The 115,343-nt window shown below is 33.9% G+C and carries 107 protein-coding genes, 1 tRNA gene, 2 other RNA genes and 2 pseudogenes (2 of these 112 only partly in view); 25 read left to right on the plus strand and 87 right to left on the minus strand.

What is annotated here, in order from left to right; translation table 11 throughout:
- The 5 genes in view from pulA to BQ7474_RS04650 are tightly spaced (at most 2 nt apart) and all read right to left on the minus strand, a layout consistent with a single transcriptional unit that may run on beyond the window.
- A protein-coding gene (gene pulA / locus BQ7474_RS04630; RefSeq protein ID WP_143179983.1) for a type I pullulanase crosses the window boundary here: on the minus strand, positions 1-886 show its 5' portion. 1,010 nt of this gene lie to the left of the window's left edge; only the first 886 of its 1,896 coding nucleotides appear in the window; its start codon is at positions 884-886; the stop codon falls past the left edge of the window.
- Complete coding sequence (locus BQ7474_RS04635) at positions 876-3,122, minus strand: glycogen/starch/alpha-glucan phosphorylase (protein ID WP_073997812.1); 2,247 nt, start codon at positions 3,120-3,122, stop codon at positions 876-878. The genes pulA and BQ7474_RS04635 overlap by 11 nt, the downstream gene beginning before the upstream one ends.
- A 1-nt stretch (position 3,123) precedes the next feature.
- Positions 3,124-4,554: a glycogen synthase GlgA gene (glgA, locus tag BQ7474_RS04640; protein ID WP_073997813.1), complete on the minus strand. Its 1,431-nt coding sequence runs from the start codon at positions 4,552-4,554 to the stop codon at positions 3,124-3,126.
- Between the two features lie 2 nt (positions 4,555-4,556).
- The gene (glgD, locus tag BQ7474_RS04645; protein WP_073997814.1) at positions 4,557-5,678 is read right to left on the minus strand and encodes a glucose-1-phosphate adenylyltransferase subunit GlgD; all 1,122 of its coding nucleotides are present in this window, start codon (positions 5,676-5,678) and stop codon (positions 4,557-4,559) included.
- Position 5,679: 1 nt separating this feature from the next.
- Positions 5,680-6,813 carry a glucose-1-phosphate adenylyltransferase gene (locus BQ7474_RS04650; protein ID WP_073997815.1) on the minus strand — a complete coding sequence of 378 codons (1,134 nt, stop codon included), beginning with the start codon at positions 6,811-6,813 and terminating at the stop codon, positions 5,680-5,682.
- A gap of 150 nt (positions 6,814-6,963) precedes the next feature.
- Between BQ7474_RS04650 and ssrA the strand changes: the two genes are divergently transcribed.
- Positions 6,964-7,318: a transfer-messenger RNA gene (gene ssrA, locus BQ7474_RS04655) on the plus strand.
- A 379-nt stretch (positions 7,319-7,697) separates the two neighbouring features.
- Here the strand turns inward: ssrA and BQ7474_RS04660 are convergent.
- From BQ7474_RS04660 to dnaX, 6 genes are read right to left on the minus strand one after another with little or no spacing between them, the layout of a single operon-like run.
- A complete protein-coding gene (locus BQ7474_RS04660) occupies positions 7,698-9,089 on the minus strand; it encodes a glycoside hydrolase family 32 protein (RefSeq protein ID WP_073997816.1) in 1,392 nt (463 codons plus the stop codon).
- A complete protein-coding gene (locus BQ7474_RS04665; RefSeq protein ID WP_073997817.1) occupies positions 9,089-11,020 on the minus strand; it encodes a sucrose-specific PTS transporter subunit IIBC in 1,932 nt (643 codons plus the stop codon). The genes BQ7474_RS04660 and BQ7474_RS04665 overlap by 1 nt, the downstream gene beginning before the upstream one ends.
- A 60-nt stretch (positions 11,021-11,080) precedes the next feature.
- Positions 11,081-12,037 carry a substrate-binding domain-containing protein gene (locus BQ7474_RS04670; RefSeq protein ID WP_073997818.1) on the minus strand — a complete coding sequence of 319 codons (957 nt, stop codon included), beginning with the start codon at positions 12,035-12,037 and terminating at the stop codon, positions 11,081-11,083.
- Positions 12,030-12,635, minus strand: coding sequence for a recombination mediator RecR (recR, locus tag BQ7474_RS04675; RefSeq protein WP_073997819.1), 606 nt, complete (start codon positions 12,633-12,635; stop codon positions 12,030-12,032). The genes BQ7474_RS04670 and recR overlap by 8 nt, the downstream gene beginning before the upstream one ends.
- Entirely contained in the window at positions 12,635-12,970 is a 336-nt protein-coding gene (locus tag BQ7474_RS04680; RefSeq protein WP_073997820.1) for a YbaB/EbfC family nucleoid-associated protein, read from the minus strand. Before BQ7474_RS04680 ends, recR begins: the two co-directional genes overlap by 1 nt.
- Positions 12,971-12,981: 11 nt before the next feature.
- Positions 12,982-14,658, minus strand: coding sequence for a DNA polymerase III subunit gamma/tau (gene dnaX / locus BQ7474_RS04685; RefSeq protein WP_073997821.1), 1,677 nt, complete (start codon positions 14,656-14,658; stop codon positions 12,982-12,984).
- Between the two features lie 87 nt (positions 14,659-14,745).
- Between dnaX and BQ7474_RS04690 the strand changes: the two genes are divergently transcribed.
- The 3 genes from BQ7474_RS04690 to cbpB all read left to right on the plus strand — a co-directional run bounded on the left by BQ7474_RS04690 (position 14,746) and on the right by cbpB (position 15,702).
- Positions 14,746-14,838, plus strand: a tRNA-Ser gene (locus tag BQ7474_RS04690).
- Positions 14,838-15,104: signal recognition particle sRNA large type (gene ffs, locus BQ7474_RS04695), an RNA gene on the plus strand. Before BQ7474_RS04690 ends, ffs begins: the two co-directional genes overlap by 1 nt.
- 133 nt (positions 15,105-15,237) lie before the next feature.
- Positions 15,238-15,702: a cyclic-di-AMP-binding protein CbpB gene (gene cbpB, locus BQ7474_RS04700; RefSeq protein ID WP_073997822.1), complete on the plus strand. Its 465-nt coding sequence runs from the start codon at positions 15,238-15,240 to the stop codon at positions 15,700-15,702.
- Positions 15,703-15,718: 16 nt separating this feature from the next.
- Here the strand turns inward: cbpB and BQ7474_RS04705 are convergent, their stop codons facing one another.
- From BQ7474_RS04705 to glmM, 27 genes are all read right to left on the minus strand, one after another.
- Positions 15,719-17,359 carry an alpha amylase C-terminal domain-containing protein gene (locus tag BQ7474_RS04705; RefSeq protein WP_073997823.1) on the minus strand — a complete coding sequence of 547 codons (1,641 nt, stop codon included), beginning with the start codon at positions 17,357-17,359 and terminating at the stop codon, positions 15,719-15,721.
- A gap of 36 nt (positions 17,360-17,395) precedes the next feature.
- Positions 17,396-18,097 carry a glucosaminidase domain-containing protein gene (locus tag BQ7474_RS04710; protein WP_073997824.1) on the minus strand — a complete coding sequence of 234 codons (702 nt, stop codon included), beginning with the start codon at positions 18,095-18,097 and terminating at the stop codon, positions 17,396-17,398.
- A 98-nt stretch (positions 18,098-18,195) separates the two neighbouring features.
- Positions 18,196-18,777: an orotate phosphoribosyltransferase gene (gene pyrE / locus BQ7474_RS04715; RefSeq protein ID WP_073997825.1), complete on the minus strand. Its 582-nt coding sequence runs from the start codon at positions 18,775-18,777 to the stop codon at positions 18,196-18,198.
- An 8-nt stretch (positions 18,778-18,785) separates the two neighbouring features.
- A complete protein-coding gene (locus BQ7474_RS04720) occupies positions 18,786-19,685 on the minus strand; it encodes a dihydroorotate dehydrogenase (protein WP_073997826.1) in 900 nt (299 codons plus the stop codon).
- The gene (locus tag BQ7474_RS04725) at positions 19,682-20,407 is read right to left on the minus strand and encodes a dihydroorotate dehydrogenase electron transfer subunit (RefSeq protein ID WP_073997827.1); all 726 of its coding nucleotides are present in this window, start codon (positions 20,405-20,407) and stop codon (positions 19,682-19,684) included. The genes BQ7474_RS04720 and BQ7474_RS04725 overlap by 4 nt, the downstream gene beginning before the upstream one ends.
- A complete protein-coding gene (gene pyrF, locus BQ7474_RS04730) occupies positions 20,394-21,257 on the minus strand; it encodes an orotidine-5'-phosphate decarboxylase (RefSeq protein WP_073997828.1) in 864 nt (287 codons plus the stop codon). The genes BQ7474_RS04725 and pyrF overlap by 14 nt, the downstream gene beginning before the upstream one ends.
- A complete protein-coding gene (locus BQ7474_RS04735) occupies positions 21,241-22,434 on the minus strand; it encodes a dihydroorotase (protein ID WP_073997829.1) in 1,194 nt (397 codons plus the stop codon). Before BQ7474_RS04735 ends, pyrF begins: the two co-directional genes overlap by 17 nt.
- Before the next feature lies 1 nt (position 22,435).
- Positions 22,436-22,864 carry an aspartate carbamoyltransferase regulatory subunit gene (locus BQ7474_RS04740; RefSeq protein WP_073997830.1) on the minus strand — a complete coding sequence of 143 codons (429 nt, stop codon included), beginning with the start codon at positions 22,862-22,864 and terminating at the stop codon, positions 22,436-22,438.
- Complete coding sequence (gene pyrB, locus BQ7474_RS04745) at positions 22,857-23,783, minus strand: aspartate carbamoyltransferase (RefSeq protein ID WP_073997831.1); 927 nt, start codon at positions 23,781-23,783, stop codon at positions 22,857-22,859. Before pyrB ends, BQ7474_RS04740 begins: the two co-directional genes overlap by 8 nt.
- Positions 23,784-23,841: 58 nt before the next feature.
- Positions 23,842-24,375, minus strand: coding sequence for a class IV adenylate cyclase (locus BQ7474_RS04750; protein WP_073997832.1), 534 nt, complete (start codon positions 24,373-24,375; stop codon positions 23,842-23,844).
- Complete coding sequence (locus tag BQ7474_RS04755) at positions 24,375-25,052, minus strand: metallophosphoesterase (RefSeq protein WP_073997833.1); 678 nt, start codon at positions 25,050-25,052, stop codon at positions 24,375-24,377. The genes BQ7474_RS04750 and BQ7474_RS04755 overlap by 1 nt, the downstream gene beginning before the upstream one ends.
- Positions 25,049-26,839 carry an ATP-binding protein gene (locus BQ7474_RS04760; RefSeq protein WP_073997834.1) on the minus strand — a complete coding sequence of 597 codons (1,791 nt, stop codon included), beginning with the start codon at positions 26,837-26,839 and terminating at the stop codon, positions 25,049-25,051. The genes BQ7474_RS04755 and BQ7474_RS04760 overlap by 4 nt, the downstream gene beginning before the upstream one ends.
- Positions 26,836-27,840 carry a metallophosphoesterase family protein gene (locus BQ7474_RS04765; RefSeq protein WP_073997835.1) on the minus strand — a complete coding sequence of 335 codons (1,005 nt, stop codon included), beginning with the start codon at positions 27,838-27,840 and terminating at the stop codon, positions 26,836-26,838. Before BQ7474_RS04765 ends, BQ7474_RS04760 begins: the two co-directional genes overlap by 4 nt.
- Positions 27,837-28,406 (minus strand): histidine phosphatase family protein, encoded by a 570-nt coding sequence (locus BQ7474_RS04770; RefSeq protein ID WP_073997836.1) that lies wholly within the window; start codon positions 28,404-28,406, stop codon positions 27,837-27,839. Before BQ7474_RS04770 ends, BQ7474_RS04765 begins: the two co-directional genes overlap by 4 nt.
- A gap of 151 nt (positions 28,407-28,557) precedes the next feature.
- Positions 28,558-32,034 (minus strand): FtsX-like permease family protein, encoded by a 3,477-nt coding sequence (locus BQ7474_RS04775; RefSeq protein WP_073997837.1) that lies wholly within the window; start codon positions 32,032-32,034, stop codon positions 28,558-28,560.
- Positions 32,035-32,036: 2 nt separating this feature from the next.
- Positions 32,037-32,738, minus strand: coding sequence for an ABC transporter ATP-binding protein (locus BQ7474_RS04780; protein ID WP_073997838.1), 702 nt, complete (start codon positions 32,736-32,738; stop codon positions 32,037-32,039).
- A 64-nt stretch (positions 32,739-32,802) separates the two neighbouring features.
- Positions 32,803-33,459 (minus strand): hypothetical protein, encoded by a 657-nt coding sequence (locus BQ7474_RS04785; protein WP_073997839.1) that lies wholly within the window; start codon positions 33,457-33,459, stop codon positions 32,803-32,805.
- A 117-nt stretch (positions 33,460-33,576) separates the two neighbouring features.
- Complete coding sequence (locus tag BQ7474_RS04790) at positions 33,577-34,020, minus strand: Fur family transcriptional regulator (RefSeq protein ID WP_073997840.1); 444 nt, start codon at positions 34,018-34,020, stop codon at positions 33,577-33,579.
- 114 nt (positions 34,021-34,134) lie between these two features.
- The gene (rplL, locus tag BQ7474_RS04795) at positions 34,135-34,518 is read right to left on the minus strand and encodes a 50S ribosomal protein L7/L12 (RefSeq protein WP_073997841.1); all 384 of its coding nucleotides are present in this window, start codon (positions 34,516-34,518) and stop codon (positions 34,135-34,137) included.
- A gap of 31 nt (positions 34,519-34,549) precedes the next feature.
- Positions 34,550-35,122 (minus strand): 50S ribosomal protein L10, encoded by a 573-nt coding sequence (rplJ, locus tag BQ7474_RS04800; protein ID WP_073997842.1) that lies wholly within the window; start codon positions 35,120-35,122, stop codon positions 34,550-34,552.
- Between the two features lie 210 nt (positions 35,123-35,332).
- Complete coding sequence (gene rplA / locus BQ7474_RS04805; RefSeq protein WP_073997843.1) at positions 35,333-36,043, minus strand: 50S ribosomal protein L1; 711 nt, start codon at positions 36,041-36,043, stop codon at positions 35,333-35,335.
- A 38-nt stretch (positions 36,044-36,081) separates the two neighbouring features.
- A complete protein-coding gene (rplK, locus tag BQ7474_RS04810) occupies positions 36,082-36,510 on the minus strand; it encodes a 50S ribosomal protein L11 (protein ID WP_044566321.1) in 429 nt (142 codons plus the stop codon).
- A gap of 58 nt (positions 36,511-36,568) precedes the next feature.
- Complete coding sequence (gene nusG, locus BQ7474_RS04815) at positions 36,569-37,153, minus strand: transcription termination/antitermination protein NusG (protein WP_073997844.1); 585 nt, start codon at positions 37,151-37,153, stop codon at positions 36,569-36,571.
- A 7-nt stretch (positions 37,154-37,160) separates the two neighbouring features.
- On the minus strand, positions 37,161-37,349 hold the full coding sequence (gene secE / locus BQ7474_RS04820; protein ID WP_073997845.1) for a preprotein translocase subunit SecE: 189 nt from the start codon (positions 37,347-37,349) through the stop codon (positions 37,161-37,163).
- 9 nt (positions 37,350-37,358) lie between these two features.
- Positions 37,359-37,508, minus strand: a complete 150-nt coding sequence (rpmG, locus tag BQ7474_RS04825; RefSeq protein WP_073997846.1) for a 50S ribosomal protein L33 — start codon at positions 37,506-37,508, stop codon at positions 37,359-37,361.
- A 64-nt stretch (positions 37,509-37,572) separates the two neighbouring features.
- Positions 37,573-37,902 carry an aspartate 1-decarboxylase (aspartate alpha-decarboxylase) gene (locus tag BQ7474_RS04830; protein WP_073997847.1) on the minus strand — a complete coding sequence of 110 codons (330 nt, stop codon included), beginning with the start codon at positions 37,900-37,902 and terminating at the stop codon, positions 37,573-37,575.
- Positions 37,903-39,249 (minus strand): phosphoglucosamine mutase, encoded by a 1,347-nt coding sequence (gene glmM, locus BQ7474_RS04835; protein WP_073997848.1) that lies wholly within the window; start codon positions 39,247-39,249, stop codon positions 37,903-37,905. It lies immediately after the preceding gene.
- A gap of 115 nt (positions 39,250-39,364) precedes the next feature.
- On the opposite strand from glmM, the pseudogene BQ7474_RS04840 reads away from it, so the two are divergent.
- The 3 genes and pseudogenes from BQ7474_RS04840 (at position 39,365) to rsmI (ending at position 42,483) form a co-directional block, all read left to right on the plus strand.
- A pseudogene (locus BQ7474_RS04840) lies at positions 39,365-40,789 on the plus strand (aldehyde dehydrogenase family protein).
- Positions 40,790-40,936: 147 nt separating this feature from the next.
- Positions 40,937-41,641 (plus strand): tRNA1(Val) (adenine(37)-N6)-methyltransferase, encoded by a 705-nt coding sequence (locus BQ7474_RS04845; protein ID WP_073997849.1) that lies wholly within the window; start codon positions 40,937-40,939, stop codon positions 41,639-41,641.
- A 20-nt stretch (positions 41,642-41,661) separates the two neighbouring features.
- Entirely contained in the window at positions 41,662-42,483 is an 822-nt protein-coding gene (gene rsmI, locus BQ7474_RS04850; RefSeq protein ID WP_073997850.1) for a 16S rRNA (cytidine(1402)-2'-O)-methyltransferase, read from the plus strand.
- Positions 42,484-42,539: 56 nt separating this feature from the next.
- Here the strand turns inward: rsmI and BQ7474_RS04855 are convergent, their stop codons facing one another.
- The 9 genes from BQ7474_RS04855 to hemW form a co-directional block, all read right to left on the minus strand.
- Positions 42,540-43,523: an NAD(P)-dependent oxidoreductase gene (locus BQ7474_RS04855; RefSeq protein ID WP_073997851.1), complete on the minus strand. Its 984-nt coding sequence runs from the start codon at positions 43,521-43,523 to the stop codon at positions 42,540-42,542.
- Positions 43,524-43,599: 76 nt separating this feature from the next.
- Positions 43,600-43,782 carry a 30S ribosomal protein S21 gene (rpsU, locus tag BQ7474_RS04860; RefSeq protein WP_004835302.1) on the minus strand — a complete coding sequence of 61 codons (183 nt, stop codon included), beginning with the start codon at positions 43,780-43,782 and terminating at the stop codon, positions 43,600-43,602.
- A gap of 52 nt (positions 43,783-43,834) precedes the next feature.
- Complete coding sequence (locus tag BQ7474_RS04865; protein WP_073997852.1) at positions 43,835-44,170, minus strand: histidine triad nucleotide-binding protein; 336 nt, start codon at positions 44,168-44,170, stop codon at positions 43,835-43,837.
- An 89-nt stretch (positions 44,171-44,259) separates the two neighbouring features.
- A complete protein-coding gene (gene mtaB / locus BQ7474_RS04870; RefSeq protein WP_073997853.1) occupies positions 44,260-45,555 on the minus strand; it encodes a tRNA (N(6)-L-threonylcarbamoyladenosine(37)-C(2))-methylthiotransferase MtaB in 1,296 nt (431 codons plus the stop codon).
- Positions 45,555-46,670, minus strand: a complete 1,116-nt coding sequence (gene dnaJ / locus BQ7474_RS04875) for a molecular chaperone DnaJ (RefSeq protein ID WP_073997854.1) — start codon at positions 46,668-46,670, stop codon at positions 45,555-45,557. The genes mtaB and dnaJ overlap by 1 nt, the downstream gene beginning before the upstream one ends.
- Before the next feature lie 106 nt (positions 46,671-46,776).
- A complete protein-coding gene (gene dnaK / locus BQ7474_RS04880) occupies positions 46,777-48,588 on the minus strand; it encodes a molecular chaperone DnaK (protein WP_073997855.1) in 1,812 nt (603 codons plus the stop codon).
- A 13-nt stretch (positions 48,589-48,601) separates the two neighbouring features.
- A complete protein-coding gene (gene grpE / locus BQ7474_RS04885) occupies positions 48,602-49,168 on the minus strand; it encodes a nucleotide exchange factor GrpE (protein ID WP_073997856.1) in 567 nt (188 codons plus the stop codon).
- A gap of 11 nt (positions 49,169-49,179) precedes the next feature.
- The gene (hrcA, locus tag BQ7474_RS04890) at positions 49,180-50,193 is read right to left on the minus strand and encodes a heat-inducible transcriptional repressor HrcA (RefSeq protein WP_073997857.1); all 1,014 of its coding nucleotides are present in this window, start codon (positions 50,191-50,193) and stop codon (positions 49,180-49,182) included.
- Positions 50,194-50,273: 80 nt separating this feature from the next.
- Positions 50,274-51,398, minus strand: a complete 1,125-nt coding sequence (gene hemW, locus BQ7474_RS04895) for a radical SAM family heme chaperone HemW (protein WP_073997858.1) — start codon at positions 51,396-51,398, stop codon at positions 50,274-50,276.
- A gap of 110 nt (positions 51,399-51,508) precedes the next feature.
- Between hemW and BQ7474_RS04900 the strand changes: the two genes are divergently transcribed.
- From BQ7474_RS04900 to BQ7474_RS04915, 4 genes are all read left to right on the plus strand, one after another.
- On the plus strand, positions 51,509-52,174 hold the full coding sequence (locus tag BQ7474_RS04900) for a response regulator transcription factor (RefSeq protein ID WP_082187885.1): 666 nt from the start codon (positions 51,509-51,511) through the stop codon (positions 52,172-52,174).
- A 129-nt stretch (positions 52,175-52,303) separates the two neighbouring features.
- Positions 52,304-53,215 carry an ABC transporter ATP-binding protein gene (locus tag BQ7474_RS04905; protein WP_073997860.1) on the plus strand — a complete coding sequence of 304 codons (912 nt, stop codon included), beginning with the start codon at positions 52,304-52,306 and terminating at the stop codon, positions 53,213-53,215.
- A gap of 1 nt (position 53,216) precedes the next feature.
- Positions 53,217-54,062: a hypothetical protein gene (locus BQ7474_RS04910; RefSeq protein WP_073997861.1), complete on the plus strand. Its 846-nt coding sequence runs from the start codon at positions 53,217-53,219 to the stop codon at positions 54,060-54,062.
- A 14-nt stretch (positions 54,063-54,076) separates the two neighbouring features.
- Positions 54,077-54,979, plus strand: coding sequence for a sensor histidine kinase (locus BQ7474_RS04915; protein WP_073997862.1), 903 nt, complete (start codon positions 54,077-54,079; stop codon positions 54,977-54,979).
- Between the two features lie 21 nt (positions 54,980-55,000).
- Here the strand turns inward: BQ7474_RS04915 and BQ7474_RS04920 are convergent, their stop codons facing one another.
- Positions 55,001-55,732, minus strand: coding sequence for a hypothetical protein (locus BQ7474_RS04920; protein ID WP_073997863.1), 732 nt, complete (start codon positions 55,730-55,732; stop codon positions 55,001-55,003).
- A 49-nt stretch (positions 55,733-55,781) separates the two neighbouring features.
- Positions 55,782-56,942, minus strand: coding sequence for an AI-2E family transporter (locus BQ7474_RS04925; protein WP_073997864.1), 1,161 nt, complete (start codon positions 56,940-56,942; stop codon positions 55,782-55,784).
- Positions 56,943-57,036: 94 nt separating this feature from the next.
- On the opposite strand from BQ7474_RS04925, the gene BQ7474_RS04930 reads away from it, so the two are divergent.
- From BQ7474_RS04930 to BQ7474_RS04940, 3 genes are read left to right on the plus strand one after another with little or no spacing between them, the layout of a single operon-like run.
- Positions 57,037-57,525 (plus strand): RNA polymerase sigma factor, encoded by a 489-nt coding sequence (locus tag BQ7474_RS04930; RefSeq protein WP_073997865.1) that lies wholly within the window; start codon positions 57,037-57,039, stop codon positions 57,523-57,525.
- The gene (locus tag BQ7474_RS04935) at positions 57,515-58,375 is read left to right on the plus strand and encodes a zf-HC2 domain-containing protein (protein ID WP_073997866.1); all 861 of its coding nucleotides are present in this window, start codon (positions 57,515-57,517) and stop codon (positions 58,373-58,375) included. Before BQ7474_RS04930 ends, BQ7474_RS04935 begins: the two co-directional genes overlap by 11 nt.
- Positions 58,376-58,422: 47 nt before the next feature.
- Positions 58,423-58,785, plus strand: a complete 363-nt coding sequence (locus BQ7474_RS04940) for a VOC family protein (protein ID WP_073997867.1) — start codon at positions 58,423-58,425, stop codon at positions 58,783-58,785.
- Between the two features lie 44 nt (positions 58,786-58,829).
- Here BQ7474_RS04940 and BQ7474_RS04945 read toward each other — a convergent pair whose 3' ends face one another.
- The 3 genes from BQ7474_RS04945 to lepB all read right to left on the minus strand — a co-directional run bounded on the left by BQ7474_RS04945 (position 58,830) and on the right by lepB (position 62,312).
- Positions 58,830-59,783 carry a 3-hydroxyacyl-CoA dehydrogenase gene (locus BQ7474_RS04945; RefSeq protein ID WP_073997868.1) on the minus strand — a complete coding sequence of 318 codons (954 nt, stop codon included), beginning with the start codon at positions 59,781-59,783 and terminating at the stop codon, positions 58,830-58,832.
- Between the two features lie 90 nt (positions 59,784-59,873).
- Positions 59,874-61,691 (minus strand): translation elongation factor 4, encoded by a 1,818-nt coding sequence (gene lepA, locus BQ7474_RS04950; RefSeq protein ID WP_073997869.1) that lies wholly within the window; start codon positions 61,689-61,691, stop codon positions 59,874-59,876.
- On the minus strand, positions 61,692-62,312 hold the full coding sequence (gene lepB, locus BQ7474_RS04955; RefSeq protein ID WP_082187887.1) for a signal peptidase I: 621 nt from the start codon (positions 62,310-62,312) through the stop codon (positions 61,692-61,694). It lies immediately after the preceding gene.
- A 154-nt stretch (positions 62,313-62,466) separates the two neighbouring features.
- Here lepB and rpsT point away from each other — a divergent pair, with 154 nt between their 5' ends.
- Positions 62,467-62,730 carry a 30S ribosomal protein S20 gene (gene rpsT / locus BQ7474_RS04960; protein ID WP_073997870.1) on the plus strand — a complete coding sequence of 88 codons (264 nt, stop codon included), beginning with the start codon at positions 62,467-62,469 and terminating at the stop codon, positions 62,728-62,730.
- A gap of 60 nt (positions 62,731-62,790) precedes the next feature.
- Here rpsT and holA read toward each other — a convergent pair whose 3' ends face one another.
- A complete protein-coding gene (holA, locus tag BQ7474_RS04965) occupies positions 62,791-63,804 on the minus strand; it encodes a DNA polymerase III subunit delta (RefSeq protein ID WP_073997871.1) in 1,014 nt (337 codons plus the stop codon).
- The gene (locus BQ7474_RS04970) at positions 63,801-65,975 is read right to left on the minus strand and encodes a DNA internalization-related competence protein ComEC/Rec2 (RefSeq protein ID WP_073997872.1); all 2,175 of its coding nucleotides are present in this window, start codon (positions 65,973-65,975) and stop codon (positions 63,801-63,803) included. The genes holA and BQ7474_RS04970 overlap by 4 nt, the downstream gene beginning before the upstream one ends.
- A gap of 66 nt (positions 65,976-66,041) precedes the next feature.
- Here BQ7474_RS04970 and BQ7474_RS04975 point away from each other — a divergent pair, with 66 nt between their 5' ends.
- The 3 genes from BQ7474_RS04975 to BQ7474_RS04985 all read left to right on the plus strand — a co-directional run bounded on the left by BQ7474_RS04975 (position 66,042) and on the right by BQ7474_RS04985 (position 70,390).
- Positions 66,042-66,671, plus strand: a complete 630-nt coding sequence (locus BQ7474_RS04975; protein WP_073997873.1) for an alanyl-tRNA editing protein — start codon at positions 66,042-66,044, stop codon at positions 66,669-66,671.
- A 220-nt stretch (positions 66,672-66,891) separates the two neighbouring features.
- Complete coding sequence (locus BQ7474_RS04980; RefSeq protein WP_073997874.1) at positions 66,892-68,637, plus strand: ATP-binding cassette domain-containing protein; 1,746 nt, start codon at positions 66,892-66,894, stop codon at positions 68,635-68,637.
- Positions 68,630-70,390 (plus strand): ABC transporter ATP-binding protein, encoded by a 1,761-nt coding sequence (locus BQ7474_RS04985; RefSeq protein WP_073997875.1) that lies wholly within the window; start codon positions 68,630-68,632, stop codon positions 70,388-70,390. The genes BQ7474_RS04980 and BQ7474_RS04985 overlap by 8 nt, the downstream gene beginning before the upstream one ends.
- Positions 70,391-70,429: 39 nt before the next feature.
- On the opposite strand, the gene BQ7474_RS04990 is transcribed toward BQ7474_RS04985, so the two are convergent.
- The 18 genes from BQ7474_RS04990 to hflX form a co-directional block, all read right to left on the minus strand.
- On the minus strand, positions 70,430-71,020 hold the full coding sequence (locus BQ7474_RS04990; protein ID WP_073997876.1) for a TVP38/TMEM64 family protein: 591 nt from the start codon (positions 71,018-71,020) through the stop codon (positions 70,430-70,432).
- A 77-nt stretch (positions 71,021-71,097) separates the two neighbouring features.
- A complete protein-coding gene (locus tag BQ7474_RS04995; protein WP_073997877.1) occupies positions 71,098-71,691 on the minus strand; it encodes a TVP38/TMEM64 family protein in 594 nt (197 codons plus the stop codon).
- 410 nt (positions 71,692-72,101) lie between these two features.
- Complete coding sequence (gene leuS, locus BQ7474_RS05000) at positions 72,102-74,522, minus strand: leucine--tRNA ligase (protein ID WP_073997878.1); 2,421 nt, start codon at positions 74,520-74,522, stop codon at positions 72,102-72,104.
- An 8-nt stretch (positions 74,523-74,530) separates the two neighbouring features.
- Positions 74,531-75,919, minus strand: coding sequence for an asparagine--tRNA ligase (gene asnS, locus BQ7474_RS05005; RefSeq protein WP_073997879.1), 1,389 nt, complete (start codon positions 75,917-75,919; stop codon positions 74,531-74,533).
- Positions 75,909-77,228, minus strand: coding sequence for a replication-associated recombination protein A (locus tag BQ7474_RS05010; protein WP_073997880.1), 1,320 nt, complete (start codon positions 77,226-77,228; stop codon positions 75,909-75,911). Before BQ7474_RS05010 ends, asnS begins: the two co-directional genes overlap by 11 nt.
- 58 nt (positions 77,229-77,286) lie before the next feature.
- On the minus strand, positions 77,287-77,736 hold the full coding sequence (gene nrdR / locus BQ7474_RS05015; protein WP_073997881.1) for a transcriptional regulator NrdR: 450 nt from the start codon (positions 77,734-77,736) through the stop codon (positions 77,287-77,289).
- Between the two features lies 1 nt (position 77,737).
- A complete protein-coding gene (gene ftsZ, locus BQ7474_RS05020) occupies positions 77,738-78,844 on the minus strand; it encodes a cell division protein FtsZ (RefSeq protein WP_073997882.1) in 1,107 nt (368 codons plus the stop codon).
- 25 nt (positions 78,845-78,869) lie between these two features.
- On the minus strand, positions 78,870-79,700 hold the full coding sequence (locus tag BQ7474_RS05025; RefSeq protein ID WP_159429548.1) for a cell division protein FtsQ/DivIB: 831 nt from the start codon (positions 79,698-79,700) through the stop codon (positions 78,870-78,872).
- On the minus strand, positions 79,690-80,784 hold the full coding sequence (gene murG, locus BQ7474_RS05030) for an undecaprenyldiphospho-muramoylpentapeptide beta-N-acetylglucosaminyltransferase (protein WP_073997883.1): 1,095 nt from the start codon (positions 80,782-80,784) through the stop codon (positions 79,690-79,692). Before murG ends, BQ7474_RS05025 begins: the two co-directional genes overlap by 11 nt.
- Positions 80,781-82,106, minus strand: coding sequence for a UDP-N-acetylmuramoyl-L-alanine--D-glutamate ligase (gene murD, locus BQ7474_RS05035; protein ID WP_073997884.1), 1,326 nt, complete (start codon positions 82,104-82,106; stop codon positions 80,781-80,783). Before murD ends, murG begins: the two co-directional genes overlap by 4 nt.
- Positions 82,103-83,053, minus strand: a complete 951-nt coding sequence (mraY, locus tag BQ7474_RS05040; RefSeq protein WP_073997885.1) for a phospho-N-acetylmuramoyl-pentapeptide-transferase — start codon at positions 83,051-83,053, stop codon at positions 82,103-82,105. The genes murD and mraY overlap by 4 nt, the downstream gene beginning before the upstream one ends.
- A 1-nt stretch (position 83,054) precedes the next feature.
- A complete protein-coding gene (locus tag BQ7474_RS05045) occupies positions 83,055-83,456 on the minus strand; it encodes a hypothetical protein (RefSeq protein ID WP_073997886.1) in 402 nt (133 codons plus the stop codon).
- A 2-nt stretch (positions 83,457-83,458) separates the two neighbouring features.
- The gene (gene rsmH / locus BQ7474_RS05050; RefSeq protein WP_073997887.1) at positions 83,459-84,379 is read right to left on the minus strand and encodes a 16S rRNA (cytosine(1402)-N(4))-methyltransferase RsmH; all 921 of its coding nucleotides are present in this window, start codon (positions 84,377-84,379) and stop codon (positions 83,459-83,461) included.
- Positions 84,380-84,381: 2 nt separating this feature from the next.
- Positions 84,382-84,795 (minus strand): division/cell wall cluster transcriptional repressor MraZ, encoded by a 414-nt coding sequence (gene mraZ / locus BQ7474_RS05055; protein ID WP_073997888.1) that lies wholly within the window; start codon positions 84,793-84,795, stop codon positions 84,382-84,384.
- 134 nt (positions 84,796-84,929) lie between these two features.
- The gene (lgt, locus tag BQ7474_RS05060) at positions 84,930-85,730 is read right to left on the minus strand and encodes a prolipoprotein diacylglyceryl transferase (RefSeq protein WP_073997889.1); all 801 of its coding nucleotides are present in this window, start codon (positions 85,728-85,730) and stop codon (positions 84,930-84,932) included.
- Positions 85,730-86,464 carry a YebC/PmpR family DNA-binding transcriptional regulator gene (locus BQ7474_RS05065; protein WP_073997890.1) on the minus strand — a complete coding sequence of 245 codons (735 nt, stop codon included), beginning with the start codon at positions 86,462-86,464 and terminating at the stop codon, positions 85,730-85,732. The genes lgt and BQ7474_RS05065 overlap by 1 nt, the downstream gene beginning before the upstream one ends.
- Before the next feature lie 8 nt (positions 86,465-86,472).
- Positions 86,473-87,111 carry a YigZ family protein gene (locus BQ7474_RS05070; protein ID WP_073997891.1) on the minus strand — a complete coding sequence of 213 codons (639 nt, stop codon included), beginning with the start codon at positions 87,109-87,111 and terminating at the stop codon, positions 86,473-86,475.
- Positions 87,089-88,324, minus strand: a complete 1,236-nt coding sequence (gene hflX, locus BQ7474_RS05075) for a GTPase HflX (protein WP_073997892.1) — start codon at positions 88,322-88,324, stop codon at positions 87,089-87,091. Before hflX ends, BQ7474_RS05070 begins: the two co-directional genes overlap by 23 nt.
- 133 nt (positions 88,325-88,457) lie before the next feature.
- Here hflX and BQ7474_RS05080 point away from each other — a divergent pair, with 133 nt between their 5' ends.
- Positions 88,458-91,388, plus strand: coding sequence for a transglycosylase domain-containing protein (locus tag BQ7474_RS05080; RefSeq protein WP_073997893.1), 2,931 nt, complete (start codon positions 88,458-88,460; stop codon positions 91,386-91,388).
- A gap of 103 nt (positions 91,389-91,491) precedes the next feature.
- Here BQ7474_RS05080 and BQ7474_RS05085 read toward each other — a convergent pair whose 3' ends face one another.
- On the minus strand, positions 91,492-91,785 hold the full coding sequence (locus tag BQ7474_RS05085) for a GlsB/YeaQ/YmgE family stress response membrane protein (RefSeq protein WP_177343662.1): 294 nt from the start codon (positions 91,783-91,785) through the stop codon (positions 91,492-91,494).
- 213 nt (positions 91,786-91,998) lie between these two features.
- On the opposite strand from BQ7474_RS05085, the gene BQ7474_RS05090 reads away from it, so the two are divergent.
- The 3 genes from BQ7474_RS05090 to BQ7474_RS05100 are packed head-to-tail and all read left to right on the plus strand — an operon-like array spanning position 91,999 to position 95,406.
- On the plus strand, positions 91,999-92,712 hold the full coding sequence (locus BQ7474_RS05090; protein WP_073997894.1) for a response regulator transcription factor: 714 nt from the start codon (positions 91,999-92,001) through the stop codon (positions 92,710-92,712).
- Positions 92,693-94,015 (plus strand): sensor histidine kinase, encoded by a 1,323-nt coding sequence (locus BQ7474_RS05095; RefSeq protein WP_073997895.1) that lies wholly within the window; start codon positions 92,693-92,695, stop codon positions 94,013-94,015. Before BQ7474_RS05090 ends, BQ7474_RS05095 begins: the two co-directional genes overlap by 20 nt.
- An 11-nt stretch (positions 94,016-94,026) precedes the next feature.
- Complete coding sequence (locus BQ7474_RS05100) at positions 94,027-95,406, plus strand: S41 family peptidase (RefSeq protein WP_073997896.1); 1,380 nt, start codon at positions 94,027-94,029, stop codon at positions 95,404-95,406.
- 29 nt (positions 95,407-95,435) lie between these two features.
- Here BQ7474_RS05100 and thyX read toward each other — a convergent pair whose 3' ends face one another.
- From thyX to BQ7474_RS05130, 6 genes are all read right to left on the minus strand, one after another.
- Positions 95,436-96,194: an FAD-dependent thymidylate synthase gene (thyX, locus tag BQ7474_RS05105; protein ID WP_073997897.1), complete on the minus strand. Its 759-nt coding sequence runs from the start codon at positions 96,192-96,194 to the stop codon at positions 95,436-95,438.
- A gap of 69 nt (positions 96,195-96,263) precedes the next feature.
- On the minus strand, positions 96,264-97,457 hold the full coding sequence (locus BQ7474_RS05110; protein ID WP_235821476.1) for a YrzE family protein: 1,194 nt from the start codon (positions 97,455-97,457) through the stop codon (positions 96,264-96,266).
- A 102-nt stretch (positions 97,458-97,559) separates the two neighbouring features.
- On the minus strand, positions 97,560-98,489 hold the full coding sequence (locus BQ7474_RS05115; RefSeq protein ID WP_073997898.1) for a hypothetical protein: 930 nt from the start codon (positions 98,487-98,489) through the stop codon (positions 97,560-97,562).
- Positions 98,473-98,976, minus strand: coding sequence for a macro domain-containing protein (locus BQ7474_RS05120; protein WP_073997899.1), 504 nt, complete (start codon positions 98,974-98,976; stop codon positions 98,473-98,475). The genes BQ7474_RS05115 and BQ7474_RS05120 overlap by 17 nt, the downstream gene beginning before the upstream one ends.
- The gene (locus BQ7474_RS05125) at positions 98,977-99,399 is read right to left on the minus strand and encodes a hypothetical protein (RefSeq protein WP_073997900.1); all 423 of its coding nucleotides are present in this window, start codon (positions 99,397-99,399) and stop codon (positions 98,977-98,979) included.
- Positions 99,396-100,412, minus strand: coding sequence for a transglutaminase domain-containing protein (locus tag BQ7474_RS05130; RefSeq protein ID WP_073997901.1), 1,017 nt, complete (start codon positions 100,410-100,412; stop codon positions 99,396-99,398). Before BQ7474_RS05130 ends, BQ7474_RS05125 begins: the two co-directional genes overlap by 4 nt.
- Positions 100,413-100,544: 132 nt before the next feature.
- Between BQ7474_RS05130 and BQ7474_RS05135 the strand changes: the two genes are divergently transcribed.
- Both BQ7474_RS05135 and BQ7474_RS10890 read left to right on the plus strand, forming a co-directional pair.
- A complete protein-coding gene (locus tag BQ7474_RS05135) occupies positions 100,545-101,684 on the plus strand; it encodes a glycerate kinase (RefSeq protein ID WP_073997902.1) in 1,140 nt (379 codons plus the stop codon).
- A gap of 10 nt (positions 101,685-101,694) precedes the next feature.
- Positions 101,695-103,077 (plus strand): annotated as a pseudogene (locus BQ7474_RS10890) (GntP family permease).
- 76 nt (positions 103,078-103,153) lie between these two features.
- Here BQ7474_RS10890 and BQ7474_RS05145 read toward each other — a convergent pair.
- From BQ7474_RS05145 to BQ7474_RS05180, 8 genes are all read right to left on the minus strand, one after another.
- Entirely contained in the window at positions 103,154-104,149 is a 996-nt protein-coding gene (locus BQ7474_RS05145) for a sensor histidine kinase (RefSeq protein WP_073997903.1), read from the minus strand.
- A complete protein-coding gene (locus tag BQ7474_RS05150) occupies positions 104,146-104,823 on the minus strand; it encodes a response regulator transcription factor (RefSeq protein ID WP_073997904.1) in 678 nt (225 codons plus the stop codon). The genes BQ7474_RS05145 and BQ7474_RS05150 overlap by 4 nt, the downstream gene beginning before the upstream one ends.
- Positions 104,816-106,687, minus strand: a complete 1,872-nt coding sequence (locus BQ7474_RS05155) for an FtsX-like permease family protein (protein WP_073997905.1) — start codon at positions 106,685-106,687, stop codon at positions 104,816-104,818. The genes BQ7474_RS05150 and BQ7474_RS05155 overlap by 8 nt, the downstream gene beginning before the upstream one ends.
- Before the next feature lie 6 nt (positions 106,688-106,693).
- Positions 106,694-107,446, minus strand: a complete 753-nt coding sequence (locus tag BQ7474_RS05160) for an ABC transporter ATP-binding protein (protein ID WP_073997906.1) — start codon at positions 107,444-107,446, stop codon at positions 106,694-106,696.
- Between the two features lie 43 nt (positions 107,447-107,489).
- The gene (locus tag BQ7474_RS05165) at positions 107,490-108,206 is read right to left on the minus strand and encodes a hypothetical protein (RefSeq protein WP_073997907.1); all 717 of its coding nucleotides are present in this window, start codon (positions 108,204-108,206) and stop codon (positions 107,490-107,492) included.
- Between the two features lie 74 nt (positions 108,207-108,280).
- A complete protein-coding gene (locus tag BQ7474_RS05170) occupies positions 108,281-110,383 on the minus strand; it encodes a DEAD/DEAH box helicase (RefSeq protein WP_073997908.1) in 2,103 nt (700 codons plus the stop codon).
- Positions 110,380-111,705, minus strand: a complete 1,326-nt coding sequence (locus tag BQ7474_RS05175; protein ID WP_073997909.1) for an ATP-binding protein — start codon at positions 111,703-111,705, stop codon at positions 110,380-110,382. The genes BQ7474_RS05170 and BQ7474_RS05175 overlap by 4 nt, the downstream gene beginning before the upstream one ends.
- Positions 111,689-113,440, minus strand: a complete 1,752-nt coding sequence (locus BQ7474_RS05180; protein ID WP_073997910.1) for a tellurite resistance TerB C-terminal domain-containing protein — start codon at positions 113,438-113,440, stop codon at positions 111,689-111,691. Before BQ7474_RS05180 ends, BQ7474_RS05175 begins: the two co-directional genes overlap by 17 nt.
- 184 nt (positions 113,441-113,624) lie before the next feature.
- Here BQ7474_RS05180 and BQ7474_RS05185 point away from each other — a divergent pair, with 184 nt between their 5' ends.
- Positions 113,625-115,343, plus strand: the 5' portion of a protein-coding gene (locus tag BQ7474_RS05185) for a bifunctional metallophosphatase/5'-nucleotidase (RefSeq protein ID WP_073997911.1). It continues 216 nt past the right edge of the window; 1,719 of the gene's 1,935 nt are visible here — the first part of the coding sequence; the start codon lies at positions 113,625-113,627; the stop codon falls past the right edge of the window.

The raw sequence follows: 115,343 nt of genomic DNA on the forward strand, positions 1-115,343 counted from the left end.
AGGGTCTCTCGCTTGCTAGTTCATTACCCACTCCAGTAGCATTGGAAAAATTCCCATCATCAGTCATCCTATAATAATAATTTTTACCAAGTGTATTTAGATTTGAATCATAAGACTTAAATGTGTGGTTAAATACGACATCCATTACAAGGGCTATATTTTTTTCATGAAACTTTTGAATCATTTCTTTAATTTCAAATATCCTATTTGTAGGATCATCAGGATCTGTAGCATAAGATCCTTCTGGGTTAAAATATAGCTCAGGGTCATAGCCCCAGTTGTAGTTATCATCATCAAAAAATCTATCATTTGATTCATCAACACTTATAAAGTCATATATAGGCAAAAGCTGAACATGGCTTATGCCAAGGTCAACTAAATTATCAATGCCTGTGGCAAGTCCCTTATAGGCAGTTCCCTCCTGGCATAGGCCAAGATACTTGCCTTTGTACTTTACTCCACTAGTATCATCAGCTGTATAATTTTTGACATTAAGTTCATATATTATAGCTTCATTTTCTGGTATTTGTGGTACTTGCGTCTCTAGAAATCCATCAGGATTTGTTTTTTCCATATCACAAACTACAGAATACATAGAATTTATAGAAGAAGCAAAGGAGTAGGGGTCAGTCACCATGTATTTGTCATCCACAAAATACGAATAATAATATCCTTCATAATCTCCTGATAAAGTAACTTGGTAGATATCATACTGAGATTTTTCCATCTTTATAAAATCTTTTCTTGGATTTCTATAGTCTTTTGATATGGCCAGATATATTTGGTCGACTGATGGCGCAAAAACTCTAAAAGTAGTTTCATCTTTACTATATATGGCTCCAAGTTTTATATCTTTAATTTGTTCATAGCTAATATTATTTATCAAAACTTCTTTTCCTTTTTAATAAGTCATCTAGGTTAAATTTGCTAGCCCATATGAAATTTTGCATACTATTTTGTGTCCATTTTTCCTTGTCTATATAGTCTTTTTGCATATCTTTTCTTAGGTTCACAAGATTTTCTAGGTCTAGGAATACATTAAATGAATCATTGTATAGTAGTATTTCGTCATATAAGTTTTTAAAATCATATGGGAAAGCTTCCTTAGGCTCATTTAATAGCCTGTCAATAGTATATTTTACTATTTTGTTTTGATAAATGATATCATTAGCAATATATTTTCTTTCTTTTCTTATTGCCTCATAAGTTTTATAATCATCATCTAATAGATAAAATTCATTAGCAATATCCAAATTTTCAACAATTCCTGCCTTAGTTGAAATCACATTTGACATATTGTATAGACAGTTTATTATATCAAAGTTTTGATTATCCATTAATGGATGGGCTAGGTTAGAATATACATCTGCCGCTGGATAAAGTATTCTCAGGTCTTTAACCCCAGTATTTTCTACAAAAATAATCTTGATTTTCTTACTTATAATCTTATCTGCTTCTATAAGTTTTTTAAGGGCTAGAATAAACTTTATGGTTTCCTTTGCCACATAGTAACCCTCATTGGCCTTGCCAGAAAAAATATAAGTTTTTGGTACAAAATAAGCATTTGTATTATCTCTTAGATAAAAATATTCATAGGCAATTTCTAGGGCATTTAGTATTTGCCTTTTGCTTTCGTGAATTATAGATAGCTGCAAATCAAATATTGAATAAGGATTTATGGATGGATCTTTCAAATATTTGCTTAGCTTTACTTTATTATAGAATTTAATTTCATCTAGGCTATCGATAAAGTCTTTGTTCTCTTTTAGATAAATAAGCTTCTTGCTATCATTTCTATAATCATTGATATTATATTCTCTAAGAAGATCATAAAGCTTAAGGTTTGCAGATTGACCGTACATTTGCCTATCGCTTCCCATGTTCATATAGGAAGTATTGTTTGATATTGACTTGTTTTCAAAAAGCACCTTAGATAAGAAGATATATTCCCTGGATAGGACTATATTAATATTTTTAAAAATCATCTGTCCATTTTCTATTAAAGGCAAATAGCTTTCTGATTTTCCTAGTTCTGTTTGTATGTCGATAATAGTACTATAAAGTTCTGGATTCAGCTTTCTTATTTCATCGGCTGGATAGTTTTCTAGTGAATCATCTGTTATAGAAAACACTAGGTGGTAGAATATTTCCCTTGTATAAGCTATAGCTTTTCTCATAGTGAATTTATGTTCTCTTGTAAGGATTCTGATAAATTCGACTAAGGCTAGGGTCGGATGAATGTCGTTTATAATAACTTTAGTTTGTTTATTGATATTATTTATATCCTCATAATACAAGATGTATCTTCTTACAAAGTCTCTCATAGCTGATGCTGCAAAGAAATATTCTTGTTTTAACCTTAAAATCTTGCCCTCATATGAAGAATCGTCTACATAAAGAAACTGAGTAATTGAAAGGTTATTAATATAATCCCCATAGGCATTGATTATATCCCCATTAGAAAACTCGTTAACATCTATTACTGAAGTTGGCTCAGATTTAAAAAGTCTAAGTGTATTTACAAATTTAGCATCAGATGAAAGTATGGGCATGTCGTAGGTTACAGTCTTGTGGTTTTTCCCATATATTTCTATTAGATTTGTAAAAGATTTTTGGTGTTCCCAATTTGACCCGTGTTCTAACCATGAATCTGACCTTACTTCTTGCTTACCGTTGGCTATAACCTGCTTAAAATCACCTGATTCATAGCGAAGTGCGTAGGCTGTGGCCTTTATCTTTTGATCTGTTAGAGCATTTATAAGGTAGGAAGAACCCATGCCCATATCACCAATGCCGAGGGCTGGGTCTAGGTCATAAGCCATGATAGAATCATAATCAAAGCCAATTTCACCAATGGCTGCCTTAATCTCATCTTCAATATCAAGTTTATATATTATGTTTGATAGGAAAGACCCAGGCAGATACTCAAAACTTAATATATAGACTTCGTAACCCTCTTTTATTTTCTTGGAAGAGACCCAAGTCTTGCCTACACTTTCCATAATATAACGGCATAGGCAATCATAGATTTCCCTTTCTCTTGCTGTGTTTAGGTCTTTAGCATAAAAAGAATACAAATAATTTTGTATTCTTTCTATGATAGTATTCTTATTAATTTTCATACTAGGCTCTTGTTTCATCATATAAATCTTTATATTTTTTAGCTGACATTTGCCAGTCTATATCGCTTTTCATTGCATTATTAACAAGTCTATTATGTGCTTCTTTATTATTTTTATAAATATTTATAGCGTTTTTGATTGTAAATAATAACTCATGGGCATTGATATTTGAGAAAGAATATCCTGTACCCTCACCTGTGTATTCATTGTAAGGAATAACCGTATCCTTAAGGCCACCTGCCTCACGAACTATAGGCAAAGCTCCATAGCGCATAGCAATTAGCTGGCTGATTCCACAAGGTTCTGAGATTGAAGGCATAAGGTAAAAGTCACTAGATGCATATATTTGGTGAGCTTCTTGGCCACCAAAATAAATTCTTGCTGAAAGTTTTTCTGGATATTTCCAAGCAAAATATTTTAGCATTTCTTCATAAGTATAGTCACCAGTACCTAGGGCTACAATCTGGATATCTTCTTCCAATAGCTCATCTAATATGTACCTTACAAGGTCCATACCCTTCATTTCGTTTAACCTTGTTACCATACCAATCATTGGTACATCTTCTCTTTGTGGTAGACCGTATTGTTTTTGTAAGGCTAATTTATTGTTAACTTTTTTGTCTATACTATCTATGTCAAAATTTTGATTTATAAGTTTATCCGTTGCAGGATTCCATTCATTATAGTCTATACCGTTTACAATGCCTGATAATTTGTAATCATATTCACGAATAACCCCATCCAGACTCTCTCCATAGAATGGGTAGTGGATTTCACGAGCATAATTTTCTGAAACAGTATTGACAGCAGTAGCATGGATTATTCCAGCTTTCATAAAGTTAATTGCATCATAATATTTCAAATCATTTTCGTTAAAATATCCACCATCAAGACCAGCCAGTCTCATTATATCTGGGTTAAATACGCCTTGGTATTTCAAATTGTGGATGGTAAATAATGTTCTTATATCGTTATAGTAGCTATCCCCATGCCTAAAATCATTTACAAATACATTGACCATAGCCGTATGCCAGTCATTAGAGTGGATAATGTTTGGTTTAAAGTCTATTTCTTTTGGAAGTAGGGTACAAGCTTTTGAGAAGAAAATGAATCTTTCTGCATCGTCATCAAAGCCATAAGGATATCCCCTATCAAAGTATTCTTGATTATCAATGAAATAATAGCAGACTCCATCATAATCGAGTCTATAAACTCCTGCGTATTGGTGTTTCCAATCTAGGTCTACATAAAACTCAGTGACCTTTTCCATTTTTGAAAGATATTTTTCGTCGATAGAACCATACATAGGGATTACAGCTCTGACATCAACGCCGATCTTTTTAAGTTCTTTTGGTAGAGATCCAGCAACATCGGCTAGACCTCCTGTCTTGATAAAAGGTACTGCTTCACTAGCTAGAAAAAGTACATTCATTTTTAGCTCCATTCTTCCATTACTTCATTTTTTGATGATACAAATGGGTGAACCCTGTTACCAAATAATTTCACGTTGTTTCCTATCTTTGTTCCCTTATCAGTTATAACAAAGTTAAGTATTGCGTCATTACCAATAACTGTATCTTGGAAGATAACTGAATTTTTGATAACAGCACCCTTTTTAACTGTAACTCCCCTAAAGACTATTGAATTTTCAATCTCACCTTCTATAATAGCACCATTTGCAACAAGAGAGTTTTTAACCTTACTATCTTTTGTATATGATGTTGAAGGTTCATCCTTAGACTTGGTATAAACTAGACCATCTTGGTAAAATAAGGAGTCGTATAATTCTTCGTCTAAAAGCTTCATATTTGCTTCAAAGAATGAAAATGTATCCATAATAATCTCAATATGCTTCTCAGTCCTATAAAAATCAATGTTTAAATCTTCTGGTAGAGAAAATATTGCTGTAAGAAGTGATGAAATAGTATTTCTCTCAACCGCATATCTTAATACCTTGATTAGAACATCTCTTTTTATTAGTATTGAACCTGCGAAAAGATCGAATTCATCCGATAAACCTAGGTTAGTACCAAGGCTTACTGGATTATTATTTTCATCAGAATTTATAATCTTTCTATTTAGATAAAAACCATCGTCATCGCGCATTCTTTGTGTAAATATCAATACATCACTATCATTTGATTTTATATATTCTTTTGCATCGCTTATATCAACCTTTGAAATGTACATTGGATTGGTAATAAAAACATATTCTGCATTAGAATCCTCAATACCTCTAATAGTGTCATAATATGTTTCAACTTCGCTAGGATTTGCAATACCGTAATTTGGAGGAATTATTGTAAGACCACCACGTCTGCGGTTAAGTTCCCAACTTCTACCATTTCCTATGTGATCTAAGGTTGATCTCATCTTCCTACCTGCAAATAGTATCACATTGGTAATATCATAATTTGTCAGATTTGACAAAGTAAAGTCAATAATCCTATACCTTCCACCAAATGGTAGCATATAATCTGGTCTAACCTTGCACAATTCATCATAATTTCCAGAATCAAACTCTGAACTATACACTAAAGCTAAAATGCTATCCATCTTATTCCTCCTCGATTCCTTCTGAACTTACAAGATAAACCTTATCATCGCCTTCTTTGCCTATATTTTCTGTAATCTCAATATCTTCAGCAACTACACAGTTGTAAATCTTAACCCCTGCCTTAACCGTAGATCCATTTAATAAGACACTGTCACAAACTTCAGCACCTTCTTCAACTTTAACATTTGAGAATAAAACTGAATTCTTAACTTTGCCATTAATCACACAAGCTTCATTAACTAGAGCATCTTCAAGTATACCTTCTTTGCCAATCCTGTGTGGTGGCAAGTTTAGGCTTGTAGTATATATTTTCCAATCTTCGTCATAAATCCTTAGCTCATTATTAGGATCGATAAGGTCGAGGTTAGCTTGCCAGAAACTCCTTACAGTTCCAACATCTTTCCAATATCCATCAAACTTATAGACGTAAAGAGGTTTGCCATCATTAAGCATTTTAGGGATAATATCTTTACCAAAGTCATTTGAAGAATCAGGATTATCATTATCTTCTATTAGGGCCTTACGTAGCACTTTCCAATTAAATACATAAATTCCCATAGATGCAAGATTAGATTTTGGATCTTCTGGTTTTTCTTCAAACTCAGTGATTTTGCCATCTTCATCAGTATTCATAATACCAAATCTGCTAGCTTCATCCCAATCAACTTCCATTACCGCTATAGTAGCATCAGCACCCTTTTCTTTATGTATATCAAGGAGTTTCCTATAATCCATCTTGTAAATATGGTCACCTGATAATATCAAAACATATTCTGGATTGACGCTATCAAGATATTTAATATTTTCATAAATAGCAGATGCGGTACCTTCGAACCACTTACCCCCATCTTCAGTATAATATGGTGATAATATTCTTAATCCACCGTTATTTCTATCATAATCCCAAGCAGAACCAATACCTAGGTGACGGTTTAAAAGCTGTGGCTTATATTGAGTCAAAACACCAATATCCCTAATCTCTGAATTGGTAGAATTACTTAAAGCAAAATCTATAATTCTGTATTTTCCACCAAAAGGAACTACAGGTTTTGCCATATCTTTAGTCAAGGCCTTAAGACGTGAACCTTGACCACCAGCCAATAGCATAGCTACTGTCTTATTTGAGTTTCTCATTGCATCCTCCATTGCGCATAATTATTTTCTTATTATATTAATACCCAGTAAAGCTGGGCGTAATTAGAAAAACCTTTTCTTATTATATATTTTACAAAATATCTCAATTTTTGACAATAAGGTTTTTTCCTAGTATAATTTATGCTACTTGGGGATGCCATGGTTTCGACGTGGTCGAATAATCATTGGTAGCAGGTCGTTTGCTGATCGTAAATCAGTGTTTAAATATAAACGCAAACAACAATAGCGAAGCAAACTTCGCACTAGCTGCCTAAGAAACTGGTAGCAATGAATTGTAGGTTAGTCGCAAACTTACAATTTGTTTCATAATTTTAGCGACAACTCTTCTAGCAAAGCTTTGAGCTAGTTGCAGTATGATGAAGCTAGCATATAACTTATTTGTAAGTTTATAAAGTTTTATGCGAAAACTTTAAACTTAATAAACCTGTAGAAGCCTCTGAGGACACTTCCACGGACATGGGTTCGACTCCCATCATCTCCACCAAACACCTTGAAAGCATTGCAATTTCAAGGTTTTATTTTTTATAAAGACCATTTTAGTATTAATAATTTTTAAACTAATATAAGTATTATTAATATCTTTTTAAAAGCTTTATCTTTTCTTACTTGTTTTGCTTTTAATCTACCAATCTTTGCTAAGTTACTTTCCTCCTAGATATATCTTATTTAATAATCTAGCAATTAGCTTTGCAAATAAGGCTAGTAGGCTGGTCAAAAGTTTACTGATTAAGCGCATTATTAGAATAAAAATGGAGCCTATCATGAGCTGAAAAACCGTAATCCTATAATGGATTGAGCTTTTCAGATCATAATGGCTCCTTTATTCTTTAATTATAATAATTTTTTGATGTTATTCTCTTTGCTTATAAATTCCACTTTATAGCATCCATTTCATAAAGAGTTCCTATAATGTCTGATTTAAATAGATTTTTCTCACCATACACTCTACTTGTCATTACATATTGCCCATTATTAATAAAGATTTCGACCGAAGATGTATCTGAATATATACTAATATCATCTATTTTTTCGATCCTTATTTTTCTCTCGCATCTTCCATATCCACATTCGCCTAGTTTTAGGCTTAGGATTTGATCCTTGTAGGTTAATTTTGCATCAGATCTTAGGTATATTTCAAATTCTCCATCAATATCTTCAGAAATAAATTCAAATGTTTGGTAGAAATAATTTTCGTTCTTTCTTATTTCTATTTTTTTATTTATTAAATTTTCTATTTCTTTTATTGGTTTTTGCAATAGTTTATTGTCTGACACTTTTAGCTCTCTAGGAAGAGTCAATGCGTGTTGCCAGTTATTTTTAACTGTCGGATTTGTATAAGAGGCATCTGGCATGCCCATCCATCCTATTAGAATTCTTCTGCCTTTTTCATCTTCAAATGTTTGTGGAGCGTAAAAATCAAAACCATAGTCTAGTTCTACGAATTCTCCAAAGCTATAGGTCTTTGCTTTTAAGTCTACATCTATTGGAAAATAGCCAGATTGATATATGTTTTGGTATTTGAATTCTTCACTTTCCAAGCCTTGGGGAGATACCATAAGGAATTTCTTTCCATCTAGTTCAAAGAAATCTGGACATTCCCACATATATCCAAAGTCGTAGTTTGTAGTGATTTCCATATGATAGGCAAATTTTTCTAAGTCATTTGATCTATATACTATGACCTTACCCTTATTGTTTTTATCTCTGGCGCCCAAGAAAAGATAGTAATTTCCATCTTCTTCATAAATCTTTGGATCTCTAACATGTCTAGTCAAATCCTTTGGATAGTCATCATTGGATAAAATCAATTCTTTTTTATGGTAAGTAAATCCATCTTCTGATACGATTTTGATTGTGTTGTGGTCACGCCCATCGTTGATATAATCGTAATTACCAGGATATTTGACATTGCCAGTATAAAAAAAGTTTATTTTATTATCTTTTATAAAGGCAGAGCCAGAATAGGCTCCAACTTTATCAATATTTGTATCTGCAAATATAAACGGTTCATGGTACTTATAATTTATAAAGTCTTTTGTTGTAACATGGCCCCAAATAATATTTTTTCTAATGGCATGAAGTGGGTCAGCCTGATAATAAATATGATATGTCCCATCAAGATGACATAGTCCATTGGGATCATTGAGCCAGCCTGTAATAGGGCTTATATGGTATTTAAGATTAAATGGATCATTAATCTTTTCTTCTATTTTATTTTTTTCAAATTCTTTATTAAAATATTCTTTGCTATACATTAACTAATCCTAATTATATGGTCTCCTACTTCTTTTTGGCCTTGGTCTACATTTATTGTTTTTGATTCGTCCACATCCATCAAGACTAGCATGGTTTGTGTTGAGTATCCTGCCTCTTTGATTACTTGAGGATCCATTTCCATAAGCAAGTCCCCTTTTTTAACAGCATCCCCCTCACTAACAAAAGATTTGAATCCCTTGCCTTCTAAGTTTACTGTATCAATTCCTGCATGAATTAGGATATTGATACCATTTGATGTTGAAAGTCCAATAGCATGTCCTGTAGGAAATACTGTTTCTACCTTGGCATCACAAGGAGCGAAAATTTGATTAGAGCTTATGTCAATTGCTACGCCATCTCCAAGGGCCTTTGAAGCAAATGCACCATCTTCTGATTCACTTATTGGTTTTACTAGACCTTTCATAGGTGAAAATAGCTCCAATTCTCCAATTTCGTCATTTGTAGCAATTAATTCTTTATTAGTTGGTCCGTTTTTTACTTTACTTTCATCATCTTTGTCAACTTGACGAAGCATACCTGACTTATCAAAGAAAATTGTTAGGCCAAATGAAACTCCAAAGGCAAGAATCATTCCTATGCCAAAGTCTAGCCAACTTTCTGGTCTTATGGATATAAATCCTGGTATACCTGCAGCTCCTAGGGCTATGGCTAATACATGACGAAAGGCAAGCCAAGCACTTCCTACTGCTGAACCAATAATAGCAGCTATAAATGGATAGCGCAATCTTAAGTTAATACCAAACATAGCAGGTTCTGTGATACCTAGTAGGGCAGAAACCCCAGATGCTGCCGCAGTTGATTTCATTTTTTCATTTTTTGTTGTCATAAGAACCGCTAAAACAGCCGCTCCTTGAGCAACGTTATTCATTGAAGCAGTTGGGAATATGAATGATCCACCTGCGCTAGTTGTAGCCTTAGCTATAAGTTGGGTTTCTATTGGAATGAAGCTGTGATGCATGCCAGTCATTGTAATTGGTGCATAGAACAATCCAAACAAAGCTCCGCCCAAAAATCCTAAGGTATTATACATTGATGTAATACCTACAGTTAACAAGTCACCTGCTGTTCTTAATAGTGGACCAACAAAGGCAAATGTAATAAATCCTGTAATCAGTGTTGCAAGCAAAGGCGTTGTTAAGTTGTCTAGCCATGTAGGTGTTACCTTGTGAAGTCTAGTCTCGATTTTTGCTAAGATCCAAGCTACAGCAAGTACTGGCAATACTGTTCCTTGGTAACCTACTGCTGGTATATCCCAACCAAATATATTCCACAAAGGAATATCTCCAGCAGGAGTTGCCGCCAAACTGTAAGCATTTAATAAGTCTGGATGGACCATTATCATGCCCATTGCAGCACCTAGGTAAGGATTACCTCCAAATTTTTTGGTAGCTGAAAATCCTATTAGTACAGGTAAAAATGCAAAGGCAGCTGATGAAAAAGTATTTATCATCTGTGCAAGACCTGCAATGCCAGGATAAAGACTTATGATTGAGTCACTTCGGCCATTAAAAAATGGCGCTGTCAATATGTTATTTAGTCCCATCAAAAGACCGCCAGCTACTATTGCAGGTATTATTGGCACAAAAATATCTGAAAGAGTTTTTACTGCTCTTTGTAACCAATTACCTTCTTTTTCCACTGGTGCATCGCTTATCTTCTCATCCCCAATAATTTTTAGCACTTCATCAGTAACTAAATTTACTTTTCCAGATCCTAAGATGATTTGATACTGATTGTTTGATAGGTTAGTTCCCTTCACATCATCTAGGTCCATAATAGCTTCATCATTCCTTTTTGAAAAATCTTTTAGATGAAATCTAAGCCTTGTGGCACAATGTTCTGCTGATATAATGTTATCTTTTTCGCCGACATTTTTTATAATTTCTTCGGCTAATTTCCTATTATCCATACATATTCCCTCCTTTACTTTATTATATCAAATTTCCCAAATAAAAAAGAGCCTAAGCTCTTAATTATAATAAAAATCATCGTCTGGTTTTTCACCAGCAAAGATATTTTTGTCAAATTGGTACAATTTGTCAATGAAATTATTAAATATATCTTTCATTGATTGGCCGCTTACATAGGTGATATTCATCCTATCTAGGGCCTTTTTTGCTTCATCTTCTGTGATATCATAAGTGGATAATAGGTCATTGGATACTTTTGTGTCTTTTCCTATTTTATCAGAAGCTTCTTTGTAAGATTCTAGGAAATCTTTGAAGCTTTCTTCGTTATTTTCCAAGTAACTATTATTTACTATTATAACCTCGCTGATAAAATCTCCCTCACCCATTTGCAGCAAGTCATCAACACTAGATACGTATTGGGTATTTCTTAAGGATCTTGTGTAGTAGGGATCTGCTAGTATTGCAAGATAGTTTGATGAATTCTCCATTTTTTCTACTATTTCACCTAGGTTTTTATAGTATTCTACATTAATCCTTAGGACAAAGTTTAATGGACCTAGCTTATTTTCTACAATTTTGCCAAGGTTATTGGCTAAGTCTGCTATATATAAGTTTTTGCCCTTGTAGTCCATTTGATTGTTTATTTTTTGATCACTTACTAAGTACAAATTTCCTGTCGATGTGATAGCCGCTATCTTTATACTCCCATTTGTTTTGTTGTAGTAATAAGGAGCTAGGTAGCCAGGTACTACTGCAACGTCAAAGTCATTTTGCTCTATTTCGCTATAATTATTAGTCTTATCGATATTAAAATCAAACGTATCATCTGCCATATTCTCTAGAATAACTTTGGATGCAAATGTTCCTGGTTTTATATTGATTTGACTTGTTTCTTCTTTTATTTCTTCTTTAATAGCTGGCTTTTCCACTTGGACTTGTGGATCTTCCTTTTTCCTGCATGATGACACAAGAAATATAAGGGCTAATGATAAAATTATTTTTTTAGATTTATTCAATAACTTCTCTCCTATCTTCTATTGCCCTTTCTAAGGTAAGTTGATCAAAATATTCTAAGTTTGAGCCAACTGGTATACCCTGGGCAATCTTTGATAGTCTTACACCTTTTTTGGCTAATAAACTTGATAAAAATAGGCTAGTTGTTTCTCCTTCTATAGTGGAAGAAATTGCAAGTATTATCTCCTTTACCCCATCTTCATCAATTCTTTTGATAAGTTTATCTATGTTTAACTCTTCAGGGCCAATTCCATCTGAAGGAGATATCAAACCACCTAGGACATGGTATTTGCCATGATAGGCGTGAGATTTTTCTATTGCTATGAGATCAGTTACATCTTCGATAACGCAAATAAAGTCATCTTCACGGGTGATGTCCTTACAAATATCACATATGTCATTTTCTGTAAGATTTCCACAGATATCGCAATGCTTTATCTTTTCTTTGACCTCTATAAGCGCCTTAGAAAAATCCTCTACACTATCCCTATCTCTACTAACTATGCTCATTGCTAGTCTTTCAGCAGATTTTTTGCCTATAGTAGGAAGTTTTTGAAATTGTTCTATTAGATTATCTAAACTTTCTGGATAGATTGCCATTACATAAGACCTGGTATGTTTAGTCCACCTGTTAATTTGCCCATTGTTTCTCCGCTATATTCGTCTGCCTTTTTCATTGCATCATTTATAGCTGCAATGATTAAATCTTCTAGCATTTCGACATCTTCTGGGTCGATTACATCTGGGTCAATTTTGATAGCTATGACTTCTTTCTTGCCATTTACAGTTGCAGATACAACTCCGCCACCTGATGTTGACTCAAATTCTTTTTCTTCTATATCTTGTTGAGCCTTTTCCATTTGCTCTTGCATCTTTTTAACTTGTTTCATCATATTGTTCATATTTGCTCCGCCTGGGAATCCGCCTCTTGCCATATTTATCTCTCCTATTCTATGACTAAATCTTCACCAAAAACATCTAATAGTCTTTGGGAATTGTCAGTTTTTTTTTCTATTTTTGTATCCTTCTTATTATCATTATGGTTTAAATCTTCGCTTGTGGCAATAGTAAATATATATGCCCCATTTAAGATTTCCATAAGATTTCTTTCTATATCGTCAGTTTTCTTTTCTAAAATGAACCTATAAAATTCCTTATCTGCTGCCAAGATAAACTTATTGCCGTCGATTTTGTATTGCAAACCCTGGTCACGGAAGAATTCATGGAAAATCCCTCCGGCAGTTTTTATAATCATATCCTGGACTTGCAACTCTTGTGATTTTGAAAGCTTAACTACTTTAGTATCTTCAAAATCTTCAAAGCTAGCTTCTTCTGGTGGAATCTCAGATTTTTCTTCTGATACAGATTTTTCGGGCTCATTTACTTCGATTGCTAGCTCATCTTGTCCACTAGTATTATTAGGTCTTTGTGGTAAATTGCCTAGATTTGCTAGTCTACTATCAAGAATCTTATTTACCAAATCGTCGATATCAGATGGACTAGCCATCTCCAAGGCTTTGATTCTCGATTCTATACTCTTGGTATTTTTAAGTTTTACTAGCCTTAGTACACAAAGTTCTGTCAAGACATCAGTATTGTCAACTTGCTTTAGCCTTGTCCCATAGTCAATCAATATATCAAGATAATCGCCAATGTCAAAAAGATCTATGTCATTGGCCAATTCCTTGATAAAAGCTAGTCTTTCTTCATTTTCGAAAAATTTATCATTTTCACTCATCTTATAAATCATAATATCATTGAAATAGCTTATTAATGAATCTATGATATCTTTGTTGGTCTTATTATTTTCTCTAAGCCTAAATACTAAGTCCAAAGATTTAGATGAGTCCTTACGAACTATTGCCCTAGCAAGTTTATCTATATCGTAAAAGTCTACTACTCCAAGTAAGTTTTCAACTTCACTTAGTTTATAGGAATCTTTTTCCAAAGATAATACTTGATCTAAGATGGAAAGAGCATCACGCATGGCACCATTGGCTTTTTTAATAATTAGCCTTATGGCTTCATTTTCCATTGTTATTGATTTATCTTCTAAGATATAGTCTATTTGCTCTTTTATTTTATTTTCATCAATCTTATTAAATTCATATTTTTGGACTCTTGAAAGAATTGTTGATGGGATTTTTTCAATTTCTGTTGTTGCAAGTATAAATACCAAATGACTTGGTGGCTCTTCCATAATTTTTAAAAGTGCATTGAAGGCCTCCCTTGTTATCATGTGGGCCTCGTCTATGATGTAGACCTTGTATTTGAGCTTGTTGGGTGGGTAGATTACATTGTCTTTTAGGTTTCTAATATCATCTATCCTACGGTTGCTTGCAGCATCCATTTCCACTACATCAATGGTGGTTTCTTCTTCTATAGCCTTGCAATTTTCACATTCCATACAGGGAGATCCGTCTTTGGGATTAAGACAATTGATTGCTTTTGCAAAGATTTTTGCACAAGTTGTCTTTCCTGTACCACGCTCTCCAGAAAATAGGTAGGCATGGCTGATATTGCCGGATTTGACCTGGTTTTTGAGTACATTTACAACCCTATCTTGGCCTAGTACACTATCAAAAGTCTTTGGCCTATACTGTCTATATAAAGCTTTTGCCATAATCTTCCTTTCTAATCTTATTCATTATACCATAAGAAATTTTGCATATGAATAATCTTAGGGTATAATTTTATATGTTAATCATAAGGAGAGCTGTCCGAGTGGTTGAAGGAGCACGATTGGAAATCGTGTATACGTGTTTTAAGCGTATCATGGGTTCAAATCCCATGCTCTCCGCCACGCACTAGACGGGGAACTAGCGATGCCTTGTAACCTGCGATTCGCTACAGCAGGGTTGAATTCCCAGTTTAGGGATATAATTTTATTATAAGCCTAGTAAGACTCGTGTTGATTGATGGGTCTTGCGCAACAGGAAACTATGAACCATGTCAGGACGGGAACGTAGCAGCATTAAGTAGATCTTTCTGTGTGCCGCAAGGTCACCTATCATGAGCGAAGCTTATTAGAAACTACAATGGATTTATATTTCGAAGCTGGGTGTGCTTACATATTTTGGTTGTTGCAAGAGAAGTAAACTATTCTAATATTATTGAGAATATTTATTTCTTGTAACAACCTTTTTTTAAACTTTAAATAAATATCTAAATAGTTTATAATATTAGATATGAGGAGTTAGTAATGATAGGAAAAATTGTAGAAGAAATGTTCAAACAACCTACAGAAAATATAATGATTCCAGCTAGTGATGTTGCTACAGTTCACGAAGACGATAACCTAGTCCATGCTATCTTGGTCTTGTCATCCTCTGGCTATCAAACTATTCCAGTCCTTGATAATAAAAATAGGGTTAGAGGTCTTATATCTATATCAAATATAGTCACTTCAGCCCACGAACTTTCCATTTTTGATGAGGACCAACTGGCTGATTTTAAAATTTCTGAGGTTATGAATCAGATGGTTCCAATGCTTTTTGATAATTATAATCTTGAAGACGTACTAAGGCTTTTGGTAAATAATAACTTTATATGTATCACTCACAAAAACGGCTATTTCTTGGGGATTATACCTAGAAAGATAGTGCTAGAAAGATTTACCTACATAGCCCACACTATAGAAAATGAATATAAGCTTACAAAAAAATGATGAGTTTTGACACCCATCATTTTTTTATTTCAAATACACACGCTCCAAAGTCTTCTATAAATATTGTCTCGTTTTTATTAATCTTTCCATTAATATTACCTTTTCCCCCATATTTAAGGTCAGAAGAATTGATAAGTTCCACTAAGTCGTATGGAGATTTTATCTCATAGTCTATATCAGTAAAGTTTATTATTACAAGCAATTTCTTATCTTTAAATTCTCTAATATAAGCGTAGAGACTGTATCCTTCAACATCTAGAAGTTTGGTAGTTGAACTTATATTAGATAGCTCATCTCTTTTAAGGTAAAGTTTAGAAATATCTTTATAATAATCATTAAGATGAACTTGCTCTTCGCTTAGTTTATCCAAATCTATGTGATCATAAACTGAAAAAGTTAAAGCAGAACCTATTTCATCTCCATTAAAGAGTAATTTTTTGGAATTTAAACTATATAATAAAGTAAGCATGGCCTTGTATTGTTTAAACTTATCATTGCTTCCATTTATTTTCATAAATAAGCTAGCCTCATCAAGGAAGCTGTCAATATAATTAAAGCCTAAGATTTTCTTGCTATTATCTGAAGTAATCAAAGAATTTATCTCTTTTTTGTAAGAATCGCGTTTGTATGGCAAATCTTGCATGGATCTTACTATAGGTCTTAAGCTATAATCTAAGCAATAGTCAAAGTCGAAGTTATATTGGTAGATGCCATTAAAACTTGCGAGGGCCAGAGACTTATTTTGGTGAATTTCTTCTATCAAGTCTTCTAATAGCTCTATCCACTTATCATTTTCTCCCCTAGACTCATCGCCCTGCCAATAGATAATGTTTTCAATATTTGTAAGCATTATTCCATCAAGGTTATATTCCTTAAGCCAAAAATTAACTGCTGATTTTAGATAAGACTTTGTAAAATCTTTACTTGGGTCAAAGTTCATATCCCCGTAGTAAGAATACTTGATATCATCGTAATCGTAAGCAAAATACTCTTCTAAACTTTTTATAAAATATGGATCACAATCAAAGTGCGCTAAGTCCAAATCTATTAAAACTCCAAGCTTTTCCTTGTGGCATTTGTCGATAAATTTCTTAAAATCAAGGGCAGATCCATATCGTTTGCTATAGGCAAATAAGCCTGAGCTTGTAAAGCCCATAGACTTATAGTTAATGTATTCACTTACTGGCATAAATTTAATGTGGGTGAAGTTTTGCTCTTTGGCGTATTTGATTAGATCATCAAGGGAGCTTTCATCATCTAGGAATGATCCAATATATACTTCATAAATGTTTAATTTATCTGTTTTAATTTTTTTATTTTTGAATTTGTAGGAATCATCTGAAATTATCGAACATTTTTCTTCAAGATTAATCTCTTTGGCAAAGGGATCTACTATCTTTCTCACTTCATTGTTAGAATCAGTAATTAGAAATTGGTACCTATCTCCTTTTTTGGCTTCTTTAACTGTTACAGTATAGATACCTGAGGCATATCCACGCATTTTATTAGGCTGCCAATCGTTAAAATCACCTATGATTTCAACTTTCTTTGCATTTGGATGGCATAATCTAAACATAAATCCCTTATTCTTTTTTACTGGTCCAAAGTAGCTATAGGCATCATTTGACTTACCATTTAAATATTCTTTTGTATCCATTATTAAGTCCTTTCTTATCTTACAAAAAAAGACAGACTAATAGCCTGCCTCCTCATTAAATGAATCTATCATATTCTGACTTACTTCTATCATCATCCAATTAACCTTACTTGCCCAATCAGGGTCTGTGGCATAGGATATGCCAATGCCATCGGTTGATACACCATTATAATATGAACCCTTAGGATCAAGGTAATTTTCTTTTAAGTGCTTGGCTAGGGTGTTTATAGAATCAGCTGGACTTTCAAAGTGACTGGCCTTATTGTAGGGATCATCGTCCACTGCATTAAAGCCGAATAGATTGTTTTTATCATTAAAAAGCTCACTTGTTCCATTGCCTGTCTCATGCTTTGCCATGGCCATAAGTAGGATTGCATTTACCCCATACTTTTCTTCAGCTGCCTTGAAATCTTTGCCAAGACCAGCAAGTCCTGTATCTTTTATAGCATTTTCTAGTTCATCAGCACTAAACTGACCTGTCTTAAGTAGGTATAGCATATTTGATGAATCAATTCCACTAGACCCTTTTTCTTTGAAATCTTCTAAGTCTCTAGCAAGATTTTCGTACTTGATTGCCCTAGACTGTCTAAGTAAAGTCGTCTGATAATTTATTTCATTAATACCAGACTTTAATGACTTTGAAGTATCAACTTTACTAGCTTTTGCTATTGACATGGTAAATATTAAGGCAAATATACAAATGCCATTTATTATGTTTATAGTTTTTGTCTTTTTCATAAGCTACCTTTTATTTTCTTTAGACCATTATACCTTATTTATAATAGTATAAAAAGAAAAAACGAAGCCTTGGAAATTTCCTCAAGCTTCGTCTTAGATTATTTATTTTCCATCTTCCTGCTACCTGGCTTTATTGCAGGTGTATCTTTTAAATGTTCTGGCAACTTATCAGCATCCCAGCTCTTAACGTCTATTTTTGTTGCAGAGATAATTGGCAAGCCATTTATTTCATCAAGACCAGACCTATTAACTATTGATGTTAAGGCAACAACTTCTGCCCCGTATGATTTTACTACTTCAACGCTTTCGAAGGAAGATTTGCCTGTTGTGATTACATCTTCTACTATAATCACCTTTGCTCCCTTTGGGATTTCAAAGCCACGGCGAAGGGTCATGATGTTATCTACTCTTTCTGTAAAGATAGCATTTAGACCAAGGGCCCTAGCTACTTCATAGGATATGATAACTCCACCCAAAGCAGGTCCTAGACAAAGATCTACATCGATATTTTTATCTTTAAGTTTTTTGGCTATGATTTCTGCTACTTCTTCGCAGTATTTTGGATGTTCGATTAGTTTGGCACATTGGATGTACCTATCAGAGTGTTTGCCAGATGACAATAAGAAATGACCTTCCAAAAGAGCGTTCGATTTTTTTAGTAATTCTAAAGTTCTATCCATAGTATCTCCTATATTATTCCTATAATCTCACTTATTGATGAGATATTTTCTTCTTCTAAATATTTTCCTATGCCTGTATTAATATCTATCATGGTGTTGTAGTCAATGAAATTTGCAGTTCCTACTTGGATGGCACTTGCTCCTGCCATCATGAATTCAAGAGCGTCTTTATAATTCATTATCCCACCCATGCCTATTACTGGAATATCTACTGAGTGGGCTGCTTCATAGACCATCCTTAGGGCTATTGGCTTTATGGCAGGCCCTGACAATCCAGCTGTTTTGTTTACAAAAACTGGTGCCTTTGTTCTTATATCAATAGCCATGGCATTAAATGTATTTACCAAAGAAATGGCATCGGCTCCACAATCTTCGGAAAGCTTGGCAAAAAGTGGAATTGACCCAACATTTGGTGAAAGTTTAACTATAAGGGGTTTTTTTGTGACATTCCTTACCTTAGTTATTACTTCCTTAGCTTTTTCCGGGACAGTTCCAAAGGCCATGCCACCTTCTTTGACATTGGGACATGATATGTTTAACTCTATCATAGGAACATCAGTTTTTTCCAGAATCTCTGCCCCGAGCACATATTCTTCTACTGAATGTCCCCCAAGATTTGCTATTGCTACAGTATCTTGTTCTAATAAATATGGAAGTTCAATATCTACAAAGTATTCTATGCCTGGGTTTTGTAGGCCTATAGAGTTCATAATCCCTGCTGGGGTTTCATATATCCTTATCCCTTTGTTTCCAAGGTTTTTGTGGAGAGTAAGGCCCTTGGAGCATATGCCACCTAGTTTTCCTAGGTCTATGTATTCTCCAAACTCTCTACCAAATCCAAAGGTCCCACTTGCTGCTATAACTGGGTTCTTAAATTTTATACCGGCTATTTCTACGGATAAATTCACTCAAATACCTCCCTAGAATCAAATACTGGACCATCCTTGCAAACTCTGATAAATTCACCATCTACTGATTCTACTGTACATCCTAGACAAACTCCAATACCGCAGGCCATGTGGGCTTCCATGGATATTTGTATCTCGGCTGTATCGTTCATATCGTGGATGGCCTTAAGCATTGGATTTGGACCACAAGCATATATTATATCGTAATCATTTGGATCAAAAGCTTGTGTAATGAATTTCCCGTCCTTTTCAAAAGATGTGTAAGTTATAGACTTGACATAAGGTTTAAATTCTTCGGTGAAATATGGTTCTTTTGTAAAACCAGCATAAAAATCAGCCTTAGTATCTAGATTTTTCACTAAATATAAAAGTGGAGCTATACCGATTCCACCAGCTACTACGGCTATCTTCTTATCTTTTGTATCATCAATCCTAAATCCATTTCCAAGAGGACCCAATAGCTTTACTTCAGCATCTTTTGTAAGTCCAGCCATAATATCTGTCCCCTCACCTACAACTTGGTACAAAAGTGTCAGACTTTTATCATCTTGATCACAGATACCAAAGGGACGAGATAGCAAGGGTTCGTTTCTAAAGGAATCACATCTTAGCATAAAAAACTGACCTGGCTTTCCACCAAGACTTATATCTAGGGTCATCTTGTATATATTTGGGGAGATTTCGATATTTTCTAGGACTTTGCCTTTTTTATAAGTCTTCATTGATAGATATATCCCTTAAAGTTTTCTCTACTGCAAGTCTTGCGTATTTGCCAACATTTTCCTCGCCATCATCGTAGTTTAAATATGCTTTTAGGACCCCACGAGAATTGTTTACAACTCCACCATTCTTGTCATTTAGAAGTTTGTAAACATTCAATGCATCTGCACCTTGGGCACCAAAGCCAGGGATTAAGAAAAATTCCTTGTCATATCTTTTCCTAATCTCTTCTACTTCCTCGGTGTGAGTTGCTCCAACTACAAGTCCTAATGGACCGTAGCCAGATTCACCGAGGTAGTTCTCGTTTAAGGCTTTTATCTTATCTCCTATTTGATAGAATAATTCCTTGCCATTTACATCTAGAGTTTCAAAATCGCTTGCTCCAGGGTTGGAAGTGCGTAGGAGGACAAATACTCCTTTTTCTCCACTTTCTATGTATGGCAAATATGGAGATATAGAATCCATTCCCATATATGGATTAAGGGTTATGAAATCAGCCTCAAAGTCGCCTTCAAAGTGGGCCTTGGCATATTGGCTGGCAGATACAGCAATATCTGATCTTTTGATATCTCCTATAGAAAGAAGATTTTTTTCTCTTAAATATGCTAATGTGTCACGATAGGCCATCATTCCTTCGATGCCATAGGATTCGTAATAGGCGATTTGTAGCTTATAAATTGCTGTGATATCCGCTGTAGCATCTATAATCTCCCTGTTAAAATCAAATATGCCTTGGCTTATGCTTTTACCTTCTTTGTAAGAAGCTGGCAAATAATCCATAGAAGTATCAAGACCCACACATACAAAGCCTTTTTTGCTAATTTCTTGGTAAAGTCTATCTATAATCTTCATATTTTAAAACACCTTTCTTGTAAACTTTCTTCACCCTTGCAGAAAGTTCTTTTCCTATTAAGAGTGAATTTTTGGATTTGGATAAGATTTCTTCTTCTGTGTAAGTATAGCTTTCATCCAGATCTATTAAAGTGAAGTCTGCCTCATAACCTATATCAAGTTTGCCCTTATTTAGGCCAAGTAAGTTTGCTGGATTGGTAGACATAAGTTTTATAAGATGATTGAGGGAAATCTCTCCAGTTTTGACTAAGACTTCGTAGCATGTTGAAAAGCTTGTTTCAAGACCTAGAAATCCTGGAGCTCCATTTTCCTTTTCCTTAGCAGAATGTGGAGCATGGTCTGTTGAAATACAATCAACTGTGCCATTTTTGATCATTTCAATAAGGCATAGTCTATCAATCTCACTTCTTATAGGTGGGTTGACCCTCATCTCATCGCGAGACTTGTCAGCAAAATGCAAGTGATGTGGAGTAACCTCACAAGTGATCGGTGCACCTAAGTCCTTGAAGTATTTGATGGCGGTGATAGCGCCTTTAGTTGATACGTGGGAGAAATGCACTGGACAATTTAGCTTATAGGCATAATAGCAATCCCTAAGAGTCATGGCATCTTCGGCTATTTCATAGTCTATGGCAGAAACTTTTGCGACTTCCTCGTGCAAAGTCATAGTTACACCCTTATCCATGGCAGCAATCATTGCCTTATACATGGTCATATCATCATTTACTCCGTGGCCATCGTCTGAGATGAATTTGACAGAATCAGGCATAAATTCTAGGTGGTCCAGGGTCTTGCCGTCAAAGTTATCTGTTATAGTGTATACTTGGTTTATATCTATCAAATCTAGGTCTTTACCACGTTTTTTGATGTCATTGTAAACTTCTGGACTTGATACTGTTGGTTTGGTATTTCCCATCAAAAGCACAGAAGTAAAGCCACCCTTTAAGGCAGCTTTGGATCCACTTTCTAAATCTTCTTTGTAGGTAAAACCAGGATCTCTGAAATGCACATGTAGGTCTGTAAATGCAGGGACAAGTGCTAGATTGTCACAGTCTATTACTTCTACATCTTCATCTATTTCAAAAGCTTCGCTTATGATTCCATCTTCTACATAGATAGGTTTTTTAGAAATTTTGACATCATCAAATGAATAATGATTGGTAAATACTTGTTTCATATTATTCTTCTACATCGTAAATGTGACCGCAATAGGCACATTTGTAAGATTTTTCCCCTTTGTTAATTAGGATAAATTTGCTTTCAACTGATCTTTCGCTTGTTGAAACGCATTTTGGGTTTTGGCAAGTTAGGATATCTGTGATTATTTGTGGATATTCTAGGGATTTCTTATCAACAACCTCTTCATTTTTTATGATGTTTACGGTTGCAGAAGGATCTACCAAAGCTACTGCATCAAGATTAATATCTGTGTGATCTTCTATCTTTATGATGTCCTTTTTGTCCATAGTTTGACTGCTTGCATTTAGGATAAGTGCAACTTCTTCTTCTAATTTTTCAAGGCCTAGAAGGTTAAATATTTTTAGGCCGTTGCCTGCTTTTATGTGGTCAATTACTACACCATTTTTTAAACTTGTAATCTCAAGCATTGTTTGCCTCCAATAATTTTAAGATAAGTGCCATTCTGACATACATTCCATATTTGACTTGTTTAAAGTAAACTGCCCTAGGGTCCTTGTCTACCTCTGTTGCAATTTCGTTTACCCTTGGTAGTGGATGAAGGATTATCATATCTTCTCTAGCATCTTTCATCTTTTCATTATCAAGGACATAGGAATCTTTAAGTCTTGTGTATTGACTAGTTGAGAAAAATCTTTCCTTTTGAATCCTTGTCATATATAATATGTCACATTCTCCTATGACTTGTTCTAGGTTTCTTACTTCTTCGTATTGAGAATTCTCATCAAATACTTCTTCTTTGACATATTGTGGCAACTTTAGCTCATCTGGTGAAATAAGGATGAATTTATTGTTATCAAACATATTCATAACCTTGATAAGGGAATGAACTGTTCTACCATATTTCAAATCCCCAACAATACCTATGACATGATTATCCAAGCTTTCCTTGTATTGGCAGATGGTTAGGATATCAGTAAGGGTTTGGGTTGGGTGTTGGTGGCCTCCATCTCCTGCATTTATGATTGGACAATCTGCTGTAAGGCTTGCAAGATATGCAGCCCCTTCTTGTGGGTGACGCATAGCTATAATATCCGCATATTGGCTAACTGTCCTTACTGTATCTTGTAGGCTTTCTCCCTTGGTGGTTGATGAGCTGTTAGCTTCAGAAAAGCCTACCACGCTTCCACCAAGTCTGTTCATAGCTGATTCAAATGATAGTCTAGTCCTGGTTGAAGGCTCAAAAAAAAGAGTCCCTAATAACTTCCCATCACATACGTGAGAAAAGTCACTGGGACTCTTAACTATTTCATTTGCTAAATCAACTATTTCGTATAAATCTTCTTTTGTTAAATCTTCTGAGTTTAATAAATTTTTTATTTTAATCATTTAGCACTCCTTAATTTTTTTCAATTTTACACGAAATAATTTGAACTGTCAACTATTTTTATGAATTTTTTAAATTTTCTCTAAGTTCACTGATAGATTGAGTAGTGACATTTGCCCTATCGATGGCCAAATCATCTAGAACTTCGTCTACCTTATCTTTGTTGGTAAATTCAATCTCCATGTATGGTTCTGGATAGGTATTCTTATCCCAAATATCTATGTCAAATCTTTGGCCCTTGTAGGTGTATGACCTTCTTTCCTTTTCCCCTTTAAATTGCAGAGAAACTCCCAATTGATTTAAGATCTTTGTCATCATAGAAATAGAATCAATATTTACAGTGTATTCTTTGTTGACCCTAAAGTCATCTACATTTTCTACTTCCTTAAAGGTTAGCTCGATTTTTTTTCTACCATCAGTAAATTTACTCTCACGAATTCTTAAGTATCCATTGGAAAATGCTCCTTCTTCTGGAGCAAAGGTATAGTTGGTTTGATATTCATAGCTTACCTCTTTGCCACCCAAGGCTAACAATTTTTCTTCCATATCGTCTACATCTATATTTAAAACTTTAACTTCAATCTCTCTTTGCATTATACTATCCTCACTGCTTCAAAATTTATATAATCGCCTGCTATACATTTTACATCTATACCGTCAAAAACACCCTCTTTGATGAGCCTGTGACCTATGCCGTGCAGATGGCCATAGATAAGGTGTTTGACCTTATAATCCTTACAGATATCAAAAAACTCATTAAAAGTCCTATCTACATTGATTGGTGGGTAGTGGAGCATTACTATCTTTTCTTTATCAGAGGCATTTTTTAGGGAATTTTCAAGCCTCATAAGCTCCCTATTAAAGACCTTCTCATCATGATCTGTAAAGTCCTTGCTATCCCTGCTCATCCATCCCCTAGTCCCACAAATCTCATAGCCTTCTACAGTATATGAATTGTTTTGTAGGTAATCTATGGTCGAAAGGCCCAAATTGTTAATCTTATTAAGCGAAGTCCACCAATAATCGTGGTTGCCCTTAAGTATAATCTTTTTGCCATTTTTCTCATCAATCTTTTTAAGATCAATGTAAGCAGCATCCAAATCCATAGCCCACGATATATCTCCTGCCAATAAAACTGTATCATCTGGACTAATGATGTCATTCCAATTGGCAAATATTCTGTTTTGATAATCCTTCCAGCCATCACCGAAGACTTCCATGGATTTTTCCCCAGTATAATCTAGATGCAAGTCAGCTAGTCCGTAGATCATATATCCTCCAAATCAATTATATGGTAGCAAATCTCCTCGCTATTTAAAATATCTTCCTCACGATTATGACAGGTAAAATATATTATCTGCCTAATATCTCCTAGGTCTAATAGGTAAAATAGGGCGATTCTTAGTCTATCAAGGTCATAATTTATAAAGGCATCGTCAAAAACCATAAAAGTATCCAGATTTTGCTCATTTATAGAAAATTTAAAGGCAAAATTCATCTGGTCATAAAATCCTGTAGAAAGCCTAGTCAAATCCAAATAAGTGCCATCATTTTGTAAAATGCTTGGCAGAAGATTTTCATCATAGGTAATTTTCTCATACTTACCCCTGGAAAGCTGAAAGATTATATCAGAAACCTCCTTGCTATGCTTAAAAAGATTTGACTTATTATCTTTGCTTATCTTATCAATTGTTTTTATAGCAAGCTTTATTGCTTCTATTTCTTTTTCCATTTGGCAAAGTTTGTCTTTTTGAAAGTTAAGTTCATCTTCCAGATCAACTTCCTTTGAAAGTTTATCTTCAACAGCTGCCAAGTTTTTCTCCAAGGCTAGGTTTTCATCATTTAGCTTTTGCAAATCTTGGTCAGCTTTACTTATTCTATCGTAAATCTCATTGATATCGACATTCTTGATGGCCAAATAATCTTCTAGATTAGAGTTCTGCATTTCTAGAACTCTTATAAGCTCTATTAATCTTTCCTTATCTTTGATAAGTCCCTTATAAATTATATAATTTTCATCTAGATTATACTTCTTATCCGTATTTTTTCCCTTTTTGTATTTTTCTATAAAATAAATCACTAGGGGCAATATAAGGGCAAGGGCTAAAAGATATGGCAATTTGCTTTGTAACCATAACATGACAAAAAATAATGAAGTAAGGGCGTAGATAAGGAAATTTCTCCAATCAAAATTATTATGGGAATCTTCCATATCATAATCTTGGTATTCTTCGTATTTTACAAGCTCTTTTTCTATGAAATTAAGCTCGTTTTGGTATTTGATTTGCTCTTCCAAGCTCTTATACGAGGGGTTGTTCCTATAGTCATCCCTAATCTTTATTAATTCTTTTAGTTTCTTTTTTTGTCGGTCTAATTTGTCCCTATTTTTGTAAAGTTTTTGCAAGTCATTATTGTAGTTTTTCCTCAAAGTTTTAAGGTAAGCTAGGTCATTTTCTAGATTTTCTATCCTATTATTGGTCTTAGCATAGGCTTTGGTATAGGCCCTAGCTGTGCCAATATCTGCCAATCTCTCTTTTAGATTTTCTATGGCAAGGGATGGAGAAAAGTAATAATCATCGCCAGAACTTAGCATTTCACTAATCTTATCCTTTAGGTCAGACAAGGATTCCTGGCTTTGGTAACTTGCTATGAGATTTTTATATAAATCATAATCTATGCCAAGAAGAAATTCTCCAGGGTAGTTGAGATTGCTAGATTTTGACTCAATTATTTCATTAGTGTCTAGATTATAAATCTCATATGTACCATCAAAGAAATTGCGGCTTATCCTATAATTTGTTCCATTCTTATTAAAAATCCCATATCCTGCATACTTGTAGGAATGAATGGGTTTATAGATTTCCTGTTTTTTGTTAAAGTGGCGGACCTTTTTACCATCGTCAAAGCCATAAAGTAGGCCTTCTATAAAACTTACTATGGTAGACTTGCCGGACTCGTTTTTGCCATAGATTAGGTTAAAGTCAGGAGATAATTCTATTTCTATATTTTCAAATTGGCCAAAGGAGATTATGTATAATTTCTTAATATAAAGACTCATTTTTTGCTCCTTAAAATGGCATCTCGACCTAGCTTTAGGGCAAGTTTTGATATTTCATCATCCTTATCCACTAAGCTTTCTTCAAATTTGCTCAAAAGAGTATTAGGATAAAGCATAGATAGATTATCCAGACCTTGATCTATTTCTACATAAGAAAAATCTGCCCTAAGATGATTTTGGATACTCTTGCTATTTATAGGATCTCTTGACCTAATATTAAGTCTTACAATGTTTTTCTTATCCGTAAGCTTTCTATTAACATATTCTATCAAAGCCTTTTCATCGGCAAAATCATCATAAGATAGGTCAAAAGTCTGAAATTCTATTAGATTTGAATTAATGTGACTATGTTTACCATCATCATATAGGATATAACCAAAATTTTCTGTATCTGCAAAAGAGCGCGGTTCTATGCTTGATGGATAGTGGATATTTTTGTAGGACCTAGCCTTGTGTATATGTCCTAGGGCCACATAGTCAAAGCCTATTTTACTAATCCTATCCTTATCTAAGTTTAGGTAATTTGTAGGGCTATCAGATATATCAGCATGGGCCAATAAGATGTTAAAATAACCTTTATCCAAACTAATGTCGTAAGGAAAATCCCTGTCATAAATCCTATCTTTGTATGAGAGTCCATAAACCCTAATCTTTTCATTTTCAAACATAGATAGGCTTTCACTTGTGAAAATGTGGAGATTGTTTGGTTTTTGATTAAGAAAAATCTTATTGTAGGAATCAAAATAATCATGATTGCCAGTCACGTAATAAATGTCCTTAGAAAAATCCTCAAATATAGCAAAAAGCCTAGCAAAATCTTTGGATGAAAAGTAAGACCTCTCAAAGAGGTCTCCAGCTATAAGGGCAAAGTCTACATCCTTGTTTTTAGCAAAGATATTTTCAAAAGACTGCCAGGTATTTTTCCTAATGAAAGAACCAAGGTCATCGTTAAAAGTCGAATTATCCGCCAAATGAGCATCTGCCAGGTGGATAAATCTCATATATTGTTTACCTTTTCTATTAATTTAATGTTGCTTTTGACGTCAAAAACTGTAATTGCACCATTTTCAATCCAAAAACTATCCCAGTCGCTTAGATCTTTAAGGATCCAAAATAGGCAGGACTTGATGGCAATGCCGTGGCTAACGCAAAGGGCATTTTCGTTTTTCTTTGAAATCTCATCCAAAAATTCGCTAGTCCTATTGATTAGATCCATCCTAGATTCACCATTAGGATATCTGGTATTGAAGGGATCTTCTGCTTGAGTTTTGAAAAAATCCTTGTAATTGGTTCTTACTTCTACAAAAGATTGGCCCTTAAAATCTCCAAAGTCTAGCTCATTGATGCGGGCATCTGGGGTAGATTCCGAAAAGCCAAGCATCTTGGCTGTTTGTTGGCTCCTAAGCAAGGCTGATGTATATACAGTATCTATTTTGTATTTCTCAAGGGCACGTCTAGTGTTTACCAAAACATTAAAACCGCTCTTACTAAGTTTGGTACTATCAAGTGAATATAGACTTGACATATTTGCTTCAGTCAAGCCATGTCTTACTAAAATAATTTTCATTATTACTCCTTTATCTTATTATACTAAACTATTCCCATACAAAAACAAGGCCAAGGACCTTGTCTTTATTGGGCGAAAAAACTCACATTAAGAATATCCTAATATTACTTAATTGCTGAAGTTTCTCCTACTATAAAATTAGATACCCTTTTTATTCCCCGCTACTCATAGCTTCAGCCATATCTATCTTCTTTAGCTTATTGTGAACTATCAATAGTAAGGCTATAGAGATTGCTATGGTGATAAGTCCACTATATAAAAACGGTATAAAATGGACTCTGTAGGCTAGGAGTATGTCTCTTGGTGCAACGACAGATATTATATATCTAAACATTGCAATTCCAAGGAAATATCCAACTATTATACCTAGTACGGTTAGGATAAATATTTCTCTAAATATATATGAGGTCACTTCTCTAGGGTAAAATCCTAAGACCTTTATGGTAGCTAGTTCCCTCTTTCGCTCGCTCACATTTATATTTATCAAATTGTAAAGAACGACTAGGGCAAGCATTACAGAAATTAGAGTTATGACTCCTATAACTAGGTTAAGATTTGCCATTAGCACATCAATAGATGCGTAGATTACAGTTGAATTGACGATGGCGTTTACTGCTGATTCATCTTCTATCTCTTCTATAATCTGGTCAGCATCTCCTATAAGGTAGGAGGCGTTTGTTGTAAGTTTACCTCCTGTAATAGCTTCAAATTTCGCCTTATCCATGTAAATATAGTTACCCGTGTAATTTTCTGCAATATTACTTATAGTGAAATCATAAGCCTTGTCCTTGTAGGAAAGCTTTATAGTATCACCAGGCTTAAGCTTAAGTGCATTTGCAATTTTTTCAGTCATAACTGCTTCTTCACCCTCTAGCTTGATAGGGTTTCTCTTTAAGTCATAGAGACTTATGAATGAATCAAAATCATCTGTTGAATTTGCCACAACTAGGGAAGCTTCACGAGTCTTATCAGCTGCCTTAAGCTTTATATCTTCCATTCTGATTGGGTGGGACTTGTATGGTTTAATCTTCTCATTAAAGCTTTTTATATCGCTATCTTTGGCCTTTTCGTCTACCATTGCTATCACATCGTAGTGGTTAATCATATCCTTTTGAAGGTTTATGGTATCTTTGATTGAATCAATCATGGCAAATCCAAAGAAGGTAAGAGCTGTACATCCACCTACTCCAAATAGGGTCATAAACATCCTTGACTTGTACCTAAATAAGTTCCTGGATGTTATCTTTTGCAAAAATGATAGGCGTTTCCAGATTGGCTTAATCTTTTCTAAGAGTATCTTCTTGCCAGGATCTGGTGCCTTTGGAAGTAAGAGTGCAGCCGGAGTTTCCTTGACAGTTTCTTTTGATGATAAGAAGACTGTAAGGGCAACTAGTAGCGATGATAAAACTACTGCAAAGACCATGTAAGGCAATGGATTGACATAGTCTATTCCTAGGTTGGCAAAGCCTGATGAATAGGCCTTTATAATAACTTCTGCCACTACAAATCGTCCTATAATAGCGCCAATAATTGAACCAATAAATGTTGGAATTATCCCATATAGGTAAAATCTTTGGCTAATTTGCTTATTTGAGTAGCCCAAGGCCTTCAAAGTTCCATTTATGGTTCTTTGCTCATCTATGAAACGCTTCATGGTTGTAAGGGTTACAAGCATTGCAACCAGGTAGAAAAATGTAGGAAATACCTTGGTAAGCTCGTCCATATTTAGGGAGTTTTGATAATAGGTATTGATTCCCTCGTTATCTCTGATAGTTTGGATATCATATTCTGGATCTACAAGCCTTGCTAGTGTATCTTTAGCATCAGATATTTGATCTTCTCCATCAGATATGTCCTTTTGGGCGTCCTTTTTCTCATTTTCAAACTTGGAAAGATTCTTCTTATACTCTTCTTCTCCGTCCAAGATCTCCTGGTAGGCATCTTCCAATTCTATTTGGCCCTTGGTCCTCTCGTCGGCAAGCTTGTTTAGCCCAGCCTTATAGTCAGTCCAACCCTTATCAATCTTAGCTTGGTTTTGATCTATTTGTGCTTTGGCAGAATCTAGAGCCCTTTGGCCAGAAGCTCTGTTATTAGTTAACTCTTCCTTGCCAGCAGTAAGTTTTGCAAAGCCTTGGTCGATTTCCTTTTGCTTAGCATCTAATTCAGTCTTAGCAGAGTCAAGCTTTGATTTTTCGTCATTATAGCGATTGTCTAGCTCATTTTTCTTAAGTTCATAGTCTGCCAGGCCCTTTTCATATTCTTGATAAGCTCTTTCTAGCTGGGCCTTCATAGCAGCTATTTCTTCTAGGCTAGGCTTGGAAGCTTGCCCTTCTTGATTTTCTCCTGGTATATTTTCTGTACCATCAGGAGATTCATTTGAGGATTCCAAAAGGTCGATTTGAGCTTTCTTGGCATCTAGCTCAGCCTTACTCGCTTGTAGTTTTTCCAAAGCTTTTGCTAGTTCACTTTTAGGACCTGCAAATTCCCCATCTAGCTTTGTATAAGCCACTTCAAGGTCTTTTTTGCCTTGGTCAATCTCAGCTTGTCCATTTACTAGTTTTTCTTCATTAGCCTTAAGCTTATCTTCTGCTGCTCTAATCCTATCCTTGAAGGCTCTAAGGTTTTTCTGGTAACTAGCTTTGCCAGACTCAATTTCGTTTTGACCATTTATGAGCTCAGTTTTTGAATCTTCTAGTTTTTTCTCAGCATCAGCAATCTCTTTGGCAAAATCTTTTTTACCTTTTTGGTAGTCAATATTTGCCTGGTCTAGGTCTTTGCGACCGTCTTGCAATTTTTTGTCTGCATCTGAGATTTGTTCTTTGGCATCATCTATTTCTTTTTGGGCATCATCTAGGTCTTTTTTACTGTCTTTTCTGATATCAGCCAAAACCTCTCTTGGACGATTGGCAAAGGCATCTTCGATTTCTTCTTGCTTTTTGTCCACATAAGCTAAGTATTCGTCACTGGTCCTATCCATATCACGGCTTTTTTTGTAGTTAATATTAATTTCGCCATATTTGTCCGTATCAAAATCATCTTCCATGACAAAGCCATAGCCATCTATTTCCTTTTTGGCAGTAAAAGAAAGCTCTCTCATATCTTCCATAAAATAATCAGAAGATTTGAAAAAACCTACGACTTCATAGCTGAGATTTTTCATCACTTCTTCGTCAACCCTGGCATTTTCTATATAGGAAAAACTTAGTTTATCGCCTATTTTCCTATCTTTGCTAAGTCCAATATCAAGGGCTATCTCACCAGCTTTCTCTGGCATACGTCCTTTTACAAGATGAGACTTTTTGATATCTTTGTGATAGGATTTAAGTCTTATTAAATTTTCCCCTTCCATGAGGTCGGCTGTTTTGACCATGGTCATCTTTTCTATATCAGGATCTCTTTTTAATATAAGCTCATCTTCGTAATCTAGACCGTAGGTAGAGGTTACTATCATATCCGCGTGATCGTAGGTCTTTAAGGACTTATCAAGAGTATTTCTCATAGATGGTCCAGTAAGGGTAAGTGCTACCACCACTAGGGTGGCAAGGCCTACCATTATAGCAATAGATGCCACCTTGCCCTTAGTGTTTTTAATATCTTTAAGGATATTTTTAAAGTAAGTTTTGTTCATAATTACCACTCGATTTCATCAATTGGTTTTGGATTGTCATTTACATAATTTTCCACAATCCTACCATCACGTAGCTCTATGACATTATCTGCCATAGGCTTAATCAGTGAGTTGTGGGTTATAATTATTACCGTTGCTCCAAGTGATCTAGACGCATCTTGGAGAAGTTTTAGGATATTTTTGCCTGTTTCATAGTCTAGGGCTCCTGTAGGTTCATCACAGAGCAATAGCTTAGGATTTTTGGCAAGAGCTCTTGCTATGGCAACTCTCTGCTGCTCACCACCTGATAATTGTGATGGGAAGTTTCCTGACCTTTGGCCTAGACCTACTTCCTCTAGGACTTGATTTGCATCTAAAGGATCTTCGGCAATTTCTGAGGATAGCTCCACGTTTTCAAGAGCTGTAAGATTTGCCACGAGGTTGTAGTGTTGGAATACAAAGCCTACGTCATTTCTCCTGTAGGTCGTTAGGTCCATATCAGAAAGTTCTGCTAGATTCTTGCCATCGATTAGGACATCTCCACTAGTGGCCTTTTCCATGCCTCCAAGAATATTTAAAAGTGTAGTCTTTCCTGCTCCTGAGGCACCAACTATTACTAGTAGCCTGCCCTTTTCTAGGTCAAAAGATATATCATCATTAGCAAGTATGGTCGAATCACCAGACTTGTATTCTTTTTTTAGATTGTTTAATTCAATATATGCCATAATAGCCTTTCTATTTTTTTATTATTATCATATTTATACCAATTATCGGCAAATAGTAATCAATTTAATTCTTATAAAGCTTTTTGAAGTTGTCTCTTTTCAAAAACCAGGCAAAGTCTACTTGAAAAGGTCTTGCGTATGAAGAAGCCTTCATAGACCTTATAGTTTCAAGGACTTTTTCTTCAGAATAATCGAGTATTAGCATTCTTAGATCATAAGTAAGCTTAAAATCTTTTAGAATGTCATTTATTTTTACTACCATAGGTCCAAGATCATTCCAAGCATCTTGGAATTGGTATAAATATTTTAAACTCTCTAAGTACTTACTCCCATAAGTCATTTGTCTATTAGTACTTATTAGTCTATCATTATCAAGATTAACATTTGCTTGATCTTCTATATCTACTTTAACATTTTGCTCATCTGGATTATATTTCTTTTCGTAAACTTCAGTTTCCCAACGAACAATGACCCCATTTTCACGGATGGGGTAGCGTCTTATGTATCCTTCGTTGATAAGCTCGTCAATCCCAGACCTAAAAGATCTAATCCCGTCCTTGGAATGGGTGATGATTTCATCAAAATATATGACCCAGTCACCAGGCAAAGACAAGAAATAAGTCAAGATCCCCTTGGCTTTGAAGGATAAGTTTTCATCTTTAAGATATTCATTATCAACTATGGTAAAATTTTCATTTTTTTGTATCTTCTTTGCAATCATAACCTACTCCTTTTACCTATATATAGCTAAGGAAAGGAAAAATTCCCGATATGATCATATAAGTTATGATAATTTAAATAAAAAAAACCTTCCAAGGACATTATTGGAAGGTAATTATTATTTGCAATCAGGGCATAGACCCCTATATGTAATGTCGACACTTTCGATTTCATAGTCAGCTAGCTCTTCTATCTTGTAATCATTTGTATCTTTCAAATCTATGATTTTACCACAATTTTCGCATATAAAGTGGCTGTGACGATCTTTGGCAAATTCATATCTTTTGCTTGTTAAGTTGAAATCTAGTTCTTTTACTATGTTTTTTCCTGTAAAGATCTTTAGTGTATTATAAACTGTAGCTTGAGATATGACTGGATCTATCTTTTTTAGATCAGTAAATATTGTCTCAGCTGAAGGGTGCTTGTGATTTTTTAATAGATAATCAAGGATTAAAAGTCGCTGGTGAGAAACTCTTATACCATTATCTTGCAATAATTGTTTTTCTGATTCTATTCTTTCTTCTGGCTTCAAGTATTCTAAGTTTTGTATCTTCTCTTCCATCCAATCTCTCCTTTACCCTAGTATATAATTATACAATTATATTATTATATTACAAGATTTGAAAAAACACAATAAAAAAAGCCCTCATTGAGAGCTTTTTAATGTTAAAGTTAATTAAGCAATTTCTACTTCTGCGCCAGCTTCTTCTAATTTAGCTTTTAGTGCTTCAGCTTCGTCTTTAGAAACTTTTTCAGCTACTGGTGCTGGAGCGCCATCAACTAGAGCTTTAGCTTCTTTTAGTCCAAGTCCAGCTGCGTCTTTAACAACTTTGATTACGTTGATTTTAGCTTGTCCAGCTGATTTTAATACAACGTCAAATTCTGTTTTTTCAGCTGCTGCTGCTTCGCCTGCACCACCTGCTGCTGGAGCTGCTGCTACTACTGCTGCTTGAGCTGTTACGTCAAATTCTTCTTCGATTGCGTGTACTAGGTCGCTTAGTTCAAGTACTGTAAGAGTTTTGATATCTTCTAATATTTGTGTTACTTTTTCACTTGCCATTTTAAATTCTCCTTAAATATTTTATCTTAAATTATTCTTCTGTTGTTTCTTCTGCTACTTCTCCTGCTTCTTCTTTTTTAACACGTACTGCATCAACTGCAAGAGCAATTTTTGCGATTGTGTTATTAAGATCGCCAGCAAGATGTTGAATTGGTGCTTGTAATACATTTGCAAGCATTGAGTATAGAACTTCTTTGTTTGGTAATGATGCAATTGCAATCATTTGTTCGCCAGTTTGGATACTTCCATCCAATAGACCTGCTTTTATAAGTAGCTTTTCTTTTTGTTCGTCGCCTTCTTTTCTGTAATCAACTGCAACCTTTGGTCCTGTTACAGAATCTTCGTTTGAAAATATAAGAGCGTTTGAACCCTTTAGTTCACTTGTTAGATCACCATAACCAAGTTCTTCGAAAGCAAATCTCATCATAGTGTTTTTGTAAACTTTGTATTCTGAGTTACCTTCTCTGAATTTGCTACGTAGGTCTGTGATCTCTTGTACGTCCATTTTATCAAAACTTACAAGAGTTGTTGATTTTGCGTTTTCAATCTTTTCTTTGATTTCATTTACAACTACTTGTTTAGCTGCTATAGCTTTTTCGCTCACTTTTTCACCTCCTAAAGGCTAACTTGTGGTAAATATAAAAATCCCCAACAAAGCTAAGCATGACTTACCATGCTTACATCGGTGGGGATGTAAGTTTTCTCTTCCCACCTATACGCAATTATTAAACCTTACAGTCTGCGTAGTCTTTGGTAGCCTGTTTATTTGACTATGATATTATATCACAGTTTTTAAATTTTGCAAATATTTTTATTATCTTTCTACTAGATCCATTACTCTTTGTGGAGATAGTTTTACACCAGGTCCCATTGTAGATGTAACTGTTACTGATCTGATGTATCTACCCTTAGCTGCTGCTGGTTTATCTTTTACAACTGCAGTAAGTAGTGCACGAATATTTTCAGCTAATTTTTCATTACCAAATGAAACTTTTCCTGTTGGAACGTGGATTAGGTTTGCTTTGTCTGTTCTGTATTCTACCTTACCAGCTTTTACTTCTTCGATAGCTTGTTTAACATCCATTGTTACTGTTCCAGTTTTTGGGTTTGGCATTAGGCCTTGTGGTCCAAGGATTCTTGCAACTTTACCAACTGTAGCCATCATATCTGGTGTTGCTATTACAACGTCAAAGTCTAACCAGTTTTCTTTTTGGATTTTTTCAGCAAGTTCTGCTCCACCTGCGTAGTCTGCACCAGCTTCGATTGCTTCGTCAATTCTATCTTCTTTTACGAAAGCAAGGATTTTTTGACTTTTACCTGTTCCGTGTGGAAGAATGATTGTACCACGTACTTGTTGGTCAGCGTGTCTGCTGTCTACACCAAGTTTTAAGTGAAGTTCTACTGTCTCGTCAAATTTAGCTTTTGCTGATTGTTCAACAATTTTTAGTGCTTCTTCTAATTCGTATTCTTTTGTAGAATCATAAGCTTTTTTTGATTCTAGATATTTTTTTCCTCTTTTTGCCATTTAATTCCTCCTTAGTGGTTATCGAGTTACCTCTCCCACTAGTCTTCTACTGTGACTCCCATACTTCTTGCTGTTCCAGCTATCATGCTAACTGCAGCGTCTAGGCTTGCTGCGTTAAGATCTTGCATTTTTGTGTTTGCAATTTCTTCTAGTTGTGCACGTGTGATTTTACCAACTTTGTTTTTGTTTGGTTCACCAGATCCCTTGTTAAGGTTGATAGCTTTTTTGATTAATACTGGTGCTGGTGGTGTTTTTGTTATGAACTTAAAGCTTCTATCCGTAAATACTGTTAGTTCTACCGGTATTATCATTCCAGCTTGGTCGGCTGTTTGTGAATTAAATGCTTGCACGAAGTCCATGATGTTGATTCCGTGAGGACCTAGTGCTGTACCTACTGGTGGTGCTGGAGATGCTGCTCCTGCTGGTACTTGTAATTTTACTACTGCTTGTACTTCTTTATCTGCCATATTTTACCTCCTTGTGGTCGTATCGGGGGATTACCCTCCCACTTTTGACAGTTATCTACTAGATTGTTTCAATATCTGAGTATTCGAGATCGATTGATGTATCTCTACCAAAGATATCTACAAAGGCTTTGATAGTTTGTTTTTCCTTGTCAATCTCTGTAACTTTTCCTACAAAGTCCTTGAATGGACCTGCAATGATATTTACATCGTCTCCCACATTTACGTCTATGTCTAGGACTACCTTCTCTTCTTTGACACCAAACTTTCTTACTTCTTGTGGTGTTAGTGGAACAGGTTTCCTATCTGGACCTACAAAGCCTGTAACTCCTTGGGTGTTTCTGATGATATACCAGCTTTTGTTAGTGATATTCATCTTTACCATTACATAGCCTGGGAATAATTTTCTAGTTTTTACTTTTTTCTGATCGTTTTTAATCTCTACGTATTCTTCTGTTGGCACTGTTACATCGACTATGTCTGGGTTTTGTTCGTTTTCGATCATTGATCTAATCTTATCGCAAACCCTATTTTCATAGCCTGTGTAGGTATGGACTACATACCATTTTGCCTTATCGTTAGATTCTTCTGTTTCTACAGTATCTTCTACTGTATTTTCTTCTAAAGATTCATTTTTATCTGACATATGTCACCTAAATAATAAATCCTAATAGGAAAGCAAATACTTTGTCTAATAAGTAAATAACTACACCAGTGATAGCACTGATTAATAGTACTAGGCCTGTGTATTGAAAAGTAATTTCTTTACTAGGCCATTGGATTTTTTTTCTTTCCTTTTTAGTAGATTCGAAAAATCCTTCGTTTTTCTTAGCCTTAGCCATTTTTTGCTCCTATTTTGTTTCTCTATGAACTGTATGTTTTTTACAGAAAGGACAATATTTTTTAAGTTCCAATCTTTCTTGATGGTTCTTTTTGTTTTTTGTTGTATCGTAGTTTCTGTTTTTGCATTCAGTACATTCTAACTTTACTTTATCTGCCATTCAAACACCTCCTATTTTTTTATACGGATATTTCCTACAAGTGAATATAATACCTTGTAAGATACTATTTGTCAACAGTATTTTCTTCTAATTTTTGGTAAAACTCGATTCTTTGCTTAAGAAGAAATTCTCTGATGTCTTCCATATCGTGGTTTGAATAAGTTTGGTCCATATATTCTGTGATTACATCTTCTATGTCAGGCAGGATAAATACTCCCTTATCATACATCTTGCCAAGGAAATTATCCTCCCTATCATAGTAGACTTCTGGTGGGTAATCTTCTACTATGCTTGTATCAAAGCTTATAAAGCTTTCCTTACTATATACTCTGCCATGGCTAACTAAGACACACTCTTTGGGATTTATTTCTCGTCCTGTTTTGTAATCTATCATCTAGAGGGCCAATCCAAGATTAACCATTTCATCTTTTATTTGATTTGTATAAGTTTCTGCAATCTCATCTGTGCTTGCCTCAACCATGACCCTAATGAGTGGTTCTGTACCTGACGCCCTTACCAAAACTCTACCAGAATCGCCAAGTTCTCTACTTATCTCATCGATTTTACCATTTAGCTTTTCATTTGCTAAGCTTTCTTCTTTATCTTTAACCCTTACATTTACTAGAACTTGTGGGTAGATTTTAATTTCTCTTGTTAAGGATTTAAGGTCAGTTTTTTGGTCAATCATTGCTTCCATGACTCTAAGTGAGGTCAAGATTCCATCGCCTGTGTTGGCATATTTGGAAAAAATGATGTGTCCAGATTGTTCTCCACCTAATTCTAGGCCTTGTTCATCCATGGCTAGATGAACGTATTTGTCCCCTACTTTTGTTTTTACATAGTCTATGCCTATATTATCTAGGGCTTTGTAGAGTCCTATATTTGACATAATAGTAGTTGCTATAGTATTGCTCTCTAGTTTGCCCTCATCTTTTAAATGTTTGCCACATATATAAAGAATAGCATCGCCATCAACCACGTTTCCTTCGGAATCAACTGCTATACACCTATCAGCATCACCATCAAAGGCAAAGCCTATATCAAGCTTATTTTCTCTAACAAATTCTTGCATATATTCAATATGAGTTGACCCAGCATCTACATTTATATTAAAGCCATTTGGCCTGTCATTTATTACATAGGTATCTGCACCAAGTGCATCATAAACTGGTTTTGCGATGGTAAAGCTTGCTCCATTGGCACAATCTAGGCCAACTTTGATCCCTTCAAAGGACTTATCCACTGTCTGGATTAGAAAGGCAATATATCTATTACGGCCACCTATGAAGTCTACTGTTCTTCCTATCTTATCTCCTTGGGCAAGAGGGATATCTTCGATGTCAGCATCAATATATCTTTCCAATTCTTCCAAGAATTGATCTTCCATTTTTTCGCCCTTGGAATTTATAATCTTGATTCCATTGTCCTGGTAAGGATTGTGGCTAGCTGTAATCATTACACCACAATCAAAATCTTCACTTCTCACTATATATGATACAGAAGGAGTTGTTGTAACGTGAAGCAGGTGGGCGTTGGATCCAGATGAGGTGATACCAGCTGCAAGTGCATCTTCAAACATATATGAAGATCTTCTTGTGTCCTTTCCTATAACAATCTTGCCGGCAAAACCCTTGTCTTTGTTGAAGTAGTCTCCCAAAAATCTTCCTATTTTAAAAGCATGGTAGACATTCAAATCCTTGTTTGCCTCTCCCCTAAATCCATCAGTTCCAAAATATTTCATATTTCCTCCAATAATTTAAAAATCAATCTAAATATATTATACACTTAAGCTGGCCTATGAAAACATAATGGTTAAATTTAAAGTACTTAGGGTAAAAGTCCATTGAGGTGATATTATGAATATAAAAGAATTAAATAGTGAAAAATTATATATAGATGGCCAATTTGTAGACGCTTCAAGTGGAGAATTCATAGAAGTTGAAAATCCTGCAACGGAAGAAATAATTGCCAATATTCCTTCTGCTAGCAAAGAAGATATCGACAAAGCTTGTGATGCAGCCTATGAGGCCTTCAAAACTTACTCAAAGACTAGCCTTGATGAGAGAATTGCCTATATGGAAAAACTAAAGGATTGGATAACATATCACCAAGATGAATTTGACGAGATTATCCTTCTATAACTAGGTATCCCAAAACACATAGGTCACGATTCCCAAGTCAAAACTCAAATTGAGAGAATAGAAACCTTTATAAAAGAAGTAAAAAATATCAAAACAGAAGAAGAATACGAAGGAGGACTTTTGCTACGTGAACCAATAGGTGTAGTGGCATCAATCACTCCTTGGAACTATCCACTTGGTCAAATAGTACAAAAGGTAATACCTGCCCTATTATCTGGATGTACAGTAGTCCAAAAACCAGCAACTGCAACCCCACTAACAGCTTATCTATTTGCCAAAGGCCTAGATGAGATTGGACTTCCAAAGGGAGTATTTAACCTAGTCACAGGACAAGGTTCTGAAATTGGAGACATCCTAAACAAAAACCCTAAAGTAGCCATGGTCTCCTACACTGGATCTATAACCGGTGGTGGCCAAGCAGCAGGCCTTGCTATGCAATCAGCCAAGAAAGTAGTCCTAGAACTAGGTGGCAAGTCCCCAGCAGTATTTCTAAAGGGTGCTGACATAGAAAAAGGTGTCAAACAAGTCCTAGACACTGTCTATAGAAATGTCGGTCAAACCTGTTCATGCCTATCTCGTGCTGTAGTTGTTGAAGAAATCTATGACCAAGTAGTCGAAGAATTCGAAAAACAATATGACAACTATCCATCAGGAGATCCAAATGACGAAAACACAGTAGTTGGACCACTATCAAGTCAAAAACAATTTGACAGAGTTCAAAAATATGTAAACATTGGACTTGACGAAGGAGCCAATCTACTTAAAGGAGAGCTTCTTGAAAAGAAAGGCCCCGGATATTTTGTAAAACCAATAATATTTACAGATGTTAAGCCTGGAATGACAATCCACGATGAAGAAATCTTTGGTCCAGTCTTATCAATTATCAAGGTAAAGGATAAGAAAGAAGCCATAGAAGTTGCAAACGCAGTAGAATATGGCCTATCTTCAGCAGTATTTGGCGGAGATGATCAAGCTTTGGAAGTTGCAAGAGAAATCAGAGCTGGTGAATGTTATGTAAATGGTGGATCAAAAGCCCATAACCTACCATTTGGTGGCTACAAGCAATCTGGAGTTGGCAGAGAAGGCGGCATCCACGGTCTATTAGAATACTACGAACTCAAATCAGTTTATAAAAAATAAAAGCTAATTAATAAAGTCCCCAGGATAATATCAAAGATAAAAGAAATTTTGCCATTGATATTATTTTAAGGGGACTTTTGCTCTTAAAAATATGCCACAGACCATAGACCTTCTTTTTTTATTGTAAAAATTTGATATACTAGACATATGAAAAAATTAGATTATATACCAAAAACAAATATAAAAATGATACATATAGATAAGTCCTATTCCTTTGGCATTGATTCAATACTTTTGATGGATTTTGCCAAGATGAGAGAAGGCAAAAACTTAATTGATATAGGAGCTGGGTCTGGAATACTAGCCCTTGGAGCCAACAGTCTTTATAATCTAAATTCTGTTACAGCAATCGAAATCCAAGAAGAAAAGGCGAGCTTACTTGGTGAAAACATTACATTGAATGGTCTAGATAATATAAAAGTAATAAATGATGACCTCAATAATGTAGAAATCAGACCAAATTATTATGATTACATAATCACCAACCCTCCTTATTACAAGATTTGCGACAATATTTCCAATAAAAGTGAGGAATTTCTAATCTCACGCCAAGAAAAATACCTCAAATTAGAAGATATATTCAAATTTGCCAACAAGGCCCTAAAGGACAGGGGCAAGCTATTTATGATCCATAAGCCTGAACGCATGGTTGATATATTTACTCAATCTGCCAATCTAAAGGCAAAAAGAGTCCGCTTTGTATCATCTACTTACGATAAAAAACCAGAATTTATCTTAATAGAATTTGTCAAGAATGCAAATGACGGTCTAAAGATTGAAAAACCCTTGATTATCTACGAAGACGGCCAATATAGCCAAGAAGTTAAAGAAATAAACGGCATAGAAGAATAAATTATTTTAAAGGAGTTTATATGGACTATCAAATATACTTTATCCCTACACCTATTGGAAACCTTGAAGATATGACCATTAGAGCTATCAACACCCTAAAGGAAGTAGACATTATCGCCTGCGAAGATACCAGGGAAAGCAGGAAGCTATTAGATTATTTTGATATAAAAAAAGAACTCACTTCCTACCATAAGTTTAATGAAGTAAGCAAAAGTGAGGAATTAATTGAAAATTGCAAGGCAGGTATGACCTATGGAATAATCACCGACCAAGGGATGCCAGGTATCTCAGACCCTGGCCATATACTGATTAAAAAATGCATAGAGGAGGGCATTTCTTACACAATTTTACCTGGCGCAAGCTCAATGCTTACAGCCCTAGTCGGATCGGGTATGGAAAACACTTCCTTTATTTATTATGGATTCATTCCCAAAAAACAAGGAGACAAAGAAAAGCTCTACCAAGAGCTAAAAGAGCAGACTCGTACTTCTATCCTTTTTGATACTCCCCACAACATAGCAAAAACCATAACAGATTTTAAGGAGATTTTCCCAGAAAGAAAACTATGCATAGCCCGTGAGCTTACAAAGAAGTTTGAAGAATATTATATAGAAGAAATTGGCAAAATTAACATAGAAGAGTTGACCTTGAAGGGAGAATTTGTCCTCATCTTATCTGGTGGAGAAGAAATAAAAAACCAATCCATAGAAGATTTTGAAGGAGAAATCAAAGACTTAGTCAAAGAAGGTCTTCGCACCAAGGAGATTACAAAGATTATAAAAGAAAAGTCTTCCTTTAATAAGAATGAAATATACGAATATGTTTTGACTTTATCAAAATAAAATGATAGAAGCAAATAATAAAGGCCAAGCTAAGATATCCTGTTTGACCTTTATTTTTAATTAATCCTATTTTTACTATCTCCTGTTTTTAAGACTTCTACCACAGCATTTAAGGCATATTTTGCTTGGTTTTCTAGGGAGGTATTGGTCAGATATGTTATGTGAGGATAGTAATCGACCCTATCATTAGACAAAAGCCTATCAAGAATCTCATCTTGGTAGTTTGGATCTTTCCTGCCATTTATAACCTTCTCATTTTCATAGACATCAAGGCCAGCAAAGGCAATCTTTCCACTATCAATGGCATCTAGCAAGTCTTTTGTATTGATAAGACCTCCCCTAGCACAATTAAATATCAATGCTCCATCTTTCATCTTGGCAAAAGCTTCCTTATCAAAGAAGTGATAGTTTTCCTCTGTAAGGGCTGAATGAATTGTTATGATGTCTGATTTTTTCAAAAGCTCATCATAAGAAGATAAAAATGTCACTCCATCAATATCTTTTTTGCCACGAGGGCTGTAAGTAACTACATTTGCTCCAAAGGCATCTGCAATCTTTGCTACATCTTGGCCAATCCTTCCAAGGCCATAGATGCCCAAAGTCTTGCCCTTAAATGTTTGTCCTAAGATATTTGCCTTTTGCCTATAGTCGTTATCCCTTAAGTTCTTTTGAATTTCTTTATCTTTCTTTAGTGCCTTTAGAATCATCATTATGGTAAATTCTGCTATGGATTCTGGAGAATAGTCTGGAACATTAGTGATGATAATGTCATTTTCCTTTGCTTTTTCAAGGTCGAAGATATCATAGCCAACTGATGTTAAGGCAATCTGCTTGATACCTAGTCTATGTAATTTCTCATAGATAAGATTGTCAAAAGATTTGGGTAGGGTCATGGCAATTCCATCATAATCAGCCAATATATCCAAATTATCTGGGCTAAGTTTCTCGTCAATTATATCAACTTTTATCTTATTTTCATTTTCCCACTCCTTGACATAGTCATAGGCCAGGTGATGGGCTTTAAAAAACGCTATTTTCATATTTTCACCTCATATATTGGATTTTTACCCAATTTTAGGCAAAATAAAAAGAACCCTAGGGTCCTTTAAAATTTTATTATTTATTTTTTCTGTTTTTTCTTTTAGCAGCGTCATTTTTTTTCTTTCTAATAACGCTTGGTTTTTCGTAGTGTTCTCTTCTTCTGTATTCAGAAAGTACACCGGATCTTGCGCATTGTCTTTTGAATCTTTTAATTGCACTATCGATTGATTCGTTTTCTCCAACTCTGATCTCTGTCATCTCTATCCCCCCTCTCGTATAACACAATTTTTTCAATATTCTAAGTTACAAATCAGCCTGGTGGCCAGTTAAATGATCTGCCCCCTAGTACATGAAAATGCAAGTGAGGAACGCTTTGTCCCCCTTCTTCGCCAATGTTTGTGACAACTCTGTAGCCTTCTAGGCCTTTATCTTTGGCAAGTTTTGCTATAGTTAGCATAATTTGACTTATAAGAGCGCTGTCAGCTTCATCAAGCGTAGCTAAACTTGTTATGTGCTTTTTTGGTATAACAAGAAAATGGATAGGTGCTTGTGGATCTAGATCATTAAATGCAATTAAATTTTCATCTTCATAGATCGCTTCAGTAGGAATTTCTCCTGCTGCAATCTTGCAAAATACACAATCCATACTTCACCCCCATTGCTATATATAATACCACAAGAAAAAATCTCAGTCAACAAAATATTGATAAATAGACATCTAATATTTTAGTTTTTTTAGATAATTTCTCCGACAAGTTCACCTTCTATGATATCGGTGATTTTTACCTCTACTATAGTGTTGGCTTCTATATCATTTTTGACATTTACCTTTAGGTAATTTGTTGAATATCCTCCAGAGTATCCTTCTAGGTCAGATTTTGATTCTATAAGAACTTCTAGAACTTTTCCTATTTGTTTTTTGAGAAAGTCCATCCTATTTTTTTCTTCTATTCTTTCTAGGTCGTGGAGCCTTTGTTTTTTGATATTTCCATCAATTTGTCCACCCATTTTGGCAGCTCTTGTGCCTTCTCTTGGCGAATATTTGAATAGGTGAGTTTTGGCAAATTTAATCTCATCTACAAATTCCATAGTTTCTTTATGGTTTTCTTCGCTCTCATTTGGAAAGCCTACTATGATATCAGTCGTAAGTCCAGCATTTGGAAAGACCTCTCTTATAAGGTCAACTTTTTCCCTATACATTTTCCTATCGTACTTGCGATTCATAGCCTTAAGGATGTCATCAGATCCTGATTGTAGGGATAGGTGGAAGTGGTCGCAGGCCTTGCCAGTTTCCTTCATTCTCTCTAGGAAATCTCGGCTTATATGCCTTGGCTCCATGGATGAAAGTCTGATACGGCAAATCCCCTCTACACTTGCCACAGCTTCTATGACATCTATTAGGGAAATATCGCTATCAAAGTCCTTGCCATAGCTTGCAACATGTATGCCTGTTAGGACTATTTCCTTAAAGCCATTGTCGGCAAGTCTCTTTGTTTCTTCTACTATGGAGTCGATATCACGGCTTACTATGTTTCCCCTTGCATAGGGAATCAAACAATATGAACAGTACATATTGCAACCGTCTTGAATTTTGATATAGGCTCTGGTCATTTCTGTTTGATTTGATATTTGCAATTCTTCAAAAGTTTTACTTTCAGATGGGGCTATAATTTTATCGATGGCATTTTTATTTTGTAGTATATCCTCACATAAGTCCACAACATTTTCCTTGTTACGAGATCCAAGGACTATATCTACCCCTTCTATTTTGGCCACTTCTTCTGGCTTTACTTGTGAATAACAACCCATTACTGCAACTATGGCATCTGGGTTGTCGCGGCGAGCCTTGGATATCATTTGCCTTGATTTCCTATCACTCATATTGGTCACAGTACAGGTATTTATTACATATATGTCTGCATTGCTATGAGCTTTTTCGTAGCCTTTTTGTAAAAATAGTTCTTCTACTGCTTCTGATTCGTATTGGTTTACCTTACATCCTAGTGTTATGATGTTAAATGTGTTTGCCATTAATCAAATAAATCCTTTAGTTTTTCGAAGAAGCCTTTCTGATGTTCTTTGACATCTGCACCTACAGTGTTGGCGTAGGCCTTTAGGGCATCTTTTTGTTCGCTGTTAAGATTTTCAGGAGTTAGGACTTTGACATAAAAGTATAAGTCGCCTGTTCTATTAGTCCTAGCATCTGTAATTCCTTGTTTTTTGACCTTAAATTTAGTGCCTGTTTGAGTTCCTGCTGGAATATCAAAGGTCATCTTTTCCTTTATTGTAGGTATTTCAATCTCACCGCCAAGGGCTGCTGTTGGGAAAGATATAGGCATATCGTAGTAAATATCTAGGCCATCACGTTTGAATATGTCATGTTCTTCTACATGCATGATGACATATAAGTCCCCATTTGGCCCACCATTGTAGCCAGCATCTCCCTTGTTAGAAACTCGCATGACATTGTTTGTTTCAACACCAGATGGAATTTCAATCTTAATTCTTTCGCTCTTTTGAATCCTGCCATCACCATGACAGTTTTTGCATGGTTCTTCTATTACCTTGCCTGTTCCATGACACTGATCACAGGTTACTGTCCTACTCATTCTGCCAAAAGGTGTTTGACTAACTTGGTTTACAACACCTTGACCATTACATTTTGAGCAAGTATGGATGGAGCTTTCGTCTTCTGCTCCAGATCCACCACAAGTTAGACAAATTTCTTCCCTACGAACTTGGATTTCCTTGTCCACTCCAAAGGCTGCTTCTGCAAAGGTTAGATTTACTACTTGTTGGATATCTGCACCCTTAGTGGGTCTGTTTGTCTGTTGACTTCCAGCTCCTGAAAATAGATCTGTAAATAAGTCCCCAAACAAGTCTCCAAAGCCTCCAGTAAATCCACCACTATAGCCACCTCCACCGTTAGTAAAGGCTGCTTCGCCAAATCTATCGTATTGGGCTCTTTTTTCTTCGTCTGATAGGATCTCGTAGGCTAACGTTGCTTCTTTGAACTTTTGTTCTGCTTCGCTATCTCCCGGATTTAGGTCAGGGTGATATTTCTTGGCAAGTTTTCTATATTCTCTTTTTATCTCATCTGCTGTGGCTTCTCGGCTTACGCCAAGCACTTCATATGGATCTTGCATTTTCCCTCCACTATTTAGACTTAAAAAAAGCTATTTCGTTATGAAATAGCCTTTTTAATTTTATTTAAGTTATTATACTCAAACTATATTAATTTGCTAATATATATTATTCTTCATCTTCATCGATTACTTCATAGTCAGCATCAACTACATCATCATCAGTGCCTGCTTGCTCAGAATTATTTGCATTAGCTTGATACATCTTTTCACTCATTGAATAGATTGTATTTTGTAATTCTTCTGTTTGAGCTTTGATAGCTTCAGTGTCATTAGAATTGATAGCTTCTTCTAGTTTGTTGATTTTTGCTTCGATTTCTTCTTTTTCAGCGCCTTCGATTTTGGCATCTTCTAGAGTTTTACGAGCTTGGTAAACAAGACTTTCTGCATTGTTCTTTGTATCGATGTCTTCTTTTTTCTTTTTGTCTTCTTCAGCAAATTGTTCAGCTTCTTTTACTTTTCTGTCGATTTCTTCGTCAGTTAAGTTTGAGCTTGATGTGATTGTAATCTTTTGTTCTTTTCCTGAACCTTGGTCTTTTGCTGTTACATTTACTATACCGTTGGCATCTATATCAAATGTTACTTCGATTTGTGGTACTCCACGTCTTGCTGCAGGTATACCTGTTAGTTGGAAACGTCCAAGTGTTGTATTATCTGCTGCCATTTCACGTTCACCTTGAACTACATGGATATCTACTTCTGTTTGTCCATCTGCTGCAGTTGTAAATACTTGGGATTTCTTTGTTGGAATTGTTGTGTTTCTTTCGATTAGTTTTGTAGCAACTCCACCTAGGGTTTCGATACCAAGTGATAGTGGTGTAACGTCTAATAATAGTAAGTCTTTTACTTCACCTGTAAGAACTCCACCTTGGATAGCAGCACCTAGAGCTACTGATTCATCTGGGTTGATATCTCTTTGTGGTTCTTTTCCGATTATGTTTTTAACTAGTTCTTGTACTGCTGGGATTCTTGTAGATCCACCAACAAGTAATACTTTTTCTACACCACTTGCAGAAAGTCCTGCATCTTTAAGAGCATCATTTACTGGTCCTCTTGTTGCTTCTACTAAATCTTTTGTAAGTTCATCAAATTTTGCACGTGATAAAGATATATCCAAGTGAACAGGTTGGCCATCAACAGCTGTGATAAACGGTAGGTTTACATTTGTTGTCATTGTTGATGATAGTTCTTTCTTAGCCTTTTCAGCTGCATCTTTTAGTCTTTGCATAGCTGTTAGGTCTTTTGTTAGGTCTACTCCACTTTCTTTTTTGAATTCACTTGATAGGTAATCAACTACTTTGTTATCAAAGTCGTCTCCACCTAATCTGTTGTTACCACGAGTTGAAAGTACTTCAAATACACCATCTCCTACTTCTAGGATTGATACGTCGAATGTACCACCACCAAGGTCATATACCATTATTTTGGCTTGGTCGTGTTCTTTGTCTAGGCCGTATGCAAGAGAAGCAGCTGTTGGTTCGTTGATGATTCTATCTACTGTAAGACCAGCAATCTTTCCAGCGTCTTTTGTTGCTTGTCTTTGAGCATCAGTAAAGTAAGCTGGTACTGTGATTACTGCATTTGTTACTGTGTCGTTTAAGTATTTTTCAGCGTCAGATTTTAATTTTTGTAAAATCATTGCAGAAATTTCTTCTGGTGAATATTTTTTGCCGTCAATTTCTGCTGTCTTGAAATCAGAACCCATTTCTCTTTTAATAGAAGAAATTGTTCTATCTGGGTTTGTTATAGCTTGTCTTTTTGCTGTTTCTCCAACCAATCTTTCTCCGTCTTTTGAGAAAGCTACAACTGATGGAGTTGTTCTATTACCTTCACTGTTTGGGATTATTACTGGGCTACCACCCTCCATAACAGCTACTGCTGAGTTTGTTGTACCTAAGTCAATTCCTATAATTTTTGCCATATTAATTAGCCTCCTATTTTGCTACCTTAACCATTGCAGGTCTTATTACTCTATCGTTTAACTTATAACCTTTTTGAAAGGTTTCTATTATATGATCGCTTTCTACAGTGTCTGATTCTTCTGATAAAACTGCTTGGTGAACATTGTAATCAAAAACTTCACCGTCTGATGGAATTACTTCCAAACCTTCGTTTTCTAGGACTTTTAGCATCTCATCGCGAGTCATAACCACACCCTTTATAAGTGGGTCATCTTCGCTAGCACTAGCTATAGCCCTATCAAAGTTGTCCAAAACTGGCAAGAGCTTTTCTACCAAATTAGAACAAGCGTACTTTTTAAAGTCAGCCTTGCTAGCTTCTTCTCTTTGCTTATAATTTGTAAAATCAGCTAGAAGTCTTTGGTATTTTTCCTTAAATTCATTAAAGTCTTCTTCAATAACTTCTTCGCTAATTTCCTCATCATCCTCTACTATTTCAGCTTCGATTACTTCTTCATCATCGTTATCTTCTATGATTTCATCTTCAAGATTTTCATCAAGTTCCTGGTCTAAATTTTCATTTTTTATTTTGTCATTATCCACTACAAACTCCTTTATTTATTAAGCAAATCTGATATCATTATTATATTTGATATCACATCTAGGTAATTAAGTCTGGTAAGTCCTACCACACCAATGTGTCCGACTACTTCATCATTGACCTTAAAATATGATGTGATGATAGTATTATCCTTAAGTTCATCAAGGCCATTTTCATAACCTATAGAAACATATAGGTTATTGTAGTTTCTATCGGCAATTATCTTATTTACCCTATCCTTGCTATCAAATAACTTAATAAACTCGCGTGCCTTAGATAAATCTTCATACTCCTTAAAGTTGAAGATATTGCCTAAGCCCTCAATTTGAACATCTCTTTCTGCGTCATTGTAAGATTTGCCCTCAAGTCTTTTATGGATATTATCCATAAGATCCCTATACTCACTTAGAAGATTATCTTCAAGTTTCTTTAGGTTTTCGTTAACATTTTTAATATCAGATCCCACTAAAGTGTCGCTTAGGACATTGTTAATAAATATGAGTTCATCAGTTGATATCTCATAATCCAAGCGGATTATCTCATTTAATATCAAGCCGTTGTCAAAGACTGCCACAAGTAATACTTGATTGCTAGAAAGTCTTATCAACTCCATATTATTTATTTTCTTGATCTGGTTTTTTAATGTGACTGATACTGCGGTCAAATTTGTAAGATCGGCTAGTATCTTAGTTGCAGTCTCAACAATGTCAGATGCATTGTGATATCTTTTGTCCAATAAACTTATCATCCTGTCACTTCGATTAGGGCGGATATTTTCATTAAGTCCATTTGCCAATAAATAGTCAACAAATAATCTATAGCCCTTATCCGAAGGAAGCCTGCCGCTTGATGTGTGGGCTTTTTCTATAAAACCCATCTTTTCAAGAGCGCTCATCTCATTTCTAATTGTTGCAGCTGAAATATTCATATTGTATTCATCAGCCAAAGATTTTGAACCAATAGGCTCGCCGTCAATGATGTAAGAGTTTATGATAGAGAATAATATTTTTAGCTTCCTATCATTCATTTTATCTCCTTTTAGCACTCATTACTGTCGACTGCTAATAATAATATACTAGCTAATTACCCCCTGTCAAGCAAATAAAATTAAATTATTAACCTATAAAATTCATTGGACAAATTCATGCCTTTTTGGCTAAATTTGAAGTTTTCATCTATGACAAAAAAGTCATCATCTATGAATTGATCAATTTCCTTTTTATAAGTATGCAAAAAATCATGGCCAAATAGCTTTTTGAAATTCTCAAGATTTATACCAGATGTTTCCCTTAGTTTAAAAATAATATATTCTTTTTCTTTATCTTCTTTACCTATATAGGAAATCTCATCAATTGGTAAATTTCCCTGATCAATCTTTTGTCCATAATGGATAAAGTTTCTAGTATTGGTGTATCTGTAGTTAGTAAGGTATCCAGATCCGCTCATACCGAAGGCAATATATCCTCTCCCCTCCCAGTATTTCTTGTTGTGGTAAGATTCATAGCCTTCCTTGGCAAAATTTGATATCTCATAACGCTTAAGACCAAAAGAATCAAGTTCTCCTATAATTTCTTCAAATATATCAACTTCATCATCATCTTCCATCAAGAAAAGCTTACCCTTTTTATCCAAAGCATAAAATCTAGAACCTTCTTCAATGATTAGGGAATACCATGAAATGTGTTCAGGTGAAATCTTTTTTACCATAGAAAAATCATTTTTGATAGACCCATAAGTTTGCTTTGGTAGATTTAGCATGAGGTCAAAAGATAAGTTGTCAAAGCCAGCATTCCTAATCATATCTATATCTTTTAAAGCGATATCTGCTGTATGATTTCTGCCAATGGCTCTTAGTACCTCATCATCAAAGGACTGGACACCAAGAGAAATCCTATTAATACCAATGTCCTTATAGATTGCTAGTTTTTCCTTAGATATGGAATTGGGATTACATTCTATGGTAAATTCTTTTAAGTTGCTTATTTTAAATTTTCTTACTTCATCTATAATCTCTTTTATATAGACTGGATCTATATAAGAAGGGGTACCACCTCCAATATATATGGAATCAATATCCATACTAAGCCTTTCTTGGTAAAGATTTATTTCTTTTTTCAAATTTTTAATATAGGAATCTATCCTATCCTCTACATTCATATAGGCACAAAAATCACAATAATAACACTTTTTTTGGCAAAATGGTATGTGAATATAGCAACCAACTTTTTCCATAAAAACTCCTTTTTATCATAAAAAATATACTAGTTTAAATAAATTTATCTATTGTAATAAGAAAGGCTAATATGTGGTATACTTTAATCAAAGAAACAAAGGGGATACATATGGCAAAAAAAGTTCTAATCATAGAAGATGACAATGACATTAATAATATAATTTCTGAAGTCTTGACAAAAAATGACTTTGCTTGTAAGAAAGTTTATTCCGGTACAGAAGCTCTCATATATATTAAGGAGGATTTTGACTTATTTATCCTAGACCTAATGCTACCAGGACTAGCTGGGGAGAAAGTCATAGAAGAAATAAAAAAAGTTACCAATGCTCCTGTCTTAATCCTATCGTCAAAAGATTCTATGGACTCAAAACTTGCCCTACTAAGGGGTGGAGCCGATGATTATATGACCAAGCCTTTTAACGTTGAGGAACTCCTTGCTAGGGCAAATATCCTTACAAAAAGAAGTGATGTTTCATCCGCTAGTAAAAGCCTAAGCTATAAATCCTTAAGGATAGATAATTACCAAGCTTATGTTGATGATAAGGCTCTTTCTCTTACAAAAACAGAATTTAGAATCCTAGAACTATTAATTTCAAATCCAAATCAAGTATTTACTAAAGAAAATATATATGAATATAGCCAAGGCGACTATTATCTTCCTACAGATAATTCTATAAACGTTCATATATCTAATCTTAGAAAAAAGATTAAAAAATACACCAAGGAAGATTATATTGAAACGGTTTGGGGAATAGGATTTAAACTTGCAAAATAGTTTTTTTAAGCCATCTTTATGATGGTTTTTTTAATCTTTATGATTTCTTTAAACTTTATATAAGCTTTATTAATATTTTTCATATATTATATAGATAGACAAAGATAAACACTTTTGAAAGGAGCGATTATGAATCCAATAGTACAGACAAAAAACTTATGCAAAACTTTTGGCAATTACAAGGCTGTAGACAATATATCTTTAACCATAAACCAAGGAGATATATATGGCCTTATAGGAAAAAATGGTGCTGGTAAAACTACTTTTATGAAGATGATTGCTAATTTATCAAAACCTACTTCGGGAACTTATCAAATTTTTTCTAATTCTAACGAGGACAATAAGATAAGTCAAAGAAGACTATCAGCTCTGATAGAAAATGTAGGATCTTACCCTACTATGACAGCCTACGATAATATGTTACTTAAAGGTAAGTCCCTAGGACTAGCAGGCGATAAGTACATATATGAAACTCTAGACTTGTTAGGACTTGGAAATGTTGGCAAGAAAAAGATCAAAGATTTTTCCCTCGGAATGAAACAAAGACTTGGCATATCCCTAGCCCTTGTTGGTAATCCAGATATAGTAGTTCTAGACGAACCAATAAACGGCCTAGATCCCCAAGGAATTATTGATATTAGAAACATAATAGCTAAGTTGAACAAAGAAAGTAATATAACTTTTCTTATATCTTCACATATATTAGATGAACTAGGAAAGCTTGCAACAAATTTTGCTATCATAGACAAGGGATCTCTAGTAGCAAACTTTACGAAAAAAGAACTTGAAGAGTCTACCAAAGACAGGATAGAAGTCCTTACTGATGATCCCAAAAAGACTATCCTTGCTCTAGATGAAAGAAAGATCGGACCTTATAAATTGCTGGATAACAATATGATTCATATATACATAGATAGCAAATTTACAAATGATATAATATCTTGTCTATATGAGGCAGGTATTAAAATAAACTATATTAATGTTCACAATACCTCCTTGGAAGAATACTACATCAAATTATTGGGAAATAAAGGAGCTTAATATGTTAAACCTTATGAAAATGGAATTATGTAGAATTTTCAAAAGTAAATATTCTTATTTTATATTTTTAGCTGCTATACTGACATTTCTTATGACAGTTGGCTTAGTTGACTATACTACTAAAAACATGGACAACTTAGATCAAACAATTGTAGAGACTAGCAATAACAACACCGATGGTGTCAAGGTTGAGTTTGATAGAAGCCAAGTTGAAACATTGACTGATAGTGGTGAGGACTTTGTAATATCTTCATTTTCACAAGCAACCTATCTAGTATTTCTAATAATATTTGGATCCCTTTTCTTTACCAATCCTTATAGTAATGGTTGCGTTAAAAATTTCATTGGAATGAGCAAAAATAAGGGATCATATATAATGGCAACCTTTATTGCCGCAACCTTATTTGTTATAGTAAGCTTTGCTATAAGCGGAGTAATTCTAACTCTCGCAGGTCCACACATAAATAATGGAATGCTCAAGTTTACAGACTATCCAAGATTAGTTAAAATCCTTCTTGTAGAGCTAATATCTCATATATCCTACCTTGCAGTAATACTATTAGTAGCTACAGCAAGTCGCTCTACATCAAAGACATTGATGTTTACCCTCTTGTATCCAACTATACTTTTTAAACTATTTATAGGACTTGCAGATCAGCTTATGTCTATGTTTAAAAATTTATCCGATGATTTTACACTTTCTAATTTTGTAAATATAGGAAACATAATTTCAACTAACTTCAATAGTACAGATTCGGATCTAATAAGATCCATTATAGTCGCAATAATTATTGCTGTTATATCTTTGTGTATGTCTTCTGTTATAATAAATAAAAAAGACATATAAAAGGGGAATATATTATGTACACTATCTGGATTCTAATTAGCTTATTGCTAATCTCACTATCAATAAATGTACTTATTATTAAAGAAATATATAACATTAATGATCAAATTACATTCCTAATTAAAAATAATACACAAATGAGAATAAGTACAGGATTATCAATAAAACCCTTCGCCCAATTTTCAGAAGTTATCAATGAATTTTTGGATAGTTACCATAGTAAAGAAAAAAATTATATCAATAAGGAAAAATATCTGCAAAATACTATTAGAGGTCTCTCCCATGATATTAGGACGCCACTTACTTCCCTAGATGGTTATTTGCAAGTCATTGAAAATAATAATGAAAATTTTGAAAAGTATATTTCCATAATGAAAAATCGCATCAATAGTCTAAATAATATCCTAGACCAGCTATTTACCTTTATAAAACTTCAAGAAGAAGAATACAAACTTGAGATGGAGAAAATTGATATTACATCTCTTGCCCTAGAAACGTTATTTAATTACTACGAAGATTTTAAATTAAGGAATATTGAACCTACAATAGACTTTACAGAAAATAAAGTTTTTATATTGGCAAACAAGGATGGTCTTTGTAGAATTTTTCAAAATATTTACAAAAATATATTGGAACATGGTCAAAGTCCAATTCATCTTAGTCTTAGAGAAGTAGATGATAAAATAATTTTTGTAAGTAAAAATAAAATCAAAGACGATCTTATAATAAACAAAGATGATATATTTAAGGAATTTTACAAGGCGAGTGATTCAAGAACTGGTTCATCTACAGGTCTTGGTCTTGCCATTTGTAAAGGGCTTGCCGAGAAGCTAAATGGGGAAATATCAGCAGATATCGATGGAGAATATTTTTCCATTATACTTAGTTTTGATAAGATAAAAAAAGCTTCCAAGTAATATGCTTGGAAGTTTTTTCTCTTAAAGTATTATTTTATAGTTTTCTAAAGTTTTAAATATTATCTCTCTTTTTTCTGGCTTTTTGTCAATTATTAGCTTATCATCTTTGATACCATTTTCCCTTAATATATAAAGGGTGTCTAGAACAAAGTTTTCGCTACCTACTACATAAAAATATCCATCACTTTTATTTTGTGCAAGGTCTTTTATCTTTTCAAGGTAGTCGCTTCTACTATCTAGCCAATATTTTAATAATAGTGAGTGATCAATACTTGAAAAGTCTCTTTCGTATAGATGGGTATCTTTGGCATTGACATTTACGCTAATAAATTCTGGGATATTTGAGCTATCTTCTTCAAACTTTTTAATAAGTGGTCTGATAGTTGACATTGCTAGACCTTGAGATAGGGCAATGAGTGGTAGATTTTCCCTTCTTAATGCCATATGTGATTTGATTTTAAAGATTGTCACCACATCTCCTGCTTCTAGATTTGAAAGTACTTTTTTAAATGGAGACTTTCTTATTGGGATTTTGGTTGTAAATCTTATTTTGCCCTCACTTATCAAAGTATTTATACTAAGGTGATGGATTAGCTTTTTATTAACTTCCTCACCCTCATCATAGCCAGGTAAGGCAAGGTGGAAGCTTGATCCCTCCTCCCAGGTCAGATCTTCTGGTTTTTCCAAAGTATATGTCCATACATATTTGTATTCTTCTTTTTTATCTAAAATTTTAACATTGTATTTATCCATAATCTCTCCTATTGATAATTGTTATCACTAAGTTCACTATACTTAATTTTTAATTATTATCACCTGGAATATCTATATTTCTTTTGCCAATGTTTAGAGTATTGGATACATATTTGAAGAATTCTTTGTAATCATATATCCAATTATCAATTATTCCAGACCTATAAATTCCTACAATAAATATAAATACAACTGGCAAAAATATGGCTCCCATCACTCCAAAAAGTTTTAGTCCAGCATAAAGAGCTATAACTGATAGAATTGGGTGTATATCTGCAGAACTTCCTATTACCTTTGGAGAAATCACTTGTCTAAGCCCAGTCCAAGCTGTCAATACAATCAATAGTCCTAAGGCTTTGAAGGTATTATCAAATATAAGTAGTTCTATTATTGACCATGGCAAGAGGACTATTATAGGACCAATCATAGGAAGTATGTCTACAAATCCTAATATTAGGGCTATTGGTATGAAATATTGTTGGCCTATGAAAAACAGGAAAATCGCCATTATTATTGTGCACAGCAAGGCTAGTTTTAGTTGGGACTTTATATAATTCCAGGTTGAATTCTTAAAGACAGTCCTTATCAAAGAAAGGTTATTCTTTGACTTTTCTGGTATCAATAGATGGTATTTATCAGAAACATTTTGCATATCGCCAAGTATTATATAAAATGCTACTACAAAGGTAATCACAAAAAATATTATTTCATTGGATGTATTTATAAAGGCTTGGGTAAATCCAAAGGTAATATTGATTGCGTTTTTTTGCAAGCTTCCCAGCCATTCATACAAAGACTTAAGTCCAGACCTTATTGTGTTTGATACATAGTCTGGCATGAGGTTAATCTGTGAATTGGCATCATTGATCCAAGTATTTACAGAAGATACAATCTTATCCCAATTGCTTATGATATTGCCTACCAGTCCAGATACTTGATTTACTATAAATTGGATGAACCATACCATGAAGAATAGTAAAAGCAAGAGCAGGATTGTACCAAGCAGGTAGGATACCGCCTTGTGTTTGATTGGTAGGATATGGTCAATCTTTCTTATAGATGGTGCCAATAATCCTACTATTACTAGAGCTAGTATTATAGGCATGAGGGCATTTAATAGGGCTGGTGCAAGAAATAATAAAAATAATATGGTTAAAATAATAATTGTTGTTCGTAAAAATATTCTTTCATAAAGTTCTTTATTTCTCATGGCATCTCCTTTAATATTTGATAATATTATTATATCACAAAGAGTGTCTGTAAGAAATATTAATCTCAATTGTCTTATATATGAGGAGGGCAAAATGGATATCGAAAAAATATATAGAATATACTTTGAAGATGTGTATAGATTCTTGCTCTCTTTGAGTAAAAATAAAGACATAGCCCAGGATATAACAAGCGAAACTTTTCTAAAAGTCATCAATAATAGTAATAAAATAGAAAAAACTACAAATATTAAGGCCTATATTTTTACAATAGCAAAAAATACTTACATTAATTACTATAATAAAAATAAGCTAATGATGTCAACAGATGATATAGAAAAGTTTGACCAAGGCATCGATTCCTTTGAAGAAAATCTCATAGAAATCGATAATGTAAAGGTCCTAAATGATGCCATAGATAAGCTTGATGAACCTTATAGGTCTATTACAAAGCTTAGGTTAAATGATTTGTCCTTTAAAGAAATAGGAAAAATCTACGGGAAAACTTCTAACTGGGCCTGCGTTTGTTATTATAGGGCAAAGGAAAAATTAAAGGATATCTTGGAGGATAATTGTGGATTGTAATATTATAAAAGACTTGATCCCCCTATACAAAGAGGGGATTTCTAGTAAAGAAAGTAAAGAATTGGTAGAAGAACACATAAAAACTTGCAAATCTTGTAGGGATTACTATCAAAGTCTGGATGATGATGAAGTTACAAATAACCAACCCTTAGAATTTGTAAGCCAAAGTATAGAGAAAAACAAGAAAAATCGATCACGTATGATTGGATCTTTGGTTTTTTCAGTGCTTTTGATAATATTTTCCTTCTTAACCAATCCTAGGCAAATAGATTATGACAAGGATTTAATCAAAAGATCATCAAGTGATGATAAGATAATCTATGAATTTAGAGACGATGTAACAAGAATCTACACTGATTACGCAAATGAAGAATATGGTGACACTCTCTACATAGACGGAAGTTATTCCTATCTAGACAGGATATTGGGAGGAGAAAAGCAAGTCTTAACGCTTGATAAGAAAGACTACAATGTAATTTTGTATAACAATAATGGCAATAAGGCAGCAAAGGTCTTGTACGACCCTCATGGCTTTACAATAAATTCCGGATCCCTATCCTTGCCTAGATTAATCTTTGCTTCTTATACAAAAATAGCTTTATGTCTATTTGCCTTAGGACTAATCTTATCATTTACAATTTTTAGAAAATGGGATAAGTATAAGAAAATTAGACTAGTAAGTTTGCCTCTATCCTATGTATTAGCAACTTTTCTCATAAAAGGCTATGACTTATCAAGTTTTCACCCGGTTCGTGACCTTGGATTTATTTTAATAACTGCCCTTTCCATTTACCTATTTGTATTATCCTCAAGCCTATATTTTGAAGAAAAAGAAAAATATAAAATTTAATAATTACTGGGTAATAAATAAATAGGAACTTAAAAATAGGAGGCTATATGTTAGATCACATCACTTTAAAAGTTTCTGATATAGAAAAATCTAAGGAATTTTATGAAAAAGTATTAGGAGAAATAGGAATTATAAAAAAGGCTGATTATGATGAAGCTGTAGGGTTTGGAAACAAAGATTCACAAACTGCTCCAGAATTATGGATTGCTAATGGAAATCCAAACAACACTCATGTTGCATTTAGAGTTAATAGCGAAGAAGAAGTTAAAAACTTCTACAATAAGGCTCTAGAGCTTGGTGCAAGTGACAACGGAGGTCCAGGCATACGCGAAAAATACGCCCCAAACTACTACGCAGCATTTTTCCACGACTTTGATGGAAACAATATCGAAGCTGTATTCTATAAATAACAAGCAAAAAAGTGGCTCTTGGGCCACTTTTTATATGCAATATTTTATTTATATTTATAGAAACCTTCGCCTGTTTCAATTCCCTTTAGTCCCTTATCAGCTCTTTCTTTTAATTTTGCAACTGCTTTTCCTAAGGATGAATTTGGGTCATTAGCTTCTGGGTTTGCACTTGTAATATTAATTACTGTTGTAATTCCAACTATGTCAATAATTTCAAATGGTCCACGTGGTGAGCCTGTTCCTAATTTCCAGTCCATATCTATATCTTCTGGACTTGCTATGTCATCTCCATATAGTTTAAGTCCTGCATTTATTAGTGGAACAAGGATTGAGTTTAATATATATCCTGGTTGTTCTTTATTTATAATAGCTGCGTACATTCCTATATCTTTGGCAAATTGTACTACTGATTCAAAGGCCTCATCACTTGTCTTATCGTGTCTCATAACTTCAGCAAGATTTTGTCTGTGGATATTATTGGCAAAGTGTAGGCTTAGGAATTTGTCTTCTCTACCTGTATATTCTCTAAAGGTAGATGGTAGTAGGGTTGATGAATTTGTAACTATAATAGCATCTTCCTTTAAGAATGGTGCCATTTTTTCGTAGAATGCTTTCTTTTCTTCAACAATCTCAGCTATTGCTTCTATTACTAGGTCAGCATCTTTCATAGCTTCTTCTAAGTCTGTCGAATACTTCATATTGGCATATACTTCTTCATTTTTAGCCTTTAGTTCATCAATTCTAGCTTGTGTTATCTCTGACTTATCAGAAAAAAATGATCTTGGGTAATTAGGATTTTCACTTCCAATATAAGTTGGAGCTATTTCTAATTCTTTAGTATATAGATTGTGAACACTTTCAATTCTTGGCTTTGCTCTTTCTATAGAGCCTTCGCTTCTACCCCAAATGGTTACATCAAATCCATGAAAGGCTGCTGCATAAGCAATTTGAGCACCTAGTACTCCGCCACCAGCCACTGTAATATTTTTTATAGCCATATTCTCTCCTTTATAATTTTAATTATATTTAAATAATACCCAAATCATTTGAAGAAATATCAAAGAAAAAAACGGCTACTAACCGTTTTGTTATTTCTCATCGTCGTCATATTTAAGCACTGCAAGGAAGGCATCTTGTGGGACTGATACGCTACCAAGTTGTCGCATACGCTTTTTACCTTCTTTTTGTTTTTCAAGAAGCTTTTTCTTCCTGGATATATCTCCTCCGTAGCACTTTGCTATAACGTCTTTTCTTAGAGCCCTTACAGTTTCCCTTGCTATAATCTTGCCACCGATAGCAGCTTGGATAGGGATTGCAAATTGTTGGCGTGGTATCTCATCTTTGAGTTTTTCTACTATACCACGGCCCCTGGTATAGGCACTATTCCTATGGACAATGATTGATAGGGCATCTACAACATCATCATTGATTAGGATTTCAAGTTTTACTAAGTCAGATTCTTTATAACCAATTAGTTCATAATCAAGAGAAGCATAACCACGAGTTCTAGATTTTAAACTATCAAAGAAGTTGTATATTACCTCATTTAGTGGGATTTTGTACTTGATTGAAACCCTAGTCTCGTCAATATAGGTCATATCGATAAGTTCCCCACGTCTATTTTGAGCAAGGTTCATAACCTGGCCTATATAATCAGATGGAGTTATAATCTCAGCCCTTGTGACTGGCTCTTTGATATAGTCAATAATAGCAGGATCTGGGAAATCATTTGGGTTTTGGATTTCTATTTCTTCATCTTTGTTCTTAAGCTTAATCTTATATATTACAGATGGAGCTGTAGCTATGATATTAAGGTCGTACTCACGTTCTAGTCTTTGGGTTATGATGTCCATGTGAAGCAGTCCCAAAAATCCTGAACGTAAACCAACACCAAGAGCTTGGGAATTTTCTTGTTCAAATACTAGAGCAGCATCATTTACTTGAAGCTTTTCTAGGGCATCTCTTAGCTTATCAAAGCTTTCACCCTCAGCTGGATATATACCAGAATAAACCATAGGAAGTACTTCCTTATAGCCTGATAAAGCTTTTTCAGTAGGATGATCTGCAAGCGTTATGGTATCACCAACTCTAGCATCTTTTACTTCCTTAATAGAAGCTTCTATAAATCCAACATCTCCAGACCTTAGTTCCTTGGTCTCTATGCGGTTTTTCATAGTATAACCTACTGTATTTACTTCGTAGATCTTACCCGTATTCATCATCTTTATCTCATCACCAGGTTTTACCACGCCTTCAAAAACTCTGACATAGCATATTACTCCACGGTAGGAATCGTAATATGAATCAAAGATTAGAGCCTTTAGTGGCTTATCATCATGGTCTTCTGGAGCTGGGACATTTGCCACTATATCTTCCAAAACATCTTCTATATTGAGACCTGTTTTTGCAGAAACTAGCGGAATCCCCTCTGTATCTAGGCCAATCTGGTTTTCTATTTCTGCTTTAATTTCATCTACTCTTGCAGAAGGTAGGTCAATTTTGTTTAATACTGGCAATATCTCCAAGTCTTGTTCTAGGGCTAGGTATGTATTGGCTAGTGTCTGTGCCTCTACCCCTTGACTAGCATCTACTACAAGGATCGCACCCTCACAGGCCTTAAGTGATCTTGAAACTTCATAGTTAAAGTCCACATGTCCTGGTGTATCTATTAAGTTTAGATCGTAAATCTTTCCATCATTAGCCATATAGTGGATCTTAATTGACTTAAGCTTGATGGTTATACCACGCTCACGTTCCAGATCCATGTCATCTAGCATTTGATTGGTCATCTCCCTTTGTGATATGTGCTCTGATTTTTCTATCAGCCTATCAGCAAGGGTAGATTTACCATGGTCTATATGGGCTATGATGGAGAAATTCCTTATATTTTCTTTTCTTTTTGTCATCTAATTGGTCTCATTTCCATATGGATTACTATCTATTTTACCAAAGTCATCAAAAGGATAAAATCTAAAAAATGCATGTCCTACTATATCCTTTTTCATAATAGGTCCAAAGTTTCTAGAATCATTGCTAGCTCCTTCTTCCCTATTATCTCCCATTACAAAATACTCATCTTCGCCAAGAGTCCAAGAAGTTCCATCAGCTTCAGGCAAAGTGTAGTCAACAGAAGTATATGTTTCGTCAAGTTCATTGCCATTTAGATAAACTTTCTCGTCCTTAAGTTCTATAGTATCCCCAGGCAGTCCAACAACTCTTTTAACATAAAGTTTATTCACATCATCAGGAGCCTTTAGGATTACAATATTTCCCCTATGGTAATCGTTAAAACGAGGTCCAATCTTATCTACCAAAAGCATATCATCATGGTAGAGGGTATTTTGCATAGAAAAACCAGATACCTTAGTAGCATCAATCAAAAACATCTTTATTACAGTAGCTATCAACAAAGCTGCCGCTATGGTCTTGATCCAATCTAAGATTATGTCAGTTAAACTTTCTTCCTTCTTATTTTTTTTATTATCGTCCCCACCATCATTTGGGACATAGATTTTTTCTTCAGTCATTATATATTCCTCTCATTTCTTCTTATATTATAAACTATATTTGCAAAACTACAAAAATCTAGGCAAAAAAATCTAGATAACTTGTAAGTTTCCTTCGTTTATGGTAGAATAAATCAGTCAAGCAAAAATAGTAGAAAAGAAAGAGGGTGAAATAATGGCTAATATTAAATCAGCTCAAAAGAGAATTGAAACAACAAAAAGAGATACTCTAAGAAACAAATCTCGCAAATCTGAAGTTAAAACATACATCAGAAAATTTGATGAAGCTATTGAAGCTGGAGATATCGACAAAGCTCGCGAAATTTTCATGCAAGTTGACAAAAGAATGAAACAAGCAGAAGCTAAAAATGTATTCCACAAAAATAAAGTGGCTAGAACAACATCTAGACTTCAAAAAGCATTAAATAACGCTCAATAATAATATGAGTAATTATCAGTAATGGATCCTCACATATGACTACTGATAATTGCTCATTTTTTATTTGCAAATCTTTTGAATTAGCAACAATAATTCCATTTGCATATCAAAATCTTGAGACTTTTGGCGAACTTCCATATCAAAAAGCCTAGAGTGGATATCAAAAAGCTCCTCATAGGTGAAATTATTTATAAATCCCTTAACCTTCCTAAGTTCATATGGACTTATGCCTATGCTCTTCATTATATAAGCATCATTTTTATTATTAGTTACTAAAGTCTTGATTCCAATAATATTTCTAAATTGCCTTATAATCATATGAAAGATCATAAATAAATCTTCGTCGTTTTTTACCATATTCATATAAGTGGTAGCTGACAATTTCAAGTCTTTCCTTGATATGGCATCGGTTAAGTTAAATATATTTAGATTTAGTATTTGATCTAACTGGTCGTAGACATCTTTTTCTTTTACAATCTCATCTTCAGAACTTGCTATGATTTTATCAACTGTGTTTACTATATCAAATAAATCAAGGTCACTATCCCTATCTAGGTAAGAAAATCTTTGGACAATTTCTGCAAGCATTGATTTTTTGATTTTTTTGCTAGCTTTTACAAATCTCTTGCCTATGAAATTCTCAAGCTCACTTTTGTTTAGTCTATCAATGGTTACAATATTGCCATACTTTTTGACTTCCTTGTAAAATTTCCCCTTAAAGGGACTAGAGTCAGAAAAGATTAGAAATGTAGTGTATTCCGGGAAGTTTTTTATATCACCTGTCAAATTTGTAAGGAGATCTTCGTATTCCTTGAGGGAATTTTTGGATAAATCTATATCTTTCCATATGATATATTTCCTATCTTCCATAACAGGATAGGTCTCATAGGCATTTTTCATAGCCTCAAAATCTACATTGCCCTTTAGTTCTATTAGATTAAAATCAGCAAATGAGACTTTTTCCTTTGCAAGATCGATTATGGTTGTATTTAGATAATCTTCCTTAGAATCAAATAAGTAGATTCCTTTTGCCTTATCTTCTATCAAATTTTCCATAAATTCTTTGTAATTCATCTAAAATAACCACCTTTTACATAGCTTTCTACACTAACTTGTTCTTTAAAATTTATCTTTACCATACCATTAATTTGACTATTATATATCTTAACTCCATCTAAATTTTCCAAGACTTCCCTAGTTGGATGGCCATATTTGTTGTTTCTACCTGCGGATATAAGGGCGATTTGTGGATCTACTTTTTCTACAAAATCCCTTGAAGTAGAAGTCCTCGACCCGTGGTGGGATACTTTGAGCACATCAGCTTTTATATTAAGATCATCCTCATATTCACTTGGCAAATCTCCTAAAGTAAGGATTTTAATACCCTTAATCTCGATAATATAGCCCACTGATTCGGCGTTTTCCTCACCTTCTACCCCATCAAAGATGCAAGTAATAGACCCATCTCTTATCTTTATTCTGTCATCTTTTTTTATAATTTTAGGATTATAAGTCGCTAGAGACTTTGTATTTAATTTGGATGTCATAATATTTTCAACGTTGAAATTATCTACCACGCTTCCAATATTACCCGCATGGTCACCATCTTCGTGGGAAATAAAGACTGCCTTAATATTTCTTATTCCCAAAGAATTTAGATAAGGGATTAGTATCCTCTCTCCTGAGTCATAATTATCATATTTGGGACCACCTACATCAAATAAATAGTAATCTCCCCTATCCTTAAGCAAAAAGGCATCTCCTTGGCCTATGTCAATCATAGTAAAACTTATTTCTGGATTTAGATAATCATAGCAAAGACTACAAGTTACTACAATTAGATTTATACCATAGAAAAGCTTCAATAACTTCTTGTTAGATCTCCTCATATAAAATATTAGCAATATCAAGACAAATAAGTATATGGTCACAAAAATACTTGGATGAGCAAATCTTATATTAAATAGACTAAAACTATTTAAAAACTTAACAATATTTAAGATAGTAAGTAATAAAAAGTCCAAGACCTTAAAAAATGGACTTAGTAAAAATCTTAATATAGGATAAAAAATCACTAGGCCAAAAGCCAGATACATGGCAATGGTAAATATTGGAAGGACCAAAAAGTTTGCAAGTATAGATAGGAGATTGATTTTACCATAGTAAAATATAGTAAATGGCAAAAGTCCCACTTGAATTGATCCAGTAAAGGCCAAGTTTTCCATTAGTGTTTTTTTAGCAATTCTATTTTTAATCTTTGGATATATCAAATAAACTGCACTTGTTGCTACAAACGATAAGATGTAGCCAGAGTTTAATAGGGCAAAAGGATTTCTTAGTAAAATTAGAATTCCTGCTATCAGCAGTGATTTTATCTTATCTTCTGGCATAGCAAATATAAAGGCTAGAAATCCAATAAGATTTATTATTAAAACCCTGATTACAGAAAAAGGAAATCCTATCAAATATCCATAAAATAAGCAAAGACCCAGGGCCAATCCGTAACCGTATTTATAATTAAACTTAGCTAATATGAATAATATAAAGCTTAAAAGCAAATCTATGTGAAGGCCTGAAACTGCCAAAATATGTACAAGACCTAAATCTTTGATATCAGTATTTTCTATTAAGTTCTCTCCTAAGATAACAGAAATTATAAAGTCTGAGGCAGTTTTTGATAAGTTTTGATCAAAAGTTTGGTGTATATACTTATAAAACTTATTTCTCGCCTTTAGGAAAATACTCTTGCTTTGATAAGACTTATAAACTTCCTTAATCTCCAACTGACTTCCTATACCTTTTGATATCAGATAGTTCCTATAAGAAAAAAGATTGGGATTAGTGTTTTTATCTGCTATAGAAATATCAGCATCTACTAAGAAAATATCTCCAATATCTAAGTCTTCTTTTGCAAATAAGACTGACTTTTCATCTATATTATTAGCCTTAACCCTTACAAAATACCTATAATTATCAGCAGTTTTTCGCTTTTCTAAGATTGTAATATGAGCTGTTATTTCATTATAATCTTTTAGCTTGTAAGTCCTAAAATTAAAAAAGCTAAGGGTAAATCCTAGTAAAATACCCAAGGGAATTACCATATATTTCTTGTCAAATATACACAGAAATCCTGCAGATATCCCACAAATGACTATTACATTTAATAAAGACATAGTCTCAAAATTAATAAATAATCCTATGCCTGAGACAATCCCCAACAGGCAATAAAAAATTTTCTTTCTCATAGGCTAACCTCGGGTATATTATATCATAAGTACAATCATTAGTTTTAGACTAAAGGAAGGTAAGTAATGCAAAAATTATACCTAAATTATCCAGAAATAACCGATATAAAGGCAAATATAGTATCAAGAAGAACAAACGGCGAGAATACCCAAGTAATACTCGACCGTACTATTTTTATGCCTACAAATGACAATTTCTTAAAAGATCATGGCAACATATCCGGACTTGAGATCTTATCTATCGAAGAAAAAAGAGACAACATAATCCACACCATAAAGGGTAAACCACAAAAATCTGCCGTAACACTGCATTTGGACGGTGAAAATAGATTAAAAAATCTTACATATAATACAGCTTTTGTCTTATTTAAACTAATTTTTAAAACTTTTTATTTGGCAAAGGATATAAACTTACTTTTAGAAGATAATAAGTTTTATATTAGAGTAAGTAATTTTTATGATTTTCTAGATACAAATCTTATGGAAGATCAAATTAATTTCCTTATTTCAAAGGCAGTGAAAATTGAAAATAATAGCGGAATCACAAGTATTTATCCTTTTGGAGAAGTAATTAATAACGATATATGCTATGATAACACTAGTAAAGTTAGAGGATTTAAGATTATCACTTGCCAAAATATAGGAAATGAGTTAGACATAGAATTTATTGCAGGGGATGATTTGATCCATAATTGATGGCAAGAGCCATCTTTTTTTTGTCGTATTTTATATATATATTTACATTAACGCTTTAATTTGTTATAATTAAATAAATTTAAAGAAAGGAGAAGAATAATGAACATTAATCTAAATAAGAAAATCGGAGTTTCTAAAAATTAGTCAAAGTAAGTACATATATAACTCCTTGCTTTGACTATAATAAAAAAATCAAGGAGGAAGCGGATTTACCGCACTTATGAAAGAATTAAAATTTATTTTCAAAGAAATGTGGTCTAAGGACCCATTTATGTATGTGATTATTGTAATAAATGCAATAATTAATGGACTATTACCCTTTATCTGGATTTTATCTCCAGCCTATGTTATAGATAACAGTGATAAGGGTATAGAATTTTTCATTCCATTTTTTATCTTTCTATTTGTAGCAACTTCACTGATGAAGTTTTTAAATTCATTTTTGACTGGTAATTATAGGATGAGAATGAATAATCTTCGCTACGAGCTTAATAGAAATATCATAGAATACAGCCTCAATTTATCCTATGCCGACCAGCAGGACAAAAAGCAAAAAGAACTTATAGCAGATGCCATAAGAGCAGTCGAATATCCTTTTGATGGTTTTGGCAATATTGTATTAAATATGCCAATGGGTTTTGGTCTAATAATATCTTTAATAGCTTATCTATGGATTTTTACAGCTATGCCTTGGTATTTAGTCTTATATCTAATCGTTCTGACTATTATTATTGGCAGAAATATGTATAAAATTACTTTTATCTACGAGGACTTTTGGGAGAAAATTGATCATACCTGGGAAGAAGTTCACCAGCTAAATTATGAACTGCAAAATCCTATATCAAAACTAGATATATTGATGTACGATATGAAAAAAGTATTCAGGAAATACTATTTTTCTTTGACTGATATACGATTTCGCGAGATGTATGCTGCAGATAAAAAGACATTTAAAGTTTTTATCAAATCAAGAATTATTTCTCTAATACGTGACTTACCTATCTTTTACTGGATGATTTTAAGTCTATCCCAAGGAGAAATAAGTGTATCTCGTTTTTTTGTCTTGTTTACATCTGTATTTGCCTTTATGATAATGATAGATCAGTTTTGTAACCAAACTGCTTTTTTTGTAAGGGATTTGAAATTTTTCAAGTATTATTTCAAGATACTAGATTTCCCAAAAAAATCTTATAAAAAAATAGATTTCGATAGGGTAAATATAGAAATTAAGAATTTATCATTTAAATATCCATCATCTGACAAATACGTCCTAAAGAATATCAACCTAGATTTATCTAACAATAAGTCTATAGCCTTAGTCGGTGAAAATGGAGCTGGCAAAACTACTCTTGCTCTAATACTTGCAGGACTACTGGAGCCAACTAGTGGAGAAATTTTATTAAATGGTAAGGATATAAATTCTTATGGGATAAACAAAAAAGACCTAGTATCTGCTATTTTTCAAGATAACCTCCTATTGCCCTATTCTATTAAGGAAAATGTGGCTATGAATTCTAATGATTGTGATTTAACTGATGTCTATGAAAAAACTGGTCTAGATGACATTATCGCTAAATATGATAAAAAAGATGAACAGATACTTTTAAGAACCTTAGATGATAAGGGAATCGACCTATCTGGAGGCCAAAAGCAAAGGTTATTTTTGGCTCGTGCTATCAACAAAAAATCTGCCAAAATTCTAATCTTAGATGAGCCAACAGCTCAGCTAGACGCTATAGCAGAACGTGACCTATACGAGCTTTATAACGAAATGACAAGGGATAAATCAAGCGTATTTATCTCTCACAGGCTAGCTTCCACTAAGTTTTGTGACAAGGTAGTCTTCCTAAAAAACGGTGAAATCATCGAAGAAGGGACTCACGAAGAATTGCTAAAAGCTAATGGCGAATACAAGGAATTATTTGAAATCCAAGCCAAAAATTACAAGGAGGAAGCCCATGCGTAATTACATCAGACTTTTTAAGATTATTGAAAGTAAGCATAAGGGCTTCATAAAAAAAGTAATTTTTATAAGCCTGCTTTTGGGTTTACTTCCCCTATTTAATATAATTGCACCGAAATTAATTATAGACGAATATAATGGCCTAAGACGATTTGAAGTCATGTTTGCCTTTATTCTTTTAGCCTTAATATTAAATATAGCCAATGAATTAATATCTTCATATTCAAGAAGCTACTACCAGAGGACCTTGCAAATTTTTAACGATGAATTAGCTTTTGCAGTAAATGAAAAAGTCCTATCCCTGCCAATAGAGCTTACAGATACTAAGTCAACCCAAGAAAAAGTTGAACAGGCCCTATATGGAGTGGGTATGACCTACGCAATATTGGAGTTTCTTGCCTTTGCAACAGGAGCAGTAGCTACAGGTATTGTAGCAATCTTCATACTATTAAGCTTAAACCCGCTTATACCTATATTTATAATAGGACTTAGTTTCTTAAATAAACCCTTTACGAAAATTATTAAGGAAAATGAAAAGAAATATCAAGAAAACTCAGCCAAAGATAACAGAGTTTACAAGTACTATTATGATTTTTCTAGAGATTATAAGTACTCCAAAGACATTAAAATATTTAATGCTGAAGACATGATTCTAAAAAAAGCACAATATCACATGAACCAGATGTTTTTGACAAATCACAAGTACTACAGCAAAAACGGTGCCATGAATGGTGCTATGAATGTCATAAACAATTTGGGAGTTGTGGGATCATTTATTTATATAGTTATAAAAGTAATAGAAAGAACAATTACTATTGCCAATTTCACCCTATACTTTAACTGCCTCAATAGACTTATAGAAGCTTTGAGAGTTTTTCAAGAATATTACGCTGACCTAACGGGATTAAATGTCGCCCTCAATGCTCTATATGAGTTTTTAGATATTGATGATAGCTGGAATGAGATTTGGAAAATCGATAAGGTCGATTTATCACAAGTGACAATCGAATTTAAAAATGTATACTTCAAATATCCAACAAGTGAAGACTATATTTTAGAAAATTGTTCCTTTGTCATAAATCCAGGAGAGACTGTTGCCCTTGTTGGTAGAAATGGTGCAGGTAAGTCTACTATAGTTAAACTACTTTGTAAGTTCTACAAGCCTACTAGTGGAAATATTTTATTAAATGGAATAGATATTGCCGATATAGATACCAGGTACTACTACCAAATCCTATCCCCTACCTTCCAAGATTTTAGACTCTTTCCTTTTAGAATTGATGAGAATGTAGCTTGCTTAAAGGCAGATGATATTGACGATGCTTCAAATGGGGATATGAAAAAATCTTTTGGATTACTTAATATAGAAAAATGGATAGATTCCCTGCCAAAGGGAAAAGCAAATTATATTACGACCTTGTTTGATAAAGAGGGAGTTCAACCTTCTGGAGGCCTTGGTCAGAAATTAGCCCTAGCTCGTTCCATGCACCATAAAGGCAAATTCATAATCATGGATGAGCCAACTAGTGCTCTAGACCCTAGAAGTGAGCAAGAAATATTTGAAAATATGCTTGCCATTACCAAAGATCAAACATCACTTTTCATATCTCATAGACTATCCTCAACCAAATATGCAGATAGAATACTTGTTTGCAACCACGGTAGGATTGATGAAGTCGGAAGTCATGAAGAGCTACTAATGGAGAATAAACTTTACAAAGAAATGTTCACCACCCAAGCAGAACTCTACGCATAAGAAAAAGCGGTTAGATTTAATCTAATCGCTTTTATCTTATTACAATTTACTTACTAACCATTCTAAGCCCATGGCCCAACCCATGGAATATAAAAATATTGATGGTGGCTTGCACAAAAGAATTATCGTAGCATATTTTTTAAAACTCATGTCGGAAAGTCCAGTCAAATAGCAGAGAAAATCATCTGGAGCTACTGGCAATAATATTGCCCAGGCAAAGAACTTCTCGTAAGTCTTATCTTTGATCTTGTGCTTATACTTATCAAAAGTTTCCTCTCCAAAGAAATTAAGTACAATTGATTTGCCAAAAGTCCTAGATATGAAAAATACTAGCATGGATCCTGCACAAATAGATATGTAGTTATATATAAATCCCCAAAAAGGTCCAAATATTACAACACCAAATACCGTAGTAAGGCCACCTGGTATAATTGGCACAACAATTTGTGTAACTTGGACAAGCATAAATATGATATTTGCCCATATTCCAAAAGATAGGATAAATTCTCTGAAGGTATCAATAGAATGGAACAAACCCCTTTTGTAACCAATATAGCCTAGAATTGTAAGAATCACCAGAACTAGGACCGCTATTATATTGTAGATATTTTTCTTGATAAATTCTTTCATAAAGCCTTCTTACATTGTATTATTAGTATAATACAATAATACATTATTAGAATCTTGTTGTCAAATTTATTTAAAATTTATACAAGTCTATTCATTATTATATCCAAGCCAAAATACCAAGCCATAGAATAAGCAAATATAGGTAGTGGTTTACACAGAAATATAATTTTTACAAATTTTTTAAAACTCATATTGCTCAAGCCTGTTACATAGCAAAGGAAGTCATCAGGTGCTACAGGCAATAGTATGGCCCAGGCAAAAAACTTTTCGTATGAATCTTCTTTAATCTTATCCTTATACTTGCTAAACTTATCTTCACCAAATACCTTGATGACAAGGTCCTTGCCAAAGGATTTGGATATCAAAAAGTTTATTATAGATCCTATACATATGGAAATGTAGTTGTAGATAAATCCTTTCAATGGTCCAAAAGTTATCACTCCAAAGGCAAGTATTATGCCTCCTGGAACTCCTGGAACGACAACTTGCATAATATTTGCTAGAAAAAATATCAAAAATGCCCAAGGTCCATATGATAGGACATAGTCTCTAAAACTTTCTAGAGAATCAAAGGTCCCATTTTTGTATCCCATATAAGCTAATAAGCAAAAGATAATAAATACCCCTGCTGAAATTATCGAAAACTTATTCTTTTTTATAAAATCAGTCATAATTCCTTCTTAAAATAAAAATACTATAAAATTACATAGTGTACTATATATTATAGTACACCTTTCTTTAATTATTTCAATAAAGCTTAAAGATAAATTTATATATTAAATGTATATACAAGTTTAGTAAATTATTAACTTTATAATGTTAAAATCATTTAATATCTATATTATAATAGATGTTTATAAATATTTTAAATTTAGTTTAGAAATATTTATAATGCGACCTATATCTTCTTTATATATATCTCTTTTACTTAGACTAATATATACCCATATACTAATGTGTAAAAATAGGGCAAATCTTATATTAAATCAAAAACCCCCATGCTAAGGATATCCTTGATAAAAATGAGATATGCTTAGCCTGAGGGCCTTTGTTTTTATAGACTAGATCATCTTAGCCTATCTTATCCCACGACAATATTTAAAATCTTGCCTGGAACATATATTATTTTTCTTATTTCCTTATCTGCTATGTGATTTGCTATATTGCTATCACTTTTGGCAGCTTCTATGGCATCATCTTTGTTTGCATCTATTGGCATTATCACCTTGCCACGCACTTTGCCGTTGATTTGAACTGGCATTTCAAATTCATCTTTGACAAGCTTCTTCTCATCATAAGTTGGCCAAGATGTTTGGTTTAGCTTTCCTTCAAATCCTGCCATTTGCCACAATTCTTCTGTTAGGTGTGGAGCAACTGGATTTAGTAAGATTACATAAGTTTTAAAGTCTGCTTTTGTGATTTTACCTGCTGCTCTCATATCGTTTGATAGGGACATTAGGCTTGCTATAGCTGTATTAAATTTAAGATTTTCATAATCTTCTGTGACCTTTTTGATTGTTTGATGGATTGATACTTCAAGATCTTTAGAATATTGGTCCCCATCTTCTACTAGGTCAATCATGTTATAAACACGTTCTAAGTATTTTCTACAGCCGCGAACCCCCTCATCAGACCAAATTGCTGTTGATGAGAAGTCTCCTATAAACATCTCGTAAGTTCTTAAGGTATCTGCCCCATAATCACGGATAATGTCATCAGGATTTACCACATTGCCACGAGATTTACTCATTTTTTGGTGGTCTTCTCCTAGTATCATACCATGGCTGGTTCTCTTCATATATGGTTCTTTTGTTGGAACTACTCCAAGGTCGTATAGGAATTTGTGCCAGAACCTTGAATATAGCAAGTGAAGAGTAGTATGTTCCATTCCACCATTGTACCAATCAACTGGACTGTAGTAATCCAAAGCTTCCTTACTTGCAAGGGCATCATTATTATGAGGATCCATATACCTTAAGTAGTACCAAGAAGATCCTGCCCATTGTGGCATGGTGTCTGTTTCTCTTTTTGCAGCTTTTCCACAAATTGGACAAGTTGTATTAACAAAATCTTCTATTTCAGCTAGTGGTGATTCTCCAGTTGATGTTGGTTCGTATGACTCTACTTCTGGTAATTTTACTGGAAGGTCAGCTTCGTCTACTGGCACCCAACCGTGCTCTTCGCAATAAACCATAGGTATTGGTTCTCCCCAATATCTTTGGCGGGAGAATACCCAGTCACGTAGCTTAAAGTTTGTTGTAGCCCCTCCTAAGTTATTTTCTTCTATATATTCTATAGCCTTTTTCTTGGCCTCTGTCGCATTAAGACCGTTTAAGAATTCAGAGTTTATTGATATTCCTTGGTTGATGTCTGTTAGAGGTAATTCTCCATCAGCTTCATAAACAGGTATTATAGGCATATCAAATGTTTTTGCAAATTCATAGTCCCTGCTATCATGTGCTGGTACAGCCATTATAGCGCCTGTACCATAGGTCATAAGCACATAGTCTGATACCCAGATTGGTATTTCTTTGCATGAAAGGGGATTGATTGCTGATATTCCATCAAGCATAACCCCAGTCTTGTCTTTGTTTAGTTCAGCTCTTTCGAAATCTGATTTTTTGCATGCCTCTTCTTGGTAGGAAATAACTTCATCAAAATTATTAATCTTATCCTTGTATTGGTCAAGGATAGGGTGTTCTGGCGAAATTACCATGTAGGTCACACCAAAGATTGTATCTGGGCGAGTTGTATAAACAGTAAGTTTATCATCAGAATCTTTGATAGTAAAGTCTACATTTGCGCCCTTAGATCTGCCAATCCAGTTGATTTGTTGAGCCTTAATCCTATCTTCATAGTCAACTTCGTTAAGGTCATCGATCAGCCTATCAGCGTATTCTGTGATCTTTAGCATCCATTGGTTTTTCATCTTGTGAACTACTTCGCTGCCACATCTTTCGCACTTGCCATCAACTACTTCTTCGTTGGCAAGGCCTACTTGGCAGGATGGGCACCAGTTTACGCTCATTTCATTTTTGTAAGCTAGGCCGTGCTTGTATAGTTGGATGAAAATCCACTGACTCCACTTGTAATAATCTGGGTCAGTTGTATTTACTTCTCTGTCCCAGTCGAAGGAAAAACCAATTGATTTTAGTTGGTTCTTGAAGTTCTTGATATTATCTTCAGTAACTTTTGCTGGGTGGATTTTATTTTTGATAGCATAGTTTTCTGTAGGAAGTCCAAAAGCATCAAAGCCCATCGGATATAGGACATTGTAACCTTCAAGTCTTCTCTTTCTTGCAACAACGTCAAGGGCTGTGTATGGTCTTGGGTGGCCAACATGTAGACCTTGACCTGATGGATAAGGAAATTCTACCAAAGCATAATATTTTTCCTTATCATGGTCTATTTCACTGTGAAAAGTATTATCTTCATCCCAAATTTTTTGCCATTTCTTTTCTACGGCATTGGGATTGTATTCAGGAAATTTATTTTCTGTCATTTTTCCACCTAGTTTCTATCTGCAAATGCATTTACATATCTTGGGTAAGGGATTACGTCACGGATATTTTTCATACCTGTTACATACATTACAGCACGTTCAAAACCTAAACCATAGCCTGAGTGAACAACACTACCAAATCTTCTTAGATCAAGATAGTTTTGATAGTCTTCTTCTTTTAGACCATTTTCTTCAAATGATTTTAGAAGTTCTTCCATATTTTCTTCCCTTTGAGAACCACCTATTAGTTCTCCTACTCCAGGAACGAGCATATCAAAGGCAGCTACTGTCTTGCCATCTGCATTTCTCTTCATGTAAAATGCCTTGATATCTTTTGGATAGTCAGTTACAAATACAGGTCCATCCACTATTACTTCTGATAGGTATCTTTCGTGTTCAGTTTGTAGGTCCATGCCCCATTCAACTGGGAATTCGAATTTTTGTCCGCTTTCCTTTAGCTTTTCTATGGCATCAGTATATGTTATTCTTGCAAATTCAGCATTTCTAACTTTTTCTAGTCTTTCAAATAGACCCTCATCTATGAATCTATTGAAAAATTCCATTTCATCTTTGTTATTTTCAAGGACATAGTCGATTATATATTTAATCATATATTCAGCCACATCCATTGCTACATTGTAATCAGCAAAAGCCAATTCAGGTTCTAGCATCCAGAATTCTGCAGCGTGTCTTGGTGTGTTTGATTCTTCTGCTCTAAAGGTTGGACCAAAGGTATATACATCACCAAAGGCTAAAGCATAATCTTCTGCTTCTAGTTGGCCGGATACTGTTAGGTATGATTTTTTGCCAAAGAAATCTTTGCCATAATCCACGCTTCCGTCTTCTTTTAATGGAACTTCTTTTGGGTTAATAGTTGTGATATTAAACATTTCCCCAGCACCCTCAGCGTCAGAACCAGTAACTATTGGTGGGTTCACATACAAGAATCCTCTCTCTTGGAAGAATTTATGTAGTGCATAAGCTAGTGAACTTCTAACCTTAAATACGGCTCTAAATGTATTTGTTCTTGGTCTAAGGTGAGGAATGGTTCTCATAAATTCTAGGGTTTGTCTTTGTTTTTGGATTGGAAACTTATCTGAAGATTCGCCCAAAACTTCGATATTATCAGCTTGGATTTCATAAGGAGTCTTATTATTGCCTGTAGCTACAAGTTTACCTTCAACTTTTAAGCTTGTTGATAAAAATTGATGGGAAAGTTCATCGTAATTTTCCTTATCTTTTCCTACTACTATTTGTAAGTTCTTGAAAGTAGAACCATCATTTAGCTCTATAAAACCAACATTTTTACTAAATCTTGAGTTTCTTATCCAACCTGATACAAGAACATCTGTATCGACATATTTATCTATATCATTTAAAATTTCTCTAATCTTCATTGTTTCCTTCTTTCCTTTTTTCTAATCTTTCTATCATTTGTTTTTCATATCCAACAAAAATCGGATCATAAAATTTTTCCCCTACAAATTCATCTGGCAGATAAGCCTGATCTACATATCCACCATAATCGTGGGGATAGAGGTAAGTGTCATGGATTAAGTTTTTACTGCCTGGATAATGGGAATCTTTGAGCTTATTTGGCACTTCTCTGTCAGGATTATTCTTCACAAAATCCATAGCCTTTGCTATTGCCTTATAAGTTGAGTTGCTCTTAGGAGCAGCTGCAAGATATGTGACAGTTTGAGCTAGAATTATCCTAGCTTCTGGCATACCAACTGTGTTTATAGCATCAAAGGTTGATGTAGCAAGTATAAGAGCATTTGGATCTGCATTAGAAATATCTTCCGATGCAAATATAATCATTCTCCTTGCAATGAACTTGATATCCTCACCAGATTCTAGCATCTTTTCCAGATAAAATAGGCTAGCATTAATATCTGATCCCCTCATAGATTTGATAAAGGCAGATATAGTGTCGTAGTGCCTATCGCCCTTTTTGTCATAAATCGCAATCTTTTTTTGGATCGAGTGCTCGATAGTATCTTTATCTATAATAATTTTACCATCTTTCTCATCTTCTGAAAATGTTGCAATCTCCAGACCATTGAGTAAAGCCCTGCTATCGCCATTTGAATATTTAATAAGAGTTTTTCTAGCGTCATTATTTATTTCAATATTCTTACTTGCTAGAATTGTATCATGACTTATAGCTTGATCTATTAACCTATCCAAATTTTTATCTGTTAAAGACTTTAACTCAAAAACATACATCCTAGATATTAGAGCCTTATTTACCTCAAAATATGGATTTTCAGTAGTTGCTCCAATAAGTATTATTGTAGAATTTTCTACAAAGGGCAAGAGATAATCTTGTTGTGACTTGTTGAACCTATGGATTTCATCTATAAACAAAATTGTTTTTTTATTCTCATAGCTTAAGTTATCCTTGGCTATTTGAATCTTATTTTTGACATCTCCTATGCCACTAGATACAGCTGATAGTTCCTCAAAAGCCATATTCGTAGACTGTGATATGATTTTAGCAAGTGTTGTCTTGCCAACACCCGGTGGACCGTAAAAAATCATAGAATATATTCTATCAGCCTTTATCATACGATTTATTATCATCCCCTCTCCTACCAAATGTTCTTGGCCAATATATTCCTCTAGGGTTTTTGGCCTAAGTCTATCTGCTAAGGGTGCCGATTTTTCTAATTCATATTGTCGATTTAGTTCAAATAAATCCATAAAAGCCTTCCTATAAAAAAAGAAGCTAGCTTATAGCCTAAGCCTTTCACTAGCATCTTTAGTCTTTTAAATTAAGTATTTCTTCATAAAATGAATCTACATCTTTAAATTCTCTGTAAACTGAGGCAAAGCGTACATATGCGACAGGATCAAGATCTTTTAGTTCATCCATTACAAGTTCACCAATATATGTTGAAGTAACTTCCTTTTTACCCGTATGGTTAATTTTTACTTCGACATTTTTTGCTACTTCTTCTATCTGATCCATGGAAACTGGTCTTTTTTGGCAACTTTTTACTACCCCAGATATAATCTTTGCTGGGTTAAAAGATTCTCTAGTTTCATCCTTTTTTATAACCATAAGGGTATTATCTTCGTACCTCTCATAGGTTGAAAATCTTTTGTCGCAATCTTCACAAAGCCTTCTACGTCTGATAGCTGTGTCATCTTCGGTGGCTCTTGAATCAAGAACTCTTGTATTATTTGAATGACAATAAGGGCATTTCATATTACTTTAAGAAGTCTGGTAAATCTATATCGTCAAATGGATTTTTCTTAGCCTTTGTTTCTTGGTTTGATCTTTGATTTCTTGGAGCTGATTCGTATTCGCTTCTTTGACTCCTGCGTGGATTAAGATCATCGTGGCGACTTGCCTTAGCTTGGTTGTCAAAACCTGTTGCAATTACTGTAATCTTGATGTCTTCACCAAGAGATTCATCACTACCAACACCAAAGATGATATTTGCATCAGAATCAATATTATCACGAATTAGTTCTGCAGCTTCGTTTGCTTCCATCAAACCAACTTCAGCAGCTGTAACATTTAGTAAAACTGCTTTTGCACCATCAATAGATGTTTCAAGCAGTGGAGAATTGATAGCAGCTTTTGCTGCATCTACTGCTCTATTTTCGCCAGATGCACGGCCTATACCCATATGAGCTATACCTTGATCGCTCATGATTGATTCTACGTCAGCAAAGTCTAGGTTTATTACATTTGGTACTGCTATTAGTTCAGAAATACCTGAAACTGCATCCATCAAAACTTGGTCAGCAAGTTTAAATGCATCTACCATTGATGTTCTTTTTTCAACTATTTGAAGAAGTCTATCATTTGGAATTGTAATAAGTGTATCAACATTTTCTTTTAGTCTTTCTACACCTGCTTCTGCTTGGGATTGTCTTTTTCTACCTTCGAATGTGAATGGTTTTGTAACAACACCTACAGTTAATATTCCCAAATCTTTTGCAACGTTAGCTACTATTGGAGCAGCACCTGTACCGGTACCACCACCCATTCCAGCAGTGATAAATACCATATCAGAACCCTTTAGAGATTCTGTGATATCATTTTTGCTTTCTTCAGCAGCTTTTTCTCCAACTTCTGGATTAGCTCCAGCGCCAAGTCCACGTGTTAGTTTTTCACCAATTTGTAGGCGAATATCTGCATTTGATTCTTGTAGAGTTTGTAAGTCTGTATTTACTGCTACAAATTCTACACCTGATAGTCCATTGTCTCTCATTCGGCTGATAGCGTTGTTTCCACCGCCACCTACACCGATGACCTTAATTTTTGCTAATGCGCTATTGTCCATTTCCATATTAATGTTTGCCATTGTTTCCCCCGTCATCTCTAATTTTTTAATAATTTAAATCTTCACTAAATGATTGATCGTCCACTTTTACTTTAGGATTTTTGCCATTATCTAGGTCTATTTGAACAGCTAGAACTCCTTTTTGGTCTATATCATTTAGGATTTTATCTAGTAATTTTAACTTATCACTAATATTGTTCAAATCACCGAATTTTACATCTATATCATTTAACATTATACCAATTTCAGCTTTATTTTCCAAATCTATTTCTTTTACCTTATCAATGTAGGAAAATTCCTGGATCGCCTTAATAAAATTGAGTGAAGCTTCCGAGCTAGTAAAGTTTTCCCCTGTGATATTCCTAAGCTTTGCCCCCCTTATTTTGATAAGTCCTTCATTATTTTCCAGGTTTTTTTCTATAATCTTAGCCTTGTTATCTATATAATAAGTCTTATCTTTTTCTTCTTGGTAAAAGAGCGGATAAGTTTCGTCTACTTCTATGGATAAAAGATTTGGAAAGACTTTCTTGATTTCTACGCCATCGATAGTGTCAATAGCACTAATCCTTTCTTCACTGTCAGCTATATTATAAGTCAATATATTTTGTCCAATAGGATTTGATATTTGACTTATTATTTGTTCATCACTAATATTTTTGTTACCACTTATGTATATGTCTGATATCTGCATAAAAGGATGGATATATAAGCTGTAGAGAACAGTTAATAGAAATAATATGATCAGAAAAAATACAAAGGGCTTAGAAAATACCTTCTTCTCCTTTTCGAAGTTGCGATTGTTTTTCTTGGCCACGTATGTTTTCTTTATGGTTTTTCCATCTTTTTTTAAATATCTGTTGTCATTATTATTTTGCATCATTACCAACTAATTCCAATACTAAGTCTAGAATCTTATCACTAGCATCCTCATCTGCAAGAGATCCTGCAGCCTTGCCCATAGCTTCTAGCTTTTTTTTGTCATCTATTATAGAAACAATATTATCATATAATATTTTGCCATCAAGATTTTTTTCTAATATCATAAGGGCTGCGCCATTGTCTACATAGGTTTGTGCATTATATTGTTGGTGATTTTCTGTGGTGTAAGCTTTAGGTATCAAAATAGATGGTTTCTTGACTGCAGATATTTCGGCAAGACTCATTGCCCCACTTGATGCTATTACCAAATCACTTACAGCGTAAAATAAGTCTATATTGTCAATGTAGGAAAAAGCCTTAATATAAGGATTGTCAGTAACTTCTTCCATGAATTTATCGTAGTTGAGTCTACCTGTTTGATGAAGTAGGTAAAATTCATCCTTTAATATCTTTGAAAGTTCAATTATCGCCTTATTTAGGGCGTATGAACCGTTTGATCCACCAAAGGAGAAGACTACCGGTCTATCTTTCTTGATGCCAAGTTTTGCTAAGTCCTCATCAGTAAAAGTTTCCTTGAAATTCGTCCTAACAGGATTGCCTGTAACTATAATATTATCCTTGTATTTTAAGTGTTTTTTGGCTTGAGGATAAGATATACATAGGTAGTCAACTTTTTTTGATAGGAATTTGGATGTGACCCCTGGATATGAATTTGATTCGTGGATTATAGTAGGAACCTTAGCCTTAGCAGCCTTATATATAATAGGCCCGCATACATAGCCACCAGTTCCAATTGCTATATCCGGTTTATATTCATTTACTATATGCCTTGCTGCCTTGAAACCCTTCATATTTTTGGATAAGGATTTGAAAAATCTTTTGTTAATCTTTCTAGGTAAGCCCATACCATCAATAGGCCTAAAATCATAGCCATATTTTTTTGCTATAGCCTCTTCTGGACCACCTTTTATCCCAACATAAAGAATCTCACAGTTTTCAATATTAGCTTGTAATTTTTGGGCGATGGCTATGGCTGGATATATATGTCCACCTGTTCCACCACCTGACATTATTACTCTCATTTAATATTTCCTTTGTACTTATCAATCTTTTCTTTAAAATCTCGACCCCTAGTTTGGTAGGAATCGTACATATCCCAGCTTGCACTAGCTGGAGATAGCAAGATGATATCAGGACTTTTGGCAATGCTAATAGCATATCTTACAGCCTCGTCCATATCATCAACTACTTTATATTTAACAGAATGTTTTTGGCACAAATCTTTTAGCATTTCTTTAGTTTCGCCAAGAATAATCATCTCTTTGCCATTTTTTGTAAAGGCTTTTACATAGTCACTATAGTCAATTTTCTTGTCATAGCCACCAGCAATAATTATAATGGGATCTGAAAAACTGTTGATAGCCTTTATAGAACTATCGACATTTGTACCCTTAGAATCATTATATATCTTAACACCTCTGACTTCATCTACAAATTCTAGACGGTGTTCTATAGAAACAAAGGTCTTGCTTGCTTTTGCTATTTGGTCAAAATCTAGCCCAAATAGGTAAGTTTGAAGGATAGCTGCCATCAAATTTTCATAATTATGGTTACCTATTATCTTTAAATCTTTGACATCCAAAACTTCGATTTCTTTGTCAGCTTCATTAAATATAATCTTATCATTTTTTAAATAAAGGCCTTTTTCCACCTTTGATTTGCTCGAAAATTCATAGATATTGGCCTTAAACTTATCCTTGTTCTTAGATAAAATCTCATCATCATGGTTGATGATTAAATAATCATTGGCATCTTGGTTTTTTGCAATATTGAATTTGGAATTTATATAATCTTCGTAAGAACCATGCCAATCAATATGGTCAGGACTTATATTTAGTATGGCAGCAATATGTGGATGGTAGTAAGATGTGTCTTTTAATTGGAAGGAAGATAATTCCTCAACAAAAACACTGTCATTGTTTTTCATCTGCCATAGGATTCCCTCACCAATATTGCCTACAGATATAGCCTTAACTCCATTTTCATTTAATATATGACTAATCATAGAAGTTGTTGAAGTCTTACCATTAGTTCCAGTAATAGCTAAAAACTTCTTATCAGGAAATATCCTATATGATAATTCTATATCTGATATAATTTCATATTTTTCTGCAAGTCTCACCAATAAATCGTCGCTAGGTTTGATGCCTGGAGATTTTACTACGAAATCATAGTCAATATCCATGATTTTGCAATCAGAAATAGGGCTATACTTATAGCCCTTCAATTGTTCAATTTCTATTTTATTTTTATCATAAGTATAAACTTGATAGTCCATTTGGGCTAAACATTTTACTGTTGATATACCACTGACAGCAAGTCCGTATACTAAAACTTTTCTCATAAAATTGCCACCAAAGTTATTAAACATAATAAAACACTAACTATTGTAAAGCCACTTACAATTTTTGGCTCCTTGTATCCTTTTAACTCAAAGTGATGGTGGATTGGAGTCATCAAAAATACTCTTTTCTTGTTTCTATGCCTATATGAGAAAACTTGGATCATAACTGATAAAGTTTCCATCACATAAACTCCACCAAATATCACTAGGTAGATTGGGATTCTTTCAATAATAGCAATAGCTACAACTGCTCCACCAATTGCCATAGATCCTGTATCACCCATAAATACTGATGCTGGATTTGAGTTAAATAACAAAAATCCTAAAAGCACTCCAAACATTATCATAGAAAATATCCTAGATGCGTCTTTTGTGCTTATCAAAAACAGGGTAATAAAGACTGGAAGTGATACGCTTGTAGCAAGTCCATCTAGGCCGTCAGTAAGGTTTACTGCATTTGTTGTTCCTACTATTATAAATATCAAAATAGGAAAACCTAGGATGCTTACAGAAAGCGGATAGTTTGAAAATGGTATGATCATCTCCATAACACTATCTTTGTCATTGATAAAAGCTAATATTGTAATAAGTATAGCTAAGCCGAACTGTAGTATTATTTTTTGTCTTGGATTTAATCCTTCAGACTGCTTTAAAACTAGTTTTCTATAATCGTCTATAAAACCTATTGCGCCATAGCCCAAAAATGCAATTATTAATATTGCTGAGCTTAAGTTAAATGGAACATATATTAAGGTTATCAAAAATGCTGCTATCAAAAATATTATTCCACCCATGGTAGGTGTGCCAGCTTTTTGGTAGTGGCTTTTTGGACCTTCTCTTCTAATGTTTTGTCCCACTTTCATATTTCTCAGTATGGGAAGTATCGCATAGCCTAAAATTATAGAAGATAAAATACTAATAATGGCAATCTTAAACATATCTGTCATATTAATTACCTTCTAAGTTTCTTATAGGAGTTTCATTTTTTGCATACACCATACCAAGTTCTTCCATAGCATAGCGTTGGATCCTGTTTAAATCAACAGAATTCTCTAGTTTTGCTTCTAAACGATCTCTCTTTAATTCTTTTGTTATTACTTGATTCATAAGAGTATTATACTCAATTCTCTTATCTTTCAATGCTTTTCTTTTATTAATATTAAAATATGATAAACTTACAATAATTGCCAATGCCAATAAAATCAAAGTGCTTTTTAGTCTTCTATCCTTTTTTCTAAGCATCTTGTTCTTATGCTTTTGACTATATCTAGGATTATCAGAAACCTTAAGCCTTTTTCTATTATGATTAGTGTTTATTGAAGTTTTATTAAAAGTTTTGCTATAATTCATGATTAAACCCTCTGACATACTCTAAGCTTGGCGCTTTTGGATCTAGAATTTTCTCTTAATTCTTTCTTTCCTGCAACAATTGGTTTGTTAGTAATAATCTTAACTTTTTGGACAGTATCACAAACACATACTGGAAGTCCTGGCGGACAAGTACAGTCCTTTTCTAGGTCCTTGAACTTGTTTTTTACTATCCTATCTTCTAGTGAGTGAAATGTTATGATACAAAGTCTACCACCAACATTTAGATGATCAACCACATCTTCTATCGTATTTTCCAACACTTCTAGTTCCCTATTAACTTCAATACGTAGGGCTTGAAAAACCCTTTTTTCTGGATGAGCTTCCTTACTTCTTACTGATTTGTTAACTATATCTCTTAATTTGAAAGTCGTATCTATTCGCTGTTTATTTCTAAAATCGACAATGTTTCTAGCTATAGTTTTAGAAAATCTTTCCTCCCCATATTTGGAAAAAATCTCAGTAAGCTCTTCTTTGGAATACTCGTTTACTATCTTTTCTGCTGTTAACTCATTTTCGACATCCATTCTCATATCAAGTGGTCCATCATGCATATAGGAAAATCCACGCTCTGCATTGTCTATTTGATATGAGCTGACGCCAATATCCATCAAAGCACCATCTATTTTTGAAATATTCAAATCTTTCAAAGTAGACTCGAAATTTTCAAAATTGGTATTGACGTAAATAACGTTTGGAAAATCCTTAAGATTTTCCTTTGAAGCCTTTATAGCTTCCCTATCTTGGTCAAAGGCAATAAGTTTACCTTTATCGGATAATTTTTCCAAGATCCTCTTGCTATGGCCACCCTTGCCAAGTGTAAGGTCAGCATAAATTCCATCAGGTTTTATATTCAAATTTTCTATTGTTTCTTCTGCCAAAACAGAAATATGTTCAAATTCCATAATTATTCATCCATAATATCGGATAAATTCACCTCGACTTCATTTATGTATTCTTGCCATGTATCCACATCCCACAGCTCAATAGTTGTGTTGTTGCCAATAATCATAGCCTCGCTTTCGATATTTGCATAATCTCTTAAATTCTTGTTTAGCAAAACCCTGCCTTGTTTATCTAGGCTGGTCTTGATTGTGGATGAGAAAAATAGTCTCTTAATCGCCCTATTTTTTTTATTTTCATTTATGAGATTATCAAGCCTTTCACTTTGCTTATCAAATTCATCCTTGGTATAAATCACCAAAGAATTCTCTGGTCCTTTCGTGATAAAAAATTCTTCAGTCAAATCTTCACGAAATTCACTAGGTATCATTATTCTATTTTTTGAATCTAGCTTGTGAGTAAATTCACCTAAAAACATTTCTTACCACCATAAACCACTTTAATCCACTTTGTAATTATTTTATACCATTTTTCATAATAAAGCAAACAAAAAAATCGACCAAAATGATCGATTTCTTAATGTTTTATATTTATTTGCCTATATACTTAAAATTATTTAAAGTTTATGATGTTTTCTTTCTTTTCCACTTGTTTTTTGGGCTTAAAATAAGGTGGGAGATTTTTCTTATTTGATATGAAAAATAAAACTCCTCCTAGCAATACAAATACTAGGGAAATGATTTGAGCTGTTCTAAGTGGGCCCCAATATAGGGAGTCTGTCCTTAGACCCTCTACAAAGAATCTCAATATTCCATAGCCTATCAAATAAGAGGCAGAAATTTTACCCTTGTCTGGATTATTTTTTCTCCAATTTATCAATATCAAGAAAATTATAATATCTCCAATAGACTCGTAGAGGAAAGTGGGATGTACTTTTACACCATCAATTATTATTCCCCAAGGTAGATCTGTTGGGCCACCGTGAGCTTCTTGGTTGACAAAGTTTCCCCACCTGCCTATTCCTTGGGCTAGGGCAAGGGATGGTGTCATGACATCAGTCATATCCAAAAAAGGCACTTTTTTGTGTTTTGCATATAGGTAAAGGGCAAGAGTTCCAAAGATTATTCCCCCATGTATGGCAAGTCCACCTCCCCTGATATTTAGGATTTGTCCAGGGTTTTGGGAATAATAGTCCCACATAAATATTACATACCAGACTCTTGCACCGATTATCCCACTTGGCAAAATAACGAAAAGTATATCGTAGATGAAGTCTTCATCAAAGCCTCTTCTTACAAATTCCTTTTTGGCAAATTGTGTACCAAGGATTACCCCAAAGACTATGATTAAGGCATACCAATATATTTTTATTCCAAAAATTGAAAATGCTACGGGGTCTATATTAAAAGCCATTATTCTTCCTCGTCTGGTTCTTGCCAGTTTGTATATACTTCTTGGACGTCATCGTTATCTTCTAGGCTATCAATTAATTTTTCTAGGGCCTTGTGGTGGCTTTCGTCAACTTCAATATAGTTTTGAGCAAGATATGTTATCTCAGCTCTTTTGCTCTCATAGCCTGCCTTTTCCAGACTTTCTTTTGCATCATTGAATGCTTCTATACTTGTTATAGCTTCAAAAAATTCGCCCTCTTCGCTTACATCATCTGCACCAGCTTCTAGGGCATCCATCATAAAGTTATCGAAATCCTTGTCTTTGCCATCTACAAGTATTACGCCTTTTTGGTCAAACATAAACATAACTGATCCATCTGTTCCTAAGTTTCCACCATTTTTGTCAAAGGCGTGGCGAACATCTGGTGCAGTTCTTTGGACATTATCTGTAAGACAATCTACTATGATAGCTACTCCACCTGGACCATAACCTTCATAGATTATTCTTTGATAATTATCTCCAGCTCCCTCACCTGTGGCTTTTTTGATGGCACGTTCGATGTTATCATTTGGCATATTGTCTGCTTTTGCCTTATCAATTGCTGCCTTTAAAGCTGGGTTATAATCTGGATTATCTCCCCCTTGACGAGCTGCTACAGTGATATTTCTAGCATGTTTGGTAAAGATCTTGCCTTTCTTGGCATCTTCACTTCCTTTTTTGTTTTTAATTTTGCTCCACTTATTATGTCCTGACATATATCCTCCTACTTAGTAAAAAGCATTTTTACTTCTTCTTTTTTAATATTTATTTGTCCACTGGTCAAATTGGTCAAATCCTTTTCTATTTTTCCAAAATAATCTAGACTTATATAAGCTCTTTGACTTACCTTGTCAGTAAAATCTTTGCCTATAATCTTTATCTTATTTTCAATTAGATAATTTTCAATTTGACCGAGAACATTATACGAATGAATTAATTCTACTACATAAAAAGGTCTTTTGTAAACAATATTTCCATCGATTACATCACTTACTCCCCTAGAATAAGCTCTGACCAAGCCTCCCTTGCCCAAAAGCTTGCCACCAAAATACCTTGTTACAACAACTCCTACATTTGTAAGATTATTTTTCTCAAGAACACTTAACATGGGTAAGCCAGCTGTACCAGTAGGCTCTCCATTGTCATCATATCTTTTTATAACAGGTATCTCATTTATTATATAGGCAGTGCAATTGTGGGTGGCATCTTTGTATTTTTGTGAAATTTCTTCTATAAAATCTTTGGCCTCATCTTCACTTTCTACATGGGAAATACTTGTAATAAAAACTGATTTTTCTTCTTCAAATTGGCTTTGATTTTGCCCTTTAATTGTCCTATATTCACTTGATGAGATATCGGTCATATTTATTAAAATCCTCTTTTGATATATCAAATTCTATATTGGTGCCATCTGTATCGTATTCGGTATTTTCTATATCGTAATTTGTCATCATATAGTCCAAAACTTCCCCATGGGCAAAGGATATGTGCATCTTTACTCTTTGATAATCACTTTTTATTATAGATACGATTTTTTCCTTAAGTCTTATTATATCATCGTCATTTCTTGCTGATATATAAATTCTATCCATATCTCTTTTGAAAAGCTCAACCTTAAGCTTATCTTCAACCTTATCCATCTTGTTAAAAACATAAAGTATTTCCTTATCTCCTACATCTATGTCTTCTAGGGCCTTTTCTATGGCATGGATTTGGTGTTCTATGTTGTGACTTGCATCTATTACTATCAAGAGCATATCGGAAAATTTAATCTCATCTAGGGTTGTCAGAAATGAATCGTTAAGTTCTTCTGACAAATTGTCTATAAAACCAACTGTATCTGTAAGGGTAACCTTAGTATTGGCAAAGTCTAGTCTCCTAGTAGATGTATCAAGGGTTGCAAAAAGCAAGTCATCGGAATAGACGTACTTATCCTTGCCAAATAATTTCATCATTTGATTTAAGATAGTGGACTTGCCGGCGTTGGTGTAGCCCAAAAGAGAAATATTGTGGATATTTGTCCTAGCTTTCCTATTTATTTTTTTTGTCTTTTCTACATCTTTAAGTTGGCTTTCTAAAGATTTGATATCTCTAACAACAGCACGCCTATCAGTCTCAAGCATGGTTTCACCAGGTCCTCTGGTTCCAATACCACCTGCCTGCCTAGACAGATATGAAAACCACTTGTTAAGTCTAGGTAATTGATATTTTAGCTGGGCTAGTTTGATTTTTAGCCTACTTTCCTTGGTGTTGGCACGCAGGGCAAAGATATCTAGTATCAAACTTGTCCAATCTACTACATGAAGTTTTAATTCTTCTTCTAGATTGTATAATTGGCTAGCTGATAGCTCCACATCAAATATTACTGTGTCTATCGATAGCTTTTCTGCCAAATCTTTAATCTCACTAACCTTGCCCTTACCAATATAGTATCTAGGATTAACCTTGTCTACTACTTGACTGACATAGGCTAGGGACTTGCCCCCAGCCGTGTTGATTAATGATTCCAATTCGTATATTTTATTGTCTAAATCATCATCTCTATTTAAAACATTAACTTGAATAACTTCCTGCATAAAGATCCTTTCCATTTGATTATACGATTTGAAGAAAATTTATAAAGAAAATGGCTTATAGATTATTTTCTAAAAAAATGATAAAATAAGAATAATATTGAAATAAATAAAAAATAAAAATTTAGGAGGCTTAATGTTTAAGAAGATTGCCTCTATAGTGTTAAAACTCATATTAATAGTTCTATTGTTTGTTGGATCTATAGGAGTTGTCTTAGCCGGCCTTGCTGGCGGTGCAATCCTTGAGGTTATGAAGGCTGCTCCAGAAATAGATCCTAACATAATTAAATATGAGATGAGTCAAAACTCCACTATAGTTGATGAAGATGGTAATGAAGTAGATTCAATAGCTACTAGCGAATACAGAGAAATAGTTGACAATAAACAAATCCCTGATGATTTGAAGCACGCTTTTATAGCTGTTGAAGACGAGAGATTTGAAAGTCATCCAGGACTAGATTTTAAGTCCATATTAGGTTCAGCCATAGATAACTTCAAGGCTGGCGGTATCGTCCGTGGTGGTTCAACTATAACCCAACAATTGGCACGTAACACTTATCTTACAAACGACCAAACCTACGAAAGAAAAATAAAAGAAATTTTCCTAGCCTTAGAGATTGAAGATGCCTTGGATAAGGACGAAATACTTAGTGCTTACCTAAACCGTGTATTTATGGGCCAAAATTCCTACGGTGTCCAAGCAGCCGCAAGAACATACTTTAATAAAGATGTATCCGAGCTAAACCTTGCCCAGTGCGCCGCTCTTGCAGGTATTGTCCAATCTCCATCAGAAAACTCACTTTATAAGGCTATTAAAACTAATGAAGTGACTGACCAAAAAGTTTTGGGTGAATTTACTATTGATGGTGAAAAATATTCGGCAGTTTATAACCCAGAACCATACAAGAGACAAAAATATGCCCTAGAAAAAATGCTTGAATTAGGCTTTATATCTAAAAAAGAGTACAAGGAAGCTGTTGACTTTGATGTAGCCAGCTCAATTGTTCCAGCCGAAAGAACTAATACAGAAATCGCAAGCTACTTTAACTCTCTTCTTGAAAGACAAGTTGTAAAAAAGCTTCAAGAATTATACGACATGAGTGAAAATCAAGCTTGGGATAGACTATATTATGGTGGACTTAGGATAACTACCACTATTGATGAAGATATGCAAAAACAGCTTGAAGCAATCTATGCTGACTTTTCATCATATATTATGGGAGATACTTCAGGCTACCAACAAGCCCCACTCTTGGATTTAAATTATGACCAATATGGCAATATTTTAAATAAAGAGGGAAATTTACTATACTATGCCCGAGCAAATATATTAAATGATGATAACGACCTTAGATTAAGACCTGACGAGGCTTACTTTGATGATAATGGAAATTTGGTACTAAATACCTACAAGGCATATTTAGACCAAACCAACTTGGTATTTAGGAATTTCTACACACTTGATGAAAACAATAAGAATCTTAGAACCCATAGTACAGGTCATATAGCTTTTGAATCTAACGAAGATATTAGCCTAGATGAAAATCAAAATGTTATTATTTCTAAAGATTATTTAGATAAAAATGAAGGTTTACTGACAGCCTATGATGATGGCTCTTTCTCACTATCAAAAGATTATTACGATATTGACCTAGAAGGAGTAATCCAACCTCAATCATCAACTGTAGTAATAGACCAACAAAATGGTCACATCAAAGCAATAATGGGCGGCCGTGATCAAACCGGTATTAGATTACTCGATAGGGCATCTGTAATTCCTAGACAACCAGGTTCCTCTATCAAACCAATTGCTACTTATACTCCTGCCTTAGACAATGGATATAACCTTGCTACTGGTATGGACGATGTTCCTGTTATAAAAACAGAAGATGACAAACCTTGGCCAAAGAATGTTTACGAATATTATATGGGAGTTGTCCCTATCAGAAAGGCCATAGAATATTCTATCAATACTATAGCAGTAAGAACCCTAAAAGAAATTGGTATACCAACAAGCTTAGAGTACCTTAAAAACTTCGGAATCATCAAAGAAGATGGCGATGATAACTTTGTTACAAAAGAAGATAATGCTCAAACCAATGACGAAAACCTTGCTGCCATGGGTCTTGGGGCTATGACTAAAGGTCTTACAACTCTGGATATGACTGCAGCTTATGCAGCACTTGCAAATAAAGGAACCTATAATGAACCATTGACCTTCTCTAAAATAGAGGACTCCACAGGTAAGGTATTATTTGATGATGACGATGTGACTACTCATGAAGTAACAACAGAAGATACAGCTTATCAAATAACCTCTGCCCTTCAATCAACAGGCAAATATTACAACAACATCTATATAGACGATATGGATTTTGCAACCAAAACTGGTACAACCGACAACCAAGTTGACTTCTGGTGCATGGGCTATACCCCATATTACACAGTTGGTATATGGATGGGAGCAGATGACCAAAACTTACATTTGAACGGTACATCAATCCAAAGAGCAGCCTTGATGTGGAATGTCATAAATAACCACATACTAGAAGGTTACGAAATTAAACAATTTGAAAGACCTGATAGCATAGTAGAAATGCAAGTTGACAGTATGAGTGGTAAACTACCTTCTGAGATTTCATCTTGGGACCCACGTGGAACCATAGTTACAGAAATATTTGGACCAAAGAATACTCCAACAGAAAAAGATGATGTCCATGTTATGGTCACTGTAGACTCAAGAAATAATCTCCTAGCCTCTGATGTTACACCAAGCTGGGCAGTAGAAAACAGAGCCTTTATAAAACCAAAGAGCAACTACGATCCTAACGAATTTGGTGGTATCTTGCCAAGAGACTGGAATTACAGACCTCCAACAGAATATTCAACCCTTATCTATGTTCCGCCTGAAGAAGACGAAGATGAAGATAAAGACGATGAAGATAAGGATGAAAAGGACAAAGACAAAGACGAAAACGGTGATAATCCTGATGCTGGCACAGGTACAAATAACAACCAACAAAATCCTGGAGCTGATACAGGAACTGATGGCAACCGCGGTTTTTAAAAGGAAAGCTTAAGCAAGTTTATACTTGTTTAAGCTTTTTTCTTTGCCATAATTTGTACAAAAAAATCAGGGCATCTCAGCCCTGATTGTCATAATCTAAATACTAGAATCTTTTCTTAGTATTATTTGGTTTATTCTTGCCTGTAATTAGGTTGATAACCCATAGTAAGATTACCGCACCAATTACTGCCCACAATACTTGGACAAATGTGCTTGGAGCAGCTCCCTTTAGGAAGAATGCATCATAAATCCATCCACCTATAACAGAACCGATAATACCAACTATGATATTAGCAATACCTCCCATTTGAGAATCTTTGCCCATAATCATACTTGCTATCCATCCAGCTAATGCACCTAGTACTAGGGTCATAATAATTCCTGCTTGATTAAACATATTTACTCCTTTCAAATTTGTATAAAATTACCTAATAAATTAAGTATTATCACATTATATTTATATCCCAAAATTACATTTTGAAACAACTACTTTTAGATTATTTAATTTTTTATAAAATAGTTTTATAATCTACAAAAATGACAATATTCTAGGCATACTATGAAAACTTTATCTTATCCTTATGGTATAATAATCTGTGAGGTATATACTATGAATAAAATAACAATTTTAATAATAGAAGATGAGAAAAAAATTTCTACAATAATGAAATCATATTTTGAGAAGGAAGGCTACAAAGTTCTCCAAGCCTTTGATGGCAAGGAAGGTCTAAAAGTTTTCGAGGAAAATAATATAGATCTAGTTATCTTAGATTTGATGCTACCAAAACTTCCTGGAGAAGAAGTAATCAAGGAAATTAGGAACAAATCTGAATTGCCTGTTATTATGGTTTCTGCAAAAGTTGAAGAGAATAACCGCGTTGACGGACTAAGACTTGGCGCAGACGACTATGTAACAAAACCATTCTCACCAAAGGAATTGGTAGAAAGAGTAAAGGCAGTCCTAAGAAGAATAGAAAAATACAACATCCCAAGAGCTGACATTATTAAGACCAATGATGGTAGGCTTGAAATGGACCTTGAATACAACCGTATTTTTAAGGATGGCAAAGAAATTTTGCTTACAAAAAATGAGTTTCAGATCCTAAAAACCCTATTTTCAAATCCTAACAAGATCTATTCTAGAGATGAAATCATTGAACTAACATTTGGCTATGATTACGAAGCTTACGACAGGGCCATCGACACACATATCAAAAATATCAGGGCAAAAATAGAAGATAATCCAAAAAAACCAAGCTATATAAAGACTATTTATGGTATGGGTTACAAATCAGGCGGAGTTGATGACTACATTAAAGAGTAAAATCATCAGAAACTTTATAGCAGGTATACTAGCCTGCGTCCTTGTATTTTCCATATTAGTCACCTTATTTGTCACTTTTAATTACAGGGAATTATTAAGTGACATACCTGACTATAGACCCAATGAGGTTAGTTTTTGGTTTAAGGAATATATCAAAGATCCTAATATAACCATAGATCAGATGTGGGAAAACCTAGATAGCCTTGCCAAAGATTTGGAAGTTGATATTAAGTATGAGGATAACAAGGGTAATACTTCCTATGAAGTTCATGGAAGGAATAAAAATAACACTTATCCCCTCTTGCACGAGAATATAAACTTAGTAAATTTGGATAGAAAACAGAGGTCAGGAAGTCTTACAGTTACCTACAATGCTAATCCAGAGCCTATACATCAACTGCAAAAAAACTTCTCTTCTGCCATTGTCTACTCACTATTTATATCGCTTGTGATAGGCATTATTATAAGTCTAATTTTATCGGATAATATTTCGGAACCGATAATGACAATCACCGATGATACAGTAAAGATTAAAAATGGCGACTACAATATTATCAATCAAAATACAGATATTATAGAACTAGAAAATTTACAAGATAATATAACGTATCTATCCAAAAACTTAAAAAACCAAGAAGGAATTAGAAAACAATATGCCCAGGACATTTCTCACGAGCTTAGAACCCCTCTTACCAACTTGCAACTTTATATAGAAGCAATCAGAGATGGAGTTATCGAGGCTGACGAAACTACCATGGACATATTGCTAGAAGATGTAACAAGGCTTGAAGGTCTAGTTATAGACCTTAAAAAGACTTTTGATGAAAATGTAAAATATTTTGAAGTTAAAAATGAAGAGTTTGACTTATCCCTACTTATTAACCGCATCATATATACATTTATCCCAAATGCAAATAATAACCGCATCGATATCAATTCACATATTGAAGATCAAATAGTAATTACATCGGATAAGGATAAATTTACCCAAGTTATACAAAACCTTATATCAAATGCCATCAAAGCTATTGGCCAGGATGGTAATATTGATATTTTCCTATCTGGCGATCCTAACTTATTTGTAATCAAGGTAATTGATGATGGTGTTGGTATTGTAGAAGATAAAATTGATATGATTTTTGAAAGATTTTATCGTATAGAAGACGATAGAAACACTAACGAGAACGGCCACGGTTTAGGTCTATCAATAACCAAAAATTTTGTGGAAGCTTTAGGAGGAAAAATAGAAGTTAACTCTGTTTTAAATCAAGGAACCACCTTTATTTTAACATTTAAAAATTAAGGCAGGAAATTATGTCAAGAGATACAAAAAGAAAGTCAAGGCAAAATAAAAAACTTGATAAAAGAAGATACTCAAAAAATACTGAAAATATTAGTCCAGCAAGAAGACAGAGACTTGAAAAAAATAGAAAACAAAGACGAAGAAAGTTTCTCATTCGTAGGATTGTCTTATTGGCAATACTTGTTATTATCCTGGTATTTGCATCAAAGGCAATAGTAAATAGTCTATACTCCTACAAAAAAATGGGCTATCCAGGATTTCGTGATGAGGTCTTGGATAGTATAGGAAGCGAAGTTTTTGTAAGTCCATCTGAAAATAGGTCACTAACAAGTGCAGAGAAGATAACAGATTTTGATGACCTATACGACGGTATTTCAAAAAACTATGCCGTTGACAAACTCAATACCAAAGATTTTTTAGAATTTTCCAATGAGTATACCAATTTCAGGAAAAAAATAGCTGCTTCAAAGACTGACCAAGACTACTACTCTATACTAAACCAGTACTTGGAGGTATTAGACGATACTAGGACATTTGTAATTGATAAAAAGACTTATGATAGCTTGTTTGATTACTATAGGAACAAGGGCAAGTCTCCACAAAAAACAGTCCTGGAAAATCCACAAGCTGTTGATAGGTACAAGAGATTGTTGGACAATGCAAACAATGATAAGCCTTCTATGCAAATAACGAAGGCCAGCAATAATGTTGCAAGCATTACTCTAAAAGATTTTAGGGCCAACGAAGTTGACGAAGATATCAAAAAAATCACCGATTTCTTCAGGGACAACGGCCCTATTGGAACTATTATTTTGGATTTGTCAGACAATAATTCTATTGATAGTAGCTACTGGATAGAATTATCAAAGATTCTTATAGCAAATGACTACCATGAAGATAATATCATATTTTATAGGTCTAAGCTTTTCCAGGATAGCCTGAAAAATTTCAAGGAAGATGAAAACAGTCCATACAAAACTGCCTTTGTAAAAAATGATTCATCAAAATATCCAGATGAAATTGATCTTATAGATCCTAACCATTACCTATACTATGATCAGCTAAGCCTTGATATTAAAAGGAATACGGAATATGCTGTGAGGAAAATATATGTATTGACCAATGAAAATACCGCCAATGAAGCCATAAAATTTGCCAGAGTATTACAGACAAACGGTGCATATATTGTAAAAAATGCCCTAGAATCTTCTAATACTCATAAAGACGTCATCTACAACGCCCCAAGCAACTTATATATATTGGAACACTCAGGACTAATCGTTTCAATCAATTCTTCCTTTAGTAAGAACGAGGAAAATTTATATTTAGAATATGATCAAAAGATCAATTCCAAAGAACCGATTAATTCAATGCTCAACATACTAAGATAAAATCAGCTCCCCATTTTTGGGGAGTTTTTTTAAAGATTATTGTAGATTTCTCTAACTTCTTTTATCTTGCCACAAGTCATTTTGCCTTCTGGGCAAGGACCGTTTACACAGGATGGGCCTGCATTTTTAAATAAAGTAGGATAAATTTCTTTGCATATTTTTACCATCTCAAAGGCCATCTGTCTTATCTCCCATTGAGCCCTGTTGCAGCATCTAAGAGAAAAGAAATGAAGTAAATTTCTAGCATTCATAGTAAAAACTATTTTTGTTTCACAGGCATTTGGGAACACATATCTAGCATCCTCTATTGATTTTTTTTCCGCCTTTGACCTAGCTTCTTTTTCATTAAGCCCAGCTGATAAGTTCTCCTCATAATATTTATCAAATAGAGATTCTGATATCTTTAAGTAAGATTCTTTGGAATTTTCCATGGCCTTTTCATATATTTCCAAGGCCTTACTATCCTCTTTTATCGCAGGTGGAATTATGTATTCAAAATCTTCTAGCCTTACATATCTCTGTGATTGTTGGGAGTATGACGCAAGCCTATGTCTAACTAATTGGTGGGTCAGTGTTCTAGAAACTCCCTCAGCTGCAAAGGTAAAACTAACGTGTTCTATTGGTGACATATGCCCCATATCCATTAGCATTGTTATGTATTTTTCTATTGATTTATCATCTAGTCTTTCTTTTATTTCTTCTATTCCAACCTTGGAATAACAAAGTTTTCCAGCTTGGGCTATGGTTTCTTCTGCATTTTTAGTAAAATTTATCAATTCAATTCTCATTATATCCTCCTTCAATTATATTAACACAAAAAAAGAGAAAGCCTAAGCTTTCTCTAAAAAATTATTTTATTATCTAATTGTTTCTTTTCTTACAAATTCTAAAGCTTTTTGTTCACCCATTTGGCCACCCCATGCTGATAGTGCAAGAGCTGCTATAAGACCAAGGAATGTGATTACTGAACCAGCTGATGCTTTTTTGGATGCATCTTCTGCACCTTCTTTTGCATTTTCAACTGTTTCATCTACTTTATTTTCAGCTTCTGTTGCATAGTTGTTAATTTGTGTTGAAGCATCGTTTAAAGCTGTTTGAGCTTGTTTGTTAGCATCAACTAAACCATTATAAATATTATCGGTAACTTCTTCTGCTTCTTCTTGTGTTAGATCAGAGTTTTTAGCTACTGCATTTGCAATTGCATCTCTATCTGCAGAATCAGCTATTGTATTAGCCTTATCTTGAAGTGATTTCGTTAAGTCAGAAATAATTTTATTGGCATTATCTGGGTTTAGTGCTATATCTTTAACTGCTTGGCCAATCTCATCTTTTGATTCTTCAAGTTGATTGTTAAGATATTCTGGTTGTAATTCTTCTATATCTGTATCAGCTAGATATTTTTCAACATTTTCTTGTAGTTCTGCTGTATCTACATCACCAATTGCATCTCCAGCTTTTTCTACACCAGCACTTACTGCATCACTTGTAGCTGAAATTGTTGAACCTGCTACATTTCCTGCAACGTTAGCTGCTGTATTTACTGCAGTACCTGCAACATTTGCTGCTGCTCCTAGTACTTGACCAATAGCATTAATCACAAATGTTAGTAATAGTAGTATTGTAACTGCCCATGTAATAGCACCGTGCAATTTACCTGTTGATCTTGCTGAAAATCCAGCAACAAATCCACCTGCTAAAAATGATAAGATTAGAGTTATAGCAGTCAATATGCCTGTTCCTACGCCAACTCCTGATAGTGGATCACTAGTTGTTGGTGAGAATAGACCAAATCCTAGTGCAGCTGTAAGTAAGCTTAGTGTTGCAAAGCAAGCTGCTGCTGTTACTGCTCCAGCTAGTATTGAAGCCCAAGATAGGTTGTTTCCAGCTGGTATAGCGCTTGTTGCTTGTTCATATACTGGAACACCTGATCTTTGCTTTCTTTCTCTCTCACTTCTGTGTGGAGCTCTATTTGTATTCCTGCTTGATCTTTCAACATTTCTTTCTGTTTCAAAAATTTCCTTTTTTGAATCATTATTTTTTTTATCTGTCATGATTCCTCCTTTAATAATAACAATATAATATATTTTTGTTACTGGTTATATTATACCCATTCACTATGATTTTCAACTTTTTTTGAACTTTCAATAATATTATTAAAACTTGTGGTTTATATTAGACTTGATATCTTGGGCTCTTTCAATCTCACTAACCATATCTCTGCCTTTAATCATTTTCTTGATATTTCTGACATCAAGGATGATAACATCATGCTTCAAAAGTTCATCCTTGCTCTTATCATCAAGGTAAGATGAATGAATTATTAAAACAGGAGTTATTCCTTCTATTAGGCCTTCGTATTGCTTAACCAAGTCATCTATAAAGGCTTTTTCTACAGTTTTTTCGTATTCATAATTTTTGATATCTATGGCGTATTTTTTCTTATTTTTCCTGGCAAACAATTCAAAGTCGTGGCTTCTTTGATATTTATTTTGGTATTCTTCTATGTGGTAGCCGCAATTCTTAAAGGCTGTTTTGATAAGTTTTTGAGAATTATAATCAAATTGAATCTTCTTTAGGGCCTTTAGTAGGTCAGTTGGATTAATTTTAAAGAATCCACGATACTCTGTCTCCTTGTCATTTCTTTGTATGTCAAAACCTAGCAAAGTATCGTCAATAATATTGAAATTCCCATGAGCAATTGCATTTCTTATATGTCTTAACAAGGCCATAGCCTTGGTCTCTCCAGGAGATATAGTCATTATTATTTTGTATTCTCTGGGACATACTTCCTTTAGAAAAGGCTTTATGATCTTTTCATCGATTGTTTCTGTAAATAAAACATCTTCATCTTCTAAATTCATAGCCTTCATTATTTCTAAGAAAATATAATTGTCATATTGTGGATTTAATAAAAGTTCGTTCTTCTTTGATTGCTCTGACTTTATATTTGGCACATACCAAAGCAAATAATAGATTGCTTGTGTTAAATCCGGGCTTATTTCAATAGGAATTTCTCCGTGATCTATTGTATATGGTGTTTTCTTTTTGCAAGAATCAAATTCAAATTTATCTGTAAGTTCCATTGTTTATCCTATCTATTATTTCCTTATCAACTATGGTTAGATACACGTCCATATCATTTTCTTTTAAAAATTTTTCAATTGTACTTTTGCCTATTTCGTATGCATTAATTTTGGGAAACCCATAAATCCCAGCAGAAATCAAAGGAAAGGCAAGAGAAGTAATATTATTTTCTTTAGCAAGTAACAAAGAATTTTTGTAAGAATTTCTGAGTAGTCTTACAGATTCCTCTTCGTTATTTGGATTATACACTGGGCCAGCCGTATGGATTATATACCCTGCTTTCAAATCAAATCCATCTGTAATGACAGCTTCTCCTGTTTTTATTGGTGATATTTTCTCACAAGCTTTGGTAAGCTTATCAGCTCCTGCAGCTCTAAATATGGCTCCACAAACTCCACCGCCCTTTTTTAGTCCAGTGTTTGCCGCATTTACTATAGCCTCTACATCCATCTTTGTTATATCTTCATTAACTATTTTAAAACTCATCTATACCTCTAATAAAACTTTGTTATCCCACTTTATCTCTAGGTCTCCTGTAAAATGTATATCTAAAAAACAATCATATGCTTTATTATCTTGATATTTTGTAGCTATGCCAAAAAAGTGTACAAGGCCATATCCATAGGCTTCTTCAAGGATATCAAAGCTATATTCATTGAAGTCAGAAATATTAACAGCAAAAATATTCTTATCATCATAAATTCTTATTCTTATTGGATAATCGCTGTTAGCTTCTATATCAATAAGGTCATTGATTATGATTAGAGGCTCATCCAAGATATAAGTATCAGTTTGACCTAACAAATAGGCATTGTTAAGCTTTATATATGCAGTATTATCCTCTATTTCTATATTTTCTATTCTCATATCATGCAAAGAAATCATCTCTTGATATGGATTTACAATCATCTTATGTACTCCTCAATATCCTTGTAGAAATTGCTTACATAATAGTCAACAAATTCATACTTTGACCTATCAAAATAATAGTAATAATAATCGCTGCCATTGGCGACCATGCCTGTAACATCAACATAAGACCATGTATCTCCAAGTTTTATTACATTCCATTGGTGTTCTCCGGAATAGTCATCAGGTCTATTAGGATCTTCAGTATTTCCTGTAACTGAATAGCAAGGGATACCCACCTCTTGGCAAAGTCTTGTAAAGCTTTGGGCAAAACCAGAACATTGGCTTGATCCCTTTACCAAGGCTCCGAACATATTATTTTCGATGATATTATCCTTGTCACCGTGGTATTGGTATTCGTTATTTTCGGCTAACCAGAGAGCAAAATAATATGCCTTATCATAGTCATTATCGTAATTATCATTTGCATAGTCGACCAGAACCTTGATTTGGCTTTCAACAGCCTTTTCTTCATCAGGATTTAGGTAGGTTTTGGTATTCTCCTCTATTACATATCTTGGTTTTAAGGAGAAAGTCTTTTCATCAAACCAGTAATTGTAGTAAATATAGGGTTCAATCTTACCCTTAGAATAAAATGGGCTTAGCAGAAATAGATCTGTGGCAAAGTCCATCTTGTCATCAAAATCATTCTCGATTTTTACATTTGGATCCTTCAAAGCTTCTGTTAGGATTCTACTGACATAAAAAGTCTGATTTACATCATCATAATATTCCACCATCATCACAGCATATTTATCCTGAGTTTTTAGGTCCTTAAACCTATCTTCAAGCAAAAAACCCGGTTTTATTATTTCATAGTCTAGAGTCTTTGCCTTAAATGGCGGTTCTTTAAGGATAGGACTTTTGGGTTTTTTTTCATCCAAAGAAACCTTACTTTCATCTATCATCTTATCTTCAGTCAAGCTATCAATAGGAGCAACTCCCCCCTCCTTTGATTTATTGGTACATGAAGATAGTAGTAAAAATATTAATATATAAATAATTTTTTTCATATTATCCCTCGAAATCTCCGTATTAGTATTTTACCACATTTAAGCAAAATTCTTAGACCATATTATTTTATTGAAGTGCAGTAATTTACAAAAACGTTTCTCTTGTTTAAAATTATATAAAGGAGGTTACCTATGAAAATCCTAATAATGATTGATTCCTTCAAGGGATCTTTATCATCATCAGATGCTGGAAACATTATCAAAGATGAGATAGAAAAGCTTAATCCAAGGGAAGATATTATTGTTCTTCCAGTAGCTGATGGAGGTGAAGGAACTGTAGAATCTATGAGCGAGCTTGATGGGGCAAGTCTTATCGAAGTTCAAGTTGAAAACCCGCTTTTCGAAAAAATTCTTGGCAATTATGCAATAATTAAAGATAAAAATCTGGCTATAATGGAAATGAGTCAGGCAGCGGGTTTGGTATTGATTAAAGACAGACTCTCTCCCCTAAGGGCAAGTACTTATGGTGTTGGTACTATGATTAAAGATGCACTTGATAAAGGAATTAGAAATTTCATTATTGGTATCGGTGGATCTGCAACAAATGACGGTGGAGTGGGCATGCTACAAGCTCTTGGCTTTAGATTCTATGATAAAAATGCCAATGAAATCCCCCCATCAAACGAGGGTTTGAAAGATTTATCAAAAATTGATTTATCAAATGCCGACCCAAGACTTAAAGAATGTTCCTTCAAAATAGCTTGTGATGTTGATAATCCACTTACAGGCAAGAGAGGTTCTGCCAAAGTCTATGGCCCACAAAAAGGAGCAAACCCTAATGAAGTAGAAATAATAGATGATAATTTATCCTTATTTCACAAAAAAACAATGGAAGTTATAACAAACGCAGATGACATTTATCCAGGAGTAGGGGCAGCTGGAGGCCTAGGTTATGCTTTTAAAAACTATCTAGGAGCTGAACTCTCTCCAGGCATAGAATTAATACTTCAAATGCTAAATGTCAAGGACTACCTTAGTGAAGCAGACCTGGTGATAACAGGCGAAGGAAAGATGGACTTTCAGTCATCAATGGGCAAGGCTCCTACAGGTGTTGCAAAACTTGCCAAAACGTACGGTTCAAAAGTTATTGCTTTTGCGGGAGTAGTTGACAATGATGCAGTGGAAGTCAACAACTACGGCATTGATGCCTTCTTCCCTATACTTGATCAAATAAGAAGTGTAGAAGATGCCATGGATGCCAAAATAGCAGAAGAAAATTTACGCAGATGTGTTAATCAAGTCTTTAGATTAATATATTTATATAAAAATTAGGAGAAAAAAAATGACAGGTATTCCATTAATAATTGTTTTTATACTTACAATAGTCTTAATGATATTTATGATTAGTAAACTAAATATACATCCATTCTTATCCATATTATCAGTTTCTTTAGTCTTTGGACTCATTGCTGGTATCCCACTTGTGGATCAAACTGCAGAAGATGGAACTGTTATCAAAGGCATAGCCAATATAATTGGCGAAGGTTTCTCAGGTGCATTTACTTCTATAGGTATTGTAATCATCCTAGGAACCATAATAGGAGCACTCTTGGAAGAAACAGGTGCAGCACTAAAACTTGCCGATATGGTTGTAAACTTAGTTGGTGAAAAAAGACCAGAACTAGCCATGCTTATTATGGGCTGGGTAGTATCTATCCCAGTATTTTGTGATTCTGGTTTTGTAATTCTTAACCCTATTAGAAAGGCTTTAACCAAAAGAACATCAGCCTCATCTGTAGCTATGACTATGTGCTTATCTGCAGGACTATATGCATCACATGTATTCATACCACCTACACCAGGACCAATAGCTGCTGCCAATACTATAGGTGTAGGAAGCGACTTATTACTTGTAATGGGGCTTGGTTTAATAGTTTCTATCCCAGCCCTAGCAGGTTCATATTTTTATGCCAAAAAGCAAAGTTCAAATATAGAAGAATTAGTAGAAGATGACAGTTTGAAAACTTACGAAGAAATCAAGGCTGAATAAGGAACACTTCCTGGTGGATTCTTATCATTAGCCCCAATCATAATCCCAGTAATATTGATGGCTTTAAGTAATATATTTAAGATTATGAAAGCAGAAGGTTTTGTCAATGATTTGTTTTTATTCTTGGGAACTCCAATCATAGCTCTAGCAGTTGGACTTATCTTTGGCATAATACTGCTAAATAGCAGAGGAAAGATAGATCACCTTTATGAAATTGTAAATGAATCCTTAAAGGTTGCAGGACCAATTCTATTTGTTACTGCCGCAGGCGGCGTTTTGGGCAAAGTTATAGCTAGCTCTGGCATAGTCGGATTTATCACAGACAATGCAAGAGTATTCCAAAGTATAGGAATATTCTTCCCATTTATTATAGCTGCTATACTTAAAACAGCTCAAGGCTCATCAACTGTTGCTATCACAACATCAGCTGGAATAATAGCCCCACTACTTCCAGTCCTTGGCCTTGACTCAACAGTAAGCTCAGCTTTAGTAGTAATGGCTATAGGAACAGGAGCAATGACAGTTTCCCACGCCAACGACTCCTACTTCTGGGTTGTAACAAAATTTGGTGGCTTACGTGCAGAAGATGGATACAAAACTCAAACAATGGTAACTCTAGTAGAAGGTATTTGTGGAATGCTAGGAGTATTTATCCTGTCACTATTTTTACATTAAAATATAAATAAAATCAATAACCGACAGATTTTAAATACCTGCCGGTTATTTTTGAAATTAATTATTCCGCTCTTTACTAAAATGCATTAATATCTCTAAAACTTAGTTCAATATTAAATTTTCCACCAGCCACATATGCATGGACTCCTATTCCCAAGTCATCAGCAAAAGATTTTACAAGATATAGACCAAGACCTGTAGATTCTGATAAGTGGGAATTTGATCCGGTATATGACTTATCAAATAAAAATGCCATGTCTCTATTAGAAGGCATATGACCATCATTTGAAATTTTAAATATTACATCATTATCTTCTATTGTTTTAAAAGTAATTACATTTTCAGCATACTTTATGCTATTAGAAAGAAGCTGGGATATTATAAATGATAAAGTATTATAATCACAAATCACATCCACATCACTTACATTGTTGATGATCCTAAGTTCTTTTTCCATAATAATAGGATAAAAGTCAATTAAAGTATTATCTAATACATCTTTAATCTTCAATTTTTTTATATCATAGTCTTTTTTACTTGAATTTGCCCTTGCATAATATAATACAGTATCCAATTTATTTTTTATTTGTTGATTAGAGATATTTAATCTTTGATATAAGTCATCATCCATATTAGATTTATTATTATCTAATACTAGTGAGGACGCAGCAAGGGGTGTTTTTATATCATGGGCCCACTTTTCAATTATATCTCTATAATTTATTAGCTCAGATCTATTATATTCAAATTTGGATAATAACTTTTTCTGATTATAAAATACACTTTCAACCAGGGGCTTATAATCTATACCTAGCTCTTCAATTAATTTATCTCTTGAAGAAAAGTCCGTATCTTCATAAAATCTATGGACAAGTTTTCTAATTCTTTTTTGCCTATTAATTTCACTTATTAGCAATGTAAATATGCTTATAAGAAGAAATAAAATTAAGAAAATAAATATTGTATCAAAATTTTCTATCTTTAGTACTTTCATAAGCAAGGAAAATACAAAGACAGAAATTATAAGTATTATAATTGGCTTTGCTGAATTTTTCAAAAAACTATATTTCATAATTTTTCCGCATCCAATCTATAACCAAGTCCCCTTACAGTTATGATAAAATTATCTATTCCTATTGTTTTAAGTTTCTTGCGCAATCTATTAATATTTACTTGTAAGATATTTTCATCGATATAAATGGTATTCCAGCCAGATTCTAAAAGTTGATCCTTAGTGACAGTTTTTGGATAAGCTTTGATCAAAGCTTTTAATAAATCATTTTCTGTCTGGCTTAAAATTATAAAGCTATTTTTGTATGTCAACTTGCTTGTGCTAGTTTCTAAAATTAAATCCTTTATCTTTTCTTGATTAGAAAACTTTTCGTATATATTTAGTAGTTTGTTGGCTCTGGCAATGAGCCTATGAGACATAACTGGCTTTGTCAAAAATTCATCCGCTCCTAGATCAAAACTTAAAAGTTCGTCATCTAGCTTATCTCTACTAGTTAAAACTAAAACTGGTATAGTTAGCTTTTCTTTGATATATGACAAAATTTCATAGCCACTTGCACCAGGTAAGTTAATATCTAAAATTATCAAATCCGCCTTTGGAATTTCCATTAACTCTGGATCATCTTTAAATTCATCCAATGCTATGGCTTCAAAACCATTAGATGTAAATATTTTTATTAACTCTTCTACAATTATCTTATCATCTTCTATAATATATACTTTTTTCTTATTCATAATTAATATCCTTAAATGAAACAAGTTTCTCAGTAATAAGCATTAATAACATAAAAATGACCGGAATCAAAATATAAAAAGCTAGCATATAAAAATTTGATCTATAATATACATATTCTGTGCTTATCGATTTTATATACCTAAAGTAACAAAAATAATTTATCAATGACAAAGATATAATGAGACTATAAATCTTAACAATATGTGACTTTTGAATTTCCAACAAACTTTCTGCTGTATCTCCAAGAAGAGATAAAACTTTAAAGTCATTAGACTTTCTATTAAAAAATGCCATTATGTTAATTGACAAAAATAGTCCAGATATAAGTATTAGTATTATTGAAAGATATATCATAACAAATTGTCTAGACAAAATATTACTATAAGATTGCTTAATCATCCACACTAATGATTCAAATCTAATATTTCTTTTAAAGAAATCATTCCTGATTTTCTCCAATGCTAGATTTTTGCCATACTTTTCAATATATCCATCTGATACTACAAAATTATAGGCTATTGGCTTTTTCTCTCCTACAAATCTGTCATATATATCATCATTAATAACATAAATATTAATATCCCAATACATATCATTAGCAAAAATTATGTCAGATCTAGCTACAGCATTTACCTTAAATTTAAAATCCCCTATATTTATAAATGAATCATTATCCTCCAAGTATGCATTTATGATTGCAAAACTAGTTCTATCTATTTGATTAGTATACAAATAGATTGAATCTTCTTTTGAACTTAGATTAATGGCATTATCACCAAATACTTTTTTATATGATGAATAGTCCATAATCTTTGGAGAAGATACCGGATAACCATTTGTTAGATCTACTAGATTTTCTATTCCATTTTTAAAGTCACTATCATCAATATCAGAAAATCCACAAATATTAATAGGATAAATATCAGAAAAAATATTACTGTAATCTTTCTTAATATCATTTATGATATCAATATCTTCAAAAACGCTAAAATGAGGCCTTAATTTCGAATCTGTCAAATAATAGCCAATTTCAAATACAGATTTGTTTAGGTTAGATAAAGATACTGTAAGCGCAATTAAAATAAATATCAGAGTTATTTTTGCTTCATTGGTATGAAATAAAAACAAAGATTTTTCATAGCTATAAACTTTGGATGCGTTTATTAATTTTCTTATAAAAAATATTATAAAAATATCAATAGCTATTAAAAATAAAGTAAGTTTAAAATTCATTATGGCCTTATCACTGGCGTAGTAGACAAATCCAAGGATTAAAAGAACTTTTATTATTAATACTGGAATTTTATGACTATTTACTTTATCCTGATACTTTTTGCCTAGTGATAATACAATTATGGCTAATGAAAGCATGACAAATAATAATAGCAGAGCAAGGGTAAGTCCCATTGCTTTTGCATCAAAGTTTATCCTATGGGTTCCAATATTTAAATCCAGTAATAAAATTGATAGCAAGTCAATAATTTCAGCCAGTAAAATTCCCAAGGGAAGTCCAAGAATAAAACCCAAAAATGTTTCAAGACCAATAGAGCTTAGCAAGATCATGTATAGCTTACTTCTTTTTAATCCCATATTAATTAAAAGTTTTATTTCATCATGGTTATTATAAATCTCATTTTTTAGCCCATAGTAACTAAGAACTGCAAATAAAGCAATTGCTAGAATATAAGTATTTAAGATATTAGTAATTACATAGTTCCTGCCATCTTCATATAAATATTTAAAAATCTCATTATTTTGAATACTCAATAGTAAGTATGAAAACACAGTAAAAATAATTAATATTTTTAAAATTAAATTATTAGATTTATTTGCTTTCAAATTTATTTTGAAGTCTTTGTTCATAATATCTCACATAATGATTTGCTTGTTTGCCTTGTTAATTCTATTATAATAATCCTTTTGACTCTCATTATCCCCTATCATAAGCTCATTAATCAATTTTCCATCTTTTATAAACATAATCCTATCTGCAAAGCTAGCTGCATAGGAATCATGGGTCACCATTATTATTGTTGTGTGGTATTCATTGTTAATATCTTTTAATATCTTCAGTAAATCAATAGAACTTTTTGAGTCAAGCGCTCCTGTAGGTTCATCAGCTAGAATTATTTTAGGTTCGATAGCTATAGCTCTAAGGGCAGCAACTTTCTGTTTTTGTCCCCCAGATAAGTTTTTGGGATATTTATTTAGTAGTTCAAAAATATCCATTCGTCTTGCTAGTCTATGAATTTTATTCATATCCCATTTTTTGCTATGGATTTTAAAAGGTATTAGTACATTTTCTAGGGAAGAAATATTATCAATTAATTTAAAGTCTTGAAATATATAGCTTACAAGATTTCCCCTATAATTTTCTAATTCCTTTCTGCTAAAACTATTAATATCCTTACCATCAAATATGATTTCACCATTAGTCGCTTTAGATACTCCTGCAAGCATATTTAATAGTGTCGTTTTACCAGAACCACTTGTTCCCATTATAGCAAAAAATTCACCATCCAAAACATCAAAGCTCATTTCATCTATAGCAGTAAATGAAGATTTTCCTCTTCCATAAGTTTTTTCAAGATATTTAATTTGTAAAATTCTTTTATAATCCATAGCATGCCTCAAAAATATTATAACATTATAAAAAGAAAACTGCTTAGTTAGCAGCTTCCTTTATATCGGCTATATTATCTGTAAAGGTCATTTCACTTGTCAAGGACATATATCTTTCATAAACATCTAGCACATCTTCATCTGTTTCTAGAAGTTTACTTGTAATCTTACCTTGGCTATTGTCAAGATATGTCTCAAATAAATCTCCATTTTCATCATATAAAGAATATCCGTAGTTAAGGTCATCAGAAATAGTAACCTTATAGCCAAAATCTGTTTTTTCCACCTTATTATAATTATCTAAAGCTCGAAGTACACTTTCTTCACCAAAACTTAGTTCATTTGTTGTACTTATTGTTGGAATGTCATAATCAGATCTATTATCACTATGATAAAGATTAGTTTGTGTATCTATCCAAGTTCTATCATCGCCTTTTGATATAAAGACATTTAGGTAATTATTTTTTAATCTTCCGTCGATATCTATATCATTTTCTTGATCACAGCCACTGATACTAATGTAATCTATTGACCCATCTTCTGATTTTGTCTCCCAATACTCAATCACATTGGGCCTCTCTTTTGATTCTAGCTTTTCGATAAATTCTCTTGTGACATCATCTGCATTTTCTTTTATTGATATTAATTCAGCTCTTCTTTCGTCATTTTCTTCTTGGTAGTAGTTATTGTCAAATCCAGAAAATATACCAAGCCCTAATATAACTGCCATTGATGCAAACAAAATATTTCTTTTTTTCATAACATCCTCCTTTGTTTGTGATTATAGGATATCATGCTTTATTCATTAATTTAATTACAAGTTTTGTAAGAAATCTAAATATCATTGTCTATTGCTAAATATTCATAAGCCCCATTTATATCCAAGCTATTTTTCATAATATATTCAATTTTCAAATCCACAGGGACTAGGACCATGTATTTATTTGCTCCTAGAAATGACTCCATGTATATTTGGTCTTTTTCTAAAAAATTATATATTTGCTCTTTTCCAATTGGATTTAGTCTAATTTGATCGAAGTATCTGATTATTTCAGGTCCCATGATGGTGGAATCTTTCTCGTTGTTTGAGTAATCCTTGCTATTTGACCCTATATTGAGCATAAGAGCAAGAGTTCTGTTGATTTTTGTATTTTTGAAAGTTCTTATAGATATCGCATCTTTTTCTGCTACAAATAGGTAGTCATCATCAGTGTATTCTTCTCTAAGTTCATAAACTATTTCATTTATAGGGTCTTTGAAAGAATATTCGTCTGGATTTGCCAATATTTCTTTCATACGATCTCTTATGATAGCTGATATATTCATATCCCCTATGCTGGTAAATTTGGGCGCTTTGCCAGCTTCTGCTTTTTGAACTATTATTTTTTTATTCTTACTAAGAATTTGCTCAATTCTCCAAATAGATCCTGCCAAGTAAATATTTGTGTCAACTTGGATTTCTGGGCTAATTTCTAATTCTCCTATTTTTGCTTTATCATTATAAACTGTGTATACACCACCTGTTATAAATTGATTGTAAAAATTACCTCGACTCATAAGCTTTTCTATAGCACTTCCTGCTATTACTTCATTCTCCAATATCTCTATATATCCCTCTTTTGCCAAATGCTCGCCAATTTGTGCAAATTCTTCATCACTTATATCAGAAAATGTCGATAATGTTTTATTGAGGTGCTTGTATTCGTCAAGACTTAGTCCAAAATTTTCTAAAAGTGTTGAAAGTACTTGGTGGGCAAAAACATCATAGGCTTTGAGTGTATTTTCTGTTTTGTCCAATATTCCATCTTCATATAAGCTTATTGTAGCCAGGGATTCTAGCAAATCCCAAGGATTTGCAGATAATTGGTGGAGAATAGAAGTTTTTGTCTTTCTACCGCTTCTGCCAAGTCTTTGAGCTAAGGATAGGACAGAATGACTTGGTCCATATTGGCATACGCTTGTAACCGCACCAATATCTATACCAAGTTCTAAAGTTGATGTTGCACATATTACAAATTTCTCCATCCTAGCTTCCTTGGCAAAGTCTTCAATTTCTTTTCTCCTATTTTTACTTACTGATGAATGGTGGGCAAAAACTCTAATATCTTTGCCACTTTCCTTAAATTCTTGGCCAAGTTTAACAGCAAAAGTTTCAACCTTATCCCTGGAATTGGGAAAAACTAACATGGACCCATCATCAGAATAGTCACCTATCTTTTTGATCGCATCTGTTGAAATAGTTTCTGATGGAAAGTAGTCAATTGTCACTTCTAAATCATTTCTAGATTTATCGACTATGATATTTGTATCTCTTCCATTTTCAAAAAAGTTTTTGGCTAAGTCATAATTATCTTCACCAATGGTTGCAGAAAGTCCAATCATTCTTGGGCTATCATAAGTATAACGTAAGATTCGTGTAAGCAAGGACTTTAACTGAAGACCCCTATTACCTGATAAGAAGCTATGAATTTCATCTACTATGATTACTTCAAGATCTTTGAGAAGATTTTTTGCAAGATCTGATTTACCAGATAGGAGTGCTTCTATAGATTCTGGTGTGATTAGGACAATACCCCTAGGATTTTCTATTAAGGCATCTTTTTTACTCTTGCTAGCTTCGCCGTGCCAAGCAGTTATAGCTATGTCCATATCTAAGCACATATCATTTATTCGCTTAAATTGGTCATTGATTAGAGCTATTAGTGGCGAGATATACAAAATTTTAAGCCCATGATTAAAGTTATAAATCGAACTTATAGCTGGCAAAAAGGCAGCTTCAGTTTTGCCCTGGGCAGTTGCAGCAGACAGGATTAGGTTGTTGTCATTGGCAAAGTATGTTTTGATGGCAGCATTTTGTATCCTTGTAAGTTTTGGCCAGCCTTTTTCGTGGATATAAAACCTTAAGTCCCTATTTAATAGTGAGTAAGCATCTGTCATATTATTTCAATCTCATCGTCTTTATCGTCTGGATCTTTAATAACATCAACTATATTTTTAAATTTCATAGATAAAACATCAGAAATCTCTACATCAGGATTTTGCCTTTTTAAATCAAGAATTTCTATAAAATCCTTTATCACAGCACGTGGGGTTAAGAATTCATCAGCTCCAGGCCTATTGAGTTGACCTTCCATATAGGTAATTATCTCATCATGGCTTATAGTAATAGCTTCTTTATAATTTACATTGTAAATATTTACCAAATTTTCTAAGAGTGTGTAGATTTCTTCGTTGGAAAGTGGCTTTAGTCCTAGAACAGTTCTATTGGTGTTTATAAGTTTACTATCCATGCTATCTTCGCTACCAAGTCGTCCCTTTAAGGCTCCGTAAGAGGACATTCCCCTGTTCTCATCAAAGACTGTTTTTCTTGTAGCTCCAAAGTTTACAAATAGGCCTCTAGCTTCATTGGACTTTGTTTCGTTATAAATATTTAAAATTCTTTCGTAGTTTCTCTCACGACTTAGAGCATAAGGAAGTTTGTAGAGGTTGACCGCCTCATCGAAGTTTACTACGAAACCAGCAAAACCAATCTCAAGGAAAAGTTCACTCATATTTTTAAGGGCATCAAACCAATTATCATCTGTTATTATTTGATTGATACCAAGGATTTTTTTAGCCTCTGTTTTTGTAGTAATATCCCCTCTAAGCCATCTGATGGCATTAGTTTTAAGAAGCCTATTATCTGAGATGAAACCCTCATAGTACTTGCTAAGAGCTTGGCCAAATTCATAAGATAGTCCAACAGCCTTAAACCTGGCTAGAGTATTTAATATTTCATTTATAACTTGATCTTCCTTTGCTCCCTTTAAAACTTCAATAACATCTATTGAATTATCACTTGCGATCTTATTTGCCAATTGGTTAATCCATTCCTCTATGATAATTTCAAGGACATTCCCAGTTCTTTGAGTTTTCGTTTTTATATTGTCTATAATCTCCGTGTATAGGGCGACAGCTTTTCTATCTGTGGCATAAAATCTTCTCGATGGAGTAAGGTCTAGGCTTGAAACAGCGAAGTTTTTGCCAAGAGCGATTTGTTCAATAGTTGCTAGCATGAAGCTTTTACCAGATCCAAAGTCCCCTACCCAAAACCTTATATCAGAACCACCATCAGTGATATTATCCAAAATTTTGATAAGTTCATCAACTTCACTATTCCTACCTACTAGAAGATGTTGGACTCCCATATTGGGAACAACACCACCTTCTAAGGATTTTATAATAGTATTCGCTTCTTTGGGATTAATTCTTGTTGCCATCTAAGTACTCCTTTATCATTTCAACATAAAAAGGGTCAATAATAACATTATCATCTTCAATCATTAAGGCTTGGTCGCCTATATAATCAAAAAGTTCATCATTTATCTTTCCTAGGAAGGTGTTTGTAGTTATCTGATCAGCTAGAGCAAAGTCAGAAATCTCTTCTTTGCTCATAGAGCCTTTTTCTAAAATCTTTTTTAAAATCTCATGGTATTTCCCACCATTATCTAGGTTTTCTTCTTTTGGATCTTCTGGAAAATCTTCTTCTGGCTTATCATCATCCAAGAATTCGTTGACCATACTGATAGTTTTACTAAGATTATCCCTAGACCTGTCAATCCTATTTATATCAACTTCTATCCTTTTTAATTTGTTTTTATTTAGAGATTTTATTTCTTCATAAGTGGCTAAATCCATATTTCTTGACTCTACCAAGGATATAAAATCGTCAACGTTATCAGCTTTTATTATTTCAAATAATATATTTTCGTGTGATTTTTTATTATAATCAAGTTTGTATATATAAAATAAGGCAATTATCCTATCTTCTGCATTATCTGATTTTACAATTACTTCTAAAATCTTTGGGAATTTATCCAATCTAGATATTTCCTCCATAAAAGAAATTTTCCCTTTTAAATCAAGCCTTTCCATATAATTAACATAGTCTTTTATTTTGCCAGGATTTACTTTTAGATGATCTTCATAAATCTTGTTAATAAAGTTAGGGTCTATGGTTTTTATATAGGATTTTTGAGTTTTTTCTATAAATTCTAAGAGGTCCCCACCGTCAAATTCCACTAAGTTTTCTTCTGCCTTAGCTTGATTGCTCTTGTTAAAGAAAGTAAAAACTTCCCTTATGTTTTTCTCACTTATGATTAGGATACTTTCTAGGGCAAGCTTTGATTGCTTGTAAGGCTTCATAATTCTAATAAGACTATTGCTATCGATCTCATCATTGTCAAAAATTTTCCTTAGAGTAAATAAATACATATCAAGAAGAAGTTTCACAACTTGAGGATTTTTCCACAGGACATTGTTGCGCTTAGATATTTGATTGATAGCTATTTCCTCATCTTTTGATATATTATATTTTTCTCTTATAAGCCCATCTTTATCCCACCAAGTTGAAACCTTATTATTGTCAGTAAGATTAAAGTATTCTCTAGTTTCCTTATCAGGTTTTTTAAGATTCTTAGAAAGCTCCAGTGCTCTGGCTTCAAGCAAATACCTAGCCTTTTTTGATATGGAATCTTCAATGATTTGATATGATTTTTCTGCAGATTTATTATAAAGAGGGTTATAAAAACTTAAGACAGTGTTTTCTGCAATAAGATAAATTGTATAATATATATCATAGGAAAATTGCTCACGCCTTAACCTTGATACCAATCTAGCAATGCTTGTACCTTCTTTGTTTAAGTGATATTCCAAGATATCACATAAGTCAGCATAGGTCTTCAAGGAGGCAATATTAACTTGACTTACTCTCATGGCAGGATTTTTGTAATATCGGTCAAGCTTTAATATCCAATACTTGTAATCTTTGATGAGAGGTTTTTCATTGAAATTTTCTTTAGGTATTTTTTCTTCCTTATCTAGGCTTATATCAATCACACCTTTTAGATTTGATGAATCTATTGTTCTTTTAATAGTCTTATTTTCTCCCTTAGATAATTTACTCAGGTCAATAAGCATTCCATTAATCACCTTTTTTATATCATCAAAATCCATAAGCCCCCCTCCTTTTTACCTTTACTTATCATTATACTTTGACTTATAATAAACTTCCTTAAATTTAACAATCTTCAAAAAGTCTATTTGATAAGAAAATATCAGCTTTTTTTACAAGTATTACTTGCAAAATGATTACTTACTTTATATGATAGAAGTGTAAATAAATATATTAGGAGGAAATATGCAAAATAAAAAATCAAAATTATTATTTACAGTTGCTTTTGCTACAGCATTTTCCGTTACAAGCTTGTTTGCTGGATTTAATCCTGCTTATGCAGCAAGTTTGACTGAGGCGGAAAAAGTAGAATTTGAAAATTCATACTTTAATAACAGCGTTGTGAAAAAAGCAAGCGAAATGTTACTAAAAAAAGCACCATCTACAACAGCAAATATCAAAGATACTCTTAACCAACAAATCGTAGAATCAGATGCACTTCTTGCAGAAAGTAAAGATTTAATTGAAACTATCAGGCCAGAAAGAGCTAACGAATCCAAAACAATTAAAGATTTGGATCAATCAGTTTTTGATAACCAAGTTTATCAAGAAGCAATATTTATGCTCTTTGACCTAACTCCAAAGACAGTTGAATCTATCAAAGGTTCCCTAACAGAACTATTAAATTCATCTATCCCAGAAAATAACGAAGCTACTAATCTTCTTTATTCTATGCGTGGCTTAAAACAAATCAGCATAATCCACTACAATGACACACACGGCAGAGTAGAAGAAAACGCTAAAAACGGTGAAATCGGCTATGCTAAAATTAAAACTTTCTATGATTACAAAAATGTAAATAATAATGCCCTCCTCCTAGATGCTGGAGATACATTACACGGAACAATTTTTGCAAATATTGCCCAAGGACAAAGTGTTGTTGAAGCAGTTAATAAAATGGGGCTTACAGCTATGACAGCTGGTAACCACGACTTTAACTACGGATACAAGAGACTTTTAGAATTAAAAGACCTTGCTAATTACCCAATCCTTGGCTCTAATGTAGTTGATGAGAATGGCAATCAAATCCTTGACGGCAGCCAAATAGTTGAAATAAATGGTGTAAAAGTTGGTATATTCGGACTTTCCACTCCAGAAACCAAGACAAAGTCTTCTCCAGTAAATACCGAAGGATTGACATTTGAAGATCCAGTAGAAGTTGCAAAAATGGAAGTGGAAAACCTAAAATCTAACGGCGCTGACATAGTTGTTTGCCTATCTCACCTTGGTATAGATGAAGAAAGTGAAGATACATCTACTAAAGTAGCTGACAATGTTGATGGAATTGATTTAATCATAGACGGTCACTCTCACAGCCAACTTGACGAAGGAAAAATCGAAAAAACAACCCTTATTGCACAAACAGGAGCACACGGCTACAACCTTGGTGAAGTGACACTACTTGTAGACAAAGATAATAAAGTCAATGCAAAATTTGCTAAGCTCCATCCTTACAAAAAAATGCAACACATCAATGCTAACCAAGAAATTCTTGATGTAATTAATAAATACAGTGAAGCAAACAAAGATGTATTAAGCCAAAAAGTTGGTATGACAGATGTAGACCTTGACGGTGTTCGTGGCAATGTTAGAACAAAAGAAACTAACTTAGGAGATTTCATCGCTGATGCTATGAAAGAATCAATTGGTGCAGATATTACAATCACAAATGGTGGCGGCATAAGAGATTCAATAGTAAAAGGTGACATTACAAAAGGTGATGTACTTACAGTATTCCCATTCACCAACTTCCTAGTAAAAATCGAGGTTACAGGTGCAGATATCTTAGCTGCCCTAGAACACGGTCTAACAGATACTCCAAACGAAGCTGGTAAGTTCCCACAAATAGCTGGTATGACTGTAAAATATGATTCAAGCAAAGAAGCTGGTAGTAAAGTAACAGAA

This window comes from Anaerococcus urinomassiliensis (assembly GCF_900128425.1).
Taxonomy (GTDB): domain Bacteria; phylum Bacillota; class Clostridia; order Tissierellales; family Peptoniphilaceae; genus Anaerococcus; species Anaerococcus urinomassiliensis.

Coding starts and splice junctions, on each gene's coding strand:
- BQ7474_RS05160 (WP_073997906.1), bottom strand. CDS start 107,446: ATGGATTATAAAAGAATTTTACAAATTAAATATCTTGAAAAAACTTAT.
- BQ7474_RS04755 (WP_073997833.1), bottom strand. CDS start 25,052: ATGATCTACGGACTAGCTGACTTGCATCTAGATTATACTGGGGAAAAA.
- hemW (WP_073997858.1), bottom strand. CDS start 51,398: ATGGAAAAAGTTGGTTGCTATATTCACATACCATTTTGCCAAAAAAAG.
- BQ7474_RS05080 (WP_073997893.1), top strand. CDS start 88,458: ATGTTTAAGAAGATTGCCTCTATAGTGTTAAAACTCATATTAATAGTT.
- rsmI (WP_073997850.1), top strand. CDS start 41,662: ATGGACTATCAAATATACTTTATCCCTACACCTATTGGAAACCTTGAA.
- BQ7474_RS04760 (WP_073997834.1), bottom strand. CDS start 26,839: ATGAGTCTTTATATTAAGAAATTATACATAATCTCCTTTGGCCAATTT.
- cbpB (WP_073997822.1), top strand. CDS start 15,238: ATGATAGGAAAAATTGTAGAAGAAATGTTCAAACAACCTACAGAAAAT.
- BQ7474_RS05045 (WP_073997886.1), bottom strand. CDS start 83,456: ATGAATTATAGCAAAACTTTTAATAAAACTTCAATAAACACTAATCAT.
- BQ7474_RS04845 (WP_073997849.1), top strand. CDS start 40,937: ATGAAAAAATTAGATTATATACCAAAAACAAATATAAAAATGATACAT.
- BQ7474_RS04925 (WP_073997864.1), bottom strand. CDS start 56,942: ATGAGAAATAAAGAACTTTATGAAAGAATATTTTTACGAACAACAATT.
- secE (WP_073997845.1), bottom strand. CDS start 37,349: ATGGCTAAGGCTAAGAAAAACGAAGGATTTTTCGAATCTACTAAAAAG.
- BQ7474_RS04680 (WP_073997820.1), bottom strand. CDS start 12,970: ATGGCAAGAGGCGGATTCCCAGGCGGAGCAAATATGAACAATATGATG.
- mraY (WP_073997885.1), bottom strand. CDS start 83,053: ATGACAGATATGTTTAAGATTGCCATTATTAGTATTTTATCTTCTATA.
- BQ7474_RS04780 (WP_073997838.1), bottom strand. CDS start 32,738: ATGGCATATATTGAATTAAACAATCTAAAAAAAGAATACAAGTCTGGT.
- pyrF (WP_073997828.1), bottom strand. CDS start 21,257: ATGAAGATTATAGATAGACTTTACCAAGAAATTAGCAAAAAAGGCTTT.
- BQ7474_RS05180 (WP_073997910.1), bottom strand. CDS start 113,440: ATGGATTTTGATGATATAAAAAAGGTGATTAATGGAATGCTTATTGAC.
- dnaX (WP_073997821.1), bottom strand. CDS start 14,658: ATGGCAAAAGCTTTATATAGACAGTATAGGCCAAAGACTTTTGATAGT.
- BQ7474_RS04770 (WP_073997836.1), bottom strand. CDS start 28,406: ATGAAAATTATTTTAGTAAGACATGGCTTGACTGAAGCAAATATGTCA.
- rpmG (WP_073997846.1), bottom strand. CDS start 37,508: ATGGCAGATAAAGTAAAGTTAGAATGTACTGAATGCAAAAACAGAAAC.
- rplL (WP_073997841.1), bottom strand. CDS start 34,518: ATGGCAAGTGAAAAAGTAACACAAATATTAGAAGATATCAAAACTCTT.
- BQ7474_RS04650 (WP_073997815.1), bottom strand. CDS start 6,813: ATGAGAAACTCAAATAAGACAGTAGCTATGCTATTGGCTGGTGGTCAA.
- BQ7474_RS04995 (WP_073997877.1), bottom strand. CDS start 71,691: ATGACTGATTTTATAAAAAAGAATAAGTTTTCGATAATTTCAGCAGGG.
- hrcA (WP_073997857.1), bottom strand. CDS start 50,193: ATGAATGATAGGAAGCTAAAAATATTATTCTCTATCATAAACTCTTAC.
- BQ7474_RS04910 (WP_073997861.1), top strand. CDS start 53,217: ATGTTAAACCTTATGAAAATGGAATTATGTAGAATTTTCAAAAGTAAA.
- glmM (WP_073997848.1), bottom strand. CDS start 39,249: ATGAAATATTTTGGAACTGATGGATTTAGGGGAGAGGCAAACAAGGAT.
- BQ7474_RS04980 (WP_073997874.1), top strand. CDS start 66,892: ATGAAAGAATTAAAATTTATTTTCAAAGAAATGTGGTCTAAGGACCCA.
- BQ7474_RS05110 (WP_235821476.1), bottom strand. CDS start 97,457: ATGACAGATAAAAAAAATAATGATTCAAAAAAGGAAATTTTTGAAACA.
- BQ7474_RS05135 (WP_073997902.1), top strand. CDS start 100,545: ATGAAAATCCTAATAATGATTGATTCCTTCAAGGGATCTTTATCATCA.
- dnaJ (WP_073997854.1), bottom strand. CDS start 46,670: ATGCAAGATCCATATGAAGTGCTTGGCGTAAGCCGAGAAGCCACAGCA.
- BQ7474_RS05130 (WP_073997901.1), bottom strand. CDS start 100,412: ATGAAAAAAATTATTTATATATTAATATTTTTACTACTATCTTCATGT.
- lepB (WP_082187887.1), bottom strand. CDS start 62,312: ATGACTGAAGAAAAAATCTATGTCCCAAATGATGGTGGGGACGATAAT.
- BQ7474_RS04705 (WP_073997823.1), bottom strand. CDS start 17,359: ATGGATACAAAAGAATATTTAAATGGTAAGTCAAATGATGCCTATAGC.
- BQ7474_RS04855 (WP_073997851.1), bottom strand. CDS start 43,523: ATGAAAATAGCGTTTTTTAAAGCCCATCACCTGGCCTATGACTATGTC.
- glgA (WP_073997813.1), bottom strand. CDS start 4,554: ATGAATGTACTTTTTCTAGCTAGTGAAGCAGTACCTTTTATCAAGACA.
- BQ7474_RS04790 (WP_073997840.1), bottom strand. CDS start 34,020: ATGGAAGAGAAGATACAAAACTTAGAATACTTGAAGCCAGAAGAAAGA.
- BQ7474_RS04635 (WP_073997812.1), bottom strand. CDS start 3,122: ATGAAAATTAATAAGAATACTATCATAGAAAGAATACAAAATTATTTG.
- rplA (WP_073997843.1), bottom strand. CDS start 36,043: ATGGCAAAAAGAGGAAAAAAATATCTAGAATCAAAAAAAGCTTATGAT.
- BQ7474_RS05010 (WP_073997880.1), bottom strand. CDS start 77,228: ATGGATTTATTTGAACTAAATCGACAATATGAATTAGAAAAATCGGCA.
- BQ7474_RS05115 (WP_073997898.1), bottom strand. CDS start 98,489: ATGGAACTTACAGATAAATTTGAATTTGATTCTTGCAAAAAGAAAACA.
- asnS (WP_073997879.1), bottom strand. CDS start 75,919: ATGAAGATTAGAGAAATTTTAAATGATATAGATAAATATGTCGATACA.
- BQ7474_RS04900 (WP_082187885.1), top strand. CDS start 51,509: ATGGCAAAAAAAGTTCTAATCATAGAAGATGACAATGACATTAATAAT.
- BQ7474_RS04940 (WP_073997867.1), top strand. CDS start 58,423: ATGTTAGATCACATCACTTTAAAAGTTTCTGATATAGAAAAATCTAAG.
- BQ7474_RS04660 (WP_073997816.1), bottom strand. CDS start 9,089: ATGTATAGCAAAGAATATTTTAATAAAGAATTTGAAAAAAATAAAATA.
- BQ7474_RS05085 (WP_177343662.1), bottom strand. CDS start 91,785: ATGTTTAATCAAGCAGGAATTATTATGACCCTAGTACTAGGTGCATTA.
- BQ7474_RS04725 (WP_073997827.1), bottom strand. CDS start 20,407: ATGAAGACTTATAAAAAAGGCAAAGTCCTAGAAAATATCGAAATCTCC.
- BQ7474_RS04710 (WP_073997824.1), bottom strand. CDS start 18,097: ATGAAAAAGACAAAAACTATAAACATAATAAATGGCATTTGTATATTT.
- BQ7474_RS05165 (WP_073997907.1), bottom strand. CDS start 108,206: ATGAAAAAAAGAAATATTTTGTTTGCATCAATGGCAGTTATATTAGGG.
- BQ7474_RS04970 (WP_073997872.1), bottom strand. CDS start 65,975: ATGAGAAAGAAAATTTTTTATTGCCTGTTGGGGATTGTCTCAGGCATA.
- mraZ (WP_073997888.1), bottom strand. CDS start 84,795: ATGTTTTTAGGTGAATTTACTCACAAGCTAGATTCAAAAAATAGAATA.
- dnaK (WP_073997855.1), bottom strand. CDS start 48,588: ATGGCAAAAATTATAGGAATTGACTTAGGTACAACAAACTCAGCAGTA.
- BQ7474_RS05175 (WP_073997909.1), bottom strand. CDS start 111,705: ATGGCAACAAGAATTAATCCCAAAGAAGCGAATACTATTATAAAATCC.
- BQ7474_RS04830 (WP_073997847.1), bottom strand. CDS start 37,902: ATGATAGATTACAAAACAGGACGAGAAATAAATCCCAAAGAGTGTGTC.
- BQ7474_RS04865 (WP_073997852.1), bottom strand. CDS start 44,170: ATGGATTGTGTATTTTGCAAGATTGCAGCAGGAGAAATTCCTACTGAA.
- BQ7474_RS04915 (WP_073997862.1), top strand. CDS start 54,077: ATGTACACTATCTGGATTCTAATTAGCTTATTGCTAATCTCACTATCA.
- BQ7474_RS05170 (WP_073997908.1), bottom strand. CDS start 110,383: ATGACAGATGCTTACTCACTATTAAATAGGGACTTAAGGTTTTATATC.
- murG (WP_073997883.1), bottom strand. CDS start 80,784: ATGAGAGTAATAATGTCAGGTGGTGGAACAGGTGGACATATATATCCA.
- BQ7474_RS04775 (WP_073997837.1), bottom strand. CDS start 32,034: ATGAACAAAACTTACTTTAAAAATATCCTTAAAGATATTAAAAACACT.
- BQ7474_RS05100 (WP_073997896.1), top strand. CDS start 94,027: ATGTCAAGAGATACAAAAAGAAAGTCAAGGCAAAATAAAAAACTTGAT.
- BQ7474_RS04920 (WP_073997863.1), bottom strand. CDS start 55,732: ATGGATAAATACAATGTTAAAATTTTAGATAAAAAAGAAGAATACAAA.
- glgD (WP_073997814.1), bottom strand. CDS start 5,678: ATGGATAGCATTTTAGCTTTAGTGTATAGTTCAGAGTTTGATTCTGGA.
- leuS (WP_073997878.1), bottom strand. CDS start 74,522: ATGACAGAAAATAAATTTCCTGAATACAATCCCAATGCCGTAGAAAAG.
- lgt (WP_073997889.1), bottom strand. CDS start 85,730: ATGGCTTTTAATATAGACCCCGTAGCATTTTCAATTTTTGGAATAAAA.
- nrdR (WP_073997881.1), bottom strand. CDS start 77,736: ATGAAATGCCCTTATTGTCATTCAAATAATACAAGAGTTCTTGATTCA.
- rpsU (WP_004835302.1), bottom strand. CDS start 43,782: ATGACAGAGATCAGAGTTGGAGAAAACGAATCAATCGATAGTGCAATT.
- hflX (WP_073997892.1), bottom strand. CDS start 88,324: ATGCAGGAAGTTATTCAAGTTAATGTTTTAAATAGAGATGATGATTTA.
- BQ7474_RS04930 (WP_073997865.1), top strand. CDS start 57,037: ATGGATATCGAAAAAATATATAGAATATACTTTGAAGATGTGTATAGA.
- BQ7474_RS04990 (WP_073997876.1), bottom strand. CDS start 71,020: ATGAAAGAATTTATCAAGAAAAATATCTACAATATAATAGCGGTCCTA.
- rplK (WP_044566321.1), bottom strand. CDS start 36,510: ATGGCAGATAAAGAAGTACAAGCAGTAGTAAAATTACAAGTACCAGCA.
- rpsT (WP_073997870.1), top strand. CDS start 62,467: ATGGCTAATATTAAATCAGCTCAAAAGAGAATTGAAACAACAAAAAGA.
- pyrE (WP_073997825.1), bottom strand. CDS start 18,777: ATGGATAGAACTTTAGAATTACTAAAAAAATCGAACGCTCTTTTGGAA.
- BQ7474_RS05155 (WP_073997905.1), bottom strand. CDS start 106,687: ATGAACAAAGACTTCAAAATAAATTTGAAAGCAAATAAATCTAATAAT.
- BQ7474_RS05025 (WP_159429548.1), bottom strand. CDS start 79,700: ATGCAAAATAATAATGACAACAGATATTTAAAAAAAGATGGAAAAACC.
- pyrB (WP_073997831.1), bottom strand. CDS start 23,783: ATGATTAAAATAAAAAATTTATTAAACTCAGAAGATTTAACAAAAGAA.
- BQ7474_RS04750 (WP_073997832.1), bottom strand. CDS start 24,375: ATGCAAAGAGAGATTGAAGTTAAAGTTTTAAATATAGATGTAGACGAT.
- holA (WP_073997871.1), bottom strand. CDS start 63,804: ATGAATTACAAAGAATTTATGGAAAATTTGATAGAAGATAAGGCAAAA.
- BQ7474_RS04905 (WP_073997860.1), top strand. CDS start 52,304: ATGAATCCAATAGTACAGACAAAAAACTTATGCAAAACTTTTGGCAAT.
- BQ7474_RS05120 (WP_073997899.1), bottom strand. CDS start 98,976: ATGAGTTTTAAAATAGTTAATGAAGATATAACAAAGATGGATGTAGAG.
- BQ7474_RS04785 (WP_073997839.1), bottom strand. CDS start 33,459: ATGATTGCAAAGAAGATACAAAAAAATGAAAATTTTACCATAGTTGAT.
- BQ7474_RS05070 (WP_073997891.1), bottom strand. CDS start 87,111: ATGACCGATATCTCATCAAGTGAATATAGGACAATTAAAGGGCAAAAT.
- BQ7474_RS05125 (WP_073997900.1), bottom strand. CDS start 99,399: ATGATTGTAAATCCATATCAAGAGATGATTTCTTTGCATGATATGAGA.
- BQ7474_RS04735 (WP_073997829.1), bottom strand. CDS start 22,434: ATGAAACAAGTATTTACCAATCATTATTCATTTGATGATGTCAAAATT.
- ftsZ (WP_073997882.1), bottom strand. CDS start 78,844: ATGGCAAACATTAATATGGAAATGGACAATAGCGCATTAGCAAAAATT.
- BQ7474_RS04975 (WP_073997873.1), top strand. CDS start 66,042: ATGCAAAAATTATACCTAAATTATCCAGAAATAACCGATATAAAGGCA.
- BQ7474_RS05150 (WP_073997904.1), bottom strand. CDS start 104,823: ATGAATAAGAAAAAAGTATATATTATAGAAGATGATAAGATAATTGTA.
- mtaB (WP_073997853.1), bottom strand. CDS start 45,555: ATGGCAAACACATTTAACATCATAACACTAGGATGTAAGGTAAACCAA.
- BQ7474_RS04665 (WP_073997817.1), bottom strand. CDS start 11,020: ATGGATAATAGGAAATTAGCCGAAGAAATTATAAAAAATGTCGGCGAA.
- BQ7474_RS04740 (WP_073997830.1), bottom strand. CDS start 22,864: ATGCTTGAGATTACAAGTTTAAAAAATGGTGTAGTAATTGACCACATA.
- recR (WP_073997819.1), bottom strand. CDS start 12,635: ATGGCAATCTATCCAGAAAGTTTAGATAATCTAATAGAACAATTTCAA.
- lepA (WP_073997869.1), bottom strand. CDS start 61,691: ATGACAAAAAGAAAAGAAAATATAAGGAATTTCTCCATCATAGCCCAT.
- BQ7474_RS05145 (WP_073997903.1), bottom strand. CDS start 104,149: ATGAAATATAGTTTTTTGAAAAATTCAGCAAAGCCAATTATAATACTT.
- BQ7474_RS05090 (WP_073997894.1), top strand. CDS start 91,999: ATGAATAAAATAACAATTTTAATAATAGAAGATGAGAAAAAAATTTCT.
- nusG (WP_073997844.1), bottom strand. CDS start 37,153: ATGTCAGATAAAAATGAATCTTTAGAAGAAAATACAGTAGAAGATACT.
- BQ7474_RS04765 (WP_073997835.1), bottom strand. CDS start 27,840: ATGAGATTTATCCACCTGGCAGATGCTCATTTGGCGGATAATTCGACT.
- thyX (WP_073997897.1), bottom strand. CDS start 96,194: ATGAGAATTGAATTGATAAATTTTACTAAAAATGCAGAAGAAACCATA.
- BQ7474_RS04945 (WP_073997868.1), bottom strand. CDS start 59,783: ATGGCTATAAAAAATATTACAGTGGCTGGTGGCGGAGTACTAGGTGCT.
- BQ7474_RS05095 (WP_073997895.1), top strand. CDS start 92,693: ATGACTACATTAAAGAGTAAAATCATCAGAAACTTTATAGCAGGTATA.
- BQ7474_RS04985 (WP_073997875.1), top strand. CDS start 68,630: ATGCGTAATTACATCAGACTTTTTAAGATTATTGAAAGTAAGCATAAG.
- murD (WP_073997884.1), bottom strand. CDS start 82,106: ATGAGAAAAGTTTTAGTATACGGACTTGCTGTCAGTGGTATATCAACA.
- rsmH (WP_073997887.1), bottom strand. CDS start 84,379: ATGGAATTTGAACATATTTCTGTTTTGGCAGAAGAAACAATAGAAAAT.
- BQ7474_RS05065 (WP_073997890.1), bottom strand. CDS start 86,464: ATGTCAGGACATAATAAGTGGAGCAAAATTAAAAACAAAAAAGGAAGT.